We start from the raw sequence: 111,596 nt of genomic DNA, 5'->3' as shown, positions 1-111,596 counted from the left end.
TTCGCCCCGGTGGACACGATAATCCGGCGGAACGCGGGCGAACTTCGGGTGAGTGCCGACGCGTCGAAGGAACTCGCAACGCGGATCCAAGAACACGGGAGCGAGCTCGCGATCGACGCCGCCGAGCACGCGACCGAGGACGGGCGCAAGACGCTGATGGCCGAGGATTTCGGCGTCGAACGGGTCGTCGACAAGGACGATCTCGAGCTCCCCGTCGCCCCCGTCGACCGCATCGCCAGGCTGGATATCGACGATCGCTATCGCGTCTCGATGGACGCTCGCGTCGCCCTCGCCGATATTCTCGAGGACTACGCGGACAACGTCGCTCGGGCGTCCGCGACCCTCGCCCACCACGCCGACCGACGAACCATCACCGAGGACGACATCGAGACGTACTTCTCGCTGTTCGAGTGAGATGCAATTCGGCTACAGCGAGACCTGTCTCGCACACGATCCCGGTTCGCGCCACCCTGAGTCGCCGGACCGGCTACGAGCGATCCGAGAGCGACTGAAGAAGAAACACGGCGTCGAGTACGTCGAGGCCGAGCCCTGCGATATCGATCGGATGGCGGCCGTCCACGAACGGGAGTACATCGAGTCCGTCGAGGAGTTCTGTGCCGACGGCGGCGGTAACTGGGATCCCGACACGACGGCCGTCGAGGAGAGTTGGGACGCGGTCTGTCACAGCTCCGGACTCGCCTGCTGGGCCGCCGAGGCCGCACTCGAGGGGGCGACCGGGCGGAAGACGCCGTTTTCGATCGGCCGGCCGCCGGGCCACCACGCCGTCTACGACGACGCGATGGGGTTTTGCTTCGTCAACAACGCCGCGGTCGCGGCCCAGTACGCGCTGGATTCCGAGGAGTACGACGTCGAACGGGTCGCGATCGTCGACTGGGACGTCCACCACGGCAACGGCACGCAGGACATCTTCTACGACCGCGACGACGTTTTCTTCGTCTCGATTCACGAGAAGGGGCTGTATCCGGGAACCGGCGCGATCGACGAGACCGGCGAAGGCGACGGTGCCGGAACGACGATGAACATCCCGATGCCCGCCGGAACGGACGACGGCGAGTACCTCGCCGCGGTTGAGGGCCCAATTATGGCGGCGCTGACGGAGTACGACCCCGACCTGCTGTTGATCAGTGCGGGCTTTGACGCCCACCGACACGATCCGATCTCGCGGATTCGACTGTCGACGGAGGCCTACGCCCTGATGACCGATCGATTCCGAACGCTCGCCGACGAGACCGACGCCGCGCTCGCATTCATCCTCGAGGGGGGCTACGGACTCGACGTGCTCGCCGACAGCGTCGCCATCGTCCACGAGACGTTCGACGGACGCGAGCCGATCGAGCCCGACGCCGAGTGCGGCGAGAAAGCCGAATCGGCGCTCGAGGACGTCCTCGAGGCCCACGGGATGGATACCGATCTCGACGGCTGAGTGGTCTCGTCGCCGCTGTTCTCGTTGCTGCCGTTCCCGCCTCTTTTGGTCCCACCGATACTGCTCAGGGACGTGGCTCGAAGTATCGGCCGAGTTCGGGTCCGAACTCCTCGAGTAGTGCCGTGATCTCCTCGCCTACGAGGACCTCGTACTCGTCCGCGAGCGCCGTCTCAACGTGGGCACCGAGACCGACGTCGAAGAGGCGGTTGCTCTCGAGGAACTCGCGAGCAGTAGTGAACTCCCGCGGACGCTCGGTGACGTAGCGGTCGCCAGCGATGAACGGGCCGTACGCCTCGGGATCGTCCGCGTAGGCGTCGTAGAACCCCTCGGCGTGGCTGCGGACGTGGATCGGCGGTCCGCGGTGGGCTTCGACCGCGGGGCGTTCGCTGACGGCGAGTTCGACGAAAATCACCGCGGTGTCGTCGGCCATCGTCGTCGCGCGGAAGACGTCGAAGCCGCGGTCGTCGAGCCCGGTTGCGATCCCGTCGACGGACTTCTGTAGCTGGGGATAGAGCTGGTCCTCGACGAGATCCGGGGCCTCGAACCGGACGGCGACGGGGGTCGTCCCCCGGCGCTCGAGGTGCTCGTGAAGCTCGGACTCGGTGAGCGGCTCTGGCGCTGTGGGTTCGAAGACCTCGGCTCGAGGAGTCTCGAGGAACGAGCGGGCGTAGTGCTGGAGGCGCGCGACGTTCTCGGGCGAACAGACGGCGGCGACGTTGCGCTCCGGGTCGGTCGGATCGATGACGACGAGCGGATCGTGGAACGTTTCTTGGCCGTGGTCTTCGGGATCGAGTTCGACCTGCGGGTGCCAGTTCGCCGCGGCCTCGAGCAGATTGCGAAAGCCGCCGTACTCGACGACGAGCAGTTCGGTCAGGTAGCCGCTGAAGCCCCGGGTCCGGAGGTCGCTGCCGTAGGCGCCGATCCCCTTCAGGAACTGCTTGGTGAGGCGAACGTCGGCGGCGAGATCGTCGTCGAGGCGGGCCTCGAGGTACTGCGTGTGAAACGGCGTGCGGTCGACGGCCGAGCGGATCTCGGTGGCCGACTCGAGGCGAAAGCAGGGGACGACGTCGATATCGAACCCCTCGACCGTGCCCTTGACGTAGGGGTGTTCGGCGTACTCCTCGTGGCCGTCGGGGAGGGTCGCGTGGCCGACCTCGAGGCCGTATCGCTCGAGCCGTTCGCGCTCGAGATCCGGCGGGAAGCGCACGAAGATGTCGATGTCGCGGTCGCCGCTAATCCAGGTGTTTCTGGCGGTCGAGCCGACCTGGATGACGTCGGCGTCGGGACAGCGGTCGGTCGCGGCGGCTTCGGCGCGGGCGACGAGTCGGTCGGCGACCGCACGGAGACGTTCTCGTTCGTCCGCGTCGGGTTCGATTCGCTCGTGGATGGTGGCGACGACCGACTCGAAGCCGTCGTCGCTGGTCGGGTCGGGGTCGTCGCTCTCGGCGTCCTCCTCGCTCATTGGGAGATAGTACTCGAGGGGTGCGTGAAAGGGTGTCGAACACGGAGCAAGCAAAACGAAAGCCCTATCAAACACACCCGACTATTTGGAAATGAGCCGAAGTAGCTCAGTTGGTAGAGCACCTCGCTGTTAACGAGGTTGTCCCAGGTTCGAGTCCTGGCTTTGGCGCTTCTTCATACGTCTTTTCGCCGATAGAGCGAACAGTAGTCGACTCGAATCGCGTTCTACTCGTCGTTTCGTCTCCGTCACGGTCGAACGTGGTCGTGAACGCTCTGCTGTCTGTAACGAGCAGTCCGGTAGTTTATATGGAATAGCGCGGCGAAACCGTGCATGCTCGACCGAAGCACGCGATACGAACACCTCGAGGAGCCACAAAAGCGCGGCCGGGCCACCGAAGCGATCGTTCAGGCGGCGTTCGCCGTGTGCGACGTTCCGGTGCTCGTGCCGACCGCCGACGACGAGCCCTACGATTTAGTCGTCGAAGTCGGTGGACGATTTCACCGAATCCAGTGCAAGACGGCGTACCGAAAGAGCGAGGGGACGGTTGCCTTCGAAACTGTCAGCCGTATCCGGCGGCGTCGTGACGGCTACGATCGTCGCGGAGACGACGGTCGAGCGGAGTACTTCGCCGTCTACGATCCGGTCAACGACAACCGGTATCTGATTCCCGTTACGGAGGCCACGAGCGGGACGATGGAGATCCGATTTCGGGCGCCGAAAAACGGCCAGCGAGACGGAATCAACTGGGCCGAGGAGTACCTGTTCGACGAGCGACTCGAGGACCTGCGTCGACCCTGATACTGCCGGACAGAAGTCAATACGAAGTCGGTCGCTATGCTGCGGCCGTCGCCGTCGGAGACGGCCGCGAATTTGCGACCGGTCTTCACATAGTTCTGTCCGGCAGTATGACACGCCGTCTCGAATCAGGCGTCCTGCAACTGCCCGATGGACTCGAGCGGAACCAGCGAGTAGTCGACGGTCTCGACGCCTTCGATCGCTCGCAGTTTGCCCACGAACGTTGAAATCGCCTCGAGATCGCTCTCGAGGACGAAGCAATCGACGCAGTAGTCCGCGACGTGGCTATGGTCGTTGGAGGCGATGTTAGCGTCGTGTTCGTGGCGCAGTTCCGTCACGCGGCGCTCGACGCGCTGGGTGCCGAAATCGTAGAACACGGTGACGACGCCGGCGAGGGACTCCTCTGCGAGCCGCTCATCGTCGAACTCGGTGAGTAACGACCGTGCACTCTCGCGGACGACCTCGCTGCGGCCGGTGTAGTCGTGTTCCGTAACGTGTGCATCGAGTCGGTCGATCAGTTCGGCGGGCATCGAGACGCTGACGACGGGCATTGATGGTATGAACATAGTGGACTTAGATAATAGAATTTGTTATGAGATGCAGGTCGCTTACGTAATAACTAACATTAACAAGGATCGGGTGCACATTCACAATTGATCTATGAGTAGCAATCGTATTCCCGTCACCGTTCTCAGCGGCCCGCTCGGTGCGGGCAAGACGACCGTCCTCAACCACGTGCTGACTGCAGACCACGGTCTCGATGTAGCTGTCGTCGTCAACGACATGGGCGACGTGAACGTCGACGCCGAGCACGTCACCCAGCAGACCGACCTGGGCGGCGACGAGGAGATCATCGAACTCTCGAACGGCTGTATCTGCTGTCGTCTGCGTGGCGACATGCTGGACGAAGTCGGTCGACTGGCCGATCGTCGCGACTTCGACTACCTGCTGGTCGAATCCTCGGGCATCTCGGAGCCGATTCCGGTCGCCCAGACGTTCGCGATGGGGTTCGAGGACGCCGACTTCGATCCGACGGACACCTACGAACTGGACACGATGGTCACCGTCGTCAACGCCCACAGCATCTGGGAGTCGTTCGACACCGGAACCGCGCTGACGGACCAGCAACTCGAGGGCGACTCCGGCCGCGTACCGGAGGAGGTCCTGCTGGACCAGATCGAGTTCTGTGACGTCCTCCTTCTCAACAAGTGCGATCTCGCCCCCGACGACTCGCTAGACGAGATCGAGGCCGTCTTAGAGCGGCTTCAGCCACGGGCGGACATCGTTCGAACGGAGTTCGGGAACGTCGACCCCGACGTAATTCTCGGTACCGGACAGTTCGACTTCGAGCGCGCACAGGCGTCTGCGGGCTGGAAACACGAACTCGAACACGACCACCACCACGATCCACAGGAGGAACACGGCGTTACCTCCTTCGTCTACCAGCGCGACCGACCGTTCCACCCCGAGCGGATCGCGAGCCTGCTCGCGGAACTGCCGGACGAACTCGTCCGCGCGAAGGGCTTTTTCTGGAGCGCGGGCCGCGAGGACGTCGCGATGGGCATCGACAAGGCCGGCACGTCAGTCCGGGCCGGCCCGTCGGGTCAGTGGCTCGCGACCTTGCCCGAAGCCCAGCGCGAGCAGTACTTCGCCGCTCGTCCCGGCTTGAAAGACGACTGGGACGATCAGTGGGGCGACCGCATGACGCGGCTCGTCTTCATCGGCCGCGATTTCGAAGACGAGGACCTGATCGACCGTCTCGACGACTGCGTGCTGACCGATGCGGAGATGGACGACGACTGGGACGCGTACGCCGATCCGTTCGAACCGGAAGAGCAACGTGAACTCGCGCTCGCGAACGAGTAAATGAGCGTTCCCGTCACCGTACTCTGTGGCGAACTCGGCGCGGGCAAGACGACGCTGTTGTCCGGGCTGCTCGAGTCGACCGACCGAGAGATCGCCGTGTTAGTTAACGACGTCGGCGCGGTCAACGTCGACGCCGACCTCGTGGAGGCTCGAACCGATCTGACGACCGGCGAGGAGGTGCTGGCCCTCGAGAACGGCTGTATCTGCTGTAGCCTCGGCCGCGAACTCTCCCGGTCGGTCATTCAGCTCTGGAAAGAACACGACTTTGACTATCTCGTCGTCGAGGCCTCGGGCGTCGGCGAGCCCGAACCGATTGCGCGGCAGTTCGTCCGCGGCCCGGCCGGCGGTCCGTACGATCTGGACGCTGTCGTCACCGTCGTCGACGCGCGGCGGTTCTACGATCGGTTCGCGGCGGGCAGTTCGGACGAGCGAGACGACCCACCGATTCCGGAGCCACAGGGTCCGGACGAGACGGGGAGTCGTCCCCTGGGGGACCTGCTGCTCGAGCAAGTCGAGTTCTGCGACCTGCTCGTCGTGAACAAGTGCGACCTCGTGAGCGACGACGAACGCGAGCGGGTCGTCGCGCTGCTCGAGACGCTCCAGCCCCGCGCCGACGTCGTCACGACCGAGTACGGCGCACTCGAGCCCGAGGCGTTGCTCGGCAGCGAGCGATTCGATCTCGAGGCGGCGGCCGAGTCGGCGGGCTGGAAGCGGGCGATCGAGACCGCCGCTGCCGATCTCGACGAGGACGATGCGCACGAACACGATGCGGACGACTCGGCTCACGGCCACGGTGGGGGCGGGCACGGTCACAATCACGACGATCACGACCCGGGCCACGACGAGCACGATCACAGTCACGGCGACGAGCACGACCATGGCGAGCCACACGGGCATAGCGATGGGGATCACGATCACGTCCATCCCCCCGAGCGGTACGGCATCGAGGTCGACACCTACCATCGACGACGGCCGTTCCACCCACAGCGCCTCGCGGCCTTCCTCGCCGACCTGCCCGACGCCCTCGTGCGCGCCAAGGGATTGTGCTGGATCGCCGGCCGCGAGACACAGGCGATCACGGCGAGCTACGCCGGGTCGGAGACCAGTCTCGAGGTCACCGGCCGCTGGATCGCCAGCTTTTCCGAGGAGCGACAGGCGCAGTACCGACGCGGCCAGCCCGACCTCGCGTGGGACGAGGAGTGGGGCGACCGCGAGACGCGACTCGCCCTCATCGGCCGAAATATCTCGATGGAGGACCTGCAATCCAGACTCGACGACTGTTTGTTGACCGACGAGGAGATGGAGGCGGACTGGACCGCCTTCGAGAACCCTGCACCGACGGGGATGAGCGAGACGGTGACGGTCTCGCACGGAGGGACTGACTCGTGAGCCGAGTGTCGGGACCCGGTCGCTCGAGTCGGCGGCTCCCGGGAGGGGAGCTATTATCGCCCTTCGGCGAGGATATCGTCCTATGACGACCGACACCAACGACCGCCGGAGCACCGACGATCACGGCCACGATATCATCGATCCGCTCTACGTGGGGATCGTGACGGTCTCGAGTTCGCGCGCGCAAGCCGACGAGCCGAATCCCGACGATCCGGGCGGGGACACCATTCAGGAGTGTTTCGAGACCGAGGGTCACGAGGTGCGGGAACGGCTGTTGGTCCGGGACGACTACTCGTCGATCCGAACGGCGGTGCGCGGACTGGTCGCCCGTCGGGATATCGACATCGTGCTCACGACCGGCGGCACGGGGGTCACCGCAGACGACGTTTCACCCGAGGCGACGGCCTCGCTGTTCGAGCGCGAACTCCCCGGCTTCGGCGAACTCTTTCGGTCGCTCTCGTGGGACGAAGTCGGCACTCGCGCGATGGCCTCGCGCGCGACGGCCGGAATCGCGGTCGACACGCCGGTGTTTTGTCTCCCCGGGAGCACGAACGCCTGCCGAACCGCGTGTGAGCAACTGATCGTCCCCGAAGCGCCGCATCTCGCGGGCCTCGCGACGCGCCACCGACAGGGGGGAACCGATCAATCGCTGTCGGCCTACCAGGACGAGGCGTAAGCGAACTCCCCGTCCGCGACGGCTCGACTAATTTCGTTTTCGGCACCGTGCGCTGCTCGAGTAGCCAGCGCCGTCTCTGGCCGTCCGCACAGCGGTCATTTCTGCAGCCGTTGGAAATAAAGTTCAGTTTCATTTAGACAACTATATTTGCCTTCAGGCGAGAGACACGACGTGATGGCTGCGTTAGCACCCCCTCCATCCGATACTGCCTCCGGTGTATGGCCCCAGTCTATGCAGCGGTCCCGTTCGGCCGGGCCAGACTATTTATTAGAAGACGATACTGGATTAGCAAGATATATTAAAATAGGGTTGGGATTTAGCAATACATGACTGGACACCACACGCGACGGGCCGTTCTCGGCGGTATCGGAGTCGGTGTCACGACGCTCGCAGGCTGTCTCGGTGACTCCGACCCATCGGGCGACGGCGAGTCGGTAACAGTTGCTCGCCCCCAATCCTCCCAGGACGGCGAGTGGGACGTCTACGGTGGCGTTATCCCCTACTTTACCGGCGTGTTCGAACCGCTCGTCGGGACGAACCACGAGATGGAACCGGAGCCGTTGCTCGCGACCGACTGGGTGCGCGAGGACGAGTACACCTGGCGATTCGACCTTCGCGAGGACGTCACCTTCCACAACGGGGCGGCGCTTACCGCCGACACCGTCGTCGACTCCTTCCGGGCGATTATCGAGGACCGCAGCGCCACCGGCTGGATCAACGTCGAACCCGACGGCGTCTCCACGATCGACGACACCACCGTCGAGTTCGAGACGATCGAACCGTTTCCGTCGCTGCCGGGAACGATCTCGCACAACTACTTCGGCGTCGTCCATCCCGATACCGAGGCGGACGACGACGTCGCGATCGGTACGGGGCCGTTTCAACTCGAGGAGCGAAACGGGGACGACGTAACGCTCGCTCCCTACGACGACCACTGGGATGCCGTGCCGTCCGTCGAACGACTTTCGTTTGAGGTCGTCTCCGACGCGACGACGCGCGTGACCGCCCTCGAGGGCGACGACGTACAGGTCGCGATCGACCCGCCGCGAAACACCGTTTCCGGACTCGATTCGAGTGCGGACACGGGAACTGCGAGCCAGCGGACGCCCCGAACCTGTTTCGGCGGGGTCAACATCTACAAGCAGCCGACAGACGACGCGGACCTCCGGCGGGCGCTCGCCTACGCGATCGATCAGGACCAGCTCGTCGAAACCATCCTCGAGGGCGTCGGCGATCCGGCCCGCGGACCGATCTCACCCGAAATTCCGTGGTCGAGCCACGACGACCTGCCCGCGTTCGGGCCGGACCACGATCGAGCGCGGGAACTCGTCGCCGACTCGAGGTACGACGGCGAGACGCTAACGATCCTGATCGACGGCAGCGAGCCGGACGATCGAAACGTCGCCGAGCGACTCCAGTACCAGTTCGAGGAGATCGGCGTCGACAGCGAGATCCGCAGCGTCGAATCGGCCGCGTTCTACGAGACGTTCACCGACGGCGACGCCCACGTCTCGATCGTCACGCTCGGCTCGAACAGCGCCGCGGCCGATTACCTCATCCGCGCGATGTTCCATTCAGAGGGCAGCGACAACGAGCAGCGCTACGAGTCGGAGGGAACCGGCGTGATGAATCTCGGCGCCGAGGTCGACGCGCTCATCGAGGAGGGGTACTTCGCCGAATCCCTCGAGGACAAACGCGAAGTCTACGGCGAGGTCCAGCAGCGAGTCGTCGAGGAGGCCGTTGCCCTGCCGCTGTACTACGTCGAGTACGTGCTCGCCCACCGGGAGTCGGTTTCGCTCCCGGATCTCCATCCGATCAATCCGATGACCGACTATGCCCACCTCGAGTACGAGGACTGACCGTGGTTCGGTTCGGGCCGGAACCGGCGATAGGGACGACTCGGCCGACGGAAACCGACGACTGATACCCCTCCCATGAGCTATCTGTTCCGTCGCCTCGCGAGTTCGACCGTCGTCCTGTTCGGCGTCACCGTCCTCACCTTCGGGCTGGTTCATCTGACGCCCGGCGATCCCGCGCGGACGGTCCTCGCCGAGCGACAGGGGCGCCAGCCCTCCGAAGCGGACGTTCGGGAGTTCCGGGCCGAACAGGGGCTGAACGACCCGGTTCCGATACAGTACGGCAACTGGCTCGGCGATGTCCTGCGGGGGGATCTGGGCCGATCGTACTACGGCGACGGCGACGTTCTCGAGTTGCTGGTCGCCCATCTCCCGAACACGGTCGAACTCGCCGGCGCATCGATTCTGGTCGCGGTCGCCATCGCGATTCCGGCCGGCGTCATCAGCGCCGTCTATCGCGGGACCTGGATCGACTACGTCAGTCAGGTCAGCTCCCTGATCGGTGTCTCGATGCCCAACTTCTGGCTCGGCTACCTGCTCATCATCGGCGGCGCACTTCGACTCGGACTGTTTCCGGTCTACGGGGCCGGGACGCTCGCCCACCTCGTACTCCCCGCGATCACGCTCGGGACCGGAATGGCCGCCGTCCTCACCCGGCTCGTGCGCTCGTCGCTGCTCGAGACGCTCGAGGAGCCGTACGTCGACGCGGCCCGCGCTCGCGGGCTCGCCGAACGCGGCGTCGTGACCGCTCACGCGTTGCGGACCGCGCTGTTGCCGGTCGTGACGATGATCGGGCTGCAGTTGGGGTACGTCCTCGGCGGCGCGGTCGTCGTCGAGGTCGTCTTCCAGCGGCCCGGGCTCGGCACGCTGCTCGTCGACGCCGTCTTCGCGCGGGACTTCCCCGTGATTCAGGGCGTCACGCTCCTGGTCGGCGCGACGTTCGTCCTCGTCAACCTGCTGACCGACCTCGCCTATCACCGACTCGATCCCCGCGTCTCGCTCCGTGGTGGTGGCGCATGAGCGTCCTCGAGGGTCACGTCCGCGGCGGTCGAATTTCAGCGTTCCTCGACCACCCGACCGTCCGCGCCCTCCGTCGCAATCCGTCGGCGGTCGCCGGCGGCCTCGTCGTCGCGGCCATCGCCGTCCTCGCGATCGTCGGCCCCGTTCTCACGCCGTACGATCCGAACGCACAGCACCTCGGCAATCGGCTGCAGGGACCGTCGCTCGCCCATCCGTTCGGGACCGACCAACTCGGGCGCGACGTCGCGACCAGACTGCTCTACGGCGCCCGCATCACGCTGGGACTGGCCGTCCTCGTCACCGCCGTTCGACTGACGATCGGCGTCGTCGTCGGTCTCATCGCGGGCTACTGCGGCGGCTGGGTCGATGAGGCGCTGATGCGACTGGTCGACGTGCTGCTCGCCTTTCCCGGGATCGTCCTCGCGCTCGTCGTCGCCGGTATCCTGGGCCCGAGCCTGACCAACCTCGCGCTCGCACTCGCCGTCGTCGGCTGGACGCGCTACGCCAGAGTCGTTCGCTCGAGCGTCCTCGAGATGCGCGAGCGACCGTTCGTCCGGGCGTCGCGGCTGACCGGGGCGCCGCGTCGCCGCGTGCTTCGACGCCACGTCCTGCCGAACGTCGCGGGGCCGGTCGTCGTGTTGGCGACGCTCGACCTCGGCGGCGTGATCCTCGCGGCGGCCGGCCTCTCCTTTCTCGGCCTCGGCGCACAGCCGCCCGCGCCAGAGTGGGGAACGATGCTTTCGACGGGCCGTCACCACCTGCAGGAGGCGTCGTGGCTGGTCAACGCGCCCGGTCTAGCCATCGTCCTCGCGGTACTCGGCTCGAACCTGCTGGGTGACGGCCTTCGGGACGCGCTCGATCCGAACGATCGGACCGACCGCGGCGGCCGGGAGGTGAATCGCCGTGACTGACCCGCTGTTGTCCGTCGACGAGCTGGCGGTTCGGTTCGAAACCGGCACGGAACCCGTTCGTGCGGTCGACGGCCTCTCGCTGTCGGTCGAGGCGGGTGAGACCGTCGGTCTCATCGGCGAGAGCGGGTGTGGCAAATCGGCTGCGGTCCGTGCGATCGCGGGATTGCACGACGACAACGCACACGTCGACGGAACCGTCACCTTCGACGGCATCGATCTCCGTTCGCTTCCCGACGAACGACTTCGGCGGATTCGCGCGACCCGTCTCTCGACGGTCTTTCAAGATCCCGCCGCGACGCTGACGCCGACGCGTTCCGTTCGTTTTCATCTCGAGGAAGCGCTTCGACTCGCCGACCGTCCCGACGACCGCTCGCTTCGGTCGGCGCTCGGTCTCTCCCGGCGTGACTGGGGCGACCCAAGCGGAACGCGCCGGGAGCGAGCGCTCGCTCTCCTCGAGCAGGTGGGCCTCGACGATCCCGACTACCTCGAGCGTTATCCGCACGAACTAAGCGGCGGTGAGGCCCAGCGGGTCTCGATCGCGACCGCACTGGCGTCGGACCCCGACCTGTTGCTGGCCGACGAACCGACGACGGCCCTCGATGCGACGACGCGCGAGGCGATCCTCGATCTGCTCGACGACCTCGTCGCCGACCGCGACCTGGCGACGGTGCTCGTCAGCCACGATCTGGGGCTCGTCGGCGAGCGCTGCGATCGCGTCGTGGTCGCCTACGCCGGCGAGGTGATGGAAGCCGGTCCGGCCGATCGGGTGCTGGAATCGCCTCGTCACCCCTACACTCGGGCGTTGCTCGCCTGTCGACTCGAGGGCGCGACGCCCGGCGACCGGCTCCCCACCGTCGACGGAACGCTCCCGGATCCGGCCGCCGAGACGACGGGCTGTCCGTTCGCGTCCCGCTGCGTGCACGCGACCGAGAGCTGTCGGACGGCCGCCCCACCGACGGTCGATCGCGAGGAGGGTGGACGGGTCCGCTGTGGCGAACTCGAGTCGATCGCCGCCGTCAGCGTCGACGGCGGGACGGTCGCCGACGATATCGGCTCACGGTCATCGCTACCGGGATCACCGGGTGTTGACGCGCTCGATTCGAACCTATCCGCGAGCGTCGCTAGCACCGACTCGGTCGACGACCCGATCCTCGAACTGCGCGACGTTTCGAAGCGCTATCCGATCGACGACTCGTGGCTCGCGCGTCTCCGCGGACGGGATCGGTATACGAACGCCGTCGACGACGTCTCCCTCACCGTCGACCGCGGCGAGACCCTCGGCATCGTCGGCGAGAGCGGGGCCGGCAAATCCACCGTTACCGACCTTATTACCGGTCTCGAGTCCGCAACGACGGGCGAGATAGTCGTCGACGGAAACGCGCTCGGCACGGTCGACGACCGCTCGCGCGACCAACTGGCCGCGATCGGTCGCCTCTTCCAGCATCCACAGTCGAGTCTCGATCCGCGACAGCGCGTCCGGGCGGCGATCGCCGAACCGCTGCTCGAGGCCGGCTGGGACCGCGACCGACGACGGGAGCGGATCTCAGAACTGCTCTCGCTCGTCGGCCTCGACGACCGCCACGCCGACCGTCGACCGCACCAACTCTCTGGCGGCCAGTGCCAGCGGATCGCGCTCGCCCGAGCCATCGCCCTCGAGCCGGCGCTCGTCGTCCTCGACGAGCCGACCGCCGCGCTGGACGTCTCCGTGCGCGCGCAGGTGTGCAACCTGTTGCTCGACCTACAGGCGCGACTGGACTGTGCGTTCGTGCTCGTCAGCCACGACCTCGGCGTCGTCCGTCACCTCGCCGACCGTATCGCCGTCATGCGAGACGGACAGGTCGTCGAGTCCGGCGCCGCGGAACGACTCTGTACCGATCCCGCCACTGCATACACCGAGACGCTGCTCTCGGCTGCAACCGGACTCGAGGAGACTGAATCGACCGCTGATCACCAGCGTCCATCCCAGCTATGACGAACTCTGCCCCATCAACCGACTCGACTGCTGTATCGGACTCGACGACTCCCCCAAGCGACGACGTCCCGACCTACGACGTCGCCGTCATCGGCGGCGGCCCCGCCGGCTGTTCCGCCGCTGTCTTCACTTCGCGTGCGGCCCTCGAGACGGTCCTGTTCGAACACGACCGGTCGGCGCTGTTGAAGTCGGCTCACCTCGAGAACTACCTCGGTTTTCCGTTCGGAATTCAGCCGGTACAGTTCCTCGAACTGGCCCGCGAGCACGCTCGCGAGGCCGGCGCTCGCGTCCACCGAGCAGGTGTGGCGACAGTTCGGCGCGCCGAGGACGGCGACGAGAGCGATTGTGGGTTCGTCCTCGAGACCGAGGATCGAACCGTCATAGCCGACCGACTCATCGTTGCGTCGTGGGCCCGGACGGCGTTTCTCGAGGACCTGTCGGTGACTCGCGAATCCGAGGAGCCGGGGCCAGTGATGGTGGTTCCGACCGATTCAGACGGCCGCACCGACTGCGATGGGCTGTACGCGGCCGGACGAATCACGAGTCAGAACCATCAGGCGATCGTCAACGCCGGCAACGGTGCCGATGTCGCGCTAACGCTCATTCGCGACGTCCGACCGGACTACTACAACGACTGGGTCGTCCCCGACGGCTACTACGAATCGTACGACCGAGCCGTTCCCGAGGGCGTCGAGGAGATCACCGTTCCAGAGCGTCGACGCCGGAGCGAGAGGGCCCACGCGGGGATGCTCGAGTTCTTCGGTGAAACAGTCGAGGGGGGACTCGAGCAGGACGGAGAGTAAGGGTTAACTATATTCCTCGATTTCGTTCGTGTGAGGGCCCTTAGCTCAGTCTGGTTAGAGCGCTCGGCTCATAACGTGGTCGCAACTGGTGCGGGTGTGTGAGATACCGAGTGGTCGATGGTTCGAATCCGTCAGGGCCCATGGAGCGAGGCGAGCAGACGCGAGCCTCGCGGAATGGATCGCTGGCGGATTCGAAGCAGGGAGGAGCTTCGATCCGACCGAGGTTCGTAATCCGTCAGGGCCCATGTACCTCGCGGTGAACAACTCGTGAGCCGCGAGTACGGGTAGCTCGATCCGACCGCCGACGATCCAGTGTTCGTGGCGCTGACCACGCTCGTCGCGAAGTCTTTTCGGACGGTTCGTTCTCCGTGGCCACCATCGAGGGTCTCTCGTTTCCACACCGGTCGACGACTTCGTGCCGTCCTGCACGCTGGCTCCCAAACTCACCGTTCGACGTCACAGATCGACTGCAACTGTCGCAGCGAACCTGCAGAATTGCGAACGAGTAACATGCGACTATTTGGTACGGTTCGACGACAAACCTGCTAACGGGTTATTAGGCGGATTTGTGTGTTCCACCGTCTTTGGTGTGTAGCTCAATCCGATCGGCGGAACCTATCGGTTACGCGACGTCTTCTGGCAATGAAACGCGACCGCTCGAACGCGGGTATCTCCGCTACTGAGGCGATACTTTGGCACATAGTAACATCCCTTTATCGCCGGTACTCGCGACCGAGAGTCCAGTTACCGTCTCGTCTCTCTATCGGAGCCGAACGATACGGACAGCTGGGTCGATTCCCGTCACCATGGGACCGTAGTAACGTCGTTGCGCTGTCTCACGATTCAACTGACTCCGATGCTGATTGCGCTGCCGTTGCTATCGACACCGGGCCTGCCGGTTCGCTTCTCGGTCGAGTGAAGAGGGAATCGAATCCCTCTCGCGGTATCTTCTATTACGTTGCAAAACGATCAGCTCGTTTATTGGTGATCTGAGGTGCGTTATTATGTATCATGGATGGAGCAACGATCGGACAGAAATATCAACCGGACTCCCGAGCACCGGATCTCGGTGAGAACGCGACGATCCGAAGCGGGACGGTCATCTACGACGACGTCGTCGGTGGTGACGGACTGACGACGGGCCACAACGTGGTGATCCGGGAGCTCACAACCCTGGGAGACAACGTCCTCGTCGGAACGAACACGGTTATCGACGGGCGTACCGAGGTCGGCTCGAACGTGAGCTTACAGACGGGCGTCTACGTCCCCACGAACACGACTATCGGGGACAACGTCTTCGTCGGCCCGCACGCCGTGTTGACGAACGACCCGGCACCCATGCGTACGGCGGGAGCGTTGCAGGGGCCAACGCTCGAGGACCACGTGTCCGTCGGCGCGAACGCGACGATTCTGCCGAATATAACGGTCGGTCGGGGCTCGTTCGTCGGTGCCGGTGCGGTCGTCACGCGGGATGTCCCCCCAGAGCGATTGGCGATCGGAGCACCGGCTACGCACGAACCGCTTCCCGACCAACTACAGGGGGAGAACCGAATCGAATGACGGCTATCGCACAGCCGATTCTCGGTGCGGAAGAGATCGAACGCGTTTCGGACGTAATTAACAGCGGGACGATCGCCGACGGACCCGAAGTACGCGACTTCGAGGATGAGTTCGCGGCGTACTGTGGCGCTGCCCACGGCGTCGCGACATCGAACGGAACGACTGCGCTTCACGCCGCACTCGTCGGTCTCGGCATCGGTCCCGGTGACCGGGTGCTCACGACGCCGTTTTCGTTTATCGCGACGGCGAACGCGATCAGGCTCGTCGGTGCCGAACCCGTCTTTGCGGATATCGATCCAGCGACGTACAACCTGGATCCCGAGGCTGTCAGGACGACTGCGGCCGAGACGGATATCGACGCGATCATCGTCGTTCATCTCTACGGCCTTCCGGCCGAGATGGGCGCATTCGCCGATCTCGCGGCGGACCTCGACGTTCCGCTCGTCGAGGACGCGGCGCAGGCACACGGAGCGACGTACGACGGCGCTCCGGTCGGCTCGTTCGGAGACGCGGCGTGTTTCTCGTTCTATCCGACGAAGAACATGACGACTGGAGAGGGCGGGATCGTCCTGACCGACCGATCCGGCGTCGCAGAGCGCGTTCGGCAGTTCATCGACCACGGTCGGACCGGCACCTACGAGCACGCGACGGTCGGCCACAACTTTCGGATGACCAGCCTTGCAGCGGCGATCGGGCGCGTACAACTCGAGCGGCTTCCCGGATTCATCGAGCAGCGCCGAGCGAACGCCACGCGACTCTCCGCGGGACTCTCGGACACTGCCCTCGCGCTTCCCGTCGAGCCGTCCGCGACGAAACACGCGTTCCACCAGTACACTGTCCGCGTCCACTCGGACGACCGCGGTCAACTCGTGGACCACCTCGCCGACCGCGATATCGGGTGGGGCGTCTACTACCCCTCCTGCATCCACCAGCAACCTGCGTACGACGGAACCGTTGCGGACGTACCGCACGCAGAGCAGGCTGCGCGGGAGGTCCTCTCGCTTCCCGTCCACCCCTCGGTTTCGAACGAAGAGATCGATCGAATCGCGTCGGTGGTCACGCAGTATCTCACCTGAAATGCACACCCCCTAACACACCACTACCAGCAATGACAACAGAGACTCCCCCAATCGACGTCGGCGTCATCGGCGTCGGCACGATGGGCCAACACCACGCACGAGTGTACAACAACCTCCCGTCGGCGAATCTCGTCGGCATCTGCGACTACGACCAAGCGCTTGCCGACGGGGTCGCCGACGAGTACAGTACGAAGGCAATGCACTTAGCGGAGTTACTCGACTCCGTCGACGCTGCCTCCATTGTCGTGCCCACTGTTAACCACTACGATCTCGCGGTTCAGTGTCTCGAGGCGGACATCGGGGTCATGATCGAGAAGCCGATCGTCGACGAACTCCACGTCGGGTACAAACTCCTCGAGAAGGCGAAAGAATCGACGGAAGTGGTCCAGATCGGACACGTCGAACGGTTCAATCCCGCGGTCGTCGCTCTCCAGGAGTTTTTCGACGACTTAACTGTGATCAATATCACGTCGAGGCGCCTCGGCCCGCCGCCGAACCGCGACATCGTGGACAGTGCCGTGATCGACCTGATGATCCACGACATCGACATCGTCCTCATGCTCCTCGACGAGATGCCGTCGTCCATCCAGAGCGTGGGCGTCTACGGAAACAAACACGCCACGGGATTGTTCGAGTTCGATTCGGGCGTGATGGCATCGTTGACGGCGAGTCGGCTGACACAGCAAACGGCGCGAACCCTCGATATCACCGCCAAGGAGTGTCTCGTCAAACTCGACTACAACAACCAGTCGATCGATATTCACCGAAGTTCGATGCCGGAGTATCTCGAGGACCGGGGACGAGCGCTATTTCGCGAAATGACCGTTATCGAACAGCCACAGATTTACGGCGAGGAGCCACTCGCCAGGGAACTCGAATCGTTCCTCGAGGCGGTCGGTTCGGATAGCGAACCGGCGGTGACCGTCACCGACGCGCTCCAGGCGCTCGAGGTCGCACAGAAAATCGACGAGAACGGAGTGAATCTCCCCGACCCGTCATGGATCACAAATGACTAACCACCACTCCGAAACTGACCGGGCGTCGTTGTACGATTCGGCGCAGTCCGTCGAGTCCCAGATCGAAGCGTTGCGAACCGGCTCCGTTCCCGTGTCGGTGTACGGACTCGGCAAGATGGGGCTCCCGCTCGCAGCGATGTACGCGAAGACGACGAAAAACGTCCTCGGGGCCGACGTCGATCCCGCGGTTGTCGAGGAACTCAACGAGGGTCACTGTCACGTCAAAGGCGAGCCGGAACTCCCGGAACTCGTCGCGGAACTCGTCTCGAACGGGGCGCTCTCGGCGACGACCGAGCCGCTCGAGGCCGCCGAATACGGCACCGTCCACGTCGTGATCGTGCCGACGCCGATCACGGACGAGAACGAACCCGATCTCTCGATCCTCGACGCCGTCACCGACGATATCGGCTCGGGTCTCGAGGTGGGTGACATCGTCGTCATCGAATGCACCGTCCCGCCGAGAACGACGGCCGAACGCGTCCGCCCCGCCCTCGAGTCCGCGTCCGGCCTGTCGATCGGCGAGTTCGGACTCGCCGTCTGTCCCGAGCGAACCTCGAGCGGTCGCGCGCTCAGGGACATCCGGGGTGCGTATCCGAAGGTCGTCGGCGGTATCGACGCCGAAAGTGCGCGCGTCACGGAGCTCATTTACGGCGAACTCACCGATGCGGACGTACTGTGCGTCTCGGACGCGACGACCGCGGAAGCCGTGAAGGTGTTCGAGGGACTCTACCGCGACGTCAACATCGCCCTCGCGAACGAGCTGGCGACGATGGCGGACGAGTTGGGAATCGACGTTCTGGAGGCGATCGAGGTCGCGAACACCCAGCCCTACTGCGACATCCACCGGCCGGGACCGGGCGTCGGCGGCCACTGCATCCCCTTCTATCCCTACTTCGTAATCGCCCCCTTCGAGACGCCGACGCCGCTGCTCGAGACCGCTCGAGCGGTCAACGATTCGATGCCGGGGTTCGTCGTCGAGAAACTCAGGGCGGAGTTCGAGGCCGAGGGGATGGCGCTCTCGGACGCCTCGATACTCCTGCTGGGGCTGACGTATCGGCCGGGTGTCGAGGAGATTCGGGCGTCGCCGTCGCTGGCTATCGCAGAACAGCTGACAGCGCAGAACGCGTCGGTGTACGGCGTCGATCCGATGCTCGAATCCGTCGCGGAATTCGACCTTCAGCGGCTCTCTCTTCCGGAGATCGAGGAACGATCGTTCGACGCCGTCGTCGTCGTCACGCCGCACGAGGAGTTCGAATCGATACGGTGGGACGAACTCGAGCGTGCTAGCGGTCAACTGTTCGTCCTCGACGGACGCGGCGCGCTCGAAGCCCCTTCGATCACCGACGCCGGCCACCGACTGTACACGATCGGTGTCGGAGGTGATCGCGGTGTATAGAGAACACACTGTGGGCGTCGTCATCCCAGCGTACAACGAAAAGGCGTTCATCGGCTCGGTTCTCGAGCGACTGCCGTCGTTCGTCGACCGAGCGTACGTGGTCGACGACGGCTCGAGCGACGCGACGTGGGACGAATTGCTGCGGTCTGCTGAACGCCTCAACGAGACGGAGCTAACGACCGACCGAACGACGGGGATCGACAGCAGCGCCGCACTCGAGCCACGAATCCAACCGATTCGACACGACCGAAATCGCGGCGTCGGTGCAGCGATCAAGACCGGGTACGTGGCGGCGCTCGACGACGAACTCGATATCGTGACCGTCATGGCCGGCGACGACCAGATGGATCCGCTCGTGCTCAAACGGTTGCTGGATCCGATCGTCGAGAATCGGGCGGACTACGCGAAGGGTACTCGGTTACTCTCTCGAGAGTTCCACCGGGGGATGTCCACGTGGCGCTTCGTCGGGAACACGATCCTCTCCGTGCTAACGAAGATCGCCAGCGGCTACTGGAAGACGACTGACCCGCAGAACGGGTACACGGCGATCTCCGGCGACGCGCTCGGAGCGATCGATATCGAGGGGCTCTACGAGGGCTACGGCTACTGCAATCATCTCCTGGTGAAGTTGAACGTCCAGGAGATGCGGGTCGCCGACGTGGCGATTCCCGCGATATACGGTACCGAACAGTCGGGTATCATGTACCCGCGGTACATCCGAAAGGTCTCTCTCATGTTGCTCTCGAGTTTCTTCTGGCGGTTACAGGCCAAGTATCTGGTACGAGATTTCCACCCGCTTGCGCTGTTGTACTACGCCGGTGCGGCGACGGCAGGGAGCGGCATACTCAGCGGTTTCCGAACGCTCCACGCGGCGATCAACCGCGACGAACAGATCCAGCTCAAGGCGGCCTCGAGTCTCCTGTTGTTCGCACTCGGATGGCTCTTCATGCTGCTCGCGATGGTGTTCGACATGGAGCACAACGAGGACAAAGAGCTCCGGATCGAGACGACTCGATCCGATTCCGAGTCGATCGGAACCGACGACCGACGACCGAAATCCGATACGCGATGAAGGTACTGTTCGACGTCAGCCACCCCGCGCACGTCCACCTGTTCAAACACGCCATTCGCGCGCTCGAGGAGGACGGCCACGAGGTGCTGGTTCTCTCCCGGGAGAAGGACGTCACGATCCAGCTGCTCGACGGTGACGGGATCGATCACCTCCCCATCTCGAGGATCGGTACGCGGAAGCTCTCGTTGCTCTCCGAGTGGCTGGCACGCGAAGTTCGAACGATTCGAATGGTCAAGCGATTCGACCCTGACGTCGCGCTCTGCGTCATGAGTCCCGCGACCGCTCACGCCGGACGACTGCTCGACTGTCCGGTGATCGCGTTCAACGACAGCGAGCCGGTCAAACTCGCGTCGTCGGTGACGCTCCCGTTCGTTGATCGCCTCTGTACGCCGACGAACTTCAGCATCGATCACGGCGATAAACACCGAACGTACGACGGCTACCACGAACTCGCGTATCTTCATCCGGATCGGTTCAGCCCCGATCCGGATTCGCTCCGAGCGTTCGGGGTCGAACCCGATGAACCGTACACCGTCGTTCGGTTCGTCTCCTGGGGCGCACACCACGACGTCGGGCAGCGCGGCCTCTCGAGTGAGGCCAAGCGCGAACTCGTCTCGGCTCTCGACGAGTACGGCACGGTCTACATCAGCAGCGAGCGACCGCTCCCCGAGGAGTTCGACTCCTACCGTTTGCCGATCCCGCCCGAACGGATGCACGACTTGCTGTACTACGCCGACCTGTACGTCGGCGACTCTCAGACGATGGCGACCGAAGCCGCCGTCCTCGGCACGCCGGCGGTTCGCTCGAATACGTTCGCCGGCGAGGCCGACATGAGCAACTTCCTCGAACTCGAGGACGAGTACGGGCTCCTGTACTCCCGATCGGACGCCGACGAAACGATCGAACTCGTCCGCGACCTGCTTGAATTACCTGATTTGCAGGAGACATGGTCGGCGAAGCGAGCCCGACTCGTCGAGGAGAAGATCGACGTCACCGAGTACATGCTCGAACAGATCTACGACGTCGGCGGTGACGCATGAAAATCGTCTCCGTCGTCGGCGCTCGCCCGCAGTTCGTCAAAGCGTTCGTGGTCTCTCGCCGACTCGAACCCGGTCACGAGGAGGTCCTCGTTCACACGGGCCAACACTACAGCGACGACCTGTCGGCGGTCTTCTTCGAAGAGCTCTCGATACCGGATCCGGACTACAACCTCGGCGTCGGCTCCGATACGCACGGTAGACAGACCGCGGCGATGATCGAGGGTATCGAGGCGATCCTGCTCGAGGAGTCGCCGGCGTGTATCCTCCTCTACGGCGATACGAACTCGACGCTCGCGGGAGCGATCGCCGCTTCGAAGCTCGACGTTCCGATCGCCCACGTCGAAGCCGGGCTCCGGAGCCACGATCGATCGATGCCGGAGGAGATCAATCGGGTCCTCACGGATCACGTCTCCGATCTGCTGTTCGCACCGAGCGACCTGGCGAAGACGATGCTCGAAGAGGAAGGCATTACGGACGGCGTCCACGTCGTCGGCGACGTCGGATACGACGCCATCCGCTGGGCTCGAGGACGAGCGGCGGGCCGGGGCGAGATCCTCGAGCGTCGATCGCTCGAGGGAGGCGAATACGTGCTGGGAACGATCCACCGACCGAAAAACACCGATACGCCGAGTCGACTGGCTGCCATCGTCGACGCCCTCGCCGATGCGCCGCGACGGGTCGTCGTTCCCCTTCACCCGCGAACGGAAACGGCCCTGCGCGAGTACGGGCTGTGGGAGGACGCGAAACGGGACCTCGAGATCATCGATCCCGTCGGCTACCTCGATTTCGTGGAACTTCTCGAGGGTGCCGAGCGCGTCGTCACCGACTCCGGCGGAGTGCAAAAGGAGGCGTTCTACCTCGAAACGCCCTGTATCACGCTGCGCGAGGAGACCGAATGGCAGGAGACGGTCGACTGCGGATGGAACCGACTCGTCGGCGCCGACCGGGCGGCGATCCTCGAGGCGTTGCGGTCGACGTCGTGGCCGCGATCAGCGCCGTCGTTCTATGGCGACGGGCATACCGCCGAAAGAATCGTCGCGATCCTCGAAGACGCAATCGACCGGTAGACGAACTCATACGATCGCCGTCAGACCGTCCCCCATCGATTACTCCGTCTCGTCCTCCCCACACAGCTCTACGGAGCGCTCGAGCACTGCTCTCGCCTCATCGACCGAGATCCCCTCCGGGCGGTAGATCGCTCGTTCGTGACCGTCGACGACCGTCAGCAGTCGCTCCGAGTGGGAAGCCGACTCATCGTCTTCGTCCGTCTGACGCAGCTCCTGCGGGAGGAACGAGTCGTCGTCCCCGGCCGCCGTGAGCAGTTCTCGAGGGGTTATCGTTCGCGGGATCCCGGCCCGCTCGGTGAGCAGGTTTCGGACGGCGGTGTAACACGTTTGGACCGACTTGCCGGGGTGGTCGTTCGACAGCTGGGCGGACGCCCGGAGGAGTAGCGGCTCGATCGTCGGCGGAGCACGGTCGGTATCTGCGGGCGAAAGGGGCTCCCACGTGCCGTCTTCGTCGAGGGACGTTCCGTGAGGGTTTCGCCATCGGTACAGCTGACTTACGGCGAAGAGACCGACGGCGACGAGAATTCCGAGCCCGACCCACCGCTCGAGGGTCATCGTTGTCCCGAGGATGCCTTCACCTGGAACGACCACGGTCGACGTCGCTGACGCGCTCTCCAGGTTCGTCTCTTCGCCGTCATACGTGCCCGTTATCTCTACCTCACCGGATTCGATGTCCTCAGGGACCGGGACGATTTCGTCGAACTCCCCGTTGCGATCGGTGACCACCGTCCCGACCGAGACGCCACCGACGAACACCTCGATGGGCTGGCGACTGATCACTTCGCCGTCAGCCGTCGCGAACGCACCGCGGACTGCCAACTCGTCGTCGGCCTCGCGTACGACCTGGTCGACTTCGATCTCGAGATCGGTCTCCGTCTCGGTGACGACGATCGATTCGCGGGAGGTGACGCCCGCGATCGCTTGATCGCTGAACGGAACCTCGACGACGAGTTCGTACTCGCCGTCTGGAATCTCCGCTGGGACGGGGCCGTCGATGGTGACCGAGCCGTTCGCCGTCTCGTTGCCGGCCAGTTCGATCATTTCGTCGCTCCCGACGCGGTCCAGTTCGGCGGCGATCGGAACGTCGTTGACCGCATCACCATCGACTTCCAGTTCGGACTCGATCGTGACGGTGTCTTCGTACGCGACCTCGGACGGCATTCCCGACACCGTCAGCGTCGGTTCGACCTGTTCGACCGAGACCGGAACAGAGGTCTCGGCCGACGCGTACGGTGAGTCAGATGCGGGAACGTATGCTACCGTCAACGACTCCGTCTCGAGTGGGAGATCGGTCGGCCGGTACTCGAACTCGAACTCGCCGTCCTCGAGTTCCGTGACGGTCGTTTCGTTCTCGACGACCAACTCGATTTCGTCGGCGTCGATCGGCTCGCCGTCAGTCGTCGTTATCGCCCCCTCGGCTTCGAGCGGCTCCAGAAACGAGACGTTCTCGTCGGCGTCGATCTCCAGTTCGGTCCCGTCTAGCGCCTCCGTCTGTATCTCCGTTGCGTTGGCGTCGATTTCCTCCTCGATGGAGCTGACCGCTTCGTGTGACTCGGTCGTGTTCATCCCGGTCTCGGTCGAGACCGTTCTGGCCGTTTCGTTGAGCGTCCGCGTCGTCTCTTCGATCTCGATCCGCTTCTCGTCGAGTTCGCGGGCGAGTTCTCGCGCCCGCTCGTCGTCTCCGTCTTCGCGAGCCGACGCGTACTCGGCCTCCAGCGCCTGGTACTCCTCGACCTGATCGATCAACTGCTCTTGCTCGAGACCGAGTTGTTCGAACATCGCGACCTCCTCTTGTGCCCCGACCTCCCCCGAAATGTCCGCGAGTTGTCCGAGGCGGCGTTGGTACTCCTCGTTCGACGCTCTCGCACGATCGGTCTCACCTTCGCTGAGTTCGGCCGAACTCTCCGCGAGCAGATCACTCATTCGGCCGACGAGCCACTGTTCGACGGCCTCCAGATCACCCTCTTCATCGGCCGTTCTCGGGTTTTGATGGGGGTCGGTCTCGTTCTGTGCCGTCGCTCCGTCGGTCATTTCGACCGCTGCCCCTCCAGTAGAGGCGACTCCGCCGCCGATCATCGTCACTGGTGTACAGACCAACAACACGACGATTACGAGGACGCGGAGAGCGGACATCACTTCTCTAGAGCCGCCGAGCGGGCAAAAAGCCGGGGCTAAATTCGAACTGATGATGTGTTTTGAAGAGATATACTGTAATATCGCACAACCATCACTGTCAATCGGAACGTTCTGTTTAGATATTACGTATTTAGGAGTTACACCGAAGGACTAGCTTCAACAGTACGCCGAGCGTAGCGGAGGGCATGCGTCCCACGCGCCACACCATCGCGATCGGCGTACTCGTCGCTTTCGTTGCGACGCTGTCGATCGTTCTGGCACGTCCGCTTTTACTCGCGGGGCCGATTCTGATCGGCGCGTGGGTGCTCTCTCGCCAGTACCGGTTTTACTCCGCGCTGTCGCACGTGAACAACTCGGTCGTCGTGGATCAGTCGGTCGAGAATCCGGCGGTGAAAACGGACCAGGCCGTTCCCGTCACGCTCGACGTCTCGCTCGACCAGCCATCGGCGCTCGCACTCGACGTGGTCGGCGGGACTCCCGTCGGTGCGAATACCGACGGCCAACTCGCCGTCTCGGTCGGACCGAACGAGGTCGAAGCGTCGAAGACGGTCTCCGCGGAGTGGCCTATCGCCGGAAGGCACGATTTCGACCGGGCGACGGTCGTTGCGACCGACGGCCTCTTCACCGAAACGATCGGTGCCGGTCCGACACCGAGTGTGACCGTCGGCGCACAGGCCTCACGATACCCCGACACCGATTCGGTCGTCGACCGCATTATGACCGCGATAGGAAAACACGACACGTCGCGTTTCGGGTCCGGGATCGAGCCGATCGACGTTCGAGAGTACACTCCGGGAGACACGCTGAATCGGATCGACTGGAACGTGACTGCCAGGCTCGGAAAACTGTACGTCCGTGATTTCGAGGCCCAAACGACCCGAGGGACGTTGCTCGTGGTAGACCATCGGTCATCGCTCGCGGTCGGGGCTCCCGCGGAATCGAAACTGGATTACCTCCGGGAAGTCGCGCTGGCGACGACCGACCACGTCCACAGGAACGGTGATCCGATCGGGCTGTTGACGATCGGGAACAACGGTATTACCGGACAGTTGAAGACCACATCCACCTCGGATAAGTACGAAACTATCAGACAGCGATTGCTCGCACTCGAACCGGTGCAGTCGACCGAACGACTCTCATCTCGTTCCGAGACCGTTGGGCAGCAACTTACGGACACGGATCTCAGACAGCGGATCACACGCCTGGAAACGATCGATCGTTCCACCGATTTCGAGGACGTACTCGTCCCGTACTACGAACGACAACTGCTCTACAAGCACCGATTCGAGGAGGACCCGTTCCACTCGGCAGTGAGGTCGGCGGTCGTTCGACAGCATGCCCCCACCTGGATGATCCTCTTTACCGACGATTACAACCGGCTCGAGCTCTATCAGGCGATCAAGACCGCTCGCCACCGGTCGAATCAGGTACTCGTCGTTCTCGCACCGACCGCGTTGTTCGACACCGAGGACGTAACCGATCTCACAGCGATATCTCGTCGCTATGCGGCGTTCGAGGAGTACCGACGGTCACTCGAGCGGATGGAGGGCGTCGACGTGATCGAAGTCGGTCCGAAGGATCGGTTTGCGACGTTGCTCTCGAGGATGCGCCAAGAAAACCGTTCGAGTGGTGTCGTCTATGGGTGAGCGCGATCCCCTCGTTCGGTCGGCGGAGGGCACTCGGCGGCTGCGCGGAGCGGTGGCGGAGAGGACGTGGAGCGGCGGGATCGCAGTTATCCTCCTCGCCGTTACCGTCGCAGCGATCGCCGGACCGATTGGCGCACTCGCCGGACTCGCGATCGCAGCGACGTGGTACGGGTTCGGTACACCCTATGCAATCGCTGCGTCCACAGTTCTCCTGATCGGGTTGTTTCCCGACAGGATCGACGTCTTCTCGTTCGTACTCGGGACGGCCGCGATGATCGTTCTGATCCTTTCCGAAGCAGCCAGAACACGCCAGCGGATCCGGACGGGAGTCGTGGCGATCGTGTCGATAGCCGTTCTTGGCGGAGTCGGTTGGGGTGCCCTCGAGGCGTGGTCGCTGTGGATCGCAGCGACCGCGACGCTCGTCGTACTCGCGTTCCTGAGCTACGGGCTCCACCGGTACGAACTCGTCGTGCTCGGACTCGTGTCGGACGATCGCTCGAGCGGAGCACACTCCGACGGTGAACGCGCGGACCGATCGGGCAACCGGATCAGCGGGGGTGAGTCGGCGTGAGCGCCGACGAACCGAACGTCGAACATACCGAACAGGAACCGGCGGACACAGCAGTGCGCTCGGACGACGAACGCAGGGTGGATCGGTACGAAGCCAGGGCGGAGCGACTCGCCGAAGAGAACCGACGGCTTCGAATCGAGTACGCTACTGCTCGCCAAGCCGGGTTCCGACGGGCGGCGATCGCGTTCGTCGGGCTCGGGCTCGTGGCGGCAATCGCAGGTCTCGCGTTCGAGAACGCTCGGGACGTCCTCTTCGCGCTCGCTGGAACGGGACTGTTCGCCGCGGTTCTCACTTTCTACCTCGTACCGGATCAGGTCGTCACGGCGGAGGTCGGTGAACGGGTCTACACGCCGCTGGCGGACACGTTCGCCGCGGTTGCAGCAGAACTGGGACTCCGAGAGGACCGACTGTACGTGCCGACTGACGACGCAACCCCTCCAGTTCGGCTTTTCGTCCCGCTCGAAGCGGAATCCGAGATTCCGCCGCCCGGGTCCGGCCCGATCGTTACCGAGAACGACGGCCGCGGCTTGGTTCTCGAGCCGACTGGTGGAGAACTGTTTCGAGAGTTTCGAAACACGCTTTCCGAAGATCTCATGACGACCCCCGAACAGCTCGCCCCACAGCTCGCTGCTGGCATCGTCGAGCAGTTCGAACTGGCTGCGGTCGTCGACCCCGAAATCGACGGCGACGGGGGTCGAATTACGTTCGGGGTCGCCGACAGCATCTTTGGCGACGTCGACCGACTCGATCATCCGATCGCGTCGTTTCTCAGCTGCGGTGTCGCGATCGGTCTCGACCGAGTCGTTTCGCTCGAGGTGGCGGCGGGTGGCTCGAGATACGACTGGTTGATAACGTGTCGCTGGCACGTTGACGAAACGTAACGCGAGCCGAGCTTGGAAGCGCCGTCTCTCGTCTCGGTGCGTGTTCGCCGACTACTCCTGGCTCACACGTACTGGATCCGTCGCGTCGATGACGTCGTCGACGATGTCCGTAGCCGTAACGTCGCTCAGCTCCGCGCTGGTATTCAAGACGAGTCTGTGAGCCAACACGGGCTCGGCGAGCGTCTTTATGTCGTCGGGAATAACGTAGTTGCGATCGTCGATCGCCGCGGACGCCTTCGACGCGTTGAGAAACGCGATACTCGCTCGCGGGGACGCGCCGTGACGGACGTCCGGATGCGAGTGCGTCGCCTCGACCAGATCGAGAATGTAGTCGACGATCGCGTCCGCCACGTAGATATCCCAGACGACCTCCTGTGCATCGTCGATATCATCGGCGGATATCACCTGCGACGCATCGGGATGGGCGAGGTCCGGATTATCGTCGATTCGCTCGAGGAGTTCGCGTTCGTTCGCTCGTTCGGGACGTTCGACCGTCAGTTGCAGCTGAAATCGATCGCGCTGGGCAACCGGCAGATCGAAGACGCCTTCGTCTTCGATCGGATTTAACGTTGCAACGATCAAAAACGGGACGGGTAACTCGAGCGTCTCGCCCTCGATCGTCACCTGCTGTTCTTCCATCGCCTCGAGGAGCGCGCTCTGGGTTTTTGGCGTCGCACGATTGATTTCGTCCGCGATCAGGAGATTGGCGAAGACCGGGCCGCGTTGTAGCTCGAACTCACCGGTGTTCTGCCGGTAGATGTGTGTTCCGGTGATGTCGGCGGGGAGGACGTCGGGCGTCATCTGGACGCGTCGGTAGCTGAGCCCGATTGCCTCGGCGAAGAGTTTGGCGATCGTCGTCTTTGCGACGCCTGGGTTCCCTACGAGCAGAACGTGGCCACCAGTCAACGTTGCGACAGTGAGCTGTCTAACCGTTCGCTCGTTGCCGACGAGAACCCGGCTGAGCTCCGCGTACAATCGCTCGTACAGCTCACTCGGTGTCGTGGGTTTCGAACTGTTCGACGTGGTATCGTTGTTATTTGTCATCCGTTGTTCTCCTGTTTCGTGCCTCGCTGTTCGAGCGCAGCGGTTGGTTGTTCGTCACCACCCGAAGTATCTGTGCGCCGGCGTCCCGGTCGCCGATCGTCTCGACTCTGGGCGGTCACGTTCGGTACCCATCTAGAGAGGCCGCCGATGAGACCGATCCCGAGGAGCCCAACAACAATCTGGGCGACCGGTTCGGCCCGGAATTCGGCGACGAGCGTTAGCAAGGGCGGAATGTCGGTTCCGTGTGAGTGGTCGAAAAGAACGACCGATTCGTTCGCGTACAGTCCCTCGACGAGCAGCGCATTGTCCGACCGGTCGATCATCGCGTTGATCAGGATGCTCGGGTCACCGATGACGACCACCTGTCCGGAGCCGATGTCCTCGGTCGTCATCACCGGCCTCGATTCGAGCTCATCGCCGGCACTCAGATTCGCCGTCTCGGTTTCGGCGAGATACGCAAACTCACTCGTCTGGACGAGAACTGTCGCGTTTCCCGGATCGACCGCAGACGCGTGATTCAACGTCACCTCGTCGACGCCGGGCGCAAGCACGTCGTCGTCCACTGCCGTTGCTACGGGCATCGTCGGCGTGGATTCGTAGTTGACGTCGTCGCGAAGCAGCTCTCCGTCCGTTCGAGCGTCCGCGCCGATCGCGGACAGCAACTCGTTCGAGTGCTGGCCGAAATCATCGAGCACGACGAGCGTGCCGCCGTCTTCGACGAACTGGCGAATCCGTTCGGCATCGGTACCGTCGTACTCGGTCTCGGGCGCAACCACGAACGCGACGGTTTCGTCGGCGTCTCCGTCCTCGTAGCGGTCGGTTTCGTGGACGATCTCGAGGTCGGTGCCGGGATCCGCTGTGATCCGATCTCGAAACTCCGACGTCCCATCCCAGGCGTAGTTGTACGGGCCAAACGATGTGGCAGACGTTGCGACGGCTAGGACGACCGCCAGTACGACGATCGCCCCGAATACGACGGCCAGCGTCTCGGGCCAGTTACCACGACGACCAGTAGCGAACCACTCGCGTGGCTTCATCGGTCCCTCTGGGTCCCGTTTGTTACTCGTGCGAGTCTGGTCGTCCGATGGTTCTGACTGATCACGATCTCACCCTGGCGGAACACCGCCGACGATATCTAACACCCGTCGAAAGACGATATACCCGAACACGACGGTTCCCAGCGCGATGAACCACTGTAGTCGCCGCCGCCATTCCGGGACGACGCTGAAGGGGGTTGTAATCCCGGTGATGACGAACAGTCCGAGCAGCGAGAGGGAAAAGAATAACTCGAGCGACGCTCCGTCGACCACGGCGACCAACAGAACTGCACAGAGCATCCAAGCGATCTGGAGATTTACGAACCAGATCCATCGCTGCCTTCCCATCGTGGGAATAACTCGGTCTGTGATCATAAACGTCGCACCTGCGTTTGACGAAGTACGCACCGATAGCCTCGCTCGAGCTCGAGCATCGGCGGACCCCGGCCGGCGCTTACGAGCGGCATCGAAGGCTCGGCGTCGCAGGCTCTCACACGCGAACAGTCACGGGCCGTTTCGAGCAAACCCGATCGGTAAACGACTGTTTTCACGTTCTCACAGCCGCTTTACGGTCGTGGATGCTGCCCGCGAGCAGTCACGTTTCGATCGACGAAACCGCGTTACAGACTCGCCGTCCGACGTGACGGAGCCGCGCCACGAGTAACACCGAAACGTGCTACCGCGCCGAATATTATCACTTGGCCGATACGCCTTCCGGTCATCACTCGTGACCACCATCGGTGCGTGGACCGTAAATCACGTGCTGTCGTGATCATCACTCTCCTTTCCCTCGTGAAACAATACTTCTCGCTTATGTTGCCGCCGCTTCATTTCTAGTCATCGAACGCACCAACACGAGTGGCAAGGCAGCGGTCGATGTCGACTATCGGTCGCGGTCGGTGAGTTTTCACTCGGGTGTGAATCAGCCGCTCCCGCGCGAGACAACGAGCACCGAACCGCGCCCAGCGGGTCGCTCGCTCGGGAGCACGACGGACCTACTCGACGGAGCGAGCGATCCGGATCGTTCGGGCGGTGCGTCACGATGACAGTGACACCGATGACCGAAACAAACCCGGTCGGCGTCGGGATCATCACGCCCGTCAAAGACGAAGTCGAAAACCTCCCCGCGCTGATCGGTTCGCTAGTCGCTCAGTCGGTTCAGCCGCAAGCGTGGATCATCGTAGACGATGGTAGTACCGACGGCAGTTCGGAGATCATCCGAGCAGTCAGTTCGCGACTCGACTGGGTACACTCGATATCGCTCGACGGGAACCCTGAATATGATATCGGGACGAACTACGCCAAGGTGATCGCGACCGGGTACCGGTACCTGTATCGACGGTGGCGAGACGACCTCGACTACTACATGATTCTCGACGGAGATATGCGTTTGACGCCTGGGTACCTCGAGTCGCTTCTCGAAGTGCTCGAAGCAGACGAGGATCTCTTCGTCATCAGCGGTGGACTCCGTATCGATCTCGATGGCGAACAGTACCAGGAGAAACGGTTCGACGACCAGCCTATCGGCGGGGCGACAGTGATCGACGGCGCGTTCTACAGAGCCATCTCCGGTCCACCTCTCGGCCCGTGCGTCGATAGTATCACGAAAGCTAAAGCACGTCTGATGGGAGGAAAATGCGTTTACGCGGCCGACCTCGACGAATGGGCGACCCAGTCCAGACCGACCGGTGGCAAAGAGAACCGGTTCGAACGCGGCGTTTCAAACGGTTCGGATAACTACTACGTCGGATACCATCCCGTCGTCATTCTTTTGAAAGCCCTCCACAACCCCACCGGGTCACCGCTCCAACAGTCCGTCGGCTACCTGTACGGGTACTTTTCGAACTTCCTGCGGCGCACACCGCGGATCGAGGACCCGGACGTTCGGGCCTATTTTTGGAGAGATCGTACGCACGAAATATTCGATCGGATAACGAGTAAGGTGACCGGAGATGGATCGTAGAAAACTATCGCTGATCGTCGGGTTTTGTTCGATGACAGTCGCCGTCGCGGTCGCACACAACAATCCTGCAACGGGATACGAACTCTCGGTGTACAGTGGAACGCCGATACTCTTCTGGGTCGGCGTTTCGATTTCGTTGCTCATTTCGGTCTTTTTTGCCGTCTCCAAGAATCAGTACGAACGGTGGGGCGGCGTCCTTCTCGGAGGGCTATCCGTCCTCAGTATCTACGTGCTCCCGCTCGTACGCGGCTATCACTTCGTCGGCCCGTTCGATAGTATGACTCACTGGGGGTTGACCAAGGACCTGATAGACGGAACGATTTCGGTGTCCGATCTGCTGTATCCTGGCTCTCACTTACTGGCGAGCACGATTCACCTCGTCACGTCGGTTTCGATACCACACTCGATGATGCTCGTCGTCTACGTGTTCCTCCTCTCGTTCGTCGTCTTCGTCCCGTTAGTCGCACAAGCGTTGTTCGGCCGTTTCGACGCGCTGTTACCGATTGTCGCCCTCTACTCTGCGTTCCTGTTGTTGCCGATAAATCACGTAGCGGTCCATTTGAATTTTCATCCGACATCGCACGCGATCATGTATTCGCTCGTCCCGATCTACGGTTTCGTTAGACTGATTCAGCGGAACCGACCCGCGGATTTTCTGGTCTTTCTGCTCCTTTCTCTCTCTTTTATCCTCATCCATCCACAACAGGCCGCAAACCTTCTCCTGATTCTGTCAACCGTTGTCGTCCTCGTACTCGTGTTCCCACGCTTTGTGGCACGGAACCCGTTCAGCGTTACCGTCGAACTCCTCTCGGTCCTCGCTTTTTATCTGTTGTGGTGGATTTGGATCAACCAGTACCACACGTTCGAATCCGCTCTTCACCGAGTGATCGCCTCTACGTTCATCGATACCGTCGCCGGTGAACGGATCAGCGATGCAGGGGTTTCTTTGACCGGAGTCGGTGCAAGCGTCGAAGAGATCTTCGCCAAACTGTTTCTGGTAAGTCTTCTCTACTGTCTGTTGTCCGCATATCTAGTTACGGCTCTACTCGTACGTCGAACGAGGGAAACGGAGAAGGAGTCAAAATACCGATACGATCTCTTATTGTTCTTTATGTTTTCTATGATCCCAGTTACCGGGATTTTCCTCGTGTACTTGTCGGGAAACGTCTCTACACAGTATCTCCGCCATTTCGGGTTTGTAATGGCGATGGCGACCGTTTTCGGTTCGATCGGTATTATTTACACACTCGACTCGATTCGAGCACGGTTCCATCTCGAACTCAGTCGAAAAACTGTCGTCGTCATCATACTGCTGTTTCTCGTTCTTTCAGTACCGATCGTTCACACGTCTCCGTACCTGTATCGCGGAAGCGGACACGTAACGGACGCGCAGATGCACGGCTACGACGCCGCTTTCGACGCTTGGAACGGCGACATCACCTACGCGGATCTCAGCTCGCTGACTTTCAGATACGGTGATGCGACGGAAGGGTTCACAGAACACGAACGAAACGAGTACTACGATGGGCAACCGTACGAACCAGTTCCCGATCACTTTGCGAACCAATCGATACGAGACGAGTACAACCAACCGAAATTACTTACAGTCACGGACTCCGATAGATCGTACCATCTTCGATCGATCGACGGAGAGCGTTTTGATTACGACGACTTTGCGTATATCGAAACCGAACCGGGTGTTCACCACGTCTACTCCAATGGCGGGTTCGACCTCTACTACGTGAGTAGCACGGATGGATCAGTCGATGTATCCTAATCCGCGCAATCGGCTTTCGACGTCTTCGAAGTCATCGTCTCGTTCGCCGGAGCGTGATTTCCTCGTGTACGACGTCGTTTCCACAGTCGCATCGTATGGTTTCGACGTTCTCTCGAAGATCTCTTTGCGGACCTGACCGTCCCCGTTCTCGGGGATCGCTTTTCCGAGTCCGTGCAACAATGTCGGAGCAACGTCGTACACGCTGAACCCGGTATCGAAGGTCTCGTGACGAATATCGTCGCCCCAGGCGAAATATATTCCCTGCTTTCGGTGGGTTGCTCCTTTTTCCGGCAACGGGGTCAGTACCTCCTCCGCAATCGCCGTGCTGATCTCGTACCCGTCTTTCACGACGACGACGATATCGGGTCCGTCAGTGTCGTTCGGAAACAACTCCATCCCATCGTAGACGCGCAGTAGTGACCGGTACGATTCGGGACCCTCGTCGGAATCCAGCGCAGCTACGATTTCGTCTTTCAGGGCGTGCCGGTGGTCGGCCGGGACGACCCCCTCGTCGAATCGCTCGTCGTCGTTGATATATATCAGTCCGTATTCGTGCGCTATCGCTTCGGTACTACTGATATCGACGTCGAAGAGTCCGTGCTCACCCGGCACCCGCGTCGCGATGTCGCGGATGATCGCGTCCGGAACGTACGACAGCGCCGCGTCTTTCGCGTTTACAGACTCCAGTACACCCAACACCCTGTCTTTGGTGATCCCCGCTCTGGAAAGCGCTGAACGACTCTTTTTTCCGCTGGTCTCGAGGTAGCCCTCGTTTTTGAGGATGGTGTTCACGTGGACGTTCTCGGAGACGGGTCCGAACCCGTGATCGGAGACGACGTACAAGACTGCACCGTGGTCCTGAACGTACTCGAGTACCTCTCCTACAATGTCGTCTAATCGCTTGTAGTAGTCCAGTAACACGTCCTCCTCCCAGATCAGATGCTGCAACCGATCGGGAGAGGTGTAGACGAAAAAAAACAGCTCCCACTCGTCGTTCTCGAACAGTAACTTCATCAACCGATATCTGTTCTTCAGTAATTCGTGCAGGTCGTTGATGAATGTCTCCTCTTTTCCCAAATAGGAACTCCAGTTCAACCCGATCTCGTACTCGGGGATTCGGGTTCGTATTTTATCGGCCAGCTCCGGTGGGTGTGTAAATTCTCCCTCGAGGGAGGGCGTCATCATGCCGGTGACCATTTCGCCGTCGATCTCTTTGGGCGGATACGTCATCGGGACGTTGCCAACGACCGAGGGTGAACAGATATCCCACAACAGCGGTTGTCGGATATCTGCGCTCGTGTTTATTTCGTACCGATAATCCGACGTGAGGCGCCGAAACGAGTAGATCCCGTGTTTTCCAGCCGTCACTCCCGACGCGATCGAGGGCCAGGCGACGGGCGTCGTCGGCGGAATCGTACTTTCGAGCGGTCCCGAAACCCCTTCGGTGATGATCGTATTAAAGTTCGGAAGTTCACCCGACTCGGCCCACTTTTTTATTAAATCCCACGGAGCACCGTCCAGTCCGAAGACGAACGCACTGTTTGTGTCGGGAGAGGGTGACATAGCTATCTACTCGCGCCGAAAGGGTAAAGACGTTCTTCAGTCGTTATACAGAGTCTCTGTGTCTTATACCACTGTTCGAGGTGCAGTAATCCTATATGTGATTTCGATCGTGCAGACAATGCTCACAGGAACCGGAGTTGGAACTTCAGATTCCGAACGACGAACCGTTCCCCACAGCGGAATGTACTGAAATCGTACTATTAGCTCGACGACCGGTAAGGAAACCGTGAGTGCGGTTCAAGTATCCAGGCGCGTTACTTCTCGTAGGATTCGCCAGAGTTCTCGAGCGGTTGCACACGCTCTGTGACGGTCTAACCCCATCACCAATAATGATCAATAACAATGAGGATGCCGGAAATCGGACGCTTATCGTCGGCTTCGATGGCATGGACTGGCGATACCTCGATCGATTTGCGGACGACCTCAGCGAGATCAACTCGCTTCGGGAAGACGGGACGGCCGCTCGACTGAAATCCACGCATCCGCCGTGGACGGCGAGCGCCTGGCCATCGATGTACACGGGCGTCTCGCCGGACCACCACGGGGTGTTCGATTTTTTCGACTACGACGGTTCCTATCCGGATACTGCACGAACGGTTACCAGAGCCGACGTTCGTGCTCCCGCACTGTGGAATTATCTCACGGCGCTCGATATTCCGTCAGTGGTACTGAACCTCCCAGTTACCCATCCCGCAGAGCCACTGGACGGCGTACTGATTCCGGGATACCTCTCTCCGGCCGACGAACCGGGGTATCCGGAGGAAATTCGCGACGACGTTTCGGAAGCGATCGGCGAACAGTATCGTATTTATTCGACGCACGAATCGACGACCGACGCCGAAAAGCGGGTAGCCGGCTACGTCGACTTACTCGAGATGCGCGCCCGCGCTGGAGCCTACTTGCTGGACGCTCATCCGTGGCAGCTCGCGATCGTCCAGTTTCAGAAGACCGATGCAGTATTTCACAACTCGAGCGATCCAAGCCATTTCAGACGGGTCTACGCGGCCGCGAACGATGCACTCGAGGTGCTTCGTGACGCGGTCGATGACGAGACGAACATCATCGTCTGCTCGGATCACGGGATGGGACCGGTAGACGGCTATAAGATACACGTCAATCAGATCCTGGAGAACAACGGGTACCTCACCTCGAGCGTCGATAGTACCGGTCCGGGTGACGTAAATATCGAACGCGCGGCGAACGCCGAGGAGGGGGGTCCACTTTCGACGCTCTTTCGGACTGGCTTCAAAGCGAGCGCTGCGATCGGACTCCCACCGGCGAAACTGTACAACGTTGCCGATCGACTCGGACTGGGGGAGCCACTCATCGAACGCCTTCCGGAGCAACTGTGGAAAGGGTCCGAACGAAACGTGCTGTGGGCGGACTCTGTGGCCTACTGCCGTCACGGCTCCGAGCAGGGGATTCGACTCAACCTCGAAGGTCGCGACCCAGCGGGAGTCGTCCCTCGGTCGGCGTACGAGGACGTCCGGAGCGAAATCATCGCGCTCCTCGCTTCGGTACGGACGCCGACCGGCGAGAAGGCGTTCGAATTCGTCTGTCCGAGAGAGGAGCTCTACACGGGGCCGTACAGCGAGCGGGCGTGCGATGTGCTGTTCTTACCGACTGAGATGAACCACACCGTTTCGACGAAATTGCACGGGGTGGAGTTCTCCCCCACGTCGACATACGATCACAAGCGCACGGGGGTCTTTATCGGGTCCGGGCCGGGGTTCACCAACACCGACGAACGTGGTCGGATCGATCTCGTCGACATCGCGCCGATAGCGATGTCGGTACTGGGGTATCCCGTTCCGGAACGGATGACCGGCGACGCTCGCGACGATCTCCTGACCGTCCCGACGACTGTCGAAGCGTACGACGTCTCGATAGAACGGGAGGTGGGATACGACCAGGACCAAGACGAAGTTCGGGATCGATTGAGTGACCTCGGCTATCTCTGACGATGGACCGCGAACTCGACCTGAAAAAGGTTCTCTCGAGCGCCGGATTGGTTTTCGTCGGAACGATTTTTGGCTCCGTTGTGATCCTGTTCGAGCGAATTCTTCTCGGTCGGGTGTTGACGGCTGACGCGTACGGTGAGTTCAGTATCGCGCTCGACCTGACGATGCTCGCGATTACACTCTCTCTGGCTGGTTTTCAACAGGGTATCCCCCGTTTTATGGCGAGATACGATAGTCCGGCGGACATCAGAGGGACCTGGATAACGGGGCTGGTCGTCACGCTTCCTATCGCCGGCAGCATCTGCATACTTCTGCTAGCGTTCGACGAAACCCTCGTCGGCCTGTTGTTCGAAGACGCCCGATCGGTGCGGTTGCTGTTTTTGTTCACGCTTACGATCCCGTTCGTGGTGCTGTTTAGCCTCGGCGTGAGTGCGATTCGCGGGTTCGAAAACACTCGATACAAAATCCTCGCAGAAGACGTCGGCTACCCCGGTATTCGGTTGTTCACTCTCGCTGTTCTCCTGGCGTTGGGTATGGACGTCCTCGCCGCTGGGTACAGTTATCTGCTCGCCGCAGTACTGACTACGGCGCTCACGCTCTATCTTCTCCGTCGATTTATGAAACTCGTCGGTTCGTTCACCCTTCATATAAAGGAGATGACGCTATTTTCGGGCCCGCTGGTCGTCTCCACGGTCGTTTCGACGCTTCTTGCGAGGACGGATACCCTCATGCTCGGCTACTTTCGTCCATCGGCCGAAGTCGGGATCTATAACACGGCGTATCCGCTCGCCGGTGCCCTGGTATTACTGCTCGGCACGTTCGGATATCTGTACCTCCCCGTCGCCTCCAGACTGGACAACACAGACGATCTCGACGGAGTCAGAACGTTGTATACGATGACCTCTAAGTGGACGTACGTTCTCACCTTTCCAATCTTCGTCCTGTTCGTCGTGTTCCCTGGCGAAATCATTTCGCTTACGTTCGGTGACGAGTACTCCGCCGGCGGGATCGCGCTCGCAATTCTCTCCGTCGGGTTTTTCATCAACGCAGCGGTCGGACGCAATCGCGAGACGCTCGCCGCGTTCGGCTACACGAAATTCATTCTGGTGACAAACGTCGCTGCGTTCATCGTCAACGTGATCGCGAACATCGTCCTTATTCCGCTGTACGGGTTCGTCGGGGCGGCCGTTGCGTCCGCCATATCGTACGTCGCCCTGAACATACTCATCTACGGGTTTTTGTCATGGAAGTTCGACGTGAAGCCGTTCACGCGAACCGCTCTTAGAGCGGTCGTATCACTTCCACTCGTGTTACTGCCGTTTGGATTTCTCTTCCGGACGGTAGCTCCCATCAACGCGCTCACTATTGTCGCGTTCGCGATCGTGGTGACTGCGTTGACGGTCGGTATCGTGATCGCTAGCCGATCGTTAGAGTCGTACGATCTGGTATTCGTCGAATTTCTCGAGGCGATTATCCAGCGCCGAATTCCGATAATCCGTCGGTTGATACCGGATCAGTGAGTCGCTCATACGGTCTGCCGGAAGATCTACCGGTGCAACCATCACTCGTTCTCCGGTTGCACCGGCAACGACTTACAGCAGTCCGTCTCACTGGTCGCGAACCGTGCTCATTCGTCGACCTCGATCCAGAGGTGGACGGAACGATCCGCGTTCTCGAGCGTCGGTTCCTCCGGTGGCTCTCTATCGAGATACACCAGCCACACCAGGCGAAGGTCGTCACCGGTCATCGGCGGGTCGATTTCGTGCTCGTGGTGCCAGCTCTCGCCGTGTGCCAGCTCCGCGTCGAACCGCTCGAGTTCCTCCTGTTCGACGACGATCGTTTCGTCGTTCTGGACCTCGACTTCCTGTATCGCGAAGACCGTCGTGTACTCGACGGTTCGGTGTTCCTGATTGTCGATTCCGAACACGATCTCCTGGGCGTCTTCACCGTCGTACTCGGTCGGATAGCCGTCGGTGACGAGCTCTCCGTCGTCTTCGGTCAAGATGTACGCCGACGAGAATCGTTCGCCGTCCTGTGGGAGAGCAATCGCGTAGCTAACCGTACCGAGGGCGAGAAGGACGGAAACGATCAGTAGCACGTTCACGATCACGGTTCCACGGCTATTCGATTCGAAGACCGTCGCTCGTCCGGATTCGATCCACGTACGGTACGGGATCGTAAAGCGACGTTCTGGTGTTAGATTCCATCGCCGGACTCCCGCGATGATCGAGAGGAGAACGACGAACATGCTGGTCGCGATCAGGATCGACGTGAGGGTGGGTTCCCGAAGCGTGAGATCGAGAAGGAGTGCGATCAGCGGAACGATGGCAACGCTCAGACCGAACGAGAGCGCACCTCGTTCGATACCAGTGGGACTCGCCGTTCCGAGGGGGGTCGATCCGTCGGTCACGTCACCGGAACGGGATCGCTCGCTCGCTTCCGGAAAGAGGGCAGCGACGAACGCGTACCCGGGGAGGAAAAGCAAGAATACGAGTCCGAGTGGAATTCGAATCGGCGTCTCCCGAACGACGGGGAGCAACGCCGCGGCGTTGGTTGCAGCGACAACGATGAGGACGACCACTAAATCCGCCGGCAACTCCCGTATCTGGCGGGGGAGAAAAAGCCGGAGGGATTTAGCATCGACCATTCAAAACACGTAGCACAGGCATGGGCATAAATGGCGTGCGTCGCTCCGCGGCTGCAACGTCGTATTGTGCGACGTTCAGCACTCGGAGGCAGCGATCTCGACAACGCGAACGGCTTCGATGAGACTCTCGGTGGCGCGTAACAGGCGTCAGGTCCCACGGATATGCAACGTCCACCCAAACTCCTCCGAGACAACACCGCGAACTAATTCCCCGGCCTCGATCAAGCGTCGGAACGCACCAGTCAGCAGGTGTTCTCCGTTCCGTGGCGGTGTGCCTTCAATCGCATCGATTCCGAATGCTCGGACGTTCTCCGTTAGGGCCCATCCGCAAAAACTCAAAGCGTAGTCGAAACCGACTCGGCCGATAGCACGGTACCGAATCGTCCGGAACACTCGTTTGCTGTTTCGGAAACAAAGGGTGTCAAACCCGACCCGAACCAGCCACTGGTTTCGGATCCCTGCCTGCTTTCGAAATTAGTAGCCGAAACGGGGCGGTCGGCGTGACGATTACACCGTGGCCGTCGGCTGATACCTCGAGCGCGTACGAACACTGCGGAGCGTACGCTTTCGAGCGGTCTGGCGCGTCTACGGGACAACAGCGACCGTCCCCATCGCTACGGAGAGCGTGTCTCGAGCGTGACACGCTGACCGATACTGAGGTACGCGTCGCTTCCTGTCCCCTTCGAAGCGACCGCCGGACCGGTCGTCTCGAGGACTGTTCCTCGACTGCGAGAGACCGAAACGTGAGAGACCGAGAGTGTACCCGACGAACCCCGTCAGATGGTGCTCGTCCCGTCGGCGATCGCCTCGCTCGAGCCACCGCTGAAGCCCCGAGTGGCCGCCGTCGTGCGACGGTGAAACGCCTACACGACATCGACTGTCACGCGCCGCTCAGTCGGTCGGCTCGAATTCGATTACTCGATGTACTGTTGTTCCCACTCTCTCCGGTCTTCGATTTGCTCGAGGCCGCTGTCGCTGATCGCGTAGTAGTTCGTTCGGCGATCGAGCTGTCCCTTCTCGACGAGCGCTTTGTTGACGAGCGTGTCGAGATTGGGATACAGCCGGCCGTGATTGATCTCGCTGTTGTAATACTTCTCGACTTCGTCTTTTACTTCCTGGCCAGACGGCTCGTCGGCTCCGGCGATCACGTACAGCAGATCGCGTTGAAATCCGGTCAGATCGTCCATGTTGCAACCACACCGACACACCAACTGTTCGACTATTTGTTATCGTTCTCGTATCAACTGTTTCTCGACTGTGTGTACGGTCTAACTGAGATAATTACAGTGATATTCTGTTTCACTGTCGGTAACAGGTGACTACGAGCGACGCGCGTCGTCACACCGCTTGCTGGCGGTTCGTCACTCGGAGTGTCGCATCTGTGCGTCTCGCGTCTCTGCGGGCTAGTTTTAGCCGTGCGAGACAGTCAACGACCGCTTACTATTGAAGTGGATGGAACGGATCGTGAAACGATCGCTTCGTTTCTGCGGACGTACTAGCAGCTGTGAACGTACTGGAACGATGGACGTTCGCCGACGGCCGTCCTCCGCGCCGGCCACGAGCGGGAGGAAGCCACTCGAGTATCGGGAGCGATGGTACGCGAACGAGCGACTCGTCGATGTTCGCGATACTCGAGCGACCACTCCGTCGCTATCGCGGTCGCTTGCCGTGTAGTCTACCGAAGAATGTGTATTGGATTGTGAAATCCGCTACCGAACGTGTAGAGCCGTGTTAGAGGCGGGTGACGTTGGTGGCGCGGGGGCCCTTGGGGGCCTGTTCGATGTCGAATTCGATGTCTGTGCCTTCTTCGAGGTCCGGACCGCCAACGTCTTCCATGTGGAAGAAAACGTCATCGTCCGCGTCGTCCGTCGAAATGAAACCGTAGCCGCCTGTGTCGTTGAAGAAATCAACGTTTCCTTTCGCCATTGCAATCCAAGAGAGTGCCGGGTCACGTATAACAGTTGTGTTATACTCGTCCTCTCGGGAGACAGACACACGCTCGAGTGAAACGCGCGCGAATGCGTTATTGAAGCCGCAAATTGCGCGTTTTAGAACTATCTATAGTCTGACCACAAAACTCCCACAACCGTGAGAAATGCCCGTTCAGGGGGTGTTTCTGACCGGTTTCACTCGTACACGAGTGATACGTTTGCTCACATACACCCGACGATCGCTTCGTGAACCGATCGGTCCGATCCAACGAGCCGCTCGAGGCGCTCTCGAGACCGTCTCGAATCGTTTAGGTGGCTCCGCTGATACGCGACGTGCATGACAGAGTCGAACTCGCCGTCGCAGTCACACACCGGCCCGACGGTCGCGCAGGTGGCGTTGATCGGGCTGTTCGTGACGGCGCTCGTGACGGCGCAGCTGACGGCCTCGAAGGTGCTCGCGTTCTCGCTTCCGGTCACGGGCGCGGAGTTGGTGCTTCCCGGTGCCGCGCTCGCCTACGCGCTGACCTTTCTGGCCAGCGACTGTTATGCGGAACTGTACGGCCGACGGGCGGCACAGATCGTCGTCAACGTCGCTTTCGCGATGAACTTCGTCGTTCTCGTGCTCGTCTGGTCGACCATCGCAGCCCCAGCAGCCGAGACCAGCATCGACCCGGGGATGTTCGCGGACGTGCTCGGGGCGTCGACGAACATCGTCCTCGGCAGCCTGCTCGCGTACGTCGTCAGCCAGAACTGGGACGTGATCGTCTTCCACCGGATCCGCGACTACACCGGCCGCGAGAAGCTCTGGCTGCGCAACGTCGCCTCGACGGCGAGCAGCCAGGCCATCGACACCGTCATCTTCGTGGCCATCGCCTTCTCGCTCGCGCCGGCTCTCCTCGGCGTCGGTCCCGTCCTCGGCGTCGGCGAACTGCTGGCGCTGATGATCGGCCAGTACCTGTTGAAACTCGCCATCGCCGTCGTCGACACGCCGATCGTCTACGCCGTCGTCTCGTTCGTCCGCTCGCGCGAGGCGACGGCCGACGAGGAGACGACGGTCGCCTGATCGAGACGTTCCCGCCCGTCTCCGTTTCGCGTCGAACGAGGACGGTTATAGTAGCTACTGAAAGTCAATGCACACCCGATCGCAGAGCGACGTTGCGTTCGGTGTGTAAATCGTTTCAGTGGCTACTATAGTAACCGGCCTCGAGAGGGATCGATATGGACGAACGCGTACGCGAACACGCCGAGGTACTGGTCGACTGGAGTGCCCGCGTCGAGGCGGGCGACGACGTCGTGCTCGCCGTCGGACCCGACGCTCACGAACTCGCGGTGGCGGTCGCCGAAGCGCTCGGTGAACGGGGGGCGAACCTACTTGCGACGTACAACTCCGGCGAGATCACCCGCGCGTATCTTCGCGCACACGACGGTGAGTTCGACGAGAACCCGGCGCACGAGCTTGCACTGGTGGAAAACGCCGACGTCTACCTCTCGCTCGGCGGCGGACGCAACACGAGCGCGACGGCCGACGTGCCGGGGAAGACCCGTCAGGCCTACGGCAGCGCCAGAAGCGAGATTCGCGAGGCCCGTATGGACACTCGCTGGGTGTCGACGGTCCACCCGACCCGGTCGCTCGCCCAGCAGGCGAACATGGCCTACGAGGAGTACCAAGAGTTCGCGTACGACGCGATCCTTCGGGACTGGGAGGCCTTAGCCGAAGAGATGGGCCGGATGAAGGATATTCTCGACGACGGCTCCGACGTTCGTCTCGTCTCGAGCGGAACCGATCTCACGATGCAGATCGAGGGTCGAACGGCAGTCAACAGCGCCGCATCGGTCGCGTACGACTCGCACAACCTTCCCAGCGGCGAGGTGTTCACCGCGCCGTACGCCACCGAAGGCGAGGTGACCTTCGACGTCCCGATGACGCTCCACGGCGAATCCGTCCGAAACGTTCGTCTCGAGTTCGCGGACGGCGAGGTCGTCGACTACGACGCCGAGCAGGGCGAGGACGTGATCGCGGAGATCCTCGAGACCGATGCCGGTGCCCGCCGACTCGGTGAACTCGGCATCGGCATGAACCGCGGCATCGACCGCTACACGGACAATATCCTCTTCGACGAGAAGATGGGTGACACGATCCATCTCGCGCTCGGCCGGGCCTACGACTCGAACCTCCCCGACGGCGAGTCCGGCAACGACTCCGCGGTCCACGTCGACATGATCACCGACGTCAGCGAGGACTCGCGACTCGAGGTCGACGGGACCGTCGTCCAGCGTAATGGCCGCTTTCGGTGGGAAGACGGCTTCGAGTAACTCGCAATCTGCGGATTCTGCGCTTCGTTCACATTCGCATGTTAGTCACTACAAACGACAGTAGCAGCCTGTTAATACCCTCTTATGCGCTGTCAACCCATACCATGAAACGGCGAAGCGGCTGCATAATAATGTAGGGAATCCTCGTTGGAATCGAGTACCGCCATGACCGGTGGCGGCGAAGTAACCGGTCGGGACTCGCTGCTCGTCCCAGACGCTGCCGCCGACTGAGCATCGGTGGGCAGCGTATTCCCTTTCAGTTGTCTGCCCGCCCCGCCGGAGGCGGTACGTATCCGGCGATCACCGTCTTCGGTGTTCGTACCATCCGACAGTCTCACCCCTTTCGAGTGCTTACACCGACTATGCGCGATCAGCTTCGGGCTGGCGCCGCCATCTACAACGCGGGCTTCTATCACGCCGCCCACGACGCCTGGGAGGAGTACTGGCTCGACCTCGAGGCCGGCACCGACGACGAGCGGCTGCTCCACGGGTTGATCCAGTTCACGGCCGCGGTCCACCACGCCCGCGGCCGCAACTGGGAAGGCGCGGTTGGGCTGGCCGAAAGCGCCCGCACGTATCTCGACGGACTGCCCGCTGACTACCGCGACGTTGCGCTCACACCGGTGCGATCGTTCCTCGAGGCCCTCGCGGCGGATCCGGAACTGCTCGAGCGTCGGCGACCGATTCGGCTCGAACACGACGGATCGGTGCCAACGCTCGCGAATCTCGAATTCGAACCGACCGCGGTCGCCGCAACGGTCCTCGCTGAAGAACTTGGCTACGACGAGGCACCGGTCGAACAGGCCCGAACGTACGCTCGTCGTGATCTCGAGGCCGGCGACGACGGTAGCCGGTTCATCACGCTCCTGTTCGATTTCGTTCGGGAGGACGAGCATCGGGGCATCGTTTACCAGCGACTCACGGATCACGTCGATCGGCGGGCGGCTCGAGAGACCGACGTCGAAGGGCTGTTCTGACGGCGGTTGGCCGGTTCGGTTCGCGACCGAATCGGCCCGTCGACTCGAAGTGCCCGTCCCGCTCGCGCTGGTCCACGTCGCCGTCTCCTTTCAGGAGCGGTTCGACTGGGACGGCAAAAACAGGGTTTCGGTCTCCGACTGATTACTCGTGGCCGGCGATCCGCAGCGGCTCGTACGGCTCCTCGAGGTAGGCAATATCCGACGCCGAGAGCTCCAGTTCGATGGCCTCGACGGCCTCCTCCAAGTGCTCGACGCTGGTCGTGCCGACGATGGGGGCGTCGACCCACTCCTTGTGGAGCAGCCAGGCCAGCGAGATCTGGGCCATCGTGACGCCCTTCTCGGCGGCGAGTTCCTGAATTCGCTCGTTGATCTCCTTACCGCCGCCCTGGAGGTACGGAATCTGCTCGAGGTACTCGTCCGTCTGCCCACGCGTCGTCGACTCGAGGGCCTCGAGCGGGCGGGTGCCGACGCCGCGGGCCAGCGGCGACCACGGGATGACGCCGATCCCCTCCTTCTCACAGAGGGGCAACATTTCGCGTTCCTCCTCGCGGTAGAAGGCGTTGTAGTGGTTCTGCATCGTCGCGAAGCGCTCGAGTCCCAGGTCGTCGCTCGTCTGCAGGGCCTCGGCGAACTGGTGGACCCACATCGAGGAGGTGCCGACGTATCGGGCCTTCCCCCGTCGGACGGCGTCGTCGAGCGCTCGGAGCGTCTCGTCGATCGGCGTGTCGTAGTCCCAGCGGTGGGTCTGGTAGAGATCGACGGTGTCCATCCCGAGTCGCTCGAGGCTCGCCTCGAGTTCCTGCTCGATGGTCTTCCGGGAGAGGCCGCTCGAGTTTGGGTTGTCGGGGTCCATCTCGGCGTACACCTTCGTCGCGACGACCTGCGAATCGCGGTCGTAGCCCGCGAGCGCGTCGCCGAGAATCTCTTCGGACTCGCCCGTCGAGTAGACGTTCGCCGTATCGAAGAAGTTGATTCCGAGATCGATCGCGCGCTCGATGAGTTCGGTGCTCTCCTCGCGGTCGAGCATCCAGTCGCGGCCGCTGCCGAAACTCATGCAGCCGAGCCCGATGCGACTGACCGACATGCCGGTGGACCCGAGCGTCGTGTACTCCATAGGAGTTGCTGCGTCCGCCGACCGTTAAAACGTCGCGGCTCGAGGTCGGGGTGCCGGCTTTCGATTACGGTGGGGAGAACGACGGCGGCCGGCGTCAGTCGTGCTCGGCGAAGAACGAAACGGCCGGTATCAGTCGTGGTGCGCGGAGTTGTCTCGGGGCTCGTAGCCCAGCGCCTCCTTCGCGCGCTCGAGCGAGTAATATTTCCGGTCGTTGTCGCTAATCCCGTAGACGATTTCGTAGCCGTAGTCGGCTCGAATACAACGATCGAACAGGTGTGCACAGTCGCGGTAGGAGAGCCACATCGCCTGCCCGCGCTCGTAATCGATCGGCGGGTGGCCCCGGGTGAGGTTTCCGATGCGGACGTTGACGACTGAGAGGCCGTACTCGTCGTGGTAGTAGCGCCCGAGGGACTCGCCGGCGACCTTCGAGACGCCGTAGAGGTTCCCCGGACGGGGGAGTTCCGTCCCGTCGAGCAGGTAGTCGTCGTCGGTCCGGTACATGTCCGGCGTCCGTTCCTCGGTCTCGTAGGCCCCGACGGCGTGGTTGGAGGAAGCGAACGCGACCTTCTCGACGCCGGCGTCGACGGCGGCCTCGAAGACGGTCTGGGTCCCGTCGATGTTGTTCGTCAGGACGCTGTCCCACGGCGCGGTCTTACGGGGATCACCCGCGAGGTGGAGGACGACGTCGATGTCTTCCATCGCCTCGCGGACGGTCTCTTCTTCGGTGATATCCGCGACGACGAACTCGCCCGGGTAGTCCTCCGTCGGCGGATCACGATCGAGCAAGCGCCACTCGTGGTCGTCCGCGAGGCCCTCGAGGATAGCCTCTCCGACGCGCCCCGCAGCTCCGGTCAGCAGGACCGACTGTGCCATTCGTTCGGTGGGAGGGAAAGCGACGATAAGAACCATGCGGTTCCGAGTCGGTTCGAGTGGTTGTCGCACCCTTCGGTCACGCGGAACGACGCGACAGGCCGTCCGCATCGCAATCCCCTTGCCGACCGCACTCGAGGGCTTTCATATGACCAGCGAGACGGACCCCACAGTCGCCGAGGCCGCCTGCTTCGAGGCCGGCATCAAGTTCGGCACGCTCTACCACCAGTTCGCCGGGACGCCGGTCTCGCCCGATAGCGCCGCGAGCCTCGCGCGGGCGATGGAGGACTCGATCGAGAATCAACCCCACTGTACCGACGTGACCGTCGACGTGTTGGTCGACGAACTCGAGGCCGAACTCGCCGATTCGGCGGCCGACTACACCGAACTGACCGGTCGATTCCTCGAGGTCGAGATCGTCGTCGACTACGAGGGCTGTGAGGTCGTCACGCGGATGGCGATGGAAGGCGGCTATCCCCTGATGCGCGTGGCGTCGGTTCGGGGTCGGTAGTGCGACTTCGAGGGCTTTCGCTCACTTGTTGGGCGTAGTGAACGCTCGTGTTGCGAAACGAGGCTAACGGAAACGAGTGTTCTGCAGTTGCTGGCAACGATGAGTGCCACACCCTCCCCAACCGATTCGCTCGTTCACGATGTTCACTCGCTCATCCCTCGCACGTTTTCGTCGCCCGGCCTCACTTTCGTTCGGCCGACCGACAGCGCGCGCCACCGCACGGAGCCTGATCGGTCCGGCTGGCAACGCTTTCACCTGTACTGAACGGTTCGAACTCTGCCCGCGCCACGTCCGTTCCGTCTTCGAGACCGATCGACCTCCCTTTCGAAACTTCGCTGCCGTTCGGTCGATATCGGCCCGCTCGAGTCGCTTTTCACTTTCACTTTCGGGCGACCTTTTAACCCCAGTCACCGTGAAGGGAATTACATGAGCCAAGCGACATTCGGCGACGACGAGGAACTGTTCGGCGAAGCCGCCAACGAGATGCGCGAAGACGTCGAAGCCTCGCTCGAGGAGGCCTGGGACGCGCTGCCGAGCGCCGACGACGTCTGGGAGACCGACGCCGACAACGTGCTGGGCGTGCTCAACGGACTGAATTCGGCGTTGAACGCCGGCGACGCCGAAGACAATCTCCGCGACGCCAAAAAGTGGTTCACGATGGGCCAGCGAGCCGACGCCTTCGAGGACGCCGACGACCTCGAGGAGGAGATCGGAAATCTCGAGGAGGCGATCCAGGACATCTCCGACGCCGGCGAACAGGTCGGCGAACTCACCTCGACGATCCCGGCCCTTCGCGGCACGCTCGAAGACGCCGGTCCCGTCGAGGACGACGCGGACGACGAGGAGGCGGAGGAGGCTGACGCCGACGAAGACGACGCCGACGAAGACGACGCCGAGGAAGAAGACGAGGAGTAATCTCGAGTCGGATACGATCGTCGACTATCGGCACGCTCGAGCCCGTTATCGACGCTCGGGTCGCGAGACGTCTCGCTCCGCGACGGCCTCCAACAGTCGCGCCAGCGCGTCGCCCGCTAGCTCGAGCAGTTCCTCGCCGCGCCGTTCGTCCCCCGCGTCGGGATCGCCGACGACGCCGTTTTCGCTGAACTCCGCCGAATCGTAGGCGAGATTCGTGTAACTCACCCACTCGCCCCAGCCGTCGGCTCGTCCGGTCTGTGCTTCGTCCATCCGATCCTCGCGAACGAGGTCGGGCTCGCAGTGGCGAAGCAGGGCGGTCTCGAGCGGGCCGCCGTGGCCCATCTCGGCGGAGTGTTCGCCGACGGCCTCGAACCAGGTGAACGGGACGGCGTAGGCGTCGCCGTCGCGGGTGAGCCGGCCGCCGACCTCCCGCAGGGCGTCGACGTTGCCGCCGTGGCCGTTGACGAGGACCACTCGGTCGAAGCCGTGGTGGGCGAGGCTCTCGACGGATTCGCGGACGTAGCGCCGGAACGTCTCGTCGGAGACCCACATCGTCCCGGAAAACTGGCGGTGCTCCTCGGCGACGCCGACCGGAATCACCGGCGCGCGCACGACCTCGCGGTCGACGCGGGCTATCCCGGCGTCGGCGACCGCCTCCGCGGCGATAACGTCCGTCCCGAGGGGCGCGTGGGGACCGTGTTGTTCCGTACTCCCGACGGGGACGACCGCGAGATCGGTCTCGCAGTCGCGAACGTCCGTCCACGTCGCGTCGCGTAGGTTCATGCGGGAGTACTCCCACGGAGCAGCCAAGAAACTCCCGGTGGCCGCGACCCGTTTCCGCCCCTATTTAGTGCTCTTGCCCCTGCCGGTCCCGACGGTATCCGGCGGTACGTGGAATTCGACGCTATGTATCGCGGCGGCGACGTTCTCGAGGCCCTCCACGGCTCCGTTCCGGAGTGGCTGCTCCTGCTCGCTGCACTCGTGACCCGCCTCGGCGATGTCGCGACCGTCGTTTCGATCGCGATCGTGGCGTCGTGGCTGTTGACGTGGCGAGGAACGACCGCTGGACTCGAGTCACCGGATGTGGGGCCGGGGACCGAGTCCGCCGCAACGCGCTCCCACTGCGCGCCCGCCGTCTGGCTCGTGGGCGTCGTCATCGGCGGGCTAGCCGCGATGACCGCGCTAAAATATCTCTTCGCGTTGCCGCGGCCGGAACTCGTCGCGGCGACCCCGAGCGCGCTACCGACGGCGCTCGAGTCGACGTACGTCTCGACGGTGACGCTGGGCGGCTACGGCTTTCCGAGCGGCCACGCGGTCGGGGCCACTGTCGTCTACGGAGCGCTGGCGCTGGCGATCCCCCTCGGCACGCGTCGCAGTCGACTCGCGGTTGCGGGCGTCCTCGCGCTCGCAGTGAGCCTCTCGCGGGTCGTCCTCGCCGTCCACTACCCCGGCGATATCGTCGCCGGAGTCGCCCTTGGGGTTGCCTACCTCGTGACGGTCTGGTGGCTGCTCGAGCGCTCGCCGGCCAATCGCACGACGACCGCCTTCGCGTTGGCGCTCGGTCTCGCGCTCGTCGCGATTGCTGTCAGCGGCGCCGCGGGTCGGTCGGTGGCGTACGCCGCGCTGGCGGCCGGCGGCTTGGCGGTCTGGTCGTTCGCCCGTCCTCGCCGCGATCGGCCCTCGTCTGCACGGCCCGCGTATCACGCGGAGTCGGCGACGGTTGCGCTCGGACTTCTCGTCGCGCTCGTCGTCGTGGGTGGCGGGCTGCAATCGGTCGGTCCGGCCGCCGGGCTCGGTGCACTCGTCGTCGCGCCGGCGGTGATTCGGCCGCGATTGTCGTCCCCGTTGCGGGCGTCCTCGCGAGTGGCGAACGCAGGGCCAACCGGTTTCCGACGCCCTGCCGACAGTTTTCGTATGACCGACGATAACCGACAGCTCGGCGTCGAACTCGGCGAGCTCGGCGACGAACTCGAGTCCGCGGAGTATCCGATGAGCGAGGACGAACTGCTCGAGCGCTACGGTGACGGGGAGATCGATATGGATGGCGAGACGGAGACGCTCGAGGACGTCATCGGCCCGCTGAACGAAGACGAGTACCGAGACTACGGCGAGGTCGAGCAGGCGATCATGAACATGGTCGGCGACGAGGCCATCGGACGGAAGAACTACAGCGACCGCACGCCCCCCGCAGCGGGCGAGGACCGCCAGGACGAGGGCGCACCGGATCAGGACGATCAGGAAGGCCAGGAGTCGTTCTGAGGTCCTCGCTGGCGGTCGTTCGCTCGGGTAGCTCGTACCGACGCGAGTTTACGGGCCAAAAACCAGCAGTACGAACGACCCGATCCCGACGAAGAACGCCGGGACAACGGTAATTTTGGGCAGTACGGCGTGCGTTCTCGAGATCCCGTACGTGAGAAGATAGATGCTCCAGAGGATCGCGATGAATGTCATGAGCAGTCGCACGGCCGCCAGTTCGCTCAGCGCCGGCACGGCGGCGATATCGGCGGCGAGTTCTTCGGGCGTAAAAGTGGTGGACGGCAGCTGCTGAAGCTGTCGCCAGCCGTAGAGTATCGTCGGAACGAATACGACGATATTCGGTGCGTACGCCCACCCGGCGACGGCGACCGCGTCGGTGAGCGATCCGTTTGTGTTCGCACCCCCGCTTCCAAAGTGCATGCTCGCGGCGACGACGAGCAACGCGATGCTGCCCAGGGTCGCCGACGTGAGTAACAGATTGAGCGTCATCGCCGGCGTGTTGTCGGGGATGAAAAGCTGCCAGATAACGACGGAAAGCCAGGCGACCTCCAGAAGGGTGTACGCCGCGAAGACGCCCAGTCCCTGCTTCAGGGTCTCGGAACGCGTTCCGAAGAAGCCCGCAGGATCGAACAGCGGTGTTCGCGGCGGCATACCCGATGTGACGGATCGAATGCAATATCTGTTCCGGTGCCTGTAGGGCGTAATACGAACGCCGAGATGTGCCGATATTTGTGTTGACACCGTCCGTTTTTCGCATCGTCAGGTTCGACGACCGGTCGTCGCCGTGCGATGGCTGCGTGTCGATGACCGAGGGGGCCAGCGGTCGGAGACCGCGGTGAGAACAGTTCAAGTCGATTGGGTTGCTACTCGTAGGTCACGACCGACCGCCGATGACCACACCATCCCCTCCATCGATTCCGGACGACACGTACGAAGAACTCGTCGAGGCGACGCTCCTCGCGCTCTCCAAGACGGGCTACCTCGACCTGCGAGTCCGCGATATCGACGCCGAGTTTCCGAAGAGTCGCCAGCTCATCCACCACTACTTCGACGGCAAAGACGAACTGGTGACTGAGACGCTTTCGGTCCTCGTCGATCAGTACACCCGGGAGTTAGACAGTTCGCCGGGTGACGACCCGCTGGCGAAACTGAACGACGAAATCGACCGGGTTCTCCTGGGCGAAGCGATAGCGGACTTCGACTACTGGATGTTCGTGACCGCGATGTACGAAATCATGGCGCAGTCCCACCACAACCGGGATCATCAGGTGCTAATCAATCGACTCACCGACGAACTCATCGATCACTTTGACACCATCATGCAGGGAGGTATCGAACAGGGCGTCTTCGACGACGTCGACACGCTCCGACTCGCGAAAGTGTTGGACGACCTCATCACCGGCGCACAGAGCAAGAAGATCTTTCTCGGCAACGACGACGCGCTCCTCGAAACGCGAGAGATGATCGATCGACTCGTCATCGCCCAGCTGAACCCTGCTGAACCCTCGCCTGCGACGGATTGACCGCCGAACAGTCGCATCTCGAGTCTCCACCGGACGTCGTCGCGTACATTCTACGGATCGATGCGGCAGTTGATTCCACGACGAACCGATCGTCACAGTTATGATGTTTCCCGCTTGGTAAACTAGAAGTGATTCAATGACAGCTATCCAGACGAGCGGACTCGCCCGACGGTTCGGTGACGTCGTCGCCGTCGAGTCGCTCGACCTCCACGTTCGAGACGGCGAGGCCTACGGCTTTCTCGGCCCGAACGGCGCGGGGAAATCGACGACGATCAACATGCTGCTCGGCTTTACGCCCCCGTCGTCGGGATCGGGGACGGTACTCGGCTACGACATCGAAGACGAGTCGCTCGCCATCCGCCAGTCGATCGGCGTCCTCCCGGAGGACTTCGGGATGTACGACCGTCTGACCGCCCGAAAGCACGTCCAGTTCGCCATCGACACGAAAGGAGCGGCGGACGACCCCGACGACCTCCTGGCACGCGTCGGACTTTCCGACGCCGCCGACCGCAAGGCCGGCGGCTTCTCGACGGGGATGAAACAGCGCGTTGCGCTCGCGATGGCGCTCGTCGGCGACCCCGAGTTGCTCATCCTCGACGAGCCGTCCTCCGGGATCGACCCCAACGGAGCTCGAGAGATGCGCGCGATCATCCAAGAGGAACTCGATCGCGGCGCGACGGTCTTTTTTTCGAGTCACATCATGGAACAGGTCGAAGCGATCTGCGACCGCGTTGGGATCATGAGCGGCGGCCGACTCGTCGCCGAGGACTCCATCGGCGCGCTGAAAGACCAGTTCGACGCCGAGTCCCGACTCACCTTGACCGTCGACGCCGTCCCCGACGGGATCGTCTCGCGACTCGAGCCGGTCGACGGCGTCCTTGATGTCCGCGTCAAGGGCACGGACATCGTGACGTCGGTGTCGAACCCGCGGTCGAAGGCCGTGGTTATCAACGCGGTCGAGGATGCGGGCGGCGTGATCGCCGACATCACCGCCGAGGATCACTCACTCGACGATCTGTTCGCTGCGTTTACCACCGGTGACGGTGCGAACCGCGGCGATGCTCGAGCGTCTCGAGCCGAAGCGGCTCTCGAAGAGGTCGACGCATGAGCTGGATGCAGATCGCGCGGAAGGATTTCGCGGACGCGAGCCGATCGATGATGCTCTGGATCCTCTCTGCGCTGATGGTCCTGCTCGTCGCCGGCATCTCGTCGATTCCGCACCTCATTCACACCCCCGGCCAGGGACCGGCCCCCGGGTTCGACGAGGCGCTGAGTTTCCTCTTTACGGTGGTCGTGACGATGATCTCGATCATCGGGCTCGTCGTCGGCTATCAGGCTATCGTCGGGGAACGCGAATCCGGCAGCATTCGGTTCCTGCTCGGGCTGCCCAACACCCGTCTCGACGTGATCGTCGGGAAAGTGCTCGGTCGAGCCGCCGTCGTCGCCGTTCCGACGGTGATCGGCTTCGTCGTCGGCGGCATCGTGATCGCCCTCCTCTACGACGGGTTCGACGTCGTGACCTACGTCAGTCTCCTCGCGTTCTCCGTGCTCATCGGATTAGTGTACGTCTCTCTCGCCGTCGGCGTCTCCGCGAGCGTCAGCACTCGCGCGAAGGCGGTCGCCGGCGTGCTCGGTATCTACATCGTCACCGACTGGCTCTGGTGGGCCGTCCCGATGGCGATCTACTGGCTCCTCGAGCGAGAACTCCCCGGCACCACCGATCTCCCAACCTGGTACCTCTTCGTCGAACGACTCGGCATCTGGGAGCCGCTCGCGGTGATCTCCGGGACGCTCGTCGATATCGCCGGCGTCGAGACCGTCCCGCCGGCGGATCGGCTCGCCGGTGACGTTCCGTTCTACCTCGAGCCCTGGTTCGCCTGGGTGTTCGTCGCCGCGTGGATCCTGGTCCCGCTCGCGATCGGCTACTACCGGTTCAATCGGACCATACTCAGCTAACCGTCGACCGATCTCGAGAAAATCGCTTTCGGTGACGGCACCGCTATTCTATCGCGCTCGACCGGCGATCAGTCGTCGTCATCGCCGGCTTCCGTACGGGCGGTCCGGCGCTGAGCGCGTTCGATGAACTCCTGTGGCAACTCCTCGATTTCGCCGGCCTGGACGCCCCAGAGGTGCGAGTAGAGCCCGCCGTTCTCCAGCAGTTCGTCGTGGCTGCCGCGTTCGGCGACCGCACCGCCCTCGAGCACCAGGATCTGGTCGGCGTCCTTGATCGTCGAGAGGCGGTGGGCGATGGCGAACGTGGTTCGTTCTTCGGTCAGATCGTCGATCGAGCGCTGGATGAGCATCTCGGTCTCGGTGTCGACGTCGCTGGTCGCCTCGTCCAACACGAGGATGTCGGGATCCTTGAGCACCGCGCGGGCGATGGCAACGCGCTGGCGCTGGCCGCCCGAGAGTTTGACGCCGCGCTCGCCGACCATCGTGTCGTAGCCGTCGGGCAGATTCCGGATAAAGTCGTGAGCCTCGGCGGACTTCGCCGCCTCGATGATCTCCTCGCGGGAGGCGTCGAAGGTGCCGTAGGTGATGTTCTCCTCGACGGTGCCGTAGAAGAGGAACGACTCCTGGCCGACGTAGCCCATCGACTGGCGCAAACTCGGCAGCGATACCTCGCGGACGTCCTGGCCGTCGATCCGGATGGCTCCGTCGTCGACGTCGTACAGTCGAAGGAGGAGTTTGAGAACGGTCGACTTTCCGGCCCCCGTCGGGCCGACGAGCGCGACCGTCTCGCCACCCGCGACGTCGAACGAGACGTCGTCGATGATTCGCTCGTTCTGCTGGTACCCGAATTCGACGTTCTCGTACTCGACGCGGCCCTCGGTTACCTCGAGATCCGCGGCCCCCTCGTCGCGTTCGATCCGCCCCTGCTCGTCCATCAGGCCGAAGATGCGCTCGCTCGAGGCCTCCGCACGCTGGTACATGTTGACGACCTGTCCGAACTGGGCCATCGGCCAGACCAGTTGCTGCGTGTAGAGGATGAAAGCGACGAAGACACCCTCCTGAAGCGTCCCCGTGAACGGCCCCGGCGCGGTGCCGGTGAAGACCCAGTAGCCCCCGACGACGAACGTGAGGACGAACCCGATCCCCGAAATGAGTTGGAGGCCCGGGAAGAATCGAATGCGCAGCCAGATGGCCTCCCAGTTCGTATTGTAGTACTTCTTCGAGACGTCCTCGACGCGGTCCGACTCGTAGGGCTCGGTGTTCGAGGACTTGATGACGCCGATCCCGCCGAGGTTGTTCTCGAGTCGCGAGTTCACCTTCCCGACCGAGGAGCGGACGGCGGCGTACTTCGGCTGGATCTTCTTGACGAAGATGTAGGTGAAGATCGCGATCAGCGGGACGGGGGCAAGCGAGACCAGCGCGAGTTGCGGGTTGAGCCAGAACAGGAGAAATGAGATCCCGACGACCATCACGATCAGCCGCGTCGCGGAGTTCATCCCCTCGTTGAGGAAGCGCTCGAGTTGGTTGACGTCGTTCGAGAGGACCGACATCATCTCGCCGGTCTGCTTCGAGGCGAAGAACTCCATGTCCAGACGCTGCATCTTGTCGTAGGTCGCGGTTCGGACGTCGTGTTGAATGTCCTGTGAGAAGGCGTTGAAGCCCCAGTTGCGCAGCCAGTGAAAGATCGCGCCGAGGGCGAACGAGCCCGCGATGGCGGCGGCGACGAACCAAAATTGTCCCTCGCGCGTCGCCGGCAACCAGGCTTCGGGCAAGATTACGAGCGGGACCTGCTCGGCGAAGGCCGCCTCGCCGAAGATCGCGTCGATCGCGACGGCGAGCAACAGTGCGGGCAACAGATCCAGCGCCCGCGCGAGCACGCTCGAGATCAGCCCGACGGTAGCCGAAAACCAGTAGGGACGACCGTACTCGAAGAGCAAGCGACGCATCGGACTCTCGACCTGTTCGCGCTGCTCCTCGAAGGGATCGTCATCGTCCCAGTCGACGTCCTCCATTGCGTTCGGTTCGGGGACCGTTGCCAATAAGGGTTGCTACGAACCGAAACACCCCAGCCGTCGGTAGTGTTTCGGTCGGTCTCGCGTGCGACTCATCGGTACTCGATTTCGATCTCGTCGCCCGGTTCGATCCCCATCTCGTCGGCGTAGCCTCGCGGCACCTCGAGGACGTACTGGGCCTGCCCGGTGTGCTCGAGCTCCTCGCCGTCCTCGTCGGCCTCGGGTGCGCGGGCCGCCTCGATGGACGTGATCTCGCGGTCGGCGTCGACGAAGATGATATCGATGTCGAAGTCCATCTCGCGCATGACGTAGGTTCGCTCGCCCTCGCTCGAGTGGACGAACAGCATGCCCTCGCCGTCGGCGAGCGAGTCGTGATCGCTCAGCCCGGTGTAGCGCTCGGCGCGGGTGTCCGCGACCTCCGCGTCGACGACGGCGAGTTCGTCGCCGGTGTCGGCCTCGAGGACGCGGACCTCGGCTTGCTCCTCGGCCCAGGGCGGGGTGATCAGTCCCAGCTGGAGGATCAGCAGGGCGATTAGGGAGACGGCGACGAGGAGAAGGAGCGACTTCCAGACCCGCTCGAGGACCATACCCCTCCTGCGGCGTGAGAAAGTAAAGGTTATTCGGACGGGGGGATTTGGTCGGCATACGGGCTCGTGGTCTAGCTGGTTATGACGCGGCCTTTACAAGGCCGAGGTCGGTGGTTCGAACCCGCCCGAGCCCATTTCTGTGGCGAGCAATACCGCGAGCCACAGAAATGTATGCGAGGGCGGTTCGAACTAGACCGAGGTTCTGCGCCGCAGGCGCAGGTTCTCGGGCGTAGTTCGAACCCGCTCGAGCCCACCGCCGAAAACTCGTCCGCCGTTACGCCCCGGATTTGTATTTCGGGTGAAACGCTCGCTCATCGGCTGGGCGAATTGATCACAGATGCATCCTCAGGGAAATAGAAGTAACAGGATACCACACAGGATGTGAAGACCGGCACAACAGGCAAGTCAGTTATTGAGTAGAGGGAGTGATCGGTGATGGACGATATCTGAAAAAATGGTTCCCAAAAGAGACATCCAAAGGACACAGAGAACGAGTCCAAGAATCACTGCCCAGTGAAACTGTATTGCAAGCGGTGCAAGAACTACTAGGGGAATAGCTAGCGGAGTAAGAATTATCTGTAGTAGTTCTCCGAGCCATGCCGGCCCAGTGCCAGCCATTTCGATGAGCGCCCAGACGAAAGAAACAGCTATGAAAATACCGAATACGGCGAGAGCGGTATTGTCTGGCTGAAACACCCGTTGACGGTACGGTAACGCATACTGCTCAGTCTCGCTGCGCTGCTGCCAGAAAAGTGCTACAACTGCAGCAAACACGATCGAACCGAAAACTGCAACGCCGATAGCAACTGCGACCAGTTCTGTGGTGGGCTCCGTGTAGGGTGGTAGCCGCTCCGTCGTCACGTTACGATTGATGTACCACACTGCCGGGAAGAGCGCCATAAAAAACGGAATGACCATTGTACGAACGAGTCGCCTCATTATTCACTCTAATTTATACTAACGTATAAACATAATCCCGCTCTGAACCTGTGTTACAGTTACTGAGGAGAGTGAGAGGAGTACCGGTTCCTGCTTGCCTTGTACGTGCCGTTAGGTGCCCTCGATTCACCACCGAGAATATCGACCTGCCTTTCCGCTACCCCGTCGCGATAGGTCCCCGAAAACGATCCTCCCGTCCGATGTGATTCGAGACGAATCGACAACCCCAACTCGAGCGTCCGCAACTCACGGTACTCGAGCCCGCTTCACTGCGCCGAGTACAGCTCCGCGTACGCGCCGTCCATCTCGAGCAACTGCCCGTGTTCACCGCGTTCGGCGATGGTGCCGTCCTCGAGCGTGTAGATCCGATCCGCGTCCCGAACCGTCGAGAGGCGGTGGGCGATGGCGAGGATCGTGTACTCCTGGGACATCTCCTCGATGCCGTCCTGGACGCGGCGTTCGATGTTCGCGTCGAGGTCGCTCGTCGCCTCGTCTAACACGAGGATGTCGGCGTCCTCGAGCAGGGCGCGGGCGAGGGCGACGCGCTGGCGCTGGCCGCCGGAGAGGCGGACCCCGTCGTCGCCGAGTTCGGTGTCGTAGCCCTCGGGCAGTTCGTCGAGGAACTCGGTGACCTGGGCGATCTCGCAGGCCTCTTCGACCTCCTCTCTGGAGGCGTCTGCGTTCCCGGCCGTGACGTTCTCGAGGAGCGTCGTGTTGAAGATGTACGGGTCTTGCCGCACGAACGCGAGCCGCGAGCGCCACTCGTCGGTATCGAACTCGTCGATCGGGGCGCCGTTGGCGGTGATCTCGCCGCTGTCGGGTTCGTAGAGGCGAGCGACCAGCGCGGCGATGGTCGATTTCCCCTCGCCGGACTGGCCGACGAACGCGACGAACTCGCCGTCGTCGACGCGGAAGGAGAGGTCGTCCAGCACCTGCTCGTCGGGTTCGTAGGAGAACGAGACGTCTTCGAACGCCAGCGGTGTCGGCGTCTCCGGAACCGGACGGTCGCCGCCCTCGTGATCCCGGTTCGCCTCGAGTTCCTCGATGAACTGTTGGGTTCGGACGAGGTGTGGAAGCCGACCTTCGACCTTGTAGAAGTACTCGTTCGCATTGCTGACGCGGGGGCCGAGCTGGAACATGATGAACAAGAACGCGGCCAGCGCGCCGAGCGACATGTCCGCGAACGTGATGGAGACGTAGATTAGGCCGAACACCATGACGGCGATGCCGAGGTTGTACGCACAGCCGATCGCGGCCTCGTTGCGGCCGAGTTTGATCGACGAGTTCGTGAAGCGCTCGAGGTGCGTGGAGAACGTGTCGTAGATCTCGTCGTGTTTCCCGATGAGTTTCACGTCCCGGATCCCCTGGGTTCCCGTCTGGACGCTCTGTTGGATCCCCTCGTTCGCGTCGGCCACCTGGTCGCCGACGTCGTAGCCGCCCTCGAGCACGTGTCGAACCAGGAAGGTCAGGGAGACGATGGCGACCCCGGCGACGACGGTCATGAGCGGCGAGATGTAGAAGGCGATGGCGAGGTACATCCCGATCAGGAGCACCTGCTCGAAGAAGCGAACGAAGTCCCGGATCACCTTCCCGGCGTACTCCGCCTGCGTCACGATCGCGTTGAGGACGTCGTCGGAGCCCTCCTTGTCGAAGTAGGCGACGCGAGCGTCGAGCGCGCTCCGGAAGGCCTGCGATTGGAGGTCGCGAACGTAGTGGGTCCGCAGCCAGACGCGCATCCAGCCGACGGCGAACGACGCGAGATACCGGACGGTAATCACCGCGCTGACGGTCAGCACGATGTAGCCGAGCGTGAACGGTATCCCGACGAACTCGAACGCGGTCAGGAAGACGCCGACGAGTTCGTCGTCAGCGGCGGCCTCGCCCGATCCCTGTGCCATCTCGATGATCGGGATGATGAAGCTCACCCCGGCGCCCTCGAGTACGGCGACGATCCCGCTGAAGACGATGAGAAAGACGGTGAGTGCCGGCCGATAGGTCGCAACGAGGTACAACCCCCGGAGCTTCTCGCGACGCGTGAGATCCTCGGTAGACATGAATTCGGTTCGTACGACTGCTCGAGACGGTATTGTTATGGGAACGTTATCCGAGAAGAGAGTGTTCACGCCCGATGGTAGTATTCGACTATGGACCGTGAACGATTCTGCCATCTTTTGCGCCGACAGGACGTTTCCCGCCGTATGTCACTGCCCGATCGGTCGTCGCTGCCGACTCGGACCATAGAGCGCGTCTACGCCGATCTGCCGTTCGACGTCCCCTCGCCGGTCAAGAACGCGTACATTCGCCGAACGGTCGACGACGACTTCGGTCCGTTCGATCACCCGCCGGACCCGTTCGCGACGCTGACGGTCGATCCGGTCAACGTTCGATCGTTCACCGGTCGTCCCTATCCTCCCTACCACGAGAAAGCGGCACAGCTCGGTACCGTTCGCGACGGCGACTGGGACCGCACCGACGACGTGGCGATCGTCGACGACGACTACCGGGAGCGGTACGATCTGTACCGAGCCGATCGGTTCACCGAGAGCGTCTTCTTCGAGTCGATGCGTGCGCATTTCGATGACGGCCTCGACTGGACCGAGACCCCGTTCGTCGAGCGCTGTCTCGAACTGGCGGACGCCGGTGACCCGTCCTGGCGGAGTCTGACCTCCCGCGAGGATATTCTGGACCGGTGTGCGGCGATCGATTCGCTCTACGAGCGGATCGAACGCGACGGCTACTGGTCCCAGCGAGACCTCGATTACGGCTCCCTGCTCGGCGTCACCGAAGAGGTGCTCGTCGACGTCGGTCGCGACGGCGACCTTCTGTTCGTCAACGGTCGCCACCGATTGGCCATCGCGAAACTGCTGGGTCTCGAGTCAATTCCCGTGGGTGTCCTCGTTCGCCACCGAGACTGGATGATCCATCGAGACGACTGCGCCCGATCGGGGACGGTTCCCGACCACCCCGACCTCCGCGACTTGGCCGAGGCCGACGGCTGAGTGGACGCGTCACCTGCTCACGAACTACTCCTTCAGAAAACGAACGCTCGTCGAGACACCGCGCGGGCCAAAGCGACGTTCGACCCACGTCCCCGTCGGGACTGCCACCCAAAAGGGCTAGCGCTTAGCGACGAGATCCAGCCACTGCGAGGACCAGATCCACTCCGTCGACGACGGTCGATCGTCGTCCGTCGTCGCGATTCGCACGCCGACGACGCCGGACATCGACTGTGGGTCCCACTCCGCGTCGGCGGGTGCCGGCCTGAACGCGTCGTCGTCTCGATTCTCGAGCATGTTTCGTACCCGTCACGACGCGACGACGGGGGTTAGTTAGGCGCGGCTGAACGGCGACCACGTGGTCCATACCGTTCGATTCGCCGTCGGTAATCGCCGATAACCGGATCGGAAGCGAGCGGCTGCGAGACAACCTTGCTACTCAGCTGCTCGGGACCGACATCGAGGCCCCGCTCCCGTCGTCCGAGGAATCGAACCCGTGCAGCTTGCACGCGTCAGGATGCTCGAGGTGTGCTCGCGCCCGATCGGTCAGCGCCGACCGTCGCACTGCTGTCGAGAGTTCGTCGCGGACCGACTGCCAGCGCGCGTGTCGGCGCCGGACCAGTACGGGAATCTCCTCGAGATCCAGTAGCTTCGCGATGGCCAGTCGGTGGTCGCCGCGGTCGCCGTGTAACACCGTTCCGTCCCTGCCGATGCTCACCGTGATCTCGTCGAGTCGCGGATCGAGCGTCCGATTCCACTTGTAGAAGACGTCTCGCTGGTAGTCGGGTCGCTCGGCCCACAGTGCCGGCTGCGAGCGGTAGCCGTCGGTCGCGATTCGCTCGTAGATCGCGTCGAACTCCTGGAATCGTGCCTCGAGTTCGGCCTCGGTCGTACAGCCCTTCGGCTGTTCACCGGCTGTGAGTCGCTCGCGATACTGCTCGAACTCGGCCGTCTCTCGCCAGGGAACGCCCCGATCGAAGTGCGCCTCGACGCTGCTGTAGGCGGCCGTCTCTCCGAACGGGACCGTGTCCCGATCCCAGTCGCTACCGTCGACTCGTCCCCAGCGTTTCGACGGCGTTCGGACCTGTCGATCGATTCGGGCCGGATCGATCCACAGTCGGACGAACGGATCCGCGTCCGTGATCGACTCGGGCCGGACTCGTCGCCGCGCCCGGAGATACGCCCGTCCCGCCGGCACACCGCCCGCTCGAGACAGCAGCCGTCGACAGAGCCGATCCCGTCGCCGCCGGTACACCGGAACGCTTCGACGGTACAACTCGCGTGGCCCCTCCGACCGCGCCGTCGAGGCTGCACGTCCGAGTAGCTCCTCTACTCCGCGATCTCGAGCCATTTTGCGAGGCGACGTGGCTTCGCAATGTCAGTAATAGGCCCGTGATAATCATCCAAACCAGTTATTCTGCTCCTACGAACGTTTCGGGAGTGTCATCGCCGGTCGTTGAGAGCGACTGGCTACCGCTACCATCCCTGCTCACACCATAGTTTTCCATTACCTTCCACCCACTGTCGAGAACTGGGGATTACTGACGTGGGTCGCTCCAATCGAGTGCGGTAACTCGAGGATACGCTCACAGTGAACGCTTTCGATCTGCAGGAATCGCTCCCAGCGGTACATACCGATCGCGACGACAGTCGTGGCTATCGACTCGAGCAGTGTCAAACCGTCCGTCTCGCAGGAAAAAGTGGCCCCCTGCCTCGAGTCGAACTGGTCGTTGCTCGTTGCTGTCCAGCCGTATGCCACGCCTTAGTGTTTGAGCCGGGCGACGTTCTCTCGGATCTGACCCAGCAGGCCGTCTCCGGACTCCTGTGTGAGGGCCGCGTGAAGCGTCGAGTTCTCCGGTTCGTCCTTGACGACGACGCGGAGATACGGCTCGAGTTGGGTGAAGTTTTCCGAGAGGACGACGGTGTGGTTGTCCTCGTCGTGGTCGACGACACCCGCATCGGCCAGTTTCGGGACGTGACACTGCACCGAGGAGACGTAGACGCTCTTGTACTCGTTCTTGGCGACCTCGTCCGGCGGGACGTCGTGCTCCCAGCCGGCGACCTGTTCGGCGAGCGTCGACAGCTCGATCGGGCCGTCTTGTCCGCGAAGCGCGTAGAGGAGGTATCGGCGGCGGCGGTTGGCAAGCAACTCGAGGATGGTGTCAGCAGAGAGTTCTTGATCCTCCTGACTCGAGGTAAGTGCTTCCATAACACGATATTACTCGCCAGCCCGGAAAAGGGTGTCTTGAATATCCCGAAATCCAACAGACGCGGGTCAATGAGTCATGAACGTGACCGTATTCTCCCCGTTATTGTCCGATATGTGTTCCTACCGGGAATTACTGCTTGGAGAACTCACCGTGGGTGACACTCCCACGAACGGCAGCCTCGATTCGAAATCCTTTTTTATACCATCGACGGATGTGTGAGTGAGCCGCCTTAGCTCAGACTGGGAGAGCACTCGACTGAAGATCGAGCTGTCCCCGGTTCAAATCCGGGAGGCGGCATACTTTTCCGCGAGGCAATTCGCCGAGCGGAAAGTATCCAACCGAGCGGATTTGAACTAGACTGAGGTTCTGCGAGCGCAGCGAGCAGGTTCTCAGGCGTAGTTCACAATCCGGGAGGCGGCTCCCTTTCTCACGCGACACACTCGAGAAGCTCTCAAACTCGACTACATGATCGACGTGTTCCCGTCGAGTGAAGCGAGTGACCTTGTCTTTCCGCACCCGGTTCGTTCGGGAGCGACACACAACAAGTGCCGCTTGCCAGTCCGGGCGAAACTCCGAAACGGCCGGGTCACGACATTCCTCGAGAACCCATGTCCGACGATCAGCCATCCGAAACGAACGAAGCACACATCGACGATGCCGTACTCGAGCGGACTGCCGACCGATCCGGGGTCGACATAGAAACGATTTCGGACGCGCTCGTCGTCCTTCACGCGGCGTTGATCGGCCGCCACTCCACGTTCGAGCGGGACTACGAGTACGCAACTGTCGACGGTACTCGAGCGTATCGCGTTCCCGAAACCGTGTGGGACGACCTAGCCGACGAGTTCGAACTCGAGGACGAGGTCGCCGCAGCGGTCGAATTTGCTCATTCCGAGCAGGCGCAACTGGTGTTCGCGGACGCGGTCGGCGTCGACGACCGCTTCGGAGACGGTGATCGCGGCGTCGTCGTCGGCATCGATACCGCCGAGGAGTTCTAGCTCGGTCCGGGAACACTGCAGTCTCGGCGCGGTTCAAATCTGGCCGCGGCAGTTCTGTAGCGATCAACTCGTGAGCCACGGAGATGATCGAAAACAGGACGTATTTCGCCGAACGACGCGGAACGTAGCCGAACGAGAGTTAAGCCGTTTCGCGAGGAAGGGATAGTATGACCGAAGAATGGCACCTGGACAACGAGCGCATTCGGTCGTTCATCGACACGGTGGACGAAGCCGCAAACACACACGAGGAGATTCCGGATCTCCTGGCAGCACTCCGCGATCCCTTCCGAGAGCTTCTGACCGACGACGATTGGCTTCCCGAACCGTACGACGGCCTCGTCCCCGACGGCTACGACGACAAGGGAGAGATGGGGCGCGACATCGCCCAGTGGCTTCTGTACCGCCGTCCGGAGAAGCTCACGATATTCACGCTCGTGCTCCCGCCGGGCGTCGAGACGCCGGTCCACGACCACCTCGCGTGGGGACTCGTCGGCATTTACTCGGGGACGCAGACGGAGGAGTTCTACCGCCGGGCGGACGACGAGGACAACCACATCGGTCACGCCGATCTCGAACATCTCCGCACCGAGGAGGTGGAACGGGGCGATTTCTACGAACTCATCCCGCCGAACAACGACATCCACAAGGTACAGACGTCGTCCGACGTGCCGAGCGTGAGCGTGCACCTGCTCGGGGCGGACGTGGGCTGCATCCAGCGCCACCAGTTCGACCCCGACGACGAGTTCGTGGAACTGTTTCAGTCGCACTACACGAACGTTCGGTGTGAGCGGGCGCTGTCACCTCCAGACAATCACGGCCACTCGCATAGCCACCAGCACTGACCGGCAACTACGGCACCTCGTGATACCCTCGCGCTGTCTCCGGTTCAGATCCGACCGACCTCATTCACAGATTCTCGAGGTCCCACCCGACGAACTCGTCCTCAAGGTCCACCTGCAGCCCCTGCAACACTCGCGCCAGTCCGAGATAGCAGCCGGAAAGCATCCCGACGCCGAGAATCACGGCTTCGTCGTAGTGGGTGGCCAGCCGTTCGTGAGTGTCGTCCACCACGTCGCCCTCGACGAACTCCTCGACGTACGCGACGAGGGCCGCGTACTCGTCCGTGAGTCGGTCGGGTTCCTCGCGCGAGATGGCGAGGATCTGCTCCGGCTCTATCCCCTCGTCGAGGGCGACGCGAACGTGCTGGTGCCACTCGTAGGCCGTCTCCGCGTAGTAGGAGGTCGCGAGGATGACGACCTCCCGTTCGTGTGCCGAGAGGCCGCTGTGGTTCCAGACGACGGAGCCGTAGGTTCGGAAGCCCTCGAGCAGCGCGACGTTTCGCCCGAGCGTCCGGTAGACGTTCAGCGTACCGCCCGTCAGCGAGTGGCCGCGGTCCGCGTCGTCCACGTCGGCCTCCGAGAGCGTGTCGAGCAGATCCCGTTTCTCAGCCGGCAGATCCTCCGGATCGACGTAGTTGATTCGTGCCATACCGTGGCGTTTCGCTCGAGGGGCACATAGTCACTCCCACAGTGGATCGCGTCGTCGGTTGCGTCCTCGAGCGAACGGCCCGTCTTGGCGGGGTCGAACGCACCGTGTTCCTGTCACTCCCTCGCACGCGGAGGTGGTCCATCGTGTCGTTCCGATACACTTTCATAATACCACGATTCATTCCCACGATTTCTTTAGTGTATTTTTTGAGGTCCATCGGTAGTGATAGAGCTATGCGACGAAGAAACTATCTGGCGGGGACGGCTCTCGGAGCAGTAACATCGGCAACGGCGCTCTTGGGCGGCTGTCTCGATAGTTTGGAGACGGACGGAACTGGATCCGGAGAAGATACGGATGACCTCGATACGAGCGACGTCGACGGTTCGGCCGATGACGAGGAAAACGACGCGAATGACGACAATTCGGATTCCACGGACGGCGACGATCAGGACGCGGACGATTCAGCGCAAGACGACGCTGATGATTCGGCGCAGGATGGAGACGAGAGCCAAGACCAAGCCGACGAAAGCGAGCACCACGGGGAGGACGAGAGCGAACAAGCGGACGACGGAAACGACGAGAACGAACAAACGGACGACGGCGATGAATCAACGGGAGATGGGACCGTCGAGTTCGAAGTGATCGACATGACGCCCAGTATGGAATCGGGAACCGAGTTCACCTACATCGTACTGGCTCACACGGACGGGTCCGAATCGATTCCGGGCGAGGCGTCGTTAGTCGACGAAACCGGTGGGACGGTCGACTCGGCGAGTTATGAGGCGATGTCGGGCGGCGGGAGTTTCGAACTGACGTATCAGGCGCCGACGGTCGACGAGGAGACCGAAATCGCACTCTCGATCGAAACCGATCACGGACCCGTGAACCTCGGCAGCGTGCGCGTGTTCCCGAGCGAGGCGGACGAGAACGACGACTCGAGCGGTTCGGCGGAGAACGACGAGCCGAGCGGCTCGGCCGAGAGCGGTGACTCGAGCAGTCCGGCCGAAAACAGTACCGAGAGCGACGACTGAACTCCCAGGGATCCACGAGACGTCGGTCACAGTCGTGGCAACTGAACGGCGAACGATTATCCCTCTCCTTCCGCTTGCTCTCTCCGTGAGCAGCAATACGACCACCAACGAGAGCGATACGTTCGAGATCGGCGACACGACTATCCACCGACTCGGCTTCGGGGCCATGCGCCTCTGTGGTGAGGAGATCATCGGCCCGCCCGAGGACGAGGAGACGGCACACGAGGTCCTCGAGCGAGCGGTCGACTGCGGCGTCGACTTCGTCGATACGGCGGACTCCTACGGCCCCGGCGTCAGCGAACGCCTCATCGGCGAGACGCTCGGCGATCGGGACGACGTACTGATCGCGACGAAGGCCGGTCTCCTTCGCAACCGAGAGGGCGAGTGGCTCGCCCATGGCAAACCAGACTACATCCGCAATCAGGTGCTCGCCTCCCTCGACCGGCTGCGAACCGACACGATCGATCTCTACCAGTTCCACCGGCCCGACCCCGACACGGCCTACGAGGACTCCGTGCAGACGTTCGCCGAACTCCAGGACGACGGCCTCGTCGACCAGGTCGGCGTCAGCAACGTCTCCGTCGAGCAACTCGAGACCGCCCGCGACCACGTCGATGTCGCGACGGTCCAGAACCGGTTCAATCTGGACGACCGCTCGAACGCCGACGTGCTCGAGGTCTGTGCGGAGAACGACATCGGCTTCATCCCGTGGGCGCCGATCGACGGCGACGACCTCGACGAACACGGCGACCTGCTCGACGAAATCGCCGAGGAACACGACGCGACGCGGCGACAGGTCGCGCTGGCGTGGCTGCTCGAGCGCTCGAATGTCATTCTCCCGATTCCGGGCACGTCGGATCCCGAGCATCTCGAGTCGAACGTCGCCGCCTCACAGCTGTCGCTTTCGGACGACGAGATCCAACGGCTGACCGACGCGGCGGAGTGAGCCCAACGCGGAGCGCTCAGCCCTCGAGTTGCCCCGCGATCCGCTCGGAGAGGTCGGTGAGGTAGAACGAGCCCCAGATCGCGGCGACGACGGCGCCGACGACGTCGTAGACGAGGTCGACGATCGTATCGTCGACGCCGTGCTGGGCGACGACCGCCTGGAGACCGAGTTCTCCCGCGCTCCAGTCGATCGCGAACTCCATGAGTTCCCAGAGAACGCCGAAAGCCAGCACGAACACGAGAATGAACGCGAACAGCATCGTCGGCGGAACGTATATTTCGTCGGTGTGGAGGTCGATCGCTCGGACGACGGCGTACCCCGCCGCGGCGACGATCGACGCCGAGACCGTGTGCGTCAGGCTATCCCACGGCCCGATCATCCCGTACAATCCGGCCGAGCCGAGGGCATGGAGGAAGACGGCCGCCGTGAGCCAGAAGACGAGTCCGGGCTCGAGGGGCAGTCGGGCGTCGCGCTCTAGGACGGCGGGGAGGAACGTGATCGAGAGCGCGATGGCGGCGTTGACGACCGTCGTCAGATCTCGCGAGACGAGTCCGTACAGCAATATCACGGCGAGGGCCACCTGCATCGCCCGCGAGAGCACCCTCACGGTTCGCTCGGGTGCGTCCAGCCGATCGCGGATCAGAGTCGGAACCGGATCCGGTTCGGCGTCGGGCGAGGTTTCACGGGGTGTGGGCGTTAGATCGGAGGTGCTCTCGGCGTACGTCCGAAAGTAGCGATCGAAGAGGACGCCAGCGAACAGGCCGGCGAACGCCGCGTAGGCGAAGTCGACCATCAACGCGTGATTGGCCGCGTCCTGCGACCGGCCGTCGAGGATGTACTCGGTCCCGAGGAGGGCGTCGGACAGCCACTGCGCGACGTTCCACGCGCCGGCGACGGCGAGCGTCGTGAGCACGACCAGGACGATCGCGAACGCGTGGTTCATTCGGACCGCCGTGAACCGGTCGATCTCGACGGTGGCGACGAGCGCGATCGCCGCGACGGCGACGTAGACGCCGATCGTCGTCAGCGGAGACTCGCCGAGTATCGCCGCATCGGCGACGGGGAGCGAGACGAGCACCAGCAGTTCCCACGGCGGCATCACGCTCGGGTCCCGAAACGACGCCGCCGGCAGGACGACGATCAGGACCGCGAACCCGGTAAACGCGAACCAGCGATAGGAGCCGGAGAGTCCGTGAGCGACTGCGAGGGACGCGAGCACGATCGTGACGAGCCAGGCCAACGCCGCGTTCCGCTGCGTCGCGTCCAGCGTTCCGTCGAGTCGAGCGTCGGCCATACCGCTCACTACGGAACGGGATCGCTAAACGAGTGAGCCTGCGTACAGGGGTACGATCGCGGTCGAACGCGCGAGGTCACAGAAGGGTGGATGGGTGGTTAATCCCCGACGTAGACCGTTTGCAGCCGCGAGCCACAGTCAGGACAGCAGAGCGTCTGCCACTTCGTGGGGTCGAGTCCGCCCATCGTTTTGGTGCGGCGAGCGTCCTCGAGTCCTATCGCGGCACCACAGGCCTCACAGTCGAAGGGACCGTCCGAGTCGGACATCGACCGATCGTACGCGCGGGTGAGTATTGGTTTGTCGGTCCGGCCCGTGCGTCGCCGGTACCACGGTCGTCGTTCGATCGGTAGCCGCCGTGTCGCTCGTTCGTCACTAACCGAAGAGTGAACTGGTTGTGTGCGAACGAGTGACGTATGGAAGTTGCAACCGATACCGACGAGTTCGACGACCTCGAGCACGGACTGGCTCGCGTCAACGACACCAAACTCCACTACGTAACGGCCGGCGAGGGGCCGCCGCTTGTCCTCTGTCACGGCTGGCCCCAGACCTGGTACGAGTGGCGCGAGGTCATCCCCGCCCTCGCGACCGATTACACCGTCATCGCACCGGATCTGCGCGGAATGGGCGACTCCGAGACGCCCCGTGCGGGCTACGACAAGGACACCGTCGCGACCGACGTCCGCGAACTCGTCCACCACCTCGGATTCGGCGACGACCCCATCGCGCTCGTCGGCCACGACTGGGGGATGGCGACGGCCTACGCCTACGCGGCCCAGTACCGCGACGAGGTCGCCGCGCTCTGCGTGCTCGAGGCGGGTCTCCCGGGGATCAACGAGGACGGGAAACGCAAGCTCTGGCACACGCGCTTTCACAACGTTCCGGATCTGCCGGAGCGGCTGGTCGCCGGCCGGGAACGGCTCTACCTTTCGTGGTTCTACAACGAAGGTGCATACGACCCCTCGGCGATCACCGACGACGCCCGCGACGAGTACGTCCGCTGTTACTCGCAGGCCGGCGGACTACGGGGCGGGTTCGAGTACTATCGAGCCTACGAGGAGGACGCTGCGAACAACGATGCGCACGCCGAGGAGCCGCTCGAGATCCCGGTCCTCGCTCTGGGCGGTGCCGCGTCGTTCCGCGAACTACCGATTCGCGATATGGAGGCGGTTGCGACGAACGTGGAGGGAGAGGTGCTCGACCGTGCTGGCCACTGGATTCCCGAGGAACGGCCCGAGTACTTCGTCGAGCGGTTGACCGGGTTTCTCGAGGACGCGATGTAGTTCCGAGCGTGTAAAACGGGCTCGACGGGCGGTGTCGCCCTCGCTGCTCGCCTCGAGGCTTATGCTACTAGAATGCGTTTTGACCGATCTGTATCCGATTCGAACCGTGAAATAGCCTCGGCGACATCTTCATCGGTTGCGTCCGGCGGGCGCTGTTCATCGTCCGTCCCGTCAGTCATTTCTCGTCTCCCTGTCGGCGTCCTGTCTGTATAGTGAGTGGTGGAGATAGTTCACAATTCGTTCCGCTGGGTATCCACACCGCTGGCAGATGCTCTCCCCGTGCTGGGGATCCCACGCTGGCTTGTGTTCTCCATCGTCACACGTCGGTTTCATTTGCTATCCCTTCTTTCCCATGCGGTCGAACGGAGCCAGCATGCATAGCTATCAGGTAATGTTCACGTTAGCTCGTAGGTTACCCTCGAGTAATTACGATCCTCGATGCTGATCCGACGAATTTCTGCGGCTCACGAGGTCTTTTGCCGGAGCAGTACGGCTACTTCGAGCTATCCCTCACTCCGTCCTCGATGACGCCGCAGGAGGTCCGGGTGCGAGAATCGAACTACGCCGAGACGTGCTCGCTGGCGCTGCGCGTGACTCGTCTCGTTCGATCCTCTGACGACTCCTGTGGCTCACGAATTTGTTCGCCGGAGCAGCAAGCTGCTCCGAGCCATCGCTCACTCCGTTCGCGATGACGCCGAAGGAAGTCCGGGTGCAAGAATCGAACCACGGTCGATCGCTTCCTTCCTCGCTTCGCTCGGAAGACTGCGCTCTCTCTGGTTCGATCTCGATCGGATTTTTGACTCCTCCGTGAAGTCGTCGTCAAAAAGTCCGGGTGCGAGAATCGAACCCGCGTCTCAGCCTCCACAAGGCTGAAGGATAACCACTACCCCAACCCGGACACGCTTGCAAGAAAAAATACGCGGGGTCGGACTGAAATACGTTACGACTCGAGTACGCACCCGTGCGACTCCGTACCGCGGGATTTCCAGACGCACTGCCGACGGGACCGTTACACGCCACATCAGTGAGCGTCGACCGGGACGTTTTTCGGCACACAGGCCCTAGCACCGCCAACGCGTGGCTATCACCGACAAAATCTACGTCAAGAATCACCGCCAGCTCAGCTCCCAGCTCGAGACGAACATCCCGAAGGGCGCGTTCAAGGGCGCGACGCTGGACATGCTCTTCCAGGGACAGGGACTCGAGAAACTTGACGACGCGACCCGCGACCGCGTCCTCGACTTCACGGAGGACTTCCTCGACTGCGGCTGTGACAACAACCCTTACTGCGGCTGTCCGGAACGGAAGTTTCTGCAGTATCTCCTCGAGTTGCGCGCACAGGGGCTGGGTCCGGACGCCATCGTCGACGTGATGACCGACGACTACATGGTGTACGCCTACCCCGGCGACGTACTTTCGTTCCTCGACAACGCGGTGCGGACGCTCGAGGCGGCCGAAGGGCTCGCGCAGGTCGACGGCGCGAACGAAAAGTACGACGAAATCCGACGGGAGAAACAGAATCTTACCCGCTGATCGCAGTCCTCAGAGAGCCACTCAGTCGCAGTCCGTGCACGCGCGCCACCCCAAGATAGTACGCTGACTCCTGCCGCGTTCTACCGCAACTGGTAGGACTCGTCTTCCTCGTCCAGCTCGTCGAGCAACAACACTTCGTCCTCCTCGTCCTCGAGTCGATCCTGCAGGTCGTTGACGTAGCCCTTGTACTCGTCGAGCTGTTCCCGGAGGTGGTCGGCCTCGAGTTCGAGCCGTTCGTGTTCGCGGATGAAGCTCTTCGGGACCTCGACGCTCGGCGGGAACGTCCGGTCGCCGTCGTCGCCTCCCGGTCCGGCCGCCCCTCGCGCCTCGAGTTCGTCCTCGGGGACGACCTCGACCTGGCCGTCGTGTTCGACGAGGAGGTCGACGTAGTCACGAAAGACCGCGGACAACGAGATGTCGCGTTCCTCGGCGATGTCCTGGAGCGCCGCGAACGCGTCCTCGTTCACGCGAAACGAGATCGTCTTGTTCTTGTTGCCCATTGGCATCCATTCGTCGGTCCTGATACTTAACGGTTCGTCAGACGAGGAGAGCCGCGTTCCCTAGCTGTAGACCCCGAGGACCGGACAGGCTATCCGACTCCGGACCGAACGCAACCCATGCTCACCGACACGCCGGGACTGCACCACGTGACGGGGATCGTCGGGGACGCCCAGGAGGCGATCGAGTTCTACGCGGGCGTCCTCGGCCTGCGACTCGTCACACAGACGGTGAACTACGAGGACATCCTGCAACACCACCTCTACTTCGGCGACGCGGCCGGCTCCCCGAGAACGGTCCTGACGCAGTTTCCGGACCCCCACGCCGATCCGGGTCGCCGCGGAAAACCGCAGGTCGCGTCGGTCTCGTTCGTCGTTCCAGCAGACGCACTCGAGTTCTGGCAGACGCGACTCGAGAACCACGATATCACCGTCGAAGGCCCCTCTGAACGATTCGACGAGCGCGTGCTACAGTTCGAAGATCCCGTCGGAACGACCCTCGAGTTCGTCGCCGGACCGTCGTCGGCTCCCGGCTCCGACCTCGACGCCGGTATCGAGCCGTGGACGGCGGGCCCCGTCCCCGAAGCCAGCGCCGTCCGCGGACTCCACGGCGTCTCGCTTCTGTCGGTCAATCCGTACTCGACGGCGAGCACGCTCGAGACGCTCGGCTTCGACCACGAGGCCGAATACGAGAACCGAATCCGATACGGAGCCTCCGGACCTCGAGCGACAGCAATCGATATCCTCGACCGCGAGGCCCCATTCGGCCGCGAGGGGCCGGGAACGCTCCACCACGTCGCGGTCCGAGTCGACAGTGAAGACGACCTGTACGAGTGGCACGACCTCTTCGACGACCGCGACTACAACGTCTCGCGGGTCAAGGACCGACACTTCTTCCACTCGCTGTACGTTCGCGAACCGGGCGGCGTGCTCTTCGAACTCGCGACCGAGACCGATGGCGTCGCCGCCAGCGGCGAGACGGGCGGCCCCGGCGAGTCGCTGTACCTGCCGGATCGGTTCGAGGCGGACCGCGACCTGATCGAGAGCCAGCTTCCCGAACTGACGGCTCCAGCGGGAGCCGCCCTCGAGCGATGACCAGCACCGACCGTCGGATGGACGCCGTCTCGGGACCCCACGCCGGCCAGCCGCTGCTTACAGCCGGGGCTCCCGCACTGGGCGCCGAAGCCGCGTTCGTCGTCTGTCACGGCCGCGGTGCGACGGCACAGGGCGTCGTCAACCTCTTCGAGCCGACCTATCGCCACGGACTCGCCGTGCTCGCGCCGCAGGCCGAACGGAACCGCTGGTATCCGCGAGCAGCGAGCGCTTCGCGGGCTGACAACGAGCCGTGGCTCTCCTCGAGCGTCGACTGCGTAGCTGCTGCGCTCGAGCAAGCCGATTCGATCGGTATCCCGCCCGAACGAACCGTCCTCGGCGGCTTCTCGCAGGGCGCCTGCGTCGTCGCGGAGTTCGTCCGTCGTCACCCGGCTCGCTACGGCGGGCTCGCCGTCCTCTCCGGCACGCTCCCCGGCTCGCTCGACGACCTCGAGTCGGCCGATATCGACGGCTCGCTCGAGGGAACGACGGTCCTGCTCGGCTACGGCGCGGACGATCCACACGTCGATCCCGGTCACGTCGCCGAAACGGTTCGTATCTTCGAGCATGCGGACGCGACGGTCGACGAGCGGCGCGATCCCGAGACGGGCCACGAGGTTACCGACGACGAGTTCAACGCGATCGGTGGGCTGTTCGATCGCGCTCTCGAGTCGTAACGAGCTACGTGGACTCCGGGCCGAGCCCCTTCTCCGAAAGCTCCTCGAGCGCGTCCTCGCTCTTTTCGAGCTCGTCGAGCCCCATTCCCTCGAGTACGTGGTCGGCCTTCGTGAACTGGATCTCCTCGTAATCGACGATCTGGAACCGATTTCCCCACGGATCGTGAAACTCGAGCCCCGGCACGTCGAGTCGGTCGATTTCGAGTTCTTCGAGTCGCCGTTCGACGCGGTCCGCATCGTCGACGACGAGTCCGAAGTGACGGGCGTCGTCGGCCGTCTCGCCGGCCGCGTCGGTTGCGGCGAGCGCGATGAACTGGTCGCCCATGTCGATGAACGCCTTCGTGTCGCTTCGGCCCCGGAGGTCGAACGCGAACAGCGAGTCGTAGAACTCGAGCGCGTCGTCGATATCTCCCACTTCGAGTGCGACGTGGTTCGTTCCCACGAGCCGGGCGCGGTCGGCGTCACTGTCGTCTGTAACAGGCATCGTCACGCAGTACGTGCTCCCGAACGGTAACGGCTGTGCCGGCAGCCGTGGCTGCTGAGTCGCTCGATCAGTCTGAAAAAGGATGCAATCGCGTCGATCGACCGTTTCAGGCCGGCGCTTCGGCTTCGTCCTCGTCTTCCAGCCCCTCGAGTCCCTCGAGGGCGGCGATCACGTCGTTGCGGTAGTTGACGACCGGCGAGTCGTAACGCTCGCGGGCCATCTGGGCGTACTCGTTGGTGGGGGCCGTCGAGCCGCTTTCGGGGGCTTCCTGCTCGGCTTCCCACTCCTCGAACGCTTCGATGCGGTCGAGGGTGCGTTCGGCGGTTTCGACGACCCAGCGGTCGCGGGTGGCGTCGTCGACGACCGCGATGGATTCGGGTCGGACGGAGACGTTGACGGTGCCGTCGTCGGTCTCGTACGTTCGCGGTTTGCCGACGATGGCGACGTACGCAGGCGGTTCGGTGTCCCGCAGCACGGCGGCGGCTTCGGGCTGGTACTGGCCGGCGTAGACGAAGAACGTCCCGGTCGGATCGACGACGCGGCCGCGCCAGTACTCGCTGTCGTCGCCGACGTCCTCGGTTTCGGTGAGGGTGCCGACGATGAACACGCGGTTCGCGCGGTCGCCGGTCGGGAGGAGCGCGTAGTTGGGTGCGCGCTCGTCGTCGCTCTCTTTGAAGGAATACGTCGAGTCGTTGAATTCGGAGGCGAAGACGCGGCGGGCGACTTCGCGGGTGAGTTCTGCCTGGCTCATGTTACATCGACCTCGCTTTGATCAGCAGCTGTTCCGGATCGGCCGGCCCGTCGAGCTCTTCGACGTCGTCAGCAAGTACGTAGCGGCCGAACGTCGGCCCTTCGATGCGGTAGTAGGTGCCGACGATGTCGTCCATGATCTCGTCGGCGACGATGGTCGTGTCTAAGGCGTCCATCGCCATCTCCTTGGCTTCCTCGAGGCTCAGGCCCGTCAGGTCCTCGGTGGCTTCCTTGTCGAAGATGACCTCGTGGGCGTCGATGCCGTCGTCGACGACGGCCTTGATGCGGAGGTCGAACTCGCCTTCGACCTCGCCGTGTTCGTTACAGCGCCCGTTCTGGAGGACGCGCGTGCAGTCGTCCTCCGGGCAGCGCTTGATAAGGCCGCTGCCGCTTTGCATGTCGACGAGTGCGCCTTCGATCTCGCTCGTGTCGTCGCCGACCTCGAGCTCCTCGTCGAGCTCCTCGATCACCGTCGTCGAGTTGAGTTTCACCGAGTATCGGCCCTGGTACTCGTCGGTGACGACGTTTCGGAGTTCGTAGACGCCGCCCTCCTCGAGTGCGGGGAGATCGGATTTGGCCCACTTGGTGAACTTGATCGTGCCCGTCGGGTCGCCCAGCAGGCCGACCTGCGCGACGGAGTCGCTCCGGGGATCCCAGAGCTCGATAACTTTCGCGGTGAGGTCGATCCACTGCTCGGGTTCGTCGACGTCCTCGACGTTGGCGGCCTCGCTACCGCCCCGCGAGATGTCCTCGCGCTCGAGGCCGGCCTCCTCTAAGTAGTGGTTGGTAACGCTTCGGCGTGCCTCGTCGATGGGTACCTTGTACTCGTCGACGAGCGTGGTCAGGCGCTCCTCGACGTCGTCGACGCTCACGTCGATGTGGTCTGAAAACTGCTCGTGTATGTCGTCCGCGTGCTGTCGTACGTCGCTCATTGTGTCACGCCTCCTCTTTGGTTTCACTGGGAGGCATACGTCGGTTCGCGCCCAATAGTATTTAAAGTATCGGGGCCGGAGCGAAAGTGAACACTGGCGGGTCGAACCGGGAGACGGCGGGGAGACTTCGATTAGTCGTCATCGAACCCGCTGTCGGAATTCGCGTTCTCGTCACCGCTGTTGGTGGCGTCGGTCTCCTCGTCGTCGCCGTCGGTCTCGCCATCGTCACTGATCGCGTCGATCCCGTCACCATCCGGGGTTTCGACGACGATCTGAATGTGGTCCCCGTCCTGCAGTTCGTAGTCGAGATCGACCGCCTGTCCGTCGACCGCGATCTCGACGCTCGTCTCCGGATCCTCGTCGTCGTAGGTTTCGCCCTCGATCGTGATCGAGGAGTCGGTGATGGGCATCGTGATGTCGTCCATCGCTTCCTCGAGCGTCACCCGCTCGGGATGCATGTGCCAGACGTTTCCGTCGCCCGGGTGGAAGTGGAACGTACCGCCGAGTTCCTGATAGTAGTACGCCTGTTGCTCGAAGTCGAACGTCTCGCCGTCGATCTCGACGGTGAGCTGGCCGTGGTCGTGGACGCGGCTCTCGCCGTCGCCGCTGACACCCATCATAACGACGTAGCCAACCAGCGCCAGCACGAGCACACCGAGTATCGCGCCGAATCCGTACACCGCGAGCCCGAGGGACTCGTCGTCGCCATCGCCTCCGGTCCCCCGATAGTCGTCTACTCGCCGCCGATCGATCCGACCCAGTTGGCCCTCGTGGTCGCTCGCGAGATGCTCGAGATAGGCAGTCTCGTCGGAAAACGACGCGTCACAGTAGTCGCACTCCGGCATTGACAACCCTAGGGAACTCACCGTCTTCAATCGGTCGGTCAACGAACTCCAGTCGCTGGAGCGCCGCAATTTCGGCGCGCCCGTCGGCGACGGGTCTATAGTTCTTGCGAGCCAACGGAGTGGTAATGTCGGATCGCCGTCGGCTCGAGCAGTTCTTGCGCTCGCGATTCCGGGAAGCGGGCGAGCAGTACGAACGCGCTCGCGGCTCAACGAACGATCAACTCACAGAGGCACGCGAGGCGTACGAGGCGGCGAAGAACGCTCGCGGTCTGCCCTCGGACGAAGCGGGCCGAGCGAAGATCGTCTGTCGCCGCTACGCCGAGCGCCGGGCCGCGAAGCTCGACGAGCAGTATCGACCGGCGTGCTACGAGGAGGGCCATCCGGACTGTGAAGGCTGCGTGGAGGATGTCCGCGAGGGACGAATCGAAACTTGGGGGAACTGACCGGCTGCCGATCCGGCTCAGTTACCGTTCGGCACGTCTCCGTCCGTTTGGTCGTCGTCTCGTTCTGGATGGTTGTCTTCCCGTTCGGGCAGGAACGCCCAGACCACGACGAGTCCGACGATGACGAGACCGAGCACGGCCGACTCGAGGACGCTCAGGTCGACGTTGACCCAGACGAGGACCGTCCGTAGCTCGACGATCAGCGGGACGGTAAACGCGAGGACGACGAGCAGCGCGCCCTTCGAGATGCGCACTACGGCGTCACCTCCGTGACGATCGAGCCCGCGAGTTCGCCTGCGGTAGCGAGGGCGGTAGTGACGTACTGCTCGAGCACCAGCCCGAGGACCGGGAGCGTGTCGAGGCTGACCGGGAACGGGTTGACGTCGGGTCCGAACAGGCCGCCGCGGTCGACGATGCTCAGAATCGGGAACGTGTACGCGAAGATCACGAGCACGACGGCGATGGCGGTCCAGAGTTTGAGGTTGTCGAGGACGAGCGGCGCGTCTTCGGGCCCCGAGAGCGTCTCGGCGTAGCCGTTCGCGGGGAGGCTGTCACTTTTGCCGTTGAACGCCGTGCCGACGACGTTCGCGAAGAACAACGCGAGTGAAACCGTGAGCAAGATTCCGCCCAGTGCGATCTGGGCGTCGAGTTCGCCGACGCTGCCGACGGCGGCCTCGAACTCGAAGCCGTCGTACTGCGGTTCGGCGGTCCGGCGCGGCACGCCCAGCAGGCCGGCGCGGTGCATCGCGTTGGACATGAACGTCATGCCGACGAACCAGACCACGACCTGGACGAGCGCGACGGAGCGGTTCCACAGCGCCCTGCCGGTCACCTGCGGGAGGAACCAGTAGGTGACAGCCATGAACGTCAGGGCGACGGCGGTCCCCACGGTGAGGTGGAAGTGGCCGACGACCCAGAACGTGTTGTGGACGAGGTAGTTGATGTTCATCCCGGCGTTGATCATCCCTGAGAAGCCGGCGGCGGCGAACATGAGCCCGGCCAGTGCCATCCCGGTGAAGACGGGGTCGCGCCACGGCAGCGCCTTGAGCCAGCCGAAGTAGCCCTCGCCGCCGCGCTGGCGGGCTCCGTGTTCCATGCTGGCGACGACGGTAAAGGCGGTCAACAGGCTTGGCAACAGGAGGAACATCGTATTCGTCATCGCGATGAACTTGAAGCCCTCCGCGATGCCGGGATCGAGGTACTGGTGGTGGATTCCCGTCGGCACTGAGAGGATCAGGAAGAGCACGAAGACGACTCGGGCCAGTGGGTCGCTGAACAGCTTCCCGCCCGAGACTTTCGGGAGCATGATGTACCACATCATGTACGCGGGCATCAGCCAGAAGTAGACCACCGGGTGGCCGAAGAACCAGAACAGCGTTCTGGTAAGCAGCGGGTTGACGGAGTCGATCAGGCCGAGCGACCACGGCAACAGGAAGGCGAGAATCGCGATGGCGACGCCGAGCGTGGCGATGTACCACATGAGCGTCGTCGTCAACACCATGAACGTCGGTAGCGGGATCCGCTCGTCTGGGTTCTCGGCCTTCCAGGCCAGCCAGGAGCGGAACCAGTCGACGCCGGCGAGCCAGGTGCCGACGACGAACAGCACGAGACCGAGATAGAACAGGGGATGCGCCTGCAGCGGCGCGTAGAACGTAAAGAGCACCGACGCGCTCATGTCGACCGAGTCGGTAAAGCCGGCGAAGATCGGAATCGCGACGAGTGCGGTTCCGAGCACCATCAGGCCGTACCAGGCCCACGTGAATCGGATGTCCTCGACACCTCGGTCAAGGCTCGTCGTTGTCGCCCACGTGAACACGCCCACGAGGAAGAAAATCGTGAACGTGATCGCGAGCAAGACGCCGTGTGCGGTGAGCACGGTGTAGTAGTCGGCCGAATCCATGAACCGATAGACGTCGGTCCGGTGGAGGGTCTGGACGACCCCGAACAGGCCCCCGATCGCGAGCGCGAGGAAGGAGCTGTAGAAGGCCGCCCGAACGACCTTCGCTTCCGCCGGGAACGCGTCGATGTACGTCGATCCCGTCTCACTCATCGTCCTCACCTCCATCGGTTTCGCCATCGTCGTTCTCGTCGTCGTCACCGTCAGAGCCGTCGGCTCCGTTGTCAGCGTCGTCGTCTTCGTTCTCGTCGTCCGTCTCGAGTTCCTCGACGACGGTCAGCGTCCCACTTTCCTCGTAGTTGTCGATGGCGACCGTCCAGTCGTGCTCGCCCTCGCCGAGATCGGTCGTATCGACGGTGAACGTCGTCTCCTCGAGATCGCCGCCGGCGACGGTGAGTTCCTCCTCGAGCGTTTCGTCGCCGATCTCGAGCGTCGCGGTCGTCTCGAGGTCGTCGAGCATTCGGTTCTCGACGGACACGTTGAACGCCGCCTCGTCGCCGAGTTCGAGTTCGTCGTCCGCGTCGACCGACAGCTCGGTCATGTCGAACTCGTCTTCGGGAACGACGTGGAGCATTCCCTCCATATTGTGGTGACCGGAGCCACAGTACTCGTTGCAGACGATCCCGTACTCGCCGGGTTCGTCGAACTCGACGGTCATCTCGGCGACCTCGCCGGGGATGACCATCGTGTTGATGTTGGTCCCGGCGACGCTGAAGCTGTGGATAACGTCTCGAGCGGTCACGTAGAACGTCACCTCGCTATTTGTGGGGACTTCGATGGGGTCAGGATAGAACGCGAACGTCTGTGCTACGACGTAGGCTTCGTACTCGTTCTCGCCGACGTGTTCGACGCGCGGCTCGCCGAAGCGCTCGTCGTCGTTCAGTTCGCTGGGTTCGATGGTGGGCTGTTGATCGCCGACCATCGTGATTCCGAGACCGACCGAGCCGTACGTGATCGTCGCGATGAAGCCGACGATCAACACCATCGCTGCGACTAGCCACAGCTTCTCATACGTGTGAATATTCATGCGAGACCCACCACCGAGAGCAGGAGCCCGGTAACCGTCGGCTCGTTTCCGAGGAACTCGACGAAGTACATGAAGAACCACAGGAGTACCAGAATGAGGAAGTACAGACCGATCAGGGCTAGCGTCCCGACCGGATCGTACTCGTCGTGGCCGATCTCCCGTATTTGATCCGACTGGTCGCTCTCTGTCGACTGCGTCATGTGTTCGTGTTGGAATACTCGTGGGTTAACGGCTAGAGAAATTCCCGACCCGTAGGAACGAGAGGCACTATTTACGTATCACCCACCGTTATACGGCGGTATGAACCTCGAGGAGTTCTCACCGCGACGGGCGCTTCCGGTCGGCTTGCTGGCGTTGCTTCCACTCTCCTGGTACGCACTCGAGAGCTCGTTGGCGGCGGGTGTCGTCTCCGCGGTCAACGTGTTGATCATCGTTGCATGCCTCTACGTGGCGTTCGAGCCCGTTCCGGGGCATCACGATCACGACTCGAACGGCGCGTCGTCCTAACTGCGAATGGTCGCCCGCAACGCGCTTGCCCGCGACCACGACACGAGTGTGGTAGGCACCGAGCACGCCGACTCGCTGCACTGGACTACTACTGACGGAACCGATCTGCCACAGTCACTGCTATCGTTCTCTCAATCGCTGTGATCGTCCTCCGACCGCTGTGATCGTTCCCTCGCTTCCATGACCCGATTTCCCACCCGTTCCGAGTCCGAACACGCCGACGACACCGCCAACATCGGCGAGAGCGGACGGGCTGCGGAACCCGACCGAGGCGGACAGAGCCCCGACGGTTGTACGCTCTGTTCGTTTCCAACGCCGGGAGTGCCAGTTACCGATCCCGATATTACGGGGGCCTTCTGCTGCCGGGGCTGTCTCGAGATCCATCGCACCCTCGACGACGTCGACGACGCGGACGCCGACGACGTTCGCGCTCGGCTCGAGGACGGCGGGTCGGCCCTGGACGATCTCGAGGGCGAGGACACCTTCCTCGCGGTCGACGGGATGCACTGTTCGACCTGCGAGGCCTTTCTGGAGACGCGAGCGACCGCCACACAGGGGATCCTGGGTGCCGAGGCGAGTTACGCCACGGACACGCTCAGGCTCGTCTACGATCCCGACGTGATCGAAGACGCTCGGCTCCCGGAGATCGTCTCGGGCTACGGCTACGAGGCTCGAGACCGAGCGGACGGTCGCGAGGAACCCCCTCGAGATGCCGCGCTCGTGAAGTTCCTGATCGGCGGCGGGCTGTTCGGGATGATGGTGATGGTTTGGTACGCCGTCTTTCTGTATCCGACGTACTTCGGCTACGAGCCGGTGGCCGACTTCGGCGGCTACGACGGCTACTATCTGGTCGTGAACATCTGGCTCATGACGTCGTTCGTGCTCTTTTATACGGGGTATCCGATCCTTCGCGGTGCGTACGTCAGCCTCAGGGCGGGGCTGCCGAACATGGATCTGCTCGTCTCGCTGGCCGCGGTCGGGTCCTACGCGTACAGCACGCTCGCGATGGTCCTCGGGCGAACGGATCTGTACTTCGACGTGACGGTCGCGATAATTCTCGTGGTCACGGCCGGAACCTACTACGAGGGGGTGATCAAGCGCCGGGCCGCCGGCTTGCTGTCGGAGCTAACCGAGGCGCAGGTCGACGAGGCTCGACGCGCGGACGACGGCGAGAGGGTCCCGCTCGGGGCGGTCGAGCCCGGCGACCGCCTGCTCGTTCGGCCGGGCGAGCGCGTCCCGCTCGATGGCACCGTCAGCGAGGGGACGGCAGCAGTCGACGAGTCGCTGGTCACGGGCGAGTCCCTGCCGGTCGAAAAGAAATCCGGGGACTCGGTCCGGGGCGGGACCGTCGTCACCGACGCGCCCGTGGTCGTCGCCGTCGGCGAGGACGCGGAAAGCACCCACGATCGACTCGTCTCGTTGCTCTGGTCGATCCAGAGTTCGCGGCCGGGCGTCCAGCGGCTCGCGGACAAACTCGCGACCGTCTTCGTTCCACTGGTCGTCTTCCTCGCGGTCGCGGCGACCGTCGGGCTGCTCGCGACCGGCTCGAGTCCCGCGACGGCGTTTCTCGTCGGACTCACGGTCGTCATCGTCTCCTGTCCGTGCGCGCTCGGACTGGCCACGCCGCTGGCGATCGCCTCGGGCATCCAGACCGCGGCGCGACGCGGGATCGTCGTCGCCACCGAGACGCTCTTCGAGGACGCACCCGACGTCGATATCGTCGTCTTGGACAAAACGGGAACGCTCACTGAGGGCGAGATGTCGGTCGAACGTGTCCACGTCGAGAACGGTGACCTCGCCGCCGACTCGAGTCCCATCTCGGACGAACGGACCGTCCTCCGTCGCGCCGCGGCCGTCGAGACACTCTCAGAACACCCGATCGCCGCCGCCATCGTCGATGCGGCCCGCGAGCGCGACGCAACCAGCGCAACTGACGGGGCCGACGTGGACGACGACGGTAACGGGGTGGCTCCCGAGGACAGCGAAGACGAGAGTACGAAGTGCACCGCCGATGTCGACGGCTTCGAGCGCCACGCCCGCGGCGTCGTCGGTCTCGTCAACGACGAGCGCGTCGTCGTCGGCCACCCAGATCACTGTCGCGACCGGGGACTCTCGATCCCGCCGTCGCTCGAGTCGCCTATTTCGGCGGCGAGAGACGCCGGCGACGTCCCGGTCGTCGTCGGCTGGGACGGTCGGGCACGCGGCGTGATCGTCGTCGGTGACGCGCCCCGCGAGCGCTGGAACGAGGCGATCGAGACGCTTTCGGACGGGCGCGAGGTCGTCGTCCTCACGGGCGACGAGGGGGCGGCGGCGGACCGATTCCGCGACGTCGACGGCGTGAGCGAGGTGTTCGCCGGCGTGCCGCCCGAAGCGAAGGCGGAGACGATCCGCCGACTCCGAACGCGAGGCACCGTCGCGATGGTCGGCGACGGGAGCAACGACGCACCGGCGCTCGCTGCGGCCGACGTCGGCATCGCACTCGGTAGCGGAACCGAACTCGCGACCGACGCCGCGGACGCCGTAATCGTCGGTGACGACCTCAAGGCCGTCGCGGAGACGTTCGCGCTCGCAGCCGGGACCCACCGGCGGATTCGACAGAACCTCGGCTGGGCGTTCGTCTACAACGCGATTGCGATTCCGTTGGCGATCGCCGGGCTGTTGAACCCCCTTTTCGCCGCGGTCGCGATGGCCGCGAGCAGCTTGTTGGTCGTGGCCAACTCCGCGCGGTCGATTCGGTGACAGTGGTTCGAGTCCGGTAGCTACTCCTCGTCGGCCGTCACGACGCGATCCACTGCGCGCCGTTCGCCGTCGTCGTAGACGTAGGTCGTCTCCGCCTCCTCGTCTTCGGTTTTCCGGTGACTGCCGTCACAGAAGGGAAACGATGCCGAGAGACCACACTGACAGATCGCGACGTCGCCTTTCTCGTCGTCGATATCGTCGGGATCGAGTTTCCGCGGTCCCGTCGCCTCGAGTTCGACCAGTCGTGTCATGGGCCTCGGTTCGGAGCGGTCGGTAAAAAGCGCGCGGCCCGACCGAACGGTTCGATCGCCTCGAGCGACGCTCGACTGGCGCGGCCGAAACCGTCGTGAACGCAAGCTACTTGGTTCCAGTTTGTAATTCTCGACGTGGAACTACATGAGCGTCCACGATGGAGGAACGTCGATCGCTATCGCACTCGCAGTCGTCAAGACGCTTATCCTGCTCGTGGGCAGCGTTATCACGTTCTTCGCGTACAAAGCCTACCGTCGGACGCGACAGCGCGCGCTGGGCTTGCTCGCCGCCGGCTTCGGCCTCGTCACGCTGGGGCTGGTGCTCGCCGGCTTGCTCTACGAACTGCTCGAGGTCTCGCTGATGACGGGGATTCTGCTCGAGAGTCTCCTCATGCTCGTCGGCTTCACCGTCATCGCCTACTCGCTGTACGTCTCCTGAGGCGACTACCTAAGGGACTGGGACCGCGAGTACGACCAGTGACCAACGACGAGTCACCGGCGACGGATGATCCGTCCGACCGTGGCCAGCCACGGTACTCGGACGATATTTCTCCGGTTCTGCGATCGACCGTCGATGAGCTATCGCCGGGCCGTGCCCTCGACGTCGCCACCGGAACCGGCCGGAACGCCCTCGCCCTCGCGGCCCGCGGCTGGACCGTCGACGCCGTCGACCTCTCGAGTGCGAAACTGGCCCAGGCGCGCGAACGGGAGCGGGGCCGTACGCGGTCGACCGGTCCCCCACCCTCGGAACCCGTGAACTGGATCCTCGCCGACGTCGACAGCTACTGCTTTCCGGACGGCGTCTACGACCTGCTCGCAGTGAGTTTCTTCGACGCGCGCGCTCGCCTCCCGGATATCGTCGACGCGCTCGCCCCCGGCGGCGTGCTCTGGTACGAACACTACCTCGAGCCACCGGCGTCGGAGTCCAGCGCAGGGAATCCGTTTCGATTCGAGCCGAACGAACTCCTGACGGCGTGTTCTCGGTCGAAGCTGACGGTCCTCTACTACGCCGAGCACGCCGTCGGTGACGAGCCACGCGTGGTACTGGTGGCGCGCAACGAGGACGGTGTCCCCCGCTGGCGGCCGGCGCTTCCACCGCCGTAGTCGACGCCGCTATAGCCAGATCGGTCCCGAGACGGCTTCGTCGTCCTCGATCAGTCGCGCTCGAGTCCGCTCCGGCGAGAAGATCGGTGCCGGCCGGATCGTGCTCACCCGTCCTTCCCACTTGCATCGACGGAGTGTCGCGTGGCTCCGCCGTTGGTCCCCGATCGATTCGCCGTCGCCGTATAAGCGGCCTGTAGCTGCGACCCCAACCGTCTAGCGTGTGACGGACGAACGATCCAGTATGGAGACGCGATGGGTAACCGTCGACGGTGTTCATCTGCAACTCCCCGCTGACTGTACCGTCGACGAGTTGCGGGAGGAACTTCACAAACCGTCCGATGCGGTGCTGATCGCCGTCACCGGCGATCTCGTGTCCGTCGTCCACGACGAGGACCGATCCCTGGCCGAGATGGTCGCCGGTTGCGCGGACACGTACTACTTCAGACGGCCGGAGGAGCCCGACCGAAACGTCGTGTTGGCCGCCCCGGAGATCGACGAAGCGCTCGAGGAGCCGATATCGGACGAAACGACGTTCCAGCGACCCGGTATCGATCACTGATCGGATCGCTCGAGGATCTGCTGTGACGGGGGTTACTGCCTTCTACCGAGGGATAATGGCTGTTCGGATGCTCGAGTTTTCACGCTGTAGGAACGGAGTCGGACGAACGCAGAAAGCCTAGGCTGGGATTGAACACGTCCAGACGTTCCTGCTCGCCCTTCGGGCTGTGCGGGCTGCGACTGGTCTGCTCAAATCTCGAGTCTGGCTTTCGCTCCTCACGATTGTTCGTCGCAGAAAGCCTAGGCCGGGATTTGAACCCGGGCTCTCGTCCTTACCAAGGACGCGCTTTACCGCTAAGCTACCCAGGCGCGCATTTCTCAGTTGTCTCGAGTCGTCTTTAGGGCTTTCGATTCGCCACCGGGCATGGGTGGGTGTGTCTCGGTTGGGAAACGACCGTCTCAGGGGTCGGTCGCCGACGTTGCTCGATCGGTCGGGTGCTCCTCGAGCGACTGCTCAGAGCGCGTCGGCTCGAGGTCGGCGAGGTACGTCGCGGCCGGTGGGAAGGGGGCCTCGACGCGATCGGCGATCTCGTCGACGGTCGCGAGCAGCCGCGGAGCGGGCGTCTCGCCGACGGCGGCGGCGCCGGTGAGCACCGCGAGTTCGAGAATGTCCCGCTCCAGATTGGCGTCGATGGTCGCGGGATCCGTCTCCCCACTGTCTCCCATGGTTCGTCGGGACTGATCGCGGCCGAACGCCTGGACGGTTCGGACGGCTTTGCCGGCGGCATCCGTGCGAGCGAGCAGGTAGAAGCCGCGGGCGACGAGGATGTCGGCCGCGAGGATTTCGAGGTCTCCTCTCTCGGCGCTATCGTCGGCAGTTCCGTTCTCGATCCACGGTTCGTCGTGTGCGAGCACCCTCGTCAGACGCAGCCCCTCGTAAATGAGCTGGACGCCCGCAGCCTGGGTGGCGACCCCGCTCGTGTCGTCGAGTTCGTCGCTGTACTCGGCCCCGTGCTCCGACGGCGGTGCGTCGGCGTCGAGCACGCTGTGTCCGTCGGCCGCCGTCGCCGCAGCGCTCTCGATCGTCAGTACGCCGGGAACCATCGAGGCCTCCGCGAGGCTGGCTTCGATGTAGTCGTGTAGCGCGGGTGGTTCCACGTCTGCGACGGCGTCGTAGGCGGCACGCCGACAGCTGTCGGCTTTCTCCATCAGCAGAGGCTTACGACGGTGGAGCCAAAGACCTTTGGAAACGTCCGATCGACTGGTGGCATGATCGAACAGGAGGTCGATACAGACCGCTCCATCCGCACCGTGGCGCTCGACCGCCCCGACGCGCGAAACGCGCTGACCGTTGCGGGGCTCGAGACGCTCGAGCGCGCGATCAACGATGCCGACGAGACCGTGATCTACCTCACCGGGAACGGGCCCGCCTTCTGTGCCGGTGCGGATCTCTCCGCGGTCGGCGACCTCGACGGTGATCGCGAGCGGGCCGTCGAGTTCGCTCGGCTGGGTCAGCGCGTCGCCCGAGCCATCGAGGATTCGCCGGCCGTCGTCGTCGCCGGAATCGACGGTCCCGCCCGCGGCGGCGGTCTCGAGCTCGCGCTCGCCTGCGACGTCCGCGTCGGAACCCGTGACTCGACCTACGGCGAACCCGGCGTCACGTTCGGTCTCTTCGGTGCCTGGGGCGGCACCGTCCGACTGCCGCGAGTCGTGGGCGAGGGCGACGCCCTCGAGTTCGCGCTCTCGGGCCGAACCGTCGACGCCGACGAAGCCCTGCGGATGGGACTCATCTCCCGAATCGAGGACGACCCGCGAACCGTCGCGGAGACGATCGCCGAAAACGCCGACGACGCGCTCGCCGTTCTGAAACGACGGCTTCGGGATGACCGGGAGCGAGCGACTCAAGAGCGACTCGAGGCGGAGGCGTTCGGCGAACTCGTCGAGAGCCACGCCAAGGATATCGACGCCGTCCTCGAGTGACGGCAATCGAAGCCGTATTCGAGTACCGGCCATCGAAGGCGTATTCGAGTACCGGCCATCGAAGACGTATTCGCGTGACGATCGCCGAGCGTGGGGCCCGAGCTCGTTGAACGTGTGGTCGACCCAACCACTTTTATCGCACCGGTGAGACCGACAGTCAATGGCCGATTCGGTGTTCCTCTCCGGCGACCGCATCGATCTCCGACCGATCGAGGAGGACGACCTCGAGTTTCTGCAACGGGAGATCAACGATCCGCGAATCTGGCGCGCGATCGGTCGCTCACGCCCGGTCAACGGCCCACAGGAGCGGGAGTTCTTCGAGAACGTCGTCTGTGACGACGACACGGTGAACCTCCTGATCGTCGCCGACTCGTCGCCGGTCGGGACGATCGGCCTCAACGCGATCGAGTGGGAGACCCGGCAGGCGGAGATCGGCTACTGGATCGCCCCGGAGCACCACGGACAGGGGTACGGCACCGACGCGGCGACCCGTCTCGTCGCCTACGGCTTCGACCAGCTCGGATTACACAAGATCACCGCTCGGGTCTTCGAGTTCAACGAGCCCTCGAGGCGGCTCCTCGAGTCGGTGGGCTTCACCCGCGAAGGCGTCCACCGCGACGACGTGTTCGTCGACGGCGCGTTTCAGGACACCTACTGGTACGGCTTGCTCGAGGACGAGTGGCGTTCGGAGACAGAATAAGCCGCGTGGGCCGTACTAGTCGCGATCAGTCCAACGGCTCGGGTGCCGGCGGTACCCGTCGCTTGTGCTCGCTGCGCTCGTACATCCCGCGGACCTTCTCGACCGTTTGCTCCTCGATCTCGAGCAGCCGGGCGGTCGCGGCGACCGATAGCGGGCCGTCGACGTGCGTCGCGAGGATCGAGTCGAGCGTCTCGTAGCTGACGCCCATCTCGTCCTCGTCGGTCTGGTCGTCCCACAGCTCCGCGGTCGGCGTTTTCGTGACGAGGTCCTCTGGGACGCCGACGTGGTGGGCCAGCTGGCGAACCTGGGCCTTGTAGAGATTCCCGATCGGGTGGCAGTCGACGGCTCCGTCGCCGTACTTGGTGAAGTAGCCGACCGCGGCCTCGCTGCGGTTGCCGGTCCCCAGTACCAGTCGCCCCTCGTGGTTCGCGACGAGGTAATTCAGGACGGCGCGGACGCGCGCTCGAGCGTTGCCGACGGCCTCGCGGTCGCCCTCGGCGTCGGGGTAGGCCGCGAGCAGCGAGTCGACGATCGGTTCGATCTCGATCACGTCGTAGCTGATCTCGAGGTTCTGTGCGACCCGCTCGGCATCGCTCATGTTCTCGCCGCTGCTGACGGTCGCCGGGAGGACGAGTCCGTGGACGTTCTCGGCCCCGAGTGCGTCGACGGCGAGGGTGGCGGTGAGCGTACTGTCAATGCCTCCGGAAAGGCCGAGGACGGCACCCTCAGCGCCCGCGGCGTCGACGCGGTCGCGAATGAAACCCGTGATGTGTTCGCGGTGTCGATCCAGTTCCCCCTCCGAAAAGCGAAGGTCGATCATGGCCGACCGTACGGGTGGCTCGGTCTAATAGCCTCCCCCTACGGGAAAAAAGTGCACGAGTGTTGGGTTCTCGAGGGGTCGACGATCCGGTGATTTGAGCGGAGCGCTACGTTGAAGTGTAATCGACGGCTACGAACGGGGTGAGCGCCGGTGTCTCACCAAGCGAAGCGAGGTGAGGCTCGATACACGTCGGAGACGTGTTTCGGTGGTGAGTAGTTCCTTTGGAACTACGAGCCTCGGCGCGCGAGGAACGCAGAGACGAAGCGCGCCGGTGGTCCAGTGGTAGGACTCGAGCTTCCCAAGCTCGCGGCCCGGGTTCAATTCCCGGCCGGCGCATCAGATCTTCCACGGCTCGAGCCCGAGAGCGCCGGTGGTGAGCAAATCTGAAGGGAGTTGCGATCCTCGGCGCGAGTGAATGAGATGAACGAGCGCCGGTGCTGAGCCGAGCGTCGCGAGGCGAAGGACGATGGACTCGCTTCGCTCGTCTATCGGAGGTCTAGTGGCGGGACATAAGCCCCCCAAGCTTGTAGCCCGGGCTCAACTCTCGGTCGGCGCATTTTTGTATGGAGTCTTCGGATACCAATCGCTCGAGCCTCGAGTCCACCACGAAAATGACAGTCCCAACTGATCGCCGAAATCCAACCGCGCCTTACTCGTAGATGCCCATCGCTTCGATCTGCTCCTGATAGCGGTTCCGGATCGTGACCTCGGTCACCTGCGCGACGTCGGAGACCTCGCGCTGGGTCTTCTTCTCGTTACAGAGCAGCGACGCGGCGTAGATCGCGGCGGCGGCGTAGCCGGTCGGCGACTTGCCCGAGAGCAGCCCCTTCTCGGTCGTCGTGTCGATGATCTCGTTGGCTTTCACCTGTACCTCCTCGGAGAGCTCGAGTTCCGAGCAGAATCGAGGCACGTACTTCTTCGGGTTGACCGGCTCCATTTCGAGGCCGAGTTCCTGGGCCACGTATCGATAGGTACGACCGATCTCCTTGCGCTCGACTCGAGAGACGGCGGCGACTTCCTCGAGGGATCGCGGGATGCCCTCCATCCGGCAGGCGGCGTAGAGCGTGCTGGTCGCGACGCCCTCGATGGAGCGCCCGCGGATGAGGTCCTCGTCGAGTGCGCGTCGGTACATCACGCAGGCGACCTCGCGGACGGATCGCGGGATCCCGAGCGAGGAAGCCATGCGGTCGGTTTCGGAGAGGGCGAACTGCAGGTTCCGCTCGCCGGCGTCCTTGGTACGAATTCGTTCCTGCCACTTGCGCAGGCGGCGCATCTGGTTGCGCTTGTCCGAGGAGATCGATCGCCCGTAGGCGTCCTGGTTCTTCCAGTCGATCGAGGTCGTCAGGCCCTTGTCGTGCATCGTCTGGGTCGTCGGCGCGCCGACGCGGGACTTGTTCTGCCGTTCGGAGTGGTTGAACGCGCGCCACTCTGGGCCGCGGTCGATGTTCGCGCCTTCGACGATGAGTCCACATTGATCACAGACGAGTTCGCCCTGATCCTCGCTCTTGACGAGCGTGCCACCGTCACACTCGTCACACACCCGCGCATGTGTTTCTTCGTTCGTTTTCTCGTCGGCTTCAGAATCACGTTGGCGTTGGCGGGTGGAACTTGCCATTTCATGTAGATACCGAGTTGCAGGACCTTAAGGCCTCGCCGTCAAATAGTCCTCACCTTTATGTAGTCTCGTTCTGCTAGATGTCGCGTCTCGAGTCGGATATTCCCTCGAAATCGACGTGTAGTGGGACTCAAACCGCTTGACTCGCGGTCGAGTGCAGCCGATTTCCGTGATGGCTCGTGCTCGCTCGTGCAATACGGAAGCTGTGCGATTTAGTAGCAGCCGGTTCGAAGCGAACGCATGCACCACGCAAGGGCGGACGCGGCGGCGCGAAACGAACGGTTCGCCGTAACCACACGTGCGTCAGTTGAGAGCAGCCCGCACGTACCGGCCGAAACCGACTCCCAGTGACCGATGCGCGTACTGGTAACCGGCGGAGCCGGGTTCATCGGCTCGAACGTGGCGAACCACCTCGCCGACCGACACGAGGTCGTCGCGATCGACGACGAGTCGCTGGGCGATCCTACACCCCTCCGGAACACCGTCGATTATCGCCGCCGATCCGTCCTCGAGGACGACCTTCCGACCGACGTCGACGTCGTCTTTCACCTCGCCGCGCGCTCCTCGTACGCGATGCACGAACGCGATCCCGCGGACGGTGCGCGCGTGAACGTCGAGGGGTTCATCAACACGCTCGAGCAGGCCCGCGAAGACGGCTGCGAGTGTGTCGTCTACGCCTCGACGTCGTCGGTCTACGGCGACCGAACCGCGCCGGTTTCGGAAACGGCATCCGTCGAGGCCTCGAGCGGCTACGAGGCTTCGATGCTCGCCAGGGAGCGGTACGCGGAGTACGTCGCCGCTCACTACGGGACGACGATCGCCGGCGTTCGGCTCTTTTCGATCTATCAGGGCTATCACGGGGCGGAGGGGCACAAGGGGCCGTACGCGAACGTCGTCACGCAGTTCGCCGACGACATCGCGCGCGGCGACAGTCCGGCGCTCTACGGCGACGGGAGCCAGACCCGGGATTTCGTCCACGTCGACGACGTCGTCCGCGGGCTCGAGGCGGTCGCCGACGCCGGGCTGACCGGAATTTACAACCTCGGGACTGGAACCGCCCACAGCTTCGTCGACGTCGTCGACCTGCTCACCGCAGAACTCGAGTCCGACGTCGAACCGGTGTTCGTCGAGAACCCAATCCCGGAGGACGTCTACGTACACGATACCCGTGCGGACGTGAGCGCGCTCCGGCGCGAAACCGGGTGGGAGCCGACCGTCTCGCTCGAGGAAGGGGTTCGACGCGTATGCGAGCCGTACCTGTAGCGGCGAACGGCCGCGGCGTCGCGGGGGTGACGCCTCATACGGTTTGTTGTACCAATGTACCGGTGGGACCGCAGGACGGATCGCGGTCTCACCGGAAACGACTCACGGCAGACCGTATCAGAAGTAGCCGAGCAGCGTGCCGCCGAGGACGACGACCCACATGACGACGCCGGCGATCAGCATGTCGTTGAACCGCGAGTCGCGGGTCGCGCGTTTGGCTGCACCGCCGGCGATCAGTCCCAGCGCGACGACCACGAGCATTCGCTGGAGAACGACGTCGACGGGCAGCGAGTCCACGCCGAGCAGGCCGTAATCCAACCAGATCGCCACCGCGAGCGAGCCGGCGGCGACGATGGCGGCGTCAAGCCGTCGGGTAAGCGTTCCGGCGATTAGATACGTCGCTACCGGAATGCCGAGGGCGATCACCGGGTACAGCAACGCGGCGATCATGTGCGGCGTCATGAACCCGGCGTTGCGCTCGAGGGCGACCCCGCCCAGTCGCACGCCGAGGAACATCGCGAGGATGGTGAACAGGAGGATGATGTGGCCGGCCTCGAGTCGGTCGTAGGCGGCCGCGATCCGACGGCGGTCGACGTCGGTCAAGTGGTCGTCGATCGCGTCGGGCGTGTGATCGGAGACCTGCTCGGAATCGGTTTCTCTGCTGATGCCGGTACTGGCGGTCCTTGCGCGTCGCTTGGCCGCGAGTCCGACGCCTGCAGGCAGGAGGACCATGCCGGTGAGATCGACGACGGTCGCCCAGCCGTCGGAATCCGAGGGCCCGTCGTTGTCGAGGTAGATACGACGCACGTCCTGTTCGATGTCCACTCGCGGGTGATCCATGAAGTCCCGCTCGATTTTCGTCTGGGCGGCTTCGACGCCGTCGACGCGGTGGCGAAGCGTGAACCAATCGAAGTGCTCGGTGTGAGCCTGCATCGCCACCCACTGATCGTCCGAGTTCGGGCTCTCGTAGAGCCGAATGTGGTATCGCTGGCCGTAGTAGTCCCCGTCCTCGAGTTGGCCCGACTCGTCGGTCCAGTAGGCGTCCTCGTCGGGCCCCGGATCGACGTACGCGTAGCGGGTCGTCCCGTGGGCATCACCCCACTCGATCCCCGTGGCGTGCCGGTCGTGTTCCTCGAGGAACTCCTGTTCCTGGAGGACGGTTTCGTTGTCTTCGTACTCCGCTTCTATCGCTTCGATCTCTTCCCAGTCTCCGTCGGACTCTTCGGTCATCATCCGCAGGATGTCGTCGCTGTCGCCGCGAACGATGACGTTGAGCGGACTGCGTTGCTGGAAGCGCTCCGCCGGGCTGAGAAACCGCCAGAACTCGCTGTCCGACTCCTCGAGGGAGGTCATTCTGGGCGTTACCTCAGTTTCGTCGGGTGCAACGCTGTCGGTCGAGGGAGAAAACAACAGCGACGGCCCGCCGACGAAGAGGAACGAGAGCGCGAGTAACGTGACGGCGATGACGAGCGAACGGCGCATTCGAATCCACCTAGCGGCTACCGACATATCAATATAGGTGGTCGATTCGCACCGATATCGATGCCAACACGGCTGCTACCGCCGGTTCCTGTGAATCGATCGATCACAACGGCTGACAGGTTCGCGGCGACGGTGACCGGCAGCCGGCTACCGTGACCGCACCCGGCCGCTGGTTCAACCGTCGACGTCCGGCCCGACGGTCAGGACGGGAGTCGGAGCCTGCCGAACGACGCGCTGGGAGACGCTGCCGACGACGTTGCTCTCGTACTCGTCACCGCTCGTCCCCATGACGATCAGGTCGACGCCGTGGTCGGCCGCGTAGTCGACGATTCGCTCGGCGGGGTGGCCCGTCTCGATCGCCGTTTCGACCTCGAGGTCACGGCCGAGAGCAGCCGTCGCCGCGTCGTCGATCGCGTCGCGGGCGTTCGCCCGGAGATCGGCTCGAACCCCCGAAACGCGGTCGTCGTCGAGCATCAGAAACGCCCGATCGTCGACGATCGAGAGCACGTGCACCGTCGCCGATCTCGTCGCTGCGATGTCGATCGCGTGCGTTGCGGCGACCGCCGCCTGATCGCTTCCGTCAGTGGGAACGAGGATTGTGTCGTACATAGCGACCCTACTCGAGAGTCTCGAGCGAAGTGAAAAAGCAGTTGCTGTGGTTTTTCACTGGTGGGAACTTCGTTGCAGTTCATCGGGGACGCCAACGCTTGCAATGCAGTGTTTTGGAGCGGATCAGGGCTTCCAGCTCAGTTCGATCTTGATCGTCTCGCGGCTGCCTCGAAGCATCGAGGTGCGTTCGACGACGTCCACGGAGCAGTCGACCTCCTCGGGCGGCGTGAGCGATATCGTCTTGTTGCCGACGTCGACGTGAACCTCCTCGCTATCCCGGTCGAACTCCTCGGAGAGCCCAGCGAGGTACGCGGCGAGTTCGGATCGAGTGAGTCGCTCGTCGGCCGTCGTCCGTTGAGCCATGCCCATCGGTGACGGAGAGAGGCGCAAAAGTATGGGTAGCGAACGCGGCCATAACGCGGACTTACTGGCGAGAGCCGTCACGCACGTGAAATGAGACCGGTCCGGTCTCAGAAGAGGTTCGCCTGCTGGTAGACCGAGAGCCCCTCGTTCGTGATCTCGTAGGGCTTTTTCTCCCGGGAGTGGTTCGCGTCCCGGATCTTCTGGATCTCGATCGCGAGCCGCGTCTCCCGAAAGTCGTCCGGCCGGATGTACTGGAGGACGAACACCGCGTCCGTGAGGTACTCCACGATACCGTACCGGGAGGCGTAGGGCGTCTCCTCGGACACCTCGCTGGTCACCAGCGCGGTGACGCCGGCCTCTTTCAGACTCCGGGTGAAGTCGTAGATCTCGCTGCGCCGCGTCGCGCGATCCTCGTACATCATCTCGAGCAACGAGACCGAATCCAGCACGAGCCGCGAGGCGCCGAACTCCTCGATGAGCGCCGGGAGTTCGTTCTTGATCGACGCGAGACTGTTGGCCATCTCGATTGGGTCGACGTCGACGACCGCGAGTCGATCCTCGGCGACGTACTCGTCGAAAGGGTACCCTTTCTCCGTCGCGCTGTCGATCACCCGCGCTCGGCTCTCCTCCAACGTGATGAACACCGCGTGCTCGCCCCGTGCCAGCCCGTGGTCGAGAAACTGCAATCCGAACGTCGTCTTCCCCGTTCCGGCGCTGCCCATCGCGACGATCAACGAGCGTTCGGGGACGCCGCCCTGAATCATCCGGTCGAGCCCCTCGATCCCCAGCTCGAGTCGCGGCAGTTCCGACTCGAGCTCCGCGTCGAAGTCGGATTCGTCAGCGCCTTCGAGCCCGAAATCGAGATCCGAGAACCCGCCGGCCCCCGGCTCGTCCCCCACGCTCGGCACCTCGACGTTCTCGAGTGCCGACCCGAAATCGTCGTCGAACAGCGAGTCCTCGGGGGCATCGTCGCTCCGGTCCGGCACATCGGCCCCGTCGTGAGCCGCGTCGACCGCCGCCGGCGTATCGATCCCGTCGCCGTCCGAAACTCGCTCGTCGTCCAGTGCCGCCGGATCGTCGTTGGTCGTTTCCTCGGCTCTCTCGTCGGCTGCTTCCTCGGTCCCTTCGTTTTCCTCGAGCGCGCGTTCGAACCAGTCCTCGCGGTCGTCATTCACGGTGATCACCGCCGTTCGTCGGCTCGAACCGTTCGACGGCGTCGGCTCTGCGGACTGCCATCGTCAACTCGACCGAACTGCTCGGAGACGTGCTCATGCGAGGTTGGCGACGCGCGTCGCCGTTCAGATAGCTCGAGTGTGCCCCACGACGATGAATGTTGTTGCCGTCCGGGGTTTCGGGCGGACAAACTGACCGAGACGGCACCGCCAAAACGTGGCTTTTTGACGACGGGTGGGCTACTCGCCGACAATGGACGTCGCCGTCGGCATCGTCGCACAACGGGACAACGAACGCGCACAGGGACTCGCCGCGAAACTGGTCGAGACGCTCGAGCGCGGCGCCGGAATCGGTGCGGAGTGCAACGTAAGCACCGTCGTCGACGACGCGACCGGCGAGCCGATCGGCGAACCCGGTGTGCCAGTCGCCGCGATGGCCGACCGGGACCTCGTGGTGAGTATCGGCGGCGACGGCACGCTGCTGTTCGTCGCTCGCGAGGTCGGCTCCACGCCGATTCTCGGCGTTAATCTCGGTGAAGTGGGGTTTCTCAACGCTGTCGCACCCGCCGACGCCGTCGCCGCGGTCACCGATCTCGTCGCTGAGTGTCGCGACGCCGGTGCACTCGAGGGACGCGAACTCGCCCGACTCGAAGCCACCTGTGCCGACGGGGAGTGGACGCTCGACCCCGCGCTCAACGAGGTCGTCGTCCACGGGAAGCGGCGAGGCCACGGCGGCGGCGCGACGGTCGAAGTTCGGGTCGACGGCGATCGGTACGCCGAGAGCCACGCCGACGGCGTGCTCGTGGCGACGCCGACCGGCTCGACCGCGTACAACCTGAGCGAGGGCGGTCCGCTCGTCCACCCTTCGATGGACGCCCTCGTCGTCACGCAGATGGCCGCCGCGGACGCGATGCCGCCGCTGGTCGTCGACCCCGAGACGGACCTCGAACTCGCCGTCTCCGGACCCGAAACCGCCTACGTGATCAGCGACGGACGGAATCGGCAGCGACTCGAGCTCCCTGCCACGGTCGGTATCTCGGTTGCGGACGAGCCGGTCACGCTCGTCGGGCCGCGAGGGAATTTCGTCGAGAGTCTCGAGAAACTCGAGTGACCGACGTGAACGAATCAGCTGGGAGGGTGTGGGACTCGTCGCCGCCAGCGTGAACGGATCGTTCGAGTGCCTCCACGTTCGTTGCGAAAACGGGGTCAGTACGTTCGAACGGAACGCAACTCCTCTCTCGAGTCCGTCGTTACAACCGGTTTTGCACGATCGTCGTCTCAGCCGAGTAACTGCTCGAGTTGGGCCGGGGGCACGGCACCGCGGGCGACCTGTTCGCCGGCGATGAACGTCGGGACGCCGGTGATCCCGCGACGCTGGGCCTCGAGGAACCGGTTCTCGAGTTCCGTCCGAAGCCCGTCATCGTCGATCGCGGATCGAATCTCGGCCGCCGGCAGCCCGACCGTCTCAGCGATGTCGGCCAGCACCTCCTCGTCGCCGATATCTCGCTCGTCCTGCCAGAGCGCGTCGTAGATCGCCTCGTCGAAGGCCGCCCACTGCTCGGGATACTCTTGCTTGACGTACCACGACGCCTGCTGGGCTGGCAGCGAGTCGACCTCGATCGCCAACTCCTGGGCCATCTCGACGTCGTACTCCGCCTGAAGACGGCGAACGTTCTGTCTCGCCTGCTCGAAGTACTGGTCGTCCTTGCCGTCGTCGACATCGTGATCGATCGAGCCGTCCGGATTCCGCTTCCCGCTGCGGAGGTCGAACGGTCGCCAGTCGACCTCGAGCGGCACCTCGTGCTGTGTGCGATACTGCTCGAAGGAGTTCTTCCCCAGATAGCAGAACGGACAGACGTAGTCGGCGTAGAGTTCGACCCGCTGAATTTCGTCGGACATACGCCCAGTAGGGAGGCACGACTGAAAAGGCGACGGCAACCGGCACGCTCCGCACGCGATGTTCCAAACCCGCTACTGGGGCACGTCCCGTAACCGGCTAATGGGTGCGGACCGCACAGAACCGTATGCGATTCACGCCAGGTCCGACGACGGTCCCGCCGGCGGTCAGGGAGGCGATGGCCGCGGAGCAACCGAACCCCGATCTCGAACCCGAATTCGCCAACCGCTACGACGACGTCTGTACGAAACTCGCGGAGATCTACGACACGTCCCACGACGTCGTCGTTCCCGGCGGGGAGGGGATCCTCGGCCTCGAGGCGGCCATCACCTCGCTGGTCGCCCCCGGCGACCGGGTGCTCTGCGTCTCGAACGGCCTCTACGGCGACGGCTTCGCGGACTTCGTCGACTCCTCCGACGGCAAGGCGGAACTCGTTGCCGCGCCGTACGACGAGGGGTACGATCTCGAGAGAGTTGCGACGGCGCTCGAGGACGCCGACGACGCGGGCGAGCCGTTCACGGTGGCGACGCTGGTCCACTGCGAGACTCCTACGGGGACGCTGAACGACATGAATCCCGTCCTGGACCTGCTCGAGGAGCACGACGTCCTGAGCGTCGTGGACGCCGTCTCGTCGCTCGGCGGAACGCCGGTTCCCACCGACCGGATCGACGTCTGTCTCGGGGCGTCCCAGAAGTGTTTCAGCGCGCCGCCGGGGCTGACGACAGCCGCGATCAGCGACCGCGCGTGGGCGGCGATGGCGGAGCGCGATCCGTCCTCGCTGTACACGAACTTCCTCCCGTGGCAGGACGTCTCCGATGGCTTCCCCTACACGCACCTAGACGCGAACGTCGCCGCGCTCGACGCGGCGCTCGATCGACTGCTCGAGGAGGGTCTCGAATCCGTCTACGAACGCCACGAGGACGCCGCAGAACGGTGTCGAGAACGGGGGGCCGAACTCGGGCTCGAGGTCTATCCCGATCCCGACCGATCGTCGCCGACCGTGACGGCGTTTCACCTCCCGGGCGAGGCGAGACGGGTCCAGCAGCGGGTCGCGGACGAAGCGGATATCGTCTTGGCAACTGGGCTGGGGGAGCTGGCAGACGATATCCTTCGGCTCGGGCATATGGGCTACAACGCCGAAATTGAGAAAGTGGAGCGAGCGATGGACGCCGTCGCTGCCGTGTTGGAGTAACGTCAGCGCTCGTTCGCGTCCCCGGCCGCAGGCGCACTCGCGCTCTCGTCGGTCGTCCCCGTCACGTCCGGCAGGTTGGGATCGCGGTAGGGGTTTCGGCCGTAGGCGGGTAACTCGTCCTCGAGTTGGGCTTTGAGCACGCGTCGAAGCCGGTTCAGACTCGTCGTGTCCAGCCCGTAGTCGGCGGCGAGGCGTTTGAACGTCTCCTCGTCGGTGATGTCGTGGGCGCGGTACTGCCCGAACAGCTCCTCCATGCGGTCGGGCGACAGCGCCTGCGTGTCGATATCGTCCAGTCCGAAGTACTGCTGGCGGTCGACGTCGACGACGTGGCGGATGACGACCAGCGCGACCTTCGGGATGGCTCGCTGGCTGCCGAACTCGGTGAGATCGATCTCGTCCATGACGCCGAGCGCGAGGTCCCGCTGCCACGGCGTCACGTCGAGGGCGTTACACAGGGCCTGCGTCGTCCGTAGCCGGTCTAAATGGTGGGCTCGCTCGCTGTAGCCCGGCGTCGCGCCGTGTTGCTCGTCGTGGAGTCGGCGGATGCTTTCGGAGAGGTCCGCGTCGGGGGACTCCGCGCGGCCGATGACGGTCGCACTCGGCGTGACGACGCCCCATTGTCTGACCGTCGAGTCGCGCTGGACGTCCGCCCGGGAGAGCGAGCCGGAGCCAGGGCGCGTCTCGAGGCGGCGGTCCTCGTCGTACTCGAGTCGCTGGCCGTCGCCGACGGCGGGAGGGTGGTCGACGCCTGCGGGTTCAGCACCGTCGTCTCTCATTACCTCCCGCTCAGACAGGCAGACGGAAAAAGGCTCGCTCCAGTCGGATGGTCTCTCAGGCTGACTGACACTGGAACAGATAGGTCTCCGCGGCGTACGCAGCGCTGGGGCTCTCGAGGATCTGCGGTTCGCGAAAAGCTCTTCGTAGCTACACCTTGTGACCAGAAGCACTTAAAGAGACACCGGACGGCACGTCTTCGTGGCCACGGCTTTCGAAGCGGAGTATACTCTCCGCTGGTGAGTTTGAGTGCAGTAGAACGGCCGTCTTCCCGTCGTATCTTTACCTTGTGACCAGAAGCACTTAAAGAACCGCGGAGCCACGACGGTCCGAGCGTGAACATGAATTGCGGAAACTAGCGGCTGGTCAGTTACCGACTTCCTGAGAAGCGACCGTTCTCCCGTCGTATCTTCACCTTGTAACCAGAGGTACGTAAAGGCCGAATCGATGCCGTTACCGAATTGCTGCGATCAGTTCGTCGACGAACCCGTCCAGACGTGCGGTGTCGGGCCCCTCTCGTGCGTGAATCTCGGGATCGATCTCCCGCGGCGGATGGGCGAATTCGCAGCCGACGGCGTCCCCGATATCGATGGCTCCGCCCCCCGCGCGTTTCCGCTCGAGTAACTCACGAGCCCTCTCGATCCGTTCCGCGTCGAAGACCGCTGGCGCTTGCTCGCTCAGGAACGTCTCGAACTCGAGCGCCGGCAGGTCGTGCTCGCCTCGCTCACCGGTTGCCTTCAGGTATCGAGCCGACATCGCGGCCCGACAGATCGTCAGGTTCCGTTTTACGGTGGGTTTCGTCTGGGTCTCGGCGAATCGCTCGTCGCTGGCCATGATCGTGGTCGTCCCGTCGTCGATTTCGACGACGTACGCGTCGTCGTCCTCGAGCACCTCGAGGATCGGAACCAGTTCGTCATCGGTGGACACCAGATGGTGCGAGATGTACTTGCGGTAGTTGCTGGTCGCGATGCCGCGCCACGCGTGATAGAGATCCATCGGGTTGTACGTGCGCTCGATGTATTCGGCGAGGTCGGTCGGGTCGTACACGGTGCGATAGCGGATCGGACTCCGAAGCAGGCAGATCGCGCCGTCGTTGGAGTCCGCGAGCAGTTGCGCGAACGTGCGGACGTCCCAGCCCTGCAGTTCGATGCCGTCGCTCTCGGCGTCTTCGTGGATCGTCGTCGGAGGTGTCTCGAGGTGGGCGTAGCGCCGCAGATCTTCGGGGACGAAGACGAAGCCGACGTCGTAGTCGCTCGCGGGACTCGCCGCACCCCAGGCACGGCTACCGCGGGCGACCGCCAGCGCGACGGAAACGCTGTGCTCGCGTTCGATCGTCGTCAGTAACTCGTCGACGCTCTCTAAGACGTGGTCCGGAACGGTGGCCATAGCTGTCGCTCGAGTACTGGAAGACGGAGAATCGAGAACGCGGTGTGACCGCGCCGAAATGCCCTTCGTAGCTTCACCTTGTAACCAGAAGCACTTAAAGAACGCCGACTACCGGCGCTGGTCCGGAGCCACGTCCGGAGCGGTCCTGTGCATACACGATTAGTTACGCATCCAGTGCCGAAGCGAGCGGCCCACCGACCAGGGAGAGTTCGTCACCTGCGTTCGCGACCCGTTCGAGTCGATCCGCAGGGCGTACGACCTCGGTATCGGACTCGTAGTGAATGAGTCCTTTTTCTTCCAGTTTCGGAATTCGTACGTGAATCGTATCGACGTACACGTCGGTTTCGTCTTCGCGTGCTACTACCGCGACTCGGTCGACGAGCGTCTCGACCGCGAGTGGCTTCTCGGCCAGCGAGAGTACGTACAGGAGATTCCACGACCGGGTGTCCAGTGCGAGTTCGGCTAACTCCCGTGCGTCTTCCGAGAGGGGTTCACTCGTTACTTCCGCTAGTCGGTCCGACTCGATCGTCCCGAGATCGGTAGCGAGATGCTGTCGTTCGGTTACAATCGATGCGTACAACGACACGACCATCCCGCTCGAGACACCGAGAAGTAGCAACTCCCCCGGCTCGACGACGGTTCCGCCGACGAGCCGCTCGACGACGATGTACCCGGCAATGACCGCGCCGACGATACTCCCGCCGACGAGCCCCCAGACGGCGACACTCCAGCGATCGGAACGAGTCAGTGGCCGTGTTGCCACCCAATAGCCACCGTATACGATGAGCGCAGCCGGAGCGCCGACGAGCGCGAACTCCACGGCCCAGAGGCTCATCGATACGGGGTGTGTGTACACATACGCGATGCCGATAATCCCGAACAGCGCTCCGACGACAGTGACGACCCACGACGGTGCATCATACTGGTGAATTAGGCGCGCATGTGTTTGACTCACAGGAATCTATCGTATGCTTCAGCCCCGCCTATTATGGGTCTTTTTTGAAATGCAGACGGATATTCCGGCTATCTGGATAGTACCTGGATGCACCGTCCGTGTCGCCGAAACTCGAGTTCGATGCGACAGACTGTGGCGGGTCCGTCCACCGGATGCGTCGGTCTCGTACCTGTCGCTGCCCGTCGCGAACTCCTGAGAAGCGGGCCGGTAGTTGACGAGGACACGCCCCCAGGGCCTAAGCTGACATTTATGTAATTCCGCACTACTGTTAGAACGATGACTGATGTGGATCCGTCTTCGCGGTGGCTTCCTAATCGCCCGCCGACGCTGACTGAAATCTCTCTCGCAGCCGTGTTCACCGTCACGTGGGTTCCTCTTCAGTTCGTTCGGCTCGAGGCAGTCTCTTGGCCGGCCGTAGCGGTCGGCTTTCTGTCAACGGCCGTCCTCATCGGACCGATCGCCAGCTCATCTTTCGGGAAACGAGTCGAGGAGTGGGGTCGATCCGTCGGCGTGATCTGGCGCGTTCTGGTCTTGGTAATCGTTCTCGCGGTTCTCGTATCGGTAGCGAGGTACGCGGTACCGAAGCCGGTGGGTATCAGCTTTGCGTTGGGCGGAATTTGTGCCGCAAGCGCGGTCGCTTGGGCGCAACTGATCCGATTCCGATCGATTTCGCGCTAGTCGCAGTAGGATAACCAACCACTCGAATTGCGGTCGCATCCATACACGGCCATTTAATTCTCCGAACGTGTCGTTGAAGAATCGAACTTCTCCGATAGCACCTCGCAGGCGTCGCTGCCCGTCGCGAACTCCTGAGAAGCGACCGTTCTCCCGTCATAGCTTCATCTTGTGACCAGAAGCACTTAAAGCGAAATTGACCGGGTACTCTCGAGGAACCGCACATACCAGTCGGTGACGAATCAGTGAATCCGTAGAAGCCCGCGTTCTCCCGTCGTATCTTCACCTTGTGACCAGAAGCACTTAAAGAACGGTCGGGAGCGGGACTCGAGTCGAGCGCCGAGTTGTCCCTTCGAGACCGGCAGGAGTGGCAGACTGTCCACCGAGGACTGCAGCTTTCGAAAGGTTGAATCGCCCCCTCCCCCGAATGCGGACAATGAGTCACCAGCTCCCGGACGTGCAGGCAACGTCGCCCGACGTCACCGTCGGTCTGAGTCAGGTCGGCGTCACCGGCGTCGACAAACTCGTCAAGATCGCCCGCGAGGGCAAACGCCCGATCGTGCTTACCGCCGAGTTCGAGGTCTTCGTCGATCTTCCCGCCTGGCGCAAGGGTGCGGACATGAGCCGTAACATGGAGGTCATCGACGAAATTCTCGAGGAAGCAACCCGCGAGGAGGCCTACCGCGTCGAGGACGTCTGTGGCGACGCGGCCGAACGACTGCTCGAAAAACACGACTACACCTCCACCGCGAAGGTCTCGATGGAAGCGGAGTTCATGCGCCGCGAGCAGACGCCAGCGAGCGACCGCGAGACCCAGCACACGGTCGACATCATCGCCGCCGCGACGGCGACCGAGGAGGGAACCCGCGAGGAGATCGGCGCCGAAGTAACCGGGATGACCGTCTGTCCGTGCTCGCAGGGGATGTCGGCCGCGCGCGCAAAACAGACGCTCGAGGATCTGGGCGTCGAGCAGGAAACGATCACTGAGTTCTTGGAGGAAGTCCCACAGCCGGGTCACTCCCAGCGCGGCCACGCGACCCTGACCGTCGAAGCGAGTGGCGACCCCGAGGTCGACCTGAACGACGTCATCGACATCGCGCGTGACGCGATGAGCGCCCGGATCTACAACCTCGCGAAGCGCCCCGACGAGGACCACATGACCTTCGATGCGCACTCGGACGCGAAGTTCGTCGAGGACTGCGTGCGCGCGCTGGCCGAAGGGGTCGTCGACGAGTTCGACCACCTCGCGGACGACGCCGTGATCACGATGAAACAGTCCAACGACGAATCGATCCATCAGCACAACGCCCACGCCGACCGCGTCGTCGAAATGGGGACGCTGCGCGAGGAGGTCAACGGCGACCTCGAGCGCTAAGCCGCCGATCGATATCCGTCACTGTCCGTTTCTGTTCGTCTGCAGTCCTTTCGTCGGCACGTCCATCGGTAACGACACGGGCTTCGTCCGGCGTCTCGCTCGAGACGTTCGATAACTCGGCCTCAGTGTTTTCTGACGCCTCTCCCGTTGAGCCCACTGCGCGCGAAAGGCATGCGCCGGAACCGCTGAGTCGATTCGACGTGTGCCAAACGACACGCGCGAGTCGTTTTCGGAGCTGTTCGTCTGCTACCGGGCGTCCGTTCGGTGACGTGCCGCCAGCAACGCAGCGAGACAGAGGGCCACGAGGGCGACGGCAGCACCGAAGCCGGGCATGCTGTCGTCGTCGCTGGTGTCGTCGTCGCTCTCGTCAGCATCGTCGCTGGCGCTGGTGTCGTCGTCGCTCTCGTCAGCATTGTCGGTCTCGTCGGCCGCTTCGGTATCCTCGGCCTCGAGAGCCGACTCAACGAGCAGTTCGTCGGTGTGTTCGTCGTGGAGGTTCCACACCGCCACGTTGCCGTCGACCTCGTGGGCATTCGATTCGGTGATCTCACTGGGCATGTTCACCTGATACGTAATCTCGGAGAGTTCGGGATCGTCGGCGGGGTCCTGAACGTTGAACTCCTCGTAGACGATCGTATCATTGTCCACTTCGACGTCTATGTGCGGCTCTTCGCTCGCGTCGACGTCGTCGAGCGTTATCGATAGCTCGTATCCGCCGTCGATCTCCGTCACCGTTACCGATGCCTCGCCGACCCACCCGTCCGCTTCGAACAGCGATTCGTACCACTCTTCGACCGTTTCATGACCGTCCATCTCGGCCCACATCGCGTACTCATCGTACGTCTCGTCCGTCATTCCCATCGACACTTCCATCCGCTCGAGCGAGCCATCTTCGGAGACGGTCACCTCCATACTCCCCGAATCGATGTCCTCCTGTGCCGCGGCGGACGCCGCTGCGCCGCCGAACGACATCGCCAGTAGAACGAGCGTCGCTACCCCGATCGTTACGGTCGATCTATCAGTAATTGAACGCATACGCGGACTTTCTCTCAATTTATCATAAATGTGTTTACCCGGTGAATTGCGATTCCCGTCGCGTCGATCGGTGGGCGTCCGCGTCGACTTCAAAACTCGAGCGGGTCGGCTACGTCCCACCGCGGGACGAACTCCTCGTGGACGTTCGCGGCGAACTCGGGATCTTTGAGGTCGATCATCCCGAACGCATCGCCCGAGGAGAGGGGGTTCGGTACCTGAATACAGACTTCGACGCCATCGATGATGTTGAACGACCCCGAGACGTCGTCGTTCGTCCGCACGTCGAAATCGTCGCGCTGCTGGAGGGTCTCCCGATAGCGTCTGCCCACCTCCTCGGAGAGCGACGAGACCATCTCGCGGGTCATTAAGAGATCGACTGTGACACCCCGATCGAGGGCGTCTTCGACCTCCGCGTTAACTTCTTCGCTGACGGCCTGGAGGTCCCACTGCGGGGCCGGATCCGCAGAGACCATCACGATGTGGTCGTCGGCGGCCGCGAGTCGCTCGAGGAGGAGATCGATCGTCTCGTCGGGACCGACGGCGGCCGTCCAAAACTGGTCTTCGACCGGCTCCGCCGCGTCGAGTTCGTCGGCCAGGTCGTCGACGATCGACTCGTACTGGTCGGCCTTTTCCTCGAGTTCGCGCTTCTTGTCGTCGAGCAGCCGGTCGAGGGCCGTCGACGGCTCGACGGCGACGTACTTTTTCGGTCGGCTCGCGGTCTGACTCCGGACGAGGTTGTACTGTTCGATGCTGTTCAACACGTCGTAGATCCGGCCCATCGGGACGTCGCTCGCCCGCGACAACTCCTTTGCCGTTGTGGGTCCCGTGTTGAGAAGCGCTCGATACGCTCGAGCCTCGTATTCCGAGAGCCCGAGGTCCCTGAGACTGGCCATGTGCTGACAGACCGACCGAAGAAACATAAACGCTGTGGTGGTTTGACAGCCGAGTGATTCGCGCGGGACGGACCTGCAGTCGGGCGTTACTCGAGGATCGTTTGGACGCGTTCGCTCAACTCTTCCGGGGTTTCGGCGGGCTCCGAGACGGTCTCGCCGCGTTCGACCCGAGCCGTTTTCGACTCGAGATCGCCGGCGTCGGGAACGACGGTCTTCTCGTGATCGGCCAGTCGGAGGGCGGCTCGATGGAGGTCCGTTCCGGGGTCGGTCGCGACGCGGATCACCAGCGGTCCCTCGAGTATTCGTGCGGTAGCGGTCGCATAGCGGGCAATCTGTACGCCGAAGCGGTCGCTCGCGCCGGCAAACGCCTCGAGCGTTTCTCGCGCGACGTCGCGGTATCGCTCCTCGCCGGTGAGGACCGATAGCTCCAGTAGCGCGTCCGCGAACGCGACGTTCGCGTCGAGTGGCCGAAGCGGGCGGTCAACCAGTCCGACCCCCGTCGCCGGCCCGTCGAGGAACGACTCCTCGTCGCGGAGCCGATCGATCGTCGCATCCGCGACTCCGGTGGCGTCCTCGAGGACGGCCGTATCGAGGGAGCTCGCGGCGGTCGTCAGCGCAGCCAGCGTGCGTGCCTGGTTGGTGAGCAGTGGAGTCGGCTCACCGTTCTCGTCGAATTCTATGTCTCCCTCGAGGGCGTGAGCGGCCACGCCGTCCGCGATCAGGTCGCTTCGGAGGGTCGCGAGTGCTCGTTCGGCGTACCGCCGAGCGCGTTCGTCGTCGGTGTAGGCGTAGTACGTCAGGAGCCCTTCGATCGCCAGCGCGTTCGGCCCGGCGAAGACGCCGTCGTCGACCGGCGGCTCGTCGGCTGCAGCGCGGTCGGTCGCGTCGAGGGCGTGTGCGTCGCCGTCGCCGGGCGCCTGACTGTTCGCGAACGCGTCGGCGTCGTCGTTCCACAGCGTCGTCGTGAGGTACTCGATGGTTCGCTCGGCGGGCTCTCGGTACTCGTTTTTGCCCGTGTGCAGGTAGGCGTTCGCGAACGCGCGCACGAGCGCGCCGTTGGAGTCCAGCAACTTCTCGTACTGCAGTCCGGACCAGTCGCGGTCGGCCGCAAAGCGGTAGAAACCGCCGTCGTACTCGTCCAACAGGTTCGCGCCGACGGCGTCGAACGAGCGCAGCGCCATCTCCCGGTCGCGTTTGAGCGCGAACTCGAGGGCGTCGGGGAGCGGAAACTTCGGGCTCTGGCCCCAGCCGCCGGCGACCTCGTCGTAGGTCTCGGTTAGCTGGCCGAGCATCGCGGACTCGACGTCGCCCGTGAGTTCGCCCGCAGGCGGGCTGTCCTCCCGAAGCGGCCGTGGAACCCGTCCGGCGCCGCTGCCTTTGGTGTCCCACATGGTCCGAACGCTGTCCAGTACCTGTCGCATTCCGTCGTGGCCGAGGTAGCCCGCGCCGGTCAACACCGTCCCGTCGGGGGCGAGAAAGACCGTCGAGGGAAAGCCGCCCATGTTGTACCGATCACGCACGCGCGGGTAGCGATCCACGTCGACCCGTATCGGGACGAAACTGTCGTTGACGTTCGCGGCGATTCGCGGTTCGGCGTACGTCTCTCGGTCCATTTCGTGGCAGTGGTCACACCACGTCGCAGTGAGCGAGAGCAACACGGGAACGTCCGCCTCCGCCGCTTCGTCGAAGGCGTCCGGTCCCCACTCGCGCCACTCGACACGTGTCGGATCGTCCATACCGACACCTCGGTTGTCGCTGGCGTAAGCCCTTCGTTCGATCGTGGCTCGAATTCGCAGCGTCAGCGCTCGAGATTCGCCTGTCGCTCGAGCGCTCGAGATCGCCGAACGCGAAACGAGAGTAAAGCGTTTTCACCCTCCCCCGGCTATATCGAGGCATGCTCCGGTGGATCTTCGCGCTGTTGCTCATCCCCTTTCTCGATGCGGTGATTCTCGCCGTCGTCGTCAGCCAGACGACGTACATCGGCTGGGTCGGGATGGTGTTGCTCGTCGTCCTGACCGGACTCATCGGCATGCTACTCGTGCGCGCCGAGGGTCGCCGAACCATCCGGAAGATGCAACGGTCGCTGGCGGAGGGGAAGCCGCCCACCAACGAACTGCTCGACGGCGGCCTGCTGATCGCCGCCGGCGCGTTCCTGCTCACCCCCGGTCTGATCACGGACCTCATCGGCTTCATGCTCGTGATCCCGCTGACGCGGATCCCGATCCGCGCCGGACTCAAACGCTTCGTGATCGTCCCCTACGCGGACAAGAAGACCGGCGGCTTCACCAGCGGCCAGGTCTGGACCTTCGGCTTCCCGGACGAGGGGATGGCTCGAGAGGGGCACGGCGCCTCGAGCGAGAACGGGACGTACGATCTCGGTGCCGACGACTACTCCGTCGACGACGGGACCGATGGCGAGTCGTACACGATCGATTTCGGCGACGAACGGACCTCGGATCTGTCGGACGAATCGGATGACGACGCCGGGGACCACCCCACGCGGTAGCGGTTCGCACGGGCCACCAAGAAAGAAACGCTTAAACATCCCACCCGGCAACTACTGATTGCGACGCGGGCCAATAGCTCAATCAGGTTGAGCGCCACTCTGATAAGGTGGAGGCTCTCGGTTCAAATCCGAGTTGGCCCACTTCTGCTGCGAACAATGCGAACGTAGTGAGCCGTGAGCAGCAGAAATACATCCTACTCGGATTTGAGCCCTGGAAGTCACAGCCCGGGAGTGAACGAAGTGAGCGACCCGGAATGTCTTCCTTCGGTTCAAATCCGAGTTGGCCCATACTTTTCCGACGAACAAACTCGTGAGTCGGAAATATGGAATCCAACTCGATTTAAATTACGGAAGACGCACGCTCACGAGCGCAGCGGGTGAGACCGTCTTCAGGTGGCTCAAATCCGAGTTGGCCCACTTCTCGCTGCAAACAACACCGTGAGCAGCGAGTCCGTGCTGCCGCGAGGATACGACTGTGACGAGAACGTACTCTCGAGCGTTCGGTCTCGACACTACCGTCGGTTTCCGGAGCACGAAGGGGAATATATTCGGGAGAACTGGCTTCGCCGGCGAGCGGTTTCTATCGACTGTACGGTGCCCGAGACCGGGCGAGCGGCCCAGTAACGGGTACGAGCGGTGACTGACGGTCAGGAATCAGTTCGCGACATCGTATGCGGCACAGACTACCGACAATGACATCGACAATCGATCCGGAGACGAACCTCGGACAGCTCGTCAGAGTACACCCCGAATTCGCACCAGTGTTCGAATCACTCGGCATCGACTACTGCTGTGGTGGCGACACGCCGCTGGCACAGGCCTGCGAGGAGAACGGTCTCGAGGTCCAACCGACCCTCGAGCGATTGGCAGACGCGCAGTCGACTGACTCGACCGATCCGACTGACGCGTCGCTCTCGGAACTCGTCGACGACATCGTCGAGACTCACCACGACTATCTCCGGTCCGAACTCCCATCGCTCGAGCGCACCGTTCGAAAAGTCGCTCGCGTGCACGGGGAGAGCCATCCCGAACTCGAGGCGATCGAATCCGAGTTTCTCGCCCTCGAGACGGACGTTATGGAACACATCGCGGACGAAGAGGAGACCGTCTTTCCCGAGATCGTCACGCTGGACGACGAAACGGCACGAACCGACGCCGAGGCGGATCGAATCCGCGATGCGATCGACCACCTCGAATCGGACCACGACGCGGCGGCGTCCCATCTCGAGGCGATTCGCCGCCTGAGCGACGACTACGCGGTTCCGGAGGACGCCTGTACGAGTTACCGAAACATGCTCGATCGGTTGCAGTTGCTCGAGGCGGATCTGCACGCACACATTCACACGGAAAACAACGTGCTCTTTCCCGACGCTGAGGCAGCGCTGGCGTCGGCGTGATCCGCCCGATCGACCCGAGACCCGGAGTACTTACGTCTGGAGTTTCATTAGATAGCTAACCGAAAGAAGCGCTGTCCTTGGCGCACAGTCGGGACCGAACGGTCGATATTGCCGAGGACGTGATCGACGGATTTGCTCACGTCGCCGGCCGTTCCGAATCCCACAACCCAGCCACGTTGGCTGCGAGACTGTCACACAGGACTGCTATGATCGGCTCTACTAATGGACATTGAAATCGCAACGATAGGCGGCTACGAAGAAGTCGGGCGACAGATGACTGCGGTCCGCGCGGGTGACGATATCGTGATCTTCGATATGGGGCTGAACCTGTCGAAGGTCCTGATTCACGACAACATCCAGACCGAGGGGATGCACAGCCTCGATCTGATCGACATGGGCGCAATCCCCGACGATCGGGTGATGAGCGACCTCGAGGGCGACGTGAAAGCGATCGTTCCGACGCACGGCCACCTCGACCACATCGGCGCGATCAGCAAGCTCGGCCACCGGTACGACGCACCGGTCGTCGCGACGCCGTTTACCTGCGAACTGGTCGAAGAGGAAGTCGACGACGAGCAGAAGTTCGGCTTCGACAACGAGATCATCAGGATGGAGGCCGGTGAGACGATGTCGATCGGCGACAGCGGCCAGGTCGAACTCGAGTTCGTCAACGTCACCCACTCGATCATCCAGGCAATCAATCCCGTACTCCACACGCCGGAGGGCGCGGTCGTCTACGGACTGGACAAGCGGATGGATCACACGCCGGTCATCGGCGACCCGATCGACATGAAGCGCTTCCGTGAGATCGGTCGCGAGGGCAACGGCGTCCTCTGTTACATCGAGGACTGTACCAACGCGAACAAGAAGGGGCGAACCCCCAGCGAAAACGTCGCGCGCGAGCACCTCCGAGACACTCTTTACAGCATGGAGGACTACGACGGCGGGATCGTCGCCACGACGTTCGCGAGCCACATCGCCCGCGTTAAATCGCTCATCGAGTTCGCTCGAGACATCGGCCGCGAGCCGATTCTGCTCGGCCGATCGATGGAGAAGTATTCGGGAACCGCGAAACGGATGGGTGTCGATTTCCCATCCGACGTGGATATGGTCGGCTACCGCCGGTCCATCGATCAGACGCTCGAGCGGATCATGAACGACGGCAAGGAGAACTTCCTGCCGGTCGTGACGGGCCACCAGGGCGAGCCGCGAGCGCTGCTCACGCGAATGGCCCGCGGGGAAACGCCGTATCAGCTCGATAACGGGGACAAAGTAATCTTCTCCGCACGCGTGATTCCCGAGCCAACGAACGAGGGACAACGGTACCAGTCCGAAAAACTGCTCGGTATGCAGGGTGCGCGCGTCTACTCCGACATCCACGTCTCCGGCCACCTCTGTCAGGAGGGTCACTACGAGATGCTCGACGCGCTTCAGCCCCAGCACATCATTCCGGCCCACCAGGACCTGAGCGGCTTTTCGGGCTACGTCGACCTCGCGTCCAATCAGGGATACACGCTCGGGCGAGATATCCACGTCACCACGAACGGAAACATCATCGAACTCGTGTAACCCGTCTCGAACGTGGATCGTCGCGCCCGATCGGGCGGGCTCCAACTCAGGCTAATTCCTGATCAATAGCGCTCAAATAAATCTGTTTTTTTGTGGACTCGCTTCCAGTGGGCCACGGCTGAGCGCCTATAGCAATCTGCTTGGTAGCGGATTTTCTTCCGATGGAATTGTCGTCAATACACCGATGAGCCGATTCAGCGACGGTAGTGGCCGTAGTGTCCGTTGGAATATATCATTTATGTACTTATTGACCGGCCGAATAGACGTCCGAAAACTACACTGCAGGGTGTGTGAGACTCCCTCTCTTTGAAGCATCGATTCGCAGGCCTTATGTAGTGGTCGGCGATTACAATTTAATCCGAAGGAGATGAGGACCCTTCCCCTGCGGTCCGCCGTACAGAAGGGGTCTGATGTTAGCCTTGGTAGTTCGGTGACGCTCGACCGGTCGCGGTCTGAGGTCGCCGAACGTGGACCCATTTATGTGTGAGTGTGTACAAGAATTTACATTCACCGCCAAATGAACCCTCCCGACCACAAGGTCGGGAGTAATATAGCATTCCGGTTGATCCTGCCGGAGGTCATTGCTATTGGAGTCCGATTTAGCCATGCTAGTTGTACGAGTTTAGACTCGTAGCAGATAGCTCAGTAACACGTGGCCAAACTACCCTATGGACCCAGACAACCTCGGGAAACTGAGGCTAATTTGGGATACGATTCTCCCGCTGGAACTGCAGAGAATCCGAAATGCCCCGGCGCCATAGGATGTGGCTGCGGCCGATTAGGTAGACGGTGGGGTAACGGCCCACCGTGCCGATAATCGGTACGGGTTGTGAGAGCAAGAGCCCGGAGACGGTATCTGAGACAAGAT

106 protein-coding genes, 8 tRNA genes, 1 rRNA gene and 1 pseudogene (1 of these 116 running past the window's edge) are annotated in these 111,596 nt (G+C 63.1%); 66 read left to right on the top strand and 50 right to left on the bottom strand.

Annotated elements, in window-relative coordinates:
• Together ACSFDB_RS16115 and ACSFDB_RS16110 are read left to right on the top strand one after the other, a co-directional pair.
• A protein-coding gene (locus ACSFDB_RS16115; protein ID WP_090308838.1) for a histone crosses the window boundary here: on the top strand, positions 1–414 show its 3' portion. Its footprint begins 18 nt before the window's first position; only the last 414 of its 432 coding nucleotides appear in the window; the start codon falls outside the window, past its left edge; it ends in the stop codon at positions 412–414.
• A gap of 1 nt (position 415) precedes the next feature.
• Positions 416–1,444 carry a histone deacetylase family protein gene (locus ACSFDB_RS16110; protein WP_440771947.1) on the top strand — a complete coding sequence of 343 codons (1,029 nt, stop codon included), beginning with the start codon at positions 416–418 and terminating at the stop codon, positions 1,442–1,444.
• Positions 1,445–1,508: 64 nt separating this feature from the next.
• Here the strand turns inward: ACSFDB_RS16110 and cca are convergent, their stop codons facing one another.
• Positions 1,509–2,906 carry a CCA tRNA nucleotidyltransferase gene (gene cca / locus ACSFDB_RS16105; protein ID WP_440771946.1) on the bottom strand — a complete coding sequence of 466 codons (1,398 nt, stop codon included), beginning with the start codon at positions 2,904–2,906 and terminating at the stop codon, positions 1,509–1,511.
• A 95-nt stretch (positions 2,907–3,001) separates the two neighbouring features.
• Between cca and ACSFDB_RS16100 the strand changes: the two genes are divergently transcribed.
• Positions 3,002–3,074 (top strand) — tRNA-Asn (locus ACSFDB_RS16100).
• Between the two features lie 162 nt (positions 3,075–3,236).
• The gene (locus ACSFDB_RS16095; protein ID WP_440771945.1) at positions 3,237–3,704 is read left to right on the top strand and encodes a group I intron-associated PD-(D/E)XK endonuclease; all 468 of its coding nucleotides are present in this window, start codon (positions 3,237–3,239) and stop codon (positions 3,702–3,704) included.
• A 125-nt stretch (positions 3,705–3,829) separates the two neighbouring features.
• Here ACSFDB_RS16095 and ACSFDB_RS16090 read toward each other — a convergent pair whose 3' ends face one another.
• The gene (locus ACSFDB_RS16090; RefSeq protein ID WP_440772251.1) at positions 3,830–4,252 is read right to left on the bottom strand and encodes a CopG family ribbon-helix-helix protein; all 423 of its coding nucleotides are present in this window, start codon (positions 4,250–4,252) and stop codon (positions 3,830–3,832) included.
• Positions 4,253–4,361: 109 nt separating this feature from the next.
• Here ACSFDB_RS16090 and ACSFDB_RS16085 point away from each other — a divergent pair, with 109 nt between their 5' ends.
• The 16 genes from ACSFDB_RS16085 to wecB all read left to right on the top strand — a co-directional run bounded on the left by ACSFDB_RS16085 (position 4,362) and on the right by wecB (position 22,424).
• Complete coding sequence (locus ACSFDB_RS16085) at positions 4,362–5,567, top strand: GTP-binding protein (RefSeq protein ID WP_440771944.1); 1,206 nt, start codon at positions 4,362–4,364, stop codon at positions 5,565–5,567.
• Positions 5,568–6,956: a CobW family GTP-binding protein gene (locus ACSFDB_RS16080; RefSeq protein ID WP_440771943.1), complete on the top strand. Its 1,389-nt coding sequence runs from the start codon at positions 5,568–5,570 to the stop codon at positions 6,954–6,956.
• Positions 6,957–7,038: 82 nt separating this feature from the next.
• Positions 7,039–7,632 carry a MogA/MoaB family molybdenum cofactor biosynthesis protein gene (locus ACSFDB_RS16075; protein ID WP_440771942.1) on the top strand — a complete coding sequence of 198 codons (594 nt, stop codon included), beginning with the start codon at positions 7,039–7,041 and terminating at the stop codon, positions 7,630–7,632.
• Between the two features lie 326 nt (positions 7,633–7,958).
• Positions 7,959–9,491: an ABC transporter substrate-binding protein gene (locus ACSFDB_RS16070; RefSeq protein ID WP_440771941.1), complete on the top strand. Its 1,533-nt coding sequence runs from the start codon at positions 7,959–7,961 to the stop codon at positions 9,489–9,491.
• Positions 9,492–9,566: 75 nt separating this feature from the next.
• Positions 9,567–10,508 carry a nickel ABC transporter permease gene (nikB, locus tag ACSFDB_RS16065; RefSeq protein WP_440771940.1) on the top strand — a complete coding sequence of 314 codons (942 nt, stop codon included), beginning with the start codon at positions 9,567–9,569 and terminating at the stop codon, positions 10,506–10,508.
• Positions 10,505–11,419, top strand: coding sequence for a nickel transporter permease (nikC, locus tag ACSFDB_RS16060; RefSeq protein ID WP_440771939.1), 915 nt, complete (start codon positions 10,505–10,507; stop codon positions 11,417–11,419). Before nikB ends, nikC begins: the two co-directional genes overlap by 4 nt.
• A complete protein-coding gene (locus ACSFDB_RS16055) occupies positions 11,412–13,391 on the top strand; it encodes a dipeptide ABC transporter ATP-binding protein (RefSeq protein WP_440771938.1) in 1,980 nt (659 codons plus the stop codon). Before nikC ends, ACSFDB_RS16055 begins: the two co-directional genes overlap by 8 nt.
• Entirely contained in the window at positions 13,388–14,194 is an 807-nt protein-coding gene (locus ACSFDB_RS16050; RefSeq protein WP_440771937.1) for an NAD(P)/FAD-dependent oxidoreductase, read from the top strand. The genes ACSFDB_RS16055 and ACSFDB_RS16050 overlap by 4 nt, the downstream gene beginning before the upstream one ends.
• 34 nt (positions 14,195–14,228) lie before the next feature.
• Positions 14,229–14,335 (top strand) — tRNA-Ile (locus ACSFDB_RS16045).
• 870 nt (positions 14,336–15,205) lie between these two features.
• On the top strand, positions 15,206–15,754 hold the full coding sequence (locus ACSFDB_RS16040) for an acyltransferase (RefSeq protein WP_440771936.1): 549 nt from the start codon (positions 15,206–15,208) through the stop codon (positions 15,752–15,754).
• Entirely contained in the window at positions 15,751–16,830 is a 1,080-nt protein-coding gene (locus tag ACSFDB_RS16035) for a DegT/DnrJ/EryC1/StrS family aminotransferase (protein ID WP_440771935.1), read from the top strand. The genes ACSFDB_RS16040 and ACSFDB_RS16035 overlap by 4 nt, the downstream gene beginning before the upstream one ends.
• Before the next feature lie 32 nt (positions 16,831–16,862).
• On the top strand, positions 16,863–17,849 hold the full coding sequence (locus tag ACSFDB_RS16030) for a Gfo/Idh/MocA family protein (RefSeq protein ID WP_440771934.1): 987 nt from the start codon (positions 16,863–16,865) through the stop codon (positions 17,847–17,849).
• Entirely contained in the window at positions 17,842–19,245 is a 1,404-nt protein-coding gene (locus ACSFDB_RS16025) for a nucleotide sugar dehydrogenase (RefSeq protein ID WP_440771933.1), read from the top strand. Before ACSFDB_RS16030 ends, ACSFDB_RS16025 begins: the two co-directional genes overlap by 8 nt.
• A complete protein-coding gene (locus ACSFDB_RS16020) occupies positions 19,238–20,317 on the top strand; it encodes a glycosyltransferase family 2 protein (RefSeq protein ID WP_440771932.1) in 1,080 nt (359 codons plus the stop codon). Before ACSFDB_RS16025 ends, ACSFDB_RS16020 begins: the two co-directional genes overlap by 8 nt.
• Positions 20,314–21,357, top strand: a complete 1,044-nt coding sequence (locus ACSFDB_RS16015) for a DUF354 domain-containing protein (RefSeq protein WP_440771931.1) — start codon at positions 20,314–20,316, stop codon at positions 21,355–21,357. Before ACSFDB_RS16020 ends, ACSFDB_RS16015 begins: the two co-directional genes overlap by 4 nt.
• Entirely contained in the window at positions 21,354–22,424 is a 1,071-nt protein-coding gene (wecB, locus tag ACSFDB_RS16010; RefSeq protein WP_440771930.1) for a non-hydrolyzing UDP-N-acetylglucosamine 2-epimerase, read from the top strand. Before ACSFDB_RS16015 ends, wecB begins: the two co-directional genes overlap by 4 nt.
• A gap of 39 nt (positions 22,425–22,463) precedes the next feature.
• Here the strand turns inward: wecB and ACSFDB_RS16005 are convergent, their stop codons facing one another.
• Entirely contained in the window at positions 22,464–24,557 is a 2,094-nt protein-coding gene (locus ACSFDB_RS16005; protein ID WP_440771929.1) for a hypothetical protein, read from the bottom strand.
• A 188-nt stretch (positions 24,558–24,745) separates the two neighbouring features.
• Between ACSFDB_RS16005 and ACSFDB_RS16000 the strand changes: the two genes are divergently transcribed.
• Genes ACSFDB_RS16000 through ACSFDB_RS15990 form a run of 3 tightly spaced genes read left to right on the top strand, consistent with a single transcriptional unit; the run spans position 24,746 to position 27,658 of the window.
• Positions 24,746–26,206 carry a DUF58 domain-containing protein gene (locus ACSFDB_RS16000; RefSeq protein ID WP_440771928.1) on the top strand — a complete coding sequence of 487 codons (1,461 nt, stop codon included), beginning with the start codon at positions 24,746–24,748 and terminating at the stop codon, positions 26,204–26,206.
• Complete coding sequence (locus ACSFDB_RS15995; RefSeq protein ID WP_440771927.1) at positions 26,199–26,777, top strand: DUF8163 family membrane protein; 579 nt, start codon at positions 26,199–26,201, stop codon at positions 26,775–26,777. The genes ACSFDB_RS16000 and ACSFDB_RS15995 overlap by 8 nt, the downstream gene beginning before the upstream one ends.
• On the top strand, positions 26,774–27,658 hold the full coding sequence (locus tag ACSFDB_RS15990) for a DUF7982 domain-containing protein (RefSeq protein WP_440771926.1): 885 nt from the start codon (positions 26,774–26,776) through the stop codon (positions 27,656–27,658). Before ACSFDB_RS15995 ends, ACSFDB_RS15990 begins: the two co-directional genes overlap by 4 nt.
• Before the next feature lie 51 nt (positions 27,659–27,709).
• Here ACSFDB_RS15990 and ACSFDB_RS15985 read toward each other — a convergent pair whose 3' ends face one another.
• The 3 genes from ACSFDB_RS15985 to ACSFDB_RS15975 form a co-directional block, all read right to left on the bottom strand.
• Positions 27,710–28,702 (bottom strand): AAA family ATPase, encoded by a 993-nt coding sequence (locus ACSFDB_RS15985; protein ID WP_440771925.1) that lies wholly within the window; start codon positions 28,700–28,702, stop codon positions 27,710–27,712.
• A complete protein-coding gene (locus tag ACSFDB_RS15980; RefSeq protein WP_440771924.1) occupies positions 28,699–29,739 on the bottom strand; it encodes a DUF4350 domain-containing protein in 1,041 nt (346 codons plus the stop codon). Before ACSFDB_RS15980 ends, ACSFDB_RS15985 begins: the two co-directional genes overlap by 4 nt.
• 69 nt (positions 29,740–29,808) lie before the next feature.
• Positions 29,809–30,087, bottom strand: a complete 279-nt coding sequence (locus tag ACSFDB_RS15975; RefSeq protein ID WP_440771923.1) for a DUF8044 family membrane protein — start codon at positions 30,085–30,087, stop codon at positions 29,809–29,811.
• A 694-nt stretch (positions 30,088–30,781) separates the two neighbouring features.
• Between ACSFDB_RS15975 and ACSFDB_RS15970 the strand changes: the two genes are divergently transcribed.
• The gene (locus ACSFDB_RS15970; RefSeq protein ID WP_440771922.1) at positions 30,782–31,702 is read left to right on the top strand and encodes a glycosyltransferase family 2 protein; all 921 of its coding nucleotides are present in this window, start codon (positions 30,782–30,784) and stop codon (positions 31,700–31,702) included.
• 31 nt (positions 31,703–31,733) lie between these two features.
• Positions 31,734–33,479: a hypothetical protein gene (locus tag ACSFDB_RS15965; RefSeq protein WP_440771921.1), complete on the top strand. Its 1,746-nt coding sequence runs from the start codon at positions 31,734–31,736 to the stop codon at positions 33,477–33,479.
• On the opposite strand, the gene ACSFDB_RS15960 is transcribed toward ACSFDB_RS15965, so the two are convergent.
• The gene (locus ACSFDB_RS15960) at positions 33,462–35,042 is read right to left on the bottom strand and encodes an alkaline phosphatase family protein (protein WP_440771920.1); all 1,581 of its coding nucleotides are present in this window, start codon (positions 35,040–35,042) and stop codon (positions 33,462–33,464) included. The genes ACSFDB_RS15965 and ACSFDB_RS15960 overlap by 18 nt on opposite strands.
• Positions 35,043–35,371: 329 nt before the next feature.
• Between ACSFDB_RS15960 and ACSFDB_RS15955 the strand changes: the two genes are divergently transcribed.
• Together ACSFDB_RS15955 and ACSFDB_RS15950 are read left to right on the top strand one after the other, a co-directional pair.
• Positions 35,372–37,003, top strand: a complete 1,632-nt coding sequence (locus tag ACSFDB_RS15955) for an alkaline phosphatase family protein (protein WP_440771919.1) — start codon at positions 35,372–35,374, stop codon at positions 37,001–37,003.
• A gap of 2 nt (positions 37,004–37,005) precedes the next feature.
• Entirely contained in the window at positions 37,006–38,523 is a 1,518-nt protein-coding gene (locus ACSFDB_RS15950; protein ID WP_440771918.1) for a flippase, read from the top strand.
• A gap of 107 nt (positions 38,524–38,630) precedes the next feature.
• Here the strand turns inward: ACSFDB_RS15950 and ACSFDB_RS15945 are convergent, their stop codons facing one another.
• From ACSFDB_RS15945 to ACSFDB_RS15935, 3 genes are all read right to left on the bottom strand, one after another.
• On the bottom strand, positions 38,631–39,650 hold the full coding sequence (locus tag ACSFDB_RS15945; RefSeq protein WP_440771917.1) for a DUF8471 domain-containing protein: 1,020 nt from the start codon (positions 39,648–39,650) through the stop codon (positions 38,631–38,633).
• A 914-nt stretch (positions 39,651–40,564) separates the two neighbouring features.
• Positions 40,565–40,837, bottom strand: coding sequence for a PadR family transcriptional regulator (locus ACSFDB_RS15940; RefSeq protein WP_006087766.1), 273 nt, complete (start codon positions 40,835–40,837; stop codon positions 40,565–40,567).
• A gap of 544 nt (positions 40,838–41,381) precedes the next feature.
• Positions 41,382–41,576, bottom strand: a complete 195-nt coding sequence (locus tag ACSFDB_RS15935) for a cold-shock protein (protein WP_006087767.1) — start codon at positions 41,574–41,576, stop codon at positions 41,382–41,384.
• Between the two features lie 342 nt (positions 41,577–41,918).
• Here ACSFDB_RS15935 and ACSFDB_RS15930 point away from each other — a divergent pair, with 342 nt between their 5' ends.
• The 3 genes from ACSFDB_RS15930 (at position 41,919) to ACSFDB_RS15920 (ending at position 44,871) form a co-directional block, all read left to right on the top strand.
• Positions 41,919–42,644 carry a queuosine precursor transporter gene (locus ACSFDB_RS15930; RefSeq protein WP_440771916.1) on the top strand — a complete coding sequence of 242 codons (726 nt, stop codon included), beginning with the start codon at positions 41,919–41,921 and terminating at the stop codon, positions 42,642–42,644.
• Between the two features lie 155 nt (positions 42,645–42,799).
• The gene (locus ACSFDB_RS15925) at positions 42,800–43,894 is read left to right on the top strand and encodes an aminopeptidase (RefSeq protein WP_440771915.1); all 1,095 of its coding nucleotides are present in this window, start codon (positions 42,800–42,802) and stop codon (positions 43,892–43,894) included.
• Positions 43,895–44,256: 362 nt separating this feature from the next.
• Positions 44,257–44,871 carry a DUF309 domain-containing protein gene (locus ACSFDB_RS15920; RefSeq protein ID WP_440771914.1) on the top strand — a complete coding sequence of 205 codons (615 nt, stop codon included), beginning with the start codon at positions 44,257–44,259 and terminating at the stop codon, positions 44,869–44,871.
• A gap of 142 nt (positions 44,872–45,013) precedes the next feature.
• Here the strand turns inward: ACSFDB_RS15920 and ACSFDB_RS15915 are convergent, their stop codons facing one another.
• Both ACSFDB_RS15915 and azf read right to left on the bottom strand, forming a co-directional pair.
• A complete protein-coding gene (locus ACSFDB_RS15915) occupies positions 45,014–45,985 on the bottom strand; it encodes an aldo/keto reductase (protein WP_440771913.1) in 972 nt (323 codons plus the stop codon).
• Positions 45,986–46,114: 129 nt separating this feature from the next.
• Positions 46,115–46,858 carry an NAD-dependent glucose-6-phosphate dehydrogenase Azf gene (gene azf / locus ACSFDB_RS15910; RefSeq protein WP_440771912.1) on the bottom strand — a complete coding sequence of 248 codons (744 nt, stop codon included), beginning with the start codon at positions 46,856–46,858 and terminating at the stop codon, positions 46,115–46,117.
• Between the two features lie 145 nt (positions 46,859–47,003).
• On the opposite strand from azf, the gene ACSFDB_RS15905 reads away from it, so the two are divergent.
• Both ACSFDB_RS15905 and ACSFDB_RS15900 read left to right on the top strand, forming a co-directional pair.
• Entirely contained in the window at positions 47,004–47,366 is a 363-nt protein-coding gene (locus ACSFDB_RS15905) for a dihydroneopterin aldolase family protein (RefSeq protein WP_440771911.1), read from the top strand.
• Between the two features lie 426 nt (positions 47,367–47,792).
• Positions 47,793–48,281 (top strand): DUF5790 family protein, encoded by a 489-nt coding sequence (locus ACSFDB_RS15900; protein ID WP_440771910.1) that lies wholly within the window; start codon positions 47,793–47,795, stop codon positions 48,279–48,281.
• A gap of 45 nt (positions 48,282–48,326) precedes the next feature.
• Here the strand turns inward: ACSFDB_RS15900 and ACSFDB_RS15895 are convergent, their stop codons facing one another.
• Entirely contained in the window at positions 48,327–49,064 is a 738-nt protein-coding gene (locus ACSFDB_RS15895; RefSeq protein ID WP_440771909.1) for a creatininase family protein, read from the bottom strand.
• A 123-nt stretch (positions 49,065–49,187) separates the two neighbouring features.
• Between ACSFDB_RS15895 and ACSFDB_RS15890 the strand changes: the two are divergent.
• Positions 49,188–49,736 (top strand): annotated as a pseudogene (locus ACSFDB_RS15890) (phosphatase PAP2 family protein); the annotation flags it as partial.
• Positions 49,737–50,195: 459 nt separating this feature from the next.
• Entirely contained in the window at positions 50,196–50,540 is a 345-nt protein-coding gene (locus tag ACSFDB_RS15885; protein ID WP_440772250.1) for a DUF5789 family protein, read from the top strand.
• A gap of 48 nt (positions 50,541–50,588) precedes the next feature.
• Here ACSFDB_RS15885 and ACSFDB_RS15880 read toward each other — a convergent pair whose 3' ends face one another.
• A complete protein-coding gene (locus ACSFDB_RS15880) occupies positions 50,589–51,188 on the bottom strand; it encodes a YIP1 family protein (protein WP_440771908.1) in 600 nt (199 codons plus the stop codon).
• 239 nt (positions 51,189–51,427) lie between these two features.
• Here ACSFDB_RS15880 and ACSFDB_RS15875 point away from each other — a divergent pair, with 239 nt between their 5' ends.
• The 3 genes from ACSFDB_RS15875 (at position 51,428) to ACSFDB_RS15865 (ending at position 54,016) form a co-directional block, all read left to right on the top strand.
• A complete protein-coding gene (locus ACSFDB_RS15875) occupies positions 51,428–52,060 on the top strand; it encodes a TetR/AcrR family transcriptional regulator (RefSeq protein WP_440771907.1) in 633 nt (210 codons plus the stop codon).
• 136 nt (positions 52,061–52,196) lie between these two features.
• A complete protein-coding gene (locus tag ACSFDB_RS15870) occupies positions 52,197–53,168 on the top strand; it encodes an ABC transporter ATP-binding protein (protein WP_440771906.1) in 972 nt (323 codons plus the stop codon).
• Positions 53,165–54,016 carry an ABC transporter permease subunit gene (locus ACSFDB_RS15865; protein ID WP_440771905.1) on the top strand — a complete coding sequence of 284 codons (852 nt, stop codon included), beginning with the start codon at positions 53,165–53,167 and terminating at the stop codon, positions 54,014–54,016. The genes ACSFDB_RS15870 and ACSFDB_RS15865 overlap by 4 nt, the downstream gene beginning before the upstream one ends.
• 68 nt (positions 54,017–54,084) lie before the next feature.
• Here ACSFDB_RS15865 and ACSFDB_RS15860 read toward each other — a convergent pair whose 3' ends face one another.
• Positions 54,085–56,025, bottom strand: coding sequence for an ABC transporter ATP-binding protein (locus tag ACSFDB_RS15860; RefSeq protein WP_440771904.1), 1,941 nt, complete (start codon positions 56,023–56,025; stop codon positions 54,085–54,087).
• A 92-nt stretch (positions 56,026–56,117) separates the two neighbouring features.
• Positions 56,118–56,612, bottom strand: a complete 495-nt coding sequence (locus ACSFDB_RS15855) for a DUF192 domain-containing protein (RefSeq protein WP_440771903.1) — start codon at positions 56,610–56,612, stop codon at positions 56,118–56,120.
• Between the two features lie 60 nt (positions 56,613–56,672).
• On the opposite strand from ACSFDB_RS15855, the gene ACSFDB_RS15850 reads away from it, so the two are divergent.
• Positions 56,673–56,746 (top strand) — tRNA-Val (locus ACSFDB_RS15850).
• Between the two features lie 271 nt (positions 56,747–57,017).
• Here the strand turns inward: ACSFDB_RS15850 and ACSFDB_RS15845 are convergent.
• Together ACSFDB_RS15845 and ACSFDB_RS15840 are read right to left on the bottom strand one after the other, a co-directional pair.
• Positions 57,018–57,551: a hypothetical protein gene (locus tag ACSFDB_RS15845; RefSeq protein ID WP_440771902.1), complete on the bottom strand. Its 534-nt coding sequence runs from the start codon at positions 57,549–57,551 to the stop codon at positions 57,018–57,020.
• A 266-nt stretch (positions 57,552–57,817) separates the two neighbouring features.
• On the bottom strand, positions 57,818–59,605 hold the full coding sequence (locus tag ACSFDB_RS15840; RefSeq protein ID WP_440771901.1) for an ABC transporter ATP-binding protein: 1,788 nt from the start codon (positions 59,603–59,605) through the stop codon (positions 57,818–57,820).
• 144 nt (positions 59,606–59,749) lie between these two features.
• Between ACSFDB_RS15840 and ACSFDB_RS15835 the strand changes: the two genes are divergently transcribed.
• A complete protein-coding gene (locus tag ACSFDB_RS15835; RefSeq protein ID WP_440771900.1) occupies positions 59,750–60,550 on the top strand; it encodes a hypothetical protein in 801 nt (266 codons plus the stop codon).
• 117 nt (positions 60,551–60,667) lie between these two features.
• On the opposite strand, the gene ACSFDB_RS15830 is transcribed toward ACSFDB_RS15835, so the two are convergent.
• The 3 genes from ACSFDB_RS15830 to ACSFDB_RS15820 form a co-directional block, all read right to left on the bottom strand.
• Complete coding sequence (locus tag ACSFDB_RS15830) at positions 60,668–60,844, bottom strand: hypothetical protein (protein WP_440771899.1); 177 nt, start codon at positions 60,842–60,844, stop codon at positions 60,668–60,670.
• Between the two features lie 142 nt (positions 60,845–60,986).
• A complete protein-coding gene (locus ACSFDB_RS15825; protein ID WP_440771898.1) occupies positions 60,987–61,898 on the bottom strand; it encodes a hypothetical protein in 912 nt (303 codons plus the stop codon).
• A 411-nt stretch (positions 61,899–62,309) separates the two neighbouring features.
• A complete protein-coding gene (locus ACSFDB_RS15820; protein ID WP_006087790.1) occupies positions 62,310–62,756 on the bottom strand; it encodes a DUF7344 domain-containing protein in 447 nt (148 codons plus the stop codon).
• Positions 62,757–62,980: 224 nt separating this feature from the next.
• Between ACSFDB_RS15820 and ACSFDB_RS15815 the strand changes: the two genes are divergently transcribed.
• The 3 genes from ACSFDB_RS15815 (at position 62,981) to ACSFDB_RS15805 (ending at position 64,597) form a co-directional block, all read left to right on the top strand.
• A tRNA-Phe gene (locus ACSFDB_RS15815) sits at positions 62,981–63,054 on the top strand.
• A 311-nt stretch (positions 63,055–63,365) separates the two neighbouring features.
• Positions 63,366–63,755 carry a DUF8048 family protein gene (locus ACSFDB_RS15810; RefSeq protein ID WP_440771897.1) on the top strand — a complete coding sequence of 130 codons (390 nt, stop codon included), beginning with the start codon at positions 63,366–63,368 and terminating at the stop codon, positions 63,753–63,755.
• Between the two features lie 167 nt (positions 63,756–63,922).
• Positions 63,923–64,597: a cysteine dioxygenase family protein gene (locus ACSFDB_RS15805; protein ID WP_440771896.1), complete on the top strand. Its 675-nt coding sequence runs from the start codon at positions 63,923–63,925 to the stop codon at positions 64,595–64,597.
• Positions 64,598–64,661: 64 nt separating this feature from the next.
• Here ACSFDB_RS15805 and ACSFDB_RS15800 read toward each other — a convergent pair whose 3' ends face one another.
• Positions 64,662–65,243, bottom strand: a complete 582-nt coding sequence (locus ACSFDB_RS15800; protein WP_440771895.1) for a carboxymuconolactone decarboxylase family protein — start codon at positions 65,241–65,243, stop codon at positions 64,662–64,664.
• Positions 65,244–65,476: 233 nt separating this feature from the next.
• On the opposite strand from ACSFDB_RS15800, the gene ACSFDB_RS15795 reads away from it, so the two are divergent.
• Together ACSFDB_RS15795 and ACSFDB_RS15790 are read left to right on the top strand one after the other, a co-directional pair.
• Positions 65,477–66,274: a prolipoprotein diacylglyceryl transferase gene (locus tag ACSFDB_RS15795; protein ID WP_440771894.1), complete on the top strand. Its 798-nt coding sequence runs from the start codon at positions 65,477–65,479 to the stop codon at positions 66,272–66,274.
• A gap of 85 nt (positions 66,275–66,359) precedes the next feature.
• Positions 66,360–67,220, top strand: a complete 861-nt coding sequence (locus ACSFDB_RS15790) for an aldo/keto reductase (protein ID WP_440771893.1) — start codon at positions 66,360–66,362, stop codon at positions 67,218–67,220.
• Between the two features lie 16 nt (positions 67,221–67,236).
• Here the strand turns inward: ACSFDB_RS15790 and ACSFDB_RS15785 are convergent, their stop codons facing one another.
• Together ACSFDB_RS15785 and ACSFDB_RS15780 are read right to left on the bottom strand one after the other, a co-directional pair.
• Positions 67,237–68,514: a DUF2238 domain-containing protein gene (locus tag ACSFDB_RS15785; RefSeq protein ID WP_440771892.1), complete on the bottom strand. Its 1,278-nt coding sequence runs from the start codon at positions 68,512–68,514 to the stop codon at positions 67,237–67,239.
• A gap of 98 nt (positions 68,515–68,612) precedes the next feature.
• Entirely contained in the window at positions 68,613–68,780 is a 168-nt protein-coding gene (locus ACSFDB_RS15780; protein WP_440771891.1) for a hypothetical protein, read from the bottom strand.
• Between the two features lie 147 nt (positions 68,781–68,927).
• Between ACSFDB_RS15780 and ACSFDB_RS15775 the strand changes: the two genes are divergently transcribed.
• Complete coding sequence (locus ACSFDB_RS15775) at positions 68,928–69,794, top strand: alpha/beta fold hydrolase (protein ID WP_440771890.1); 867 nt, start codon at positions 68,928–68,930, stop codon at positions 69,792–69,794.
• A gap of 826 nt (positions 69,795–70,620) precedes the next feature.
• Here ACSFDB_RS15775 and ACSFDB_RS15770 read toward each other — a convergent pair.
• Positions 70,621–70,692, bottom strand: a tRNA-His gene (locus ACSFDB_RS15770).
• Positions 70,693–70,871: 179 nt separating this feature from the next.
• Between ACSFDB_RS15770 and ACSFDB_RS15765 the strand changes: the two genes are divergently transcribed.
• Positions 70,872–71,327, top strand: coding sequence for a DUF5814 domain-containing protein (locus ACSFDB_RS15765; RefSeq protein ID WP_090308999.1), 456 nt, complete (start codon positions 70,872–70,874; stop codon positions 71,325–71,327).
• Between the two features lie 80 nt (positions 71,328–71,407).
• Here the strand turns inward: ACSFDB_RS15765 and ACSFDB_RS15760 are convergent, their stop codons facing one another.
• Positions 71,408–71,827 carry a DUF8146 domain-containing protein gene (locus ACSFDB_RS15760; protein ID WP_006087799.1) on the bottom strand — a complete coding sequence of 140 codons (420 nt, stop codon included), beginning with the start codon at positions 71,825–71,827 and terminating at the stop codon, positions 71,408–71,410.
• 117 nt (positions 71,828–71,944) lie between these two features.
• On the opposite strand from ACSFDB_RS15760, the gene ACSFDB_RS15755 reads away from it, so the two are divergent.
• A complete protein-coding gene (locus ACSFDB_RS15755) occupies positions 71,945–72,919 on the top strand; it encodes a VOC family protein (protein ID WP_440771889.1) in 975 nt (324 codons plus the stop codon).
• Positions 72,916–73,593, top strand: a complete 678-nt coding sequence (locus ACSFDB_RS15750; protein ID WP_440771888.1) for an alpha/beta hydrolase — start codon at positions 72,916–72,918, stop codon at positions 73,591–73,593. The genes ACSFDB_RS15755 and ACSFDB_RS15750 overlap by 4 nt, the downstream gene beginning before the upstream one ends.
• 4 nt (positions 73,594–73,597) lie before the next feature.
• Here the strand turns inward: ACSFDB_RS15750 and ACSFDB_RS15745 are convergent, their stop codons facing one another.
• From ACSFDB_RS15745 to ACSFDB_RS15730, 4 genes are all read right to left on the bottom strand, one after another.
• On the bottom strand, positions 73,598–74,077 hold the full coding sequence (locus ACSFDB_RS15745) for a VOC family protein (RefSeq protein ID WP_440771887.1): 480 nt from the start codon (positions 74,075–74,077) through the stop codon (positions 73,598–73,600).
• A gap of 106 nt (positions 74,078–74,183) precedes the next feature.
• Complete coding sequence (locus tag ACSFDB_RS15740) at positions 74,184–74,828, bottom strand: RPA family protein (RefSeq protein WP_440771886.1); 645 nt, start codon at positions 74,826–74,828, stop codon at positions 74,184–74,186.
• A 1-nt stretch (position 74,829) separates the two neighbouring features.
• Positions 74,830–75,759, bottom strand: a complete 930-nt coding sequence (locus ACSFDB_RS15735) for a replication factor A (RefSeq protein WP_440771885.1) — start codon at positions 75,757–75,759, stop codon at positions 74,830–74,832.
• A gap of 131 nt (positions 75,760–75,890) precedes the next feature.
• The gene (locus tag ACSFDB_RS15730; RefSeq protein WP_440771884.1) at positions 75,891–76,604 is read right to left on the bottom strand and encodes a ubiquitin family protein; all 714 of its coding nucleotides are present in this window, start codon (positions 76,602–76,604) and stop codon (positions 75,891–75,893) included.
• 125 nt (positions 76,605–76,729) lie between these two features.
• Between ACSFDB_RS15730 and ACSFDB_RS15725 the strand changes: the two genes are divergently transcribed.
• A complete protein-coding gene (locus ACSFDB_RS15725) occupies positions 76,730–77,047 on the top strand; it encodes a DUF7091 family protein (protein WP_440771883.1) in 318 nt (105 codons plus the stop codon).
• Between the two features lie 17 nt (positions 77,048–77,064).
• Here ACSFDB_RS15725 and ACSFDB_RS15720 read toward each other — a convergent pair whose 3' ends face one another.
• From ACSFDB_RS15720 to ACSFDB_RS15705, 4 genes are read right to left on the bottom strand one after another with little or no spacing between them, the layout of a single operon-like run.
• Positions 77,065–77,301, bottom strand: coding sequence for a CbaC protein (locus tag ACSFDB_RS15720; protein WP_440771882.1), 237 nt, complete (start codon positions 77,299–77,301; stop codon positions 77,065–77,067).
• On the bottom strand, positions 77,301–79,097 hold the full coding sequence (locus ACSFDB_RS15715) for a b(o/a)3-type cytochrome-c oxidase subunit 1 (RefSeq protein ID WP_440771881.1): 1,797 nt from the start codon (positions 79,095–79,097) through the stop codon (positions 77,301–77,303). The genes ACSFDB_RS15720 and ACSFDB_RS15715 overlap by 1 nt, the downstream gene beginning before the upstream one ends.
• Positions 79,090–79,971, bottom strand: coding sequence for a cytochrome c oxidase subunit II (locus ACSFDB_RS15710; protein ID WP_440771880.1), 882 nt, complete (start codon positions 79,969–79,971; stop codon positions 79,090–79,092). Before ACSFDB_RS15710 ends, ACSFDB_RS15715 begins: the two co-directional genes overlap by 8 nt.
• Positions 79,968–80,171, bottom strand: coding sequence for a hypothetical protein (locus ACSFDB_RS15705; RefSeq protein ID WP_090309034.1), 204 nt, complete (start codon positions 80,169–80,171; stop codon positions 79,968–79,970). Before ACSFDB_RS15705 ends, ACSFDB_RS15710 begins: the two co-directional genes overlap by 4 nt.
• Before the next feature lie 100 nt (positions 80,172–80,271).
• Here ACSFDB_RS15705 and ACSFDB_RS15700 point away from each other — a divergent pair, with 100 nt between their 5' ends.
• On the top strand, positions 80,272–80,478 hold the full coding sequence (locus tag ACSFDB_RS15700; RefSeq protein ID WP_440771879.1) for a DUF8131 family protein: 207 nt from the start codon (positions 80,272–80,274) through the stop codon (positions 80,476–80,478).
• 180 nt (positions 80,479–80,658) lie between these two features.
• Complete coding sequence (locus tag ACSFDB_RS15695) at positions 80,659–83,217, top strand: heavy metal translocating P-type ATPase (RefSeq protein ID WP_440771878.1); 2,559 nt, start codon at positions 80,659–80,661, stop codon at positions 83,215–83,217.
• A gap of 20 nt (positions 83,218–83,237) precedes the next feature.
• Here ACSFDB_RS15695 and ACSFDB_RS15690 read toward each other — a convergent pair whose 3' ends face one another.
• Positions 83,238–83,468, bottom strand: a complete 231-nt coding sequence (locus ACSFDB_RS15690; RefSeq protein ID WP_440771877.1) for a CDGSH iron-sulfur domain-containing protein — start codon at positions 83,466–83,468, stop codon at positions 83,238–83,240.
• A gap of 145 nt (positions 83,469–83,613) precedes the next feature.
• Between ACSFDB_RS15690 and ACSFDB_RS15685 the strand changes: the two genes are divergently transcribed.
• From ACSFDB_RS15685 to ACSFDB_RS15675, 3 genes are all read left to right on the top strand, one after another.
• Positions 83,614–83,907, top strand: a complete 294-nt coding sequence (locus ACSFDB_RS15685; RefSeq protein WP_006087815.1) for a DUF7521 family protein — start codon at positions 83,614–83,616, stop codon at positions 83,905–83,907.
• 38 nt (positions 83,908–83,945) lie between these two features.
• Positions 83,946–84,572: a class I SAM-dependent methyltransferase gene (locus ACSFDB_RS15680; protein ID WP_440771876.1), complete on the top strand. Its 627-nt coding sequence runs from the start codon at positions 83,946–83,948 to the stop codon at positions 84,570–84,572.
• 241 nt (positions 84,573–84,813) lie between these two features.
• Positions 84,814–85,131: a hypothetical protein gene (locus tag ACSFDB_RS15675; protein WP_440771875.1), complete on the top strand. Its 318-nt coding sequence runs from the start codon at positions 84,814–84,816 to the stop codon at positions 85,129–85,131.
• Between the two features lie 236 nt (positions 85,132–85,367).
• On the opposite strand, the gene ACSFDB_RS15670 is transcribed toward ACSFDB_RS15675, so the two are convergent.
• Both ACSFDB_RS15670 and ACSFDB_RS15665 read right to left on the bottom strand, forming a co-directional pair.
• Positions 85,368–85,439: transfer RNA gene (locus ACSFDB_RS15670), tRNA-Thr, on the bottom strand.
• A gap of 90 nt (positions 85,440–85,529) precedes the next feature.
• Positions 85,530–86,279, bottom strand: a complete 750-nt coding sequence (locus ACSFDB_RS15665) for a DUF7114 family protein (RefSeq protein WP_440771874.1) — start codon at positions 86,277–86,279, stop codon at positions 85,530–85,532.
• Between the two features lie 60 nt (positions 86,280–86,339).
• Between ACSFDB_RS15665 and ACSFDB_RS15660 the strand changes: the two genes are divergently transcribed.
• Both ACSFDB_RS15660 and ACSFDB_RS15655 read left to right on the top strand, forming a co-directional pair.
• Complete coding sequence (locus ACSFDB_RS15660) at positions 86,340–87,050, top strand: enoyl-CoA hydratase/isomerase family protein (protein ID WP_440771873.1); 711 nt, start codon at positions 86,340–86,342, stop codon at positions 87,048–87,050.
• Between the two features lie 160 nt (positions 87,051–87,210).
• Positions 87,211–87,750, top strand: coding sequence for a GNAT family N-acetyltransferase (locus ACSFDB_RS15655; RefSeq protein WP_440771872.1), 540 nt, complete (start codon positions 87,211–87,213; stop codon positions 87,748–87,750).
• 25 nt (positions 87,751–87,775) lie between these two features.
• Here ACSFDB_RS15655 and ACSFDB_RS15650 read toward each other — a convergent pair whose 3' ends face one another.
• Positions 87,776–88,570, bottom strand: coding sequence for an NAD+ synthase (locus tag ACSFDB_RS15650; protein WP_440771871.1), 795 nt, complete (start codon positions 88,568–88,570; stop codon positions 87,776–87,778).
• Between the two features lie 265 nt (positions 88,571–88,835).
• Here ACSFDB_RS15650 and ACSFDB_RS15645 point away from each other — a divergent pair.
• A tRNA-Gly gene (locus tag ACSFDB_RS15645) sits at positions 88,836–88,906 on the top strand.
• Between the two features lie 313 nt (positions 88,907–89,219).
• Here ACSFDB_RS15645 and ACSFDB_RS15640 read toward each other — a convergent pair.
• Entirely contained in the window at positions 89,220–90,185 is a 966-nt protein-coding gene (locus ACSFDB_RS15640) for a transcription initiation factor IIB (RefSeq protein ID WP_440771870.1), read from the bottom strand.
• A gap of 354 nt (positions 90,186–90,539) precedes the next feature.
• Between ACSFDB_RS15640 and ACSFDB_RS15635 the strand changes: the two genes are divergently transcribed.
• On the top strand, positions 90,540–91,448 hold the full coding sequence (locus ACSFDB_RS15635) for an NAD-dependent epimerase/dehydratase family protein (protein ID WP_440771869.1): 909 nt from the start codon (positions 90,540–90,542) through the stop codon (positions 91,446–91,448).
• Between the two features lie 117 nt (positions 91,449–91,565).
• Here the strand turns inward: ACSFDB_RS15635 and ACSFDB_RS15630 are convergent, their stop codons facing one another.
• The 4 genes from ACSFDB_RS15630 to ACSFDB_RS15615 all read right to left on the bottom strand — a co-directional run bounded on the left by ACSFDB_RS15630 (position 91,566) and on the right by ACSFDB_RS15615 (position 95,086).
• Entirely contained in the window at positions 91,566–92,930 is a 1,365-nt protein-coding gene (locus tag ACSFDB_RS15630) for a hypothetical protein (protein ID WP_440771868.1), read from the bottom strand.
• Between the two features lie 174 nt (positions 92,931–93,104).
• Positions 93,105–93,539, bottom strand: coding sequence for a universal stress protein (locus ACSFDB_RS15625; protein ID WP_440771867.1), 435 nt, complete (start codon positions 93,537–93,539; stop codon positions 93,105–93,107).
• Positions 93,540–93,662: 123 nt separating this feature from the next.
• Positions 93,663–93,902: an amphi-Trp domain-containing protein gene (locus ACSFDB_RS15620; protein ID WP_440771866.1), complete on the bottom strand. Its 240-nt coding sequence runs from the start codon at positions 93,900–93,902 to the stop codon at positions 93,663–93,665.
• Between the two features lie 107 nt (positions 93,903–94,009).
• Positions 94,010–95,086 (bottom strand): KaiC domain-containing protein, encoded by a 1,077-nt coding sequence (locus ACSFDB_RS15615; RefSeq protein ID WP_440771865.1) that lies wholly within the window; start codon positions 95,084–95,086, stop codon positions 94,010–94,012.
• 241 nt (positions 95,087–95,327) lie between these two features.
• On the opposite strand from ACSFDB_RS15615, the gene ACSFDB_RS15610 reads away from it, so the two are divergent.
• Positions 95,328–96,185, top strand: a complete 858-nt coding sequence (locus ACSFDB_RS15610) for an NAD(+)/NADH kinase (RefSeq protein WP_440771864.1) — start codon at positions 95,328–95,330, stop codon at positions 96,183–96,185.
• A 167-nt stretch (positions 96,186–96,352) separates the two neighbouring features.
• Here ACSFDB_RS15610 and ACSFDB_RS15605 read toward each other — a convergent pair whose 3' ends face one another.
• Positions 96,353–96,973, bottom strand: a complete 621-nt coding sequence (locus ACSFDB_RS15605; RefSeq protein ID WP_440771863.1) for a DsbA family oxidoreductase — start codon at positions 96,971–96,973, stop codon at positions 96,353–96,355.
• 125 nt (positions 96,974–97,098) lie between these two features.
• On the opposite strand from ACSFDB_RS15605, the gene ACSFDB_RS15600 reads away from it, so the two are divergent.
• Positions 97,099–98,163 carry a pyridoxal-phosphate-dependent aminotransferase family protein gene (locus ACSFDB_RS15600; protein WP_440771862.1) on the top strand — a complete coding sequence of 355 codons (1,065 nt, stop codon included), beginning with the start codon at positions 97,099–97,101 and terminating at the stop codon, positions 98,161–98,163.
• Positions 98,164–98,165: 2 nt separating this feature from the next.
• Here ACSFDB_RS15600 and ACSFDB_RS15595 read toward each other — a convergent pair whose 3' ends face one another.
• From ACSFDB_RS15595 to ACSFDB_RS15585, 3 genes are all read right to left on the bottom strand, one after another.
• Complete coding sequence (locus ACSFDB_RS15595; protein ID WP_440771861.1) at positions 98,166–98,939, bottom strand: DNA-directed RNA polymerase subunit epsilon; 774 nt, start codon at positions 98,937–98,939, stop codon at positions 98,166–98,168.
• 451 nt (positions 98,940–99,390) lie between these two features.
• Entirely contained in the window at positions 99,391–100,323 is a 933-nt protein-coding gene (locus ACSFDB_RS15590; RefSeq protein WP_440771860.1) for a nucleotidyltransferase domain-containing protein, read from the bottom strand.
• A 163-nt stretch (positions 100,324–100,486) separates the two neighbouring features.
• Positions 100,487–101,278 (bottom strand): hypothetical protein, encoded by a 792-nt coding sequence (locus tag ACSFDB_RS15585; RefSeq protein ID WP_440771859.1) that lies wholly within the window; start codon positions 101,276–101,278, stop codon positions 100,487–100,489.
• Between the two features lie 1,111 nt (positions 101,279–102,389).
• Here ACSFDB_RS15585 and mptA point away from each other — a divergent pair.
• Complete coding sequence (gene mptA, locus ACSFDB_RS15580) at positions 102,390–103,328, top strand: GTP cyclohydrolase MptA (RefSeq protein WP_440771858.1); 939 nt, start codon at positions 102,390–102,392, stop codon at positions 103,326–103,328.
• Between the two features lie 246 nt (positions 103,329–103,574).
• Here the strand turns inward: mptA and ACSFDB_RS15575 are convergent, their stop codons facing one another.
• The 3 genes from ACSFDB_RS15575 to ACSFDB_RS15565 all read right to left on the bottom strand — a co-directional run bounded on the left by ACSFDB_RS15575 (position 103,575) and on the right by ACSFDB_RS15565 (position 106,992).
• Positions 103,575–104,363 (bottom strand): PGF-CTERM sorting domain-containing protein, encoded by a 789-nt coding sequence (locus ACSFDB_RS15575; RefSeq protein WP_440771857.1) that lies wholly within the window; start codon positions 104,361–104,363, stop codon positions 103,575–103,577.
• A gap of 89 nt (positions 104,364–104,452) precedes the next feature.
• Positions 104,453–105,256, bottom strand: a complete 804-nt coding sequence (locus ACSFDB_RS15570; RefSeq protein ID WP_090309203.1) for a TrmB family transcriptional regulator — start codon at positions 105,254–105,256, stop codon at positions 104,453–104,455.
• A gap of 86 nt (positions 105,257–105,342) precedes the next feature.
• Positions 105,343–106,992: a DUF255 domain-containing protein gene (locus tag ACSFDB_RS15565; protein WP_440771856.1), complete on the bottom strand. Its 1,650-nt coding sequence runs from the start codon at positions 106,990–106,992 to the stop codon at positions 105,343–105,345.
• Between the two features lie 158 nt (positions 106,993–107,150).
• On the opposite strand from ACSFDB_RS15565, the gene ACSFDB_RS15560 reads away from it, so the two are divergent.
• From ACSFDB_RS15560 to ACSFDB_RS15540, 5 genes are all read left to right on the top strand, one after another.
• Positions 107,151–107,762 (top strand): FxsA family protein, encoded by a 612-nt coding sequence (locus ACSFDB_RS15560; RefSeq protein WP_440771855.1) that lies wholly within the window; start codon positions 107,151–107,153, stop codon positions 107,760–107,762.
• A gap of 67 nt (positions 107,763–107,829) precedes the next feature.
• Positions 107,830–107,903 (top strand) — tRNA-Ile (locus ACSFDB_RS15555).
• Between the two features lie 551 nt (positions 107,904–108,454).
• Positions 108,455–109,159 carry an iron-sulfur cluster repair di-iron protein gene (ric, locus tag ACSFDB_RS15550; RefSeq protein WP_440771854.1) on the top strand — a complete coding sequence of 235 codons (705 nt, stop codon included), beginning with the start codon at positions 108,455–108,457 and terminating at the stop codon, positions 109,157–109,159.
• Positions 109,160–109,381: 222 nt separating this feature from the next.
• Positions 109,382–110,728: an RNase J family beta-CASP ribonuclease gene (locus ACSFDB_RS15545; protein WP_440771853.1), complete on the top strand. Its 1,347-nt coding sequence runs from the start codon at positions 109,382–109,384 to the stop codon at positions 110,726–110,728.
• Positions 110,729–111,283: 555 nt separating this feature from the next.
• A 16S ribosomal RNA gene (locus ACSFDB_RS15540) occupies positions 111,284–111,596 on the top strand; the annotation flags it as partial.

The organism is Natronorubrum amylolyticum (genome assembly GCF_052040145.1).
Lineage (GTDB): Archaea > Halobacteriota > Halobacteria > Halobacteriales > Natrialbaceae > Natronorubrum.
Note: the sequence above shows the minus strand (reverse complement) of the source record. Positions and strands in the feature narration are given on the sequence as shown.

Excerpts from the sequence above, each read along its gene's own strand:
- ACSFDB_RS16110 (WP_440771947.1), top strand. The coding sequence starts at position 416 with ATGCAATTCGGCTACAGCGAGACCTGTCTCGCACACGATCCCGGTTCG.
- cca (WP_440771946.1), bottom strand. The coding sequence starts at position 2,906 with ATGAGCGAGGAGGACGCCGAGAGCGACGACCCCGACCCGACCAGCGAC.
- ACSFDB_RS16095 (WP_440771945.1), top strand. The coding sequence starts at position 3,237 with ATGCTCGACCGAAGCACGCGATACGAACACCTCGAGGAGCCACAAAAG.
- ACSFDB_RS16090 (WP_440772251.1), bottom strand. The coding sequence starts at position 4,252 with ATGCCCGTCGTCAGCGTCTCGATGCCCGCCGAACTGATCGACCGACTC.
- ACSFDB_RS16085 (WP_440771944.1), top strand. The coding sequence starts at position 4,362 with ATGAGTAGCAATCGTATTCCCGTCACCGTTCTCAGCGGCCCGCTCGGT.
- ACSFDB_RS16080 (WP_440771943.1), top strand. The coding sequence starts at position 5,568 with ATGAGCGTTCCCGTCACCGTACTCTGTGGCGAACTCGGCGCGGGCAAG.
- ACSFDB_RS16075 (WP_440771942.1), top strand. The coding sequence starts at position 7,039 with ATGACGACCGACACCAACGACCGCCGGAGCACCGACGATCACGGCCAC.
- ACSFDB_RS16070 (WP_440771941.1), top strand. The coding sequence starts at position 7,959 with ATGACTGGACACCACACGCGACGGGCCGTTCTCGGCGGTATCGGAGTC.
- nikB (WP_440771940.1), top strand. The coding sequence starts at position 9,567 with ATGAGCTATCTGTTCCGTCGCCTCGCGAGTTCGACCGTCGTCCTGTTC.
- nikC (WP_440771939.1), top strand. The coding sequence starts at position 10,505 with ATGAGCGTCCTCGAGGGTCACGTCCGCGGCGGTCGAATTTCAGCGTTC.
- ACSFDB_RS16050 (WP_440771937.1), top strand. The coding sequence starts at position 13,388 with ATGACGAACTCTGCCCCATCAACCGACTCGACTGCTGTATCGGACTCG.
- ACSFDB_RS16040 (WP_440771936.1), top strand. The coding sequence starts at position 15,206 with ATGGATGGAGCAACGATCGGACAGAAATATCAACCGGACTCCCGAGCA.
- ACSFDB_RS16035 (WP_440771935.1), top strand. The coding sequence starts at position 15,751 with ATGACGGCTATCGCACAGCCGATTCTCGGTGCGGAAGAGATCGAACGC.
- ACSFDB_RS16030 (WP_440771934.1), top strand. The coding sequence starts at position 16,863 with ATGACAACAGAGACTCCCCCAATCGACGTCGGCGTCATCGGCGTCGGC.
- ACSFDB_RS16025 (WP_440771933.1), top strand. The coding sequence starts at position 17,842 with ATGACTAACCACCACTCCGAAACTGACCGGGCGTCGTTGTACGATTCG.
- ACSFDB_RS16015 (WP_440771931.1), top strand. The coding sequence starts at position 20,314 with ATGAAGGTACTGTTCGACGTCAGCCACCCCGCGCACGTCCACCTGTTC.
- wecB (WP_440771930.1), top strand. The coding sequence starts at position 21,354 with ATGAAAATCGTCTCCGTCGTCGGCGCTCGCCCGCAGTTCGTCAAAGCG.
- ACSFDB_RS16005 (WP_440771929.1), bottom strand. The coding sequence starts at position 24,557 with ATGTCCGCTCTCCGCGTCCTCGTAATCGTCGTGTTGTTGGTCTGTACA.
- ACSFDB_RS16000 (WP_440771928.1), top strand. The coding sequence starts at position 24,746 with ATGCGTCCCACGCGCCACACCATCGCGATCGGCGTACTCGTCGCTTTC.
- ACSFDB_RS15995 (WP_440771927.1), top strand. The coding sequence starts at position 26,199 with ATGGGTGAGCGCGATCCCCTCGTTCGGTCGGCGGAGGGCACTCGGCGG.
- ACSFDB_RS15985 (WP_440771925.1), bottom strand. The coding sequence starts at position 28,702 with ATGACAAATAACAACGATACCACGTCGAACAGTTCGAAACCCACGACA.
- ACSFDB_RS15980 (WP_440771924.1), bottom strand. The coding sequence starts at position 29,739 with ATGAAGCCACGCGAGTGGTTCGCTACTGGTCGTCGTGGTAACTGGCCC.
- ACSFDB_RS15975 (WP_440771923.1), bottom strand. The coding sequence starts at position 30,087 with ATGGGAAGGCAGCGATGGATCTGGTTCGTAAATCTCCAGATCGCTTGG.
- ACSFDB_RS15970 (WP_440771922.1), top strand. The coding sequence starts at position 30,782 with ATGACAGTGACACCGATGACCGAAACAAACCCGGTCGGCGTCGGGATC.
- ACSFDB_RS15965 (WP_440771921.1), top strand. The coding sequence starts at position 31,734 with ATGACAGTCGCCGTCGCGGTCGCACACAACAATCCTGCAACGGGATAC.
- ACSFDB_RS15960 (WP_440771920.1), bottom strand. The coding sequence starts at position 35,042 with ATGTCACCCTCTCCCGACACAAACAGTGCGTTCGTCTTCGGACTGGAC.
- ACSFDB_RS15955 (WP_440771919.1), top strand. The coding sequence starts at position 35,372 with ATGATCAATAACAATGAGGATGCCGGAAATCGGACGCTTATCGTCGGC.
- ACSFDB_RS15950 (WP_440771918.1), top strand. The coding sequence starts at position 37,006 with ATGGACCGCGAACTCGACCTGAAAAAGGTTCTCTCGAGCGCCGGATTG.
- ACSFDB_RS15945 (WP_440771917.1), bottom strand. The coding sequence starts at position 39,650 with ATGGTCGATGCTAAATCCCTCCGGCTTTTTCTCCCCCGCCAGATACGG.
- ACSFDB_RS15940 (WP_006087766.1), bottom strand. The coding sequence starts at position 40,837 with ATGGACGATCTGACCGGATTTCAACGCGATCTGCTGTACGTGATCGCC.
- ACSFDB_RS15935 (WP_006087767.1), bottom strand. The coding sequence starts at position 41,576 with ATGGCGAAAGGAAACGTTGATTTCTTCAACGACACAGGCGGCTACGGT.
- ACSFDB_RS15930 (WP_440771916.1), top strand. The coding sequence starts at position 41,919 with ATGACAGAGTCGAACTCGCCGTCGCAGTCACACACCGGCCCGACGGTC.
- ACSFDB_RS15925 (WP_440771915.1), top strand. The coding sequence starts at position 42,800 with ATGGACGAACGCGTACGCGAACACGCCGAGGTACTGGTCGACTGGAGT.
- ACSFDB_RS15920 (WP_440771914.1), top strand. The coding sequence starts at position 44,257 with ATGCGCGATCAGCTTCGGGCTGGCGCCGCCATCTACAACGCGGGCTTC.
- ACSFDB_RS15915 (WP_440771913.1), bottom strand. The coding sequence starts at position 45,985 with ATGGAGTACACGACGCTCGGGTCCACCGGCATGTCGGTCAGTCGCATC.
- azf (WP_440771912.1), bottom strand. The coding sequence starts at position 46,858 with ATGGCACAGTCGGTCCTGCTGACCGGAGCTGCGGGGCGCGTCGGAGAG.
- ACSFDB_RS15905 (WP_440771911.1), top strand. The coding sequence starts at position 47,004 with ATGACCAGCGAGACGGACCCCACAGTCGCCGAGGCCGCCTGCTTCGAG.
- ACSFDB_RS15900 (WP_440771910.1), top strand. The coding sequence starts at position 47,793 with ATGAGCCAAGCGACATTCGGCGACGACGAGGAACTGTTCGGCGAAGCC.
- ACSFDB_RS15895 (WP_440771909.1), bottom strand. The coding sequence starts at position 49,064 with ATGAACCTACGCGACGCGACGTGGACGGACGTTCGCGACTGCGAGACC.
- ACSFDB_RS15885 (WP_440772250.1), top strand. The coding sequence starts at position 50,196 with ATGACCGACGATAACCGACAGCTCGGCGTCGAACTCGGCGAGCTCGGC.
- ACSFDB_RS15880 (WP_440771908.1), bottom strand. The coding sequence starts at position 51,188 with ATGCCGCCGCGAACACCGCTGTTCGATCCTGCGGGCTTCTTCGGAACG.
- ACSFDB_RS15875 (WP_440771907.1), top strand. The coding sequence starts at position 51,428 with ATGACCACACCATCCCCTCCATCGATTCCGGACGACACGTACGAAGAA.
- ACSFDB_RS15870 (WP_440771906.1), top strand. The coding sequence starts at position 52,197 with ATGACAGCTATCCAGACGAGCGGACTCGCCCGACGGTTCGGTGACGTC.
- ACSFDB_RS15865 (WP_440771905.1), top strand. The coding sequence starts at position 53,165 with ATGAGCTGGATGCAGATCGCGCGGAAGGATTTCGCGGACGCGAGCCGA.
- ACSFDB_RS15860 (WP_440771904.1), bottom strand. The coding sequence starts at position 56,025 with ATGGAGGACGTCGACTGGGACGATGACGATCCCTTCGAGGAGCAGCGC.
- ACSFDB_RS15855 (WP_440771903.1), bottom strand. The coding sequence starts at position 56,612 with ATGGTCCTCGAGCGGGTCTGGAAGTCGCTCCTTCTCCTCGTCGCCGTC.
- ACSFDB_RS15845 (WP_440771902.1), bottom strand. The coding sequence starts at position 57,551 with ATGAGGCGACTCGTTCGTACAATGGTCATTCCGTTTTTTATGGCGCTC.
- ACSFDB_RS15840 (WP_440771901.1), bottom strand. The coding sequence starts at position 59,605 with ATGTCTACCGAGGATCTCACGCGTCGCGAGAAGCTCCGGGGGTTGTAC.
- ACSFDB_RS15835 (WP_440771900.1), top strand. The coding sequence starts at position 59,750 with ATGTCACTGCCCGATCGGTCGTCGCTGCCGACTCGGACCATAGAGCGC.
- ACSFDB_RS15830 (WP_440771899.1), bottom strand. The coding sequence starts at position 60,844 with ATGCTCGAGAATCGAGACGACGACGCGTTCAGGCCGGCACCCGCCGAC.
- ACSFDB_RS15825 (WP_440771898.1), bottom strand. The coding sequence starts at position 61,898 with ATGGCTCGAGATCGCGGAGTAGAGGAGCTACTCGGACGTGCAGCCTCG.
- ACSFDB_RS15820 (WP_006087790.1), bottom strand. The coding sequence starts at position 62,756 with ATGGAAGCACTTACCTCGAGTCAGGAGGATCAAGAACTCTCTGCTGAC.
- ACSFDB_RS15810 (WP_440771897.1), top strand. The coding sequence starts at position 63,366 with ATGTCCGACGATCAGCCATCCGAAACGAACGAAGCACACATCGACGAT.
- ACSFDB_RS15805 (WP_440771896.1), top strand. The coding sequence starts at position 63,923 with ATGACCGAAGAATGGCACCTGGACAACGAGCGCATTCGGTCGTTCATC.
- ACSFDB_RS15800 (WP_440771895.1), bottom strand. The coding sequence starts at position 65,243 with ATGGCACGAATCAACTACGTCGATCCGGAGGATCTGCCGGCTGAGAAA.
- ACSFDB_RS15795 (WP_440771894.1), top strand. The coding sequence starts at position 65,477 with ATGCGACGAAGAAACTATCTGGCGGGGACGGCTCTCGGAGCAGTAACA.
- ACSFDB_RS15785 (WP_440771892.1), bottom strand. The coding sequence starts at position 68,514 with ATGGCCGACGCTCGACTCGACGGAACGCTGGACGCGACGCAGCGGAAC.
- ACSFDB_RS15780 (WP_440771891.1), bottom strand. The coding sequence starts at position 68,780 with ATGTCCGACTCGGACGGTCCCTTCGACTGTGAGGCCTGTGGTGCCGCG.
- ACSFDB_RS15775 (WP_440771890.1), top strand. The coding sequence starts at position 68,928 with ATGGAAGTTGCAACCGATACCGACGAGTTCGACGACCTCGAGCACGGA.
- ACSFDB_RS15760 (WP_006087799.1), bottom strand. The coding sequence starts at position 71,827 with ATGGGCAACAAGAACAAGACGATCTCGTTTCGCGTGAACGAGGACGCG.
- ACSFDB_RS15755 (WP_440771889.1), top strand. The coding sequence starts at position 71,945 with ATGCTCACCGACACGCCGGGACTGCACCACGTGACGGGGATCGTCGGG.
- ACSFDB_RS15750 (WP_440771888.1), top strand. The coding sequence starts at position 72,916 with ATGACCAGCACCGACCGTCGGATGGACGCCGTCTCGGGACCCCACGCC.
- ACSFDB_RS15745 (WP_440771887.1), bottom strand. The coding sequence starts at position 74,077 with ATGCCTGTTACAGACGACAGTGACGCCGACCGCGCCCGGCTCGTGGGA.
- ACSFDB_RS15740 (WP_440771886.1), bottom strand. The coding sequence starts at position 74,828 with ATGAGCCAGGCAGAACTCACCCGCGAAGTCGCCCGCCGCGTCTTCGCC.
- ACSFDB_RS15735 (WP_440771885.1), bottom strand. The coding sequence starts at position 75,759 with ATGAGCGACGTACGACAGCACGCGGACGACATACACGAGCAGTTTTCA.
- ACSFDB_RS15730 (WP_440771884.1), bottom strand. The coding sequence starts at position 76,604 with ATGCCGGAGTGCGACTACTGTGACGCGTCGTTTTCCGACGAGACTGCC.
- ACSFDB_RS15725 (WP_440771883.1), top strand. The coding sequence starts at position 76,730 with ATGTCGGATCGCCGTCGGCTCGAGCAGTTCTTGCGCTCGCGATTCCGG.
- ACSFDB_RS15715 (WP_440771881.1), bottom strand. The coding sequence starts at position 79,097 with ATGAGTGAGACGGGATCGACGTACATCGACGCGTTCCCGGCGGAAGCG.
- ACSFDB_RS15710 (WP_440771880.1), bottom strand. The coding sequence starts at position 79,971 with ATGAATATTCACACGTATGAGAAGCTGTGGCTAGTCGCAGCGATGGTG.
- ACSFDB_RS15705 (WP_090309034.1), bottom strand. The coding sequence starts at position 80,171 with ATGACGCAGTCGACAGAGAGCGACCAGTCGGATCAAATACGGGAGATC.
- ACSFDB_RS15700 (WP_440771879.1), top strand. The coding sequence starts at position 80,272 with ATGAACCTCGAGGAGTTCTCACCGCGACGGGCGCTTCCGGTCGGCTTG.
- ACSFDB_RS15695 (WP_440771878.1), top strand. The coding sequence starts at position 80,659 with ATGACCCGATTTCCCACCCGTTCCGAGTCCGAACACGCCGACGACACC.
- ACSFDB_RS15690 (WP_440771877.1), bottom strand. The coding sequence starts at position 83,468 with ATGACACGACTGGTCGAACTCGAGGCGACGGGACCGCGGAAACTCGAT.
- ACSFDB_RS15685 (WP_006087815.1), top strand. The coding sequence starts at position 83,614 with ATGAGCGTCCACGATGGAGGAACGTCGATCGCTATCGCACTCGCAGTC.
- ACSFDB_RS15675 (WP_440771875.1), top strand. The coding sequence starts at position 84,814 with ATGGAGACGCGATGGGTAACCGTCGACGGTGTTCATCTGCAACTCCCC.
- ACSFDB_RS15665 (WP_440771874.1), bottom strand. The coding sequence starts at position 86,279 with ATGGAGAAAGCCGACAGCTGTCGGCGTGCCGCCTACGACGCCGTCGCA.
- ACSFDB_RS15660 (WP_440771873.1), top strand. The coding sequence starts at position 86,340 with ATGATCGAACAGGAGGTCGATACAGACCGCTCCATCCGCACCGTGGCG.
- ACSFDB_RS15655 (WP_440771872.1), top strand. The coding sequence starts at position 87,211 with ATGGCCGATTCGGTGTTCCTCTCCGGCGACCGCATCGATCTCCGACCG.
- ACSFDB_RS15650 (WP_440771871.1), bottom strand. The coding sequence starts at position 88,570 with ATGATCGACCTTCGCTTTTCGGAGGGGGAACTGGATCGACACCGCGAA.
- ACSFDB_RS15640 (WP_440771870.1), bottom strand. The coding sequence starts at position 90,185 with ATGGCAAGTTCCACCCGCCAACGCCAACGTGATTCTGAAGCCGACGAG.
- ACSFDB_RS15635 (WP_440771869.1), top strand. The coding sequence starts at position 90,540 with ATGCGCGTACTGGTAACCGGCGGAGCCGGGTTCATCGGCTCGAACGTG.
- ACSFDB_RS15630 (WP_440771868.1), bottom strand. The coding sequence starts at position 92,930 with ATGCGCCGTTCGCTCGTCATCGCCGTCACGTTACTCGCGCTCTCGTTC.
- ACSFDB_RS15625 (WP_440771867.1), bottom strand. The coding sequence starts at position 93,539 with ATGTACGACACAATCCTCGTTCCCACTGACGGAAGCGATCAGGCGGCG.
- ACSFDB_RS15620 (WP_440771866.1), bottom strand. The coding sequence starts at position 93,902 with ATGGCTCAACGGACGACGGCCGACGAGCGACTCACTCGATCCGAACTC.
- ACSFDB_RS15610 (WP_440771864.1), top strand. The coding sequence starts at position 95,328 with ATGGACGTCGCCGTCGGCATCGTCGCACAACGGGACAACGAACGCGCA.
- ACSFDB_RS15605 (WP_440771863.1), bottom strand. The coding sequence starts at position 96,973 with ATGTCCGACGAAATTCAGCGGGTCGAACTCTACGCCGACTACGTCTGT.
- ACSFDB_RS15600 (WP_440771862.1), top strand. The coding sequence starts at position 97,099 with ATGCGATTCACGCCAGGTCCGACGACGGTCCCGCCGGCGGTCAGGGAG.
- ACSFDB_RS15595 (WP_440771861.1), bottom strand. The coding sequence starts at position 98,939 with ATGAGAGACGACGGTGCTGAACCCGCAGGCGTCGACCACCCTCCCGCC.
- ACSFDB_RS15590 (WP_440771860.1), bottom strand. The coding sequence starts at position 100,323 with ATGGCCACCGTTCCGGACCACGTCTTAGAGAGCGTCGACGAGTTACTG.
- mptA (WP_440771858.1), top strand. The coding sequence starts at position 102,390 with ATGAGTCACCAGCTCCCGGACGTGCAGGCAACGTCGCCCGACGTCACC.
- ACSFDB_RS15575 (WP_440771857.1), bottom strand. The coding sequence starts at position 104,363 with ATGCGTTCAATTACTGATAGATCGACCGTAACGATCGGGGTAGCGACG.
- ACSFDB_RS15570 (WP_090309203.1), bottom strand. The coding sequence starts at position 105,256 with ATGGCCAGTCTCAGGGACCTCGGGCTCTCGGAATACGAGGCTCGAGCG.
- ACSFDB_RS15565 (WP_440771856.1), bottom strand. The coding sequence starts at position 106,992 with ATGGACGATCCGACACGTGTCGAGTGGCGCGAGTGGGGACCGGACGCC.
- ACSFDB_RS15560 (WP_440771855.1), top strand. The coding sequence starts at position 107,151 with ATGCTCCGGTGGATCTTCGCGCTGTTGCTCATCCCCTTTCTCGATGCG.
- ric (WP_440771854.1), top strand. The coding sequence starts at position 108,455 with ATGACATCGACAATCGATCCGGAGACGAACCTCGGACAGCTCGTCAGA.
- ACSFDB_RS15545 (WP_440771853.1), top strand. The coding sequence starts at position 109,382 with ATGGACATTGAAATCGCAACGATAGGCGGCTACGAAGAAGTCGGGCGA.